The organism is Gammaproteobacteria bacterium (assembly GCA_015709695.1).
In the GTDB taxonomy this organism is placed as follows: Bacteria; Pseudomonadota; Gammaproteobacteria; order Steroidobacterales.
This window is the reverse complement of sequence record CP054183.1, coordinates 449929-564059: the sequence shown is the minus strand read 5'-3', so window position 1 is coordinate 564059 and position 114131 is coordinate 449929. Positions and strand designations below refer to the sequence as shown.

General features: G+C 69.7%; 101 protein-coding genes and 1 tRNA gene (1 of these 102 running past the window's edge). 43 read left to right on the top strand and 59 right to left on the bottom strand.

Going from position 1 to position 114131, the window contains the following annotated elements:
• Positions 1 to 52 precede the first annotated feature (52 nt).
• The 3 genes from HRU81_02650 to HRU81_02640 all read left to right on the top strand — a co-directional run bounded on the left by HRU81_02650 (position 53) and on the right by HRU81_02640 (position 2496).
• Complete coding sequence (locus HRU81_02650; GenBank protein QOJ31097.1) at positions 53 to 1144, top strand: cell division protein ZapE; 1092 nt, start codon at positions 53 to 55, stop codon at positions 1142 to 1144.
• 93 nt (positions 1145 to 1237) lie between these two features.
• On the top strand, positions 1238 to 1981 hold the full coding sequence (gene gpmA / locus HRU81_02645; protein ID QOJ31096.1) for a 2,3-diphosphoglycerate-dependent phosphoglycerate mutase: 744 nt from the start codon (positions 1238 to 1240) through the stop codon (positions 1979 to 1981).
• Complete coding sequence (locus HRU81_02640; protein QOJ31095.1) at positions 1978 to 2496, top strand: gamma carbonic anhydrase family protein; 519 nt, start codon at positions 1978 to 1980, stop codon at positions 2494 to 2496. The genes gpmA and HRU81_02640 overlap by 4 nt, the downstream gene beginning before the upstream one ends.
• Before the next feature lie 10 nt (positions 2497 to 2506).
• Here HRU81_02640 and HRU81_02635 read toward each other — a convergent pair whose 3' ends face one another.
• Entirely contained in the window at positions 2507 to 3373 is an 867-nt protein-coding gene (locus HRU81_02635) for an acyl-CoA thioesterase II (protein QOJ31094.1), read from the bottom strand.
• A 103-nt stretch (positions 3374 to 3476) separates the two neighbouring features.
• Here HRU81_02635 and HRU81_02630 point away from each other — a divergent pair, with 103 nt between their 5' ends.
• Positions 3477 to 4277, top strand: coding sequence for a hypothetical protein (locus HRU81_02630; GenBank protein ID QOJ31093.1), 801 nt, complete (start codon positions 3477 to 3479; stop codon positions 4275 to 4277).
• Between the two features lie 75 nt (positions 4278 to 4352).
• Here HRU81_02630 and HRU81_02625 read toward each other — a convergent pair whose 3' ends face one another.
• The 6 genes from HRU81_02625 to moaC form a co-directional block, all read right to left on the bottom strand.
• Entirely contained in the window at positions 4353 to 5021 is a 669-nt protein-coding gene (locus HRU81_02625; protein QOJ31092.1) for a hypothetical protein, read from the bottom strand.
• 133 nt (positions 5022 to 5154) lie between these two features.
• A complete protein-coding gene (locus tag HRU81_02620) occupies positions 5155 to 6609 on the bottom strand; it encodes an amidase (GenBank protein QOJ31091.1) in 1455 nt (484 codons plus the stop codon).
• A gap of 40 nt (positions 6610 to 6649) precedes the next feature.
• Positions 6650 to 7120 (bottom strand): MaoC family dehydratase, encoded by a 471-nt coding sequence (locus HRU81_02615; protein ID QOJ31090.1) that lies wholly within the window; start codon positions 7118 to 7120, stop codon positions 6650 to 6652.
• Positions 7121 to 7132: 12 nt separating this feature from the next.
• Positions 7133 to 7720 (bottom strand): GTP cyclohydrolase I FolE, encoded by a 588-nt coding sequence (folE, locus tag HRU81_02610; GenBank protein QOJ31089.1) that lies wholly within the window; start codon positions 7718 to 7720, stop codon positions 7133 to 7135.
• 22 nt (positions 7721 to 7742) lie between these two features.
• Entirely contained in the window at positions 7743 to 8351 is a 609-nt protein-coding gene (locus HRU81_02605; protein ID QOJ31088.1) for an NTP transferase domain-containing protein, read from the bottom strand.
• Positions 8344 to 8829: a cyclic pyranopterin monophosphate synthase MoaC gene (moaC, locus tag HRU81_02600; GenBank protein ID QOJ31087.1), complete on the bottom strand. Its 486-nt coding sequence runs from the start codon at positions 8827 to 8829 to the stop codon at positions 8344 to 8346. The genes HRU81_02605 and moaC overlap by 8 nt, the downstream gene beginning before the upstream one ends.
• 61 nt (positions 8830 to 8890) lie before the next feature.
• On the opposite strand from moaC, the gene leuC reads away from it, so the two are divergent.
• Positions 8891 to 10297, top strand: a complete 1407-nt coding sequence (gene leuC / locus HRU81_02595) for a 3-isopropylmalate dehydratase large subunit (protein ID QOJ31086.1) — start codon at positions 8891 to 8893, stop codon at positions 10295 to 10297.
• Positions 10298 to 10316: 19 nt separating this feature from the next.
• Positions 10317 to 10937, top strand: coding sequence for a 3-isopropylmalate dehydratase small subunit (gene leuD, locus HRU81_02590; protein QOJ31085.1), 621 nt, complete (start codon positions 10317 to 10319; stop codon positions 10935 to 10937).
• Between the two features lie 16 nt (positions 10938 to 10953).
• Here the strand turns inward: leuD and HRU81_02585 are convergent, their stop codons facing one another.
• Together HRU81_02585 and HRU81_02580 are read right to left on the bottom strand one after the other, a co-directional pair.
• Positions 10954 to 11550, bottom strand: a complete 597-nt coding sequence (locus HRU81_02585; protein ID QOJ31084.1) for a DUF4136 domain-containing protein — start codon at positions 11548 to 11550, stop codon at positions 10954 to 10956.
• Between the two features lie 80 nt (positions 11551 to 11630).
• The gene (locus HRU81_02580) at positions 11631 to 12833 is read right to left on the bottom strand and encodes a CoA transferase (protein ID QOJ31083.1); all 1203 of its coding nucleotides are present in this window, start codon (positions 12831 to 12833) and stop codon (positions 11631 to 11633) included.
• A gap of 143 nt (positions 12834 to 12976) precedes the next feature.
• Here HRU81_02580 and HRU81_02575 point away from each other — a divergent pair, with 143 nt between their 5' ends.
• A complete protein-coding gene (locus HRU81_02575) occupies positions 12977 to 13939 on the top strand; it encodes a hydroxymethylglutaryl-CoA lyase (GenBank protein ID QOJ31082.1) in 963 nt (320 codons plus the stop codon).
• 71 nt (positions 13940 to 14010) lie between these two features.
• Here the strand turns inward: HRU81_02575 and HRU81_02570 are convergent, their stop codons facing one another.
• The 8 genes from HRU81_02570 to phoB form a co-directional block, all read right to left on the bottom strand.
• A complete protein-coding gene (locus HRU81_02570) occupies positions 14011 to 15273 on the bottom strand; it encodes a putative porin (protein QOJ31081.1) in 1263 nt (420 codons plus the stop codon).
• A 175-nt stretch (positions 15274 to 15448) separates the two neighbouring features.
• Complete coding sequence (locus tag HRU81_02565) at positions 15449 to 16351, bottom strand: phosphate ABC transporter ATP-binding protein (protein QOJ31080.1); 903 nt, start codon at positions 16349 to 16351, stop codon at positions 15449 to 15451.
• Positions 16352 to 16394: 43 nt separating this feature from the next.
• Positions 16395 to 17708, bottom strand: a complete 1314-nt coding sequence (gene pstA / locus HRU81_02560; protein ID QOJ31079.1) for a phosphate ABC transporter permease PstA — start codon at positions 17706 to 17708, stop codon at positions 16395 to 16397.
• Complete coding sequence (gene pstC / locus HRU81_02555; protein QOJ31078.1) at positions 17705 to 19093, bottom strand: phosphate ABC transporter permease subunit PstC; 1389 nt, start codon at positions 19091 to 19093, stop codon at positions 17705 to 17707. Before pstC ends, pstA begins: the two co-directional genes overlap by 4 nt.
• A gap of 6 nt (positions 19094 to 19099) precedes the next feature.
• Entirely contained in the window at positions 19100 to 20137 is a 1038-nt protein-coding gene (locus HRU81_02550; protein ID QOJ33251.1) for a substrate-binding domain-containing protein, read from the bottom strand.
• 95 nt (positions 20138 to 20232) lie between these two features.
• A complete protein-coding gene (gene phoU / locus HRU81_02545) occupies positions 20233 to 20964 on the bottom strand; it encodes a phosphate signaling complex protein PhoU (GenBank protein ID QOJ31077.1) in 732 nt (243 codons plus the stop codon).
• 42 nt (positions 20965 to 21006) lie between these two features.
• Positions 21007 to 22296 (bottom strand): phosphate regulon sensor histidine kinase PhoR, encoded by a 1290-nt coding sequence (gene phoR / locus HRU81_02540; protein QOJ31076.1) that lies wholly within the window; start codon positions 22294 to 22296, stop codon positions 21007 to 21009.
• An 18-nt stretch (positions 22297 to 22314) separates the two neighbouring features.
• A complete protein-coding gene (gene phoB, locus HRU81_02535; protein QOJ31075.1) occupies positions 22315 to 23019 on the bottom strand; it encodes a phosphate regulon transcriptional regulator PhoB in 705 nt (234 codons plus the stop codon).
• Positions 23020 to 23202: 183 nt separating this feature from the next.
• On the opposite strand from phoB, the gene HRU81_02530 reads away from it, so the two are divergent.
• Positions 23203 to 23577, top strand: coding sequence for a diacylglycerol kinase (locus HRU81_02530; GenBank protein ID QOJ31074.1), 375 nt, complete (start codon positions 23203 to 23205; stop codon positions 23575 to 23577).
• Positions 23578 to 23619: 42 nt separating this feature from the next.
• Here HRU81_02530 and HRU81_02525 read toward each other — a convergent pair whose 3' ends face one another.
• Together HRU81_02525 and HRU81_02520 are read right to left on the bottom strand one after the other, a co-directional pair.
• Positions 23620 to 24144, bottom strand: coding sequence for a cytochrome c family protein (locus tag HRU81_02525; protein QOJ31073.1), 525 nt, complete (start codon positions 24142 to 24144; stop codon positions 23620 to 23622).
• Positions 24145 to 24161: 17 nt separating this feature from the next.
• Entirely contained in the window at positions 24162 to 24626 is a 465-nt protein-coding gene (locus HRU81_02520; protein QOJ31072.1) for a (2Fe-2S)-binding protein, read from the bottom strand.
• Positions 24627 to 24736: 110 nt separating this feature from the next.
• Here HRU81_02520 and HRU81_02515 point away from each other — a divergent pair, with 110 nt between their 5' ends.
• Complete coding sequence (locus tag HRU81_02515; protein QOJ31071.1) at positions 24737 to 26254, top strand: aldehyde dehydrogenase family protein; 1518 nt, start codon at positions 24737 to 24739, stop codon at positions 26252 to 26254.
• Positions 26255 to 26270: 16 nt separating this feature from the next.
• Here HRU81_02515 and HRU81_02510 read toward each other — a convergent pair whose 3' ends face one another.
• Positions 26271 to 27851, bottom strand: coding sequence for an FAD-binding oxidoreductase (locus HRU81_02510; GenBank protein QOJ31070.1), 1581 nt, complete (start codon positions 27849 to 27851; stop codon positions 26271 to 26273).
• Between the two features lie 244 nt (positions 27852 to 28095).
• Between HRU81_02510 and HRU81_02505 the strand changes: the two genes are divergently transcribed.
• Entirely contained in the window at positions 28096 to 29340 is a 1245-nt protein-coding gene (locus tag HRU81_02505) for a hypothetical protein (GenBank protein ID QOJ31069.1), read from the top strand.
• A 6-nt stretch (positions 29341 to 29346) separates the two neighbouring features.
• Here HRU81_02505 and HRU81_02500 read toward each other — a convergent pair whose 3' ends face one another.
• Together HRU81_02500 and moaA are read right to left on the bottom strand one after the other, a co-directional pair.
• Positions 29347 to 33660, bottom strand: coding sequence for a DEAD/DEAH box helicase (locus HRU81_02500; GenBank protein ID QOJ31068.1), 4314 nt, complete (start codon positions 33658 to 33660; stop codon positions 29347 to 29349).
• A gap of 11 nt (positions 33661 to 33671) precedes the next feature.
• Complete coding sequence (gene moaA / locus HRU81_02495) at positions 33672 to 34727, bottom strand: GTP 3',8-cyclase MoaA (protein QOJ31067.1); 1056 nt, start codon at positions 34725 to 34727, stop codon at positions 33672 to 33674.
• A gap of 181 nt (positions 34728 to 34908) precedes the next feature.
• Between moaA and HRU81_02490 the strand changes: the two genes are divergently transcribed.
• The 4 genes from HRU81_02490 to HRU81_02475 are packed head-to-tail and all read left to right on the top strand — an operon-like array spanning position 34909 to position 40090.
• A complete protein-coding gene (locus tag HRU81_02490) occupies positions 34909 to 35898 on the top strand; it encodes an NAD(P)H-quinone oxidoreductase (protein ID QOJ33250.1) in 990 nt (329 codons plus the stop codon).
• Positions 35895 to 36977, top strand: coding sequence for an XdhC family protein (locus HRU81_02485; GenBank protein QOJ31066.1), 1083 nt, complete (start codon positions 35895 to 35897; stop codon positions 36975 to 36977). Before HRU81_02490 ends, HRU81_02485 begins: the two co-directional genes overlap by 4 nt.
• On the top strand, positions 36978 to 38198 hold the full coding sequence (locus HRU81_02480) for a molybdopterin molybdotransferase MoeA (protein ID QOJ31065.1): 1221 nt from the start codon (positions 36978 to 36980) through the stop codon (positions 38196 to 38198). It begins immediately after the preceding gene.
• A 5-nt stretch (positions 38199 to 38203) separates the two neighbouring features.
• Positions 38204 to 40090 carry an ABC transporter ATP-binding protein gene (locus HRU81_02475; GenBank protein ID QOJ31064.1) on the top strand — a complete coding sequence of 629 codons (1887 nt, stop codon included), beginning with the start codon at positions 38204 to 38206 and terminating at the stop codon, positions 40088 to 40090.
• Between the two features lie 14 nt (positions 40091 to 40104).
• Here HRU81_02475 and ald read toward each other — a convergent pair whose 3' ends face one another.
• Positions 40105 to 41220, bottom strand: a complete 1116-nt coding sequence (ald, locus tag HRU81_02470) for an alanine dehydrogenase (protein QOJ31063.1) — start codon at positions 41218 to 41220, stop codon at positions 40105 to 40107.
• A gap of 118 nt (positions 41221 to 41338) precedes the next feature.
• On the opposite strand from ald, the gene moaB reads away from it, so the two are divergent.
• From moaB to HRU81_02450, 4 genes are all read left to right on the top strand, one after another.
• On the top strand, positions 41339 to 41914 hold the full coding sequence (moaB, locus tag HRU81_02465) for a molybdenum cofactor biosynthesis protein B (GenBank protein ID QOJ31062.1): 576 nt from the start codon (positions 41339 to 41341) through the stop codon (positions 41912 to 41914).
• 28 nt (positions 41915 to 41942) lie between these two features.
• Positions 41943 to 42713 carry a hydroxyacylglutathione hydrolase gene (gene gloB / locus HRU81_02460; protein QOJ33249.1) on the top strand — a complete coding sequence of 257 codons (771 nt, stop codon included), beginning with the start codon at positions 41943 to 41945 and terminating at the stop codon, positions 42711 to 42713.
• Positions 42714 to 42798: 85 nt separating this feature from the next.
• Positions 42799 to 42875, top strand: a tRNA-Arg gene (locus HRU81_02455).
• 187 nt (positions 42876 to 43062) lie between these two features.
• A complete protein-coding gene (locus HRU81_02450) occupies positions 43063 to 43203 on the top strand; it encodes a hypothetical protein (GenBank protein QOJ31061.1) in 141 nt (46 codons plus the stop codon).
• Positions 43204 to 43230: 27 nt separating this feature from the next.
• On the opposite strand, the gene HRU81_02445 is transcribed toward HRU81_02450, so the two are convergent.
• The 19 genes from HRU81_02445 to HRU81_02355 form a co-directional block, all read right to left on the bottom strand.
• Complete coding sequence (locus tag HRU81_02445) at positions 43231 to 49656, bottom strand: fibronectin type III domain-containing protein (GenBank protein QOJ31060.1); 6426 nt, start codon at positions 49654 to 49656, stop codon at positions 43231 to 43233.
• 217 nt (positions 49657 to 49873) lie between these two features.
• Positions 49874 to 51379 carry an oligosaccharide flippase family protein gene (locus tag HRU81_02440; GenBank protein ID QOJ31059.1) on the bottom strand — a complete coding sequence of 502 codons (1506 nt, stop codon included), beginning with the start codon at positions 51377 to 51379 and terminating at the stop codon, positions 49874 to 49876.
• The gene (locus HRU81_02435; protein QOJ31058.1) at positions 51376 to 52266 is read right to left on the bottom strand and encodes a hypothetical protein; all 891 of its coding nucleotides are present in this window, start codon (positions 52264 to 52266) and stop codon (positions 51376 to 51378) included. The genes HRU81_02440 and HRU81_02435 overlap by 4 nt, the downstream gene beginning before the upstream one ends.
• A complete protein-coding gene (locus tag HRU81_02430; GenBank protein ID QOJ31057.1) occupies positions 52263 to 53159 on the bottom strand; it encodes a glycosyltransferase family 2 protein in 897 nt (298 codons plus the stop codon). Before HRU81_02430 ends, HRU81_02435 begins: the two co-directional genes overlap by 4 nt.
• Positions 53146 to 54168: a hypothetical protein gene (locus HRU81_02425; GenBank protein ID QOJ31056.1), complete on the bottom strand. Its 1023-nt coding sequence runs from the start codon at positions 54166 to 54168 to the stop codon at positions 53146 to 53148. The genes HRU81_02430 and HRU81_02425 overlap by 14 nt, the downstream gene beginning before the upstream one ends.
• Positions 54165 to 55451: an NAD(P)-binding protein gene (locus tag HRU81_02420; protein ID QOJ33248.1), complete on the bottom strand. Its 1287-nt coding sequence runs from the start codon at positions 55449 to 55451 to the stop codon at positions 54165 to 54167. The genes HRU81_02425 and HRU81_02420 overlap by 4 nt, the downstream gene beginning before the upstream one ends.
• A gap of 26 nt (positions 55452 to 55477) precedes the next feature.
• Positions 55478 to 56398, bottom strand: a complete 921-nt coding sequence (locus HRU81_02415) for an NAD(P)-dependent oxidoreductase (GenBank protein ID QOJ31055.1) — start codon at positions 56396 to 56398, stop codon at positions 55478 to 55480.
• On the bottom strand, positions 56395 to 56925 hold the full coding sequence (locus HRU81_02410; protein ID QOJ31054.1) for a dTDP-4-dehydrorhamnose 3,5-epimerase family protein: 531 nt from the start codon (positions 56923 to 56925) through the stop codon (positions 56395 to 56397). The genes HRU81_02415 and HRU81_02410 overlap by 4 nt, the downstream gene beginning before the upstream one ends.
• Before the next feature lie 123 nt (positions 56926 to 57048).
• On the bottom strand, positions 57049 to 58353 hold the full coding sequence (locus tag HRU81_02405) for a hypothetical protein (GenBank protein QOJ31053.1): 1305 nt from the start codon (positions 58351 to 58353) through the stop codon (positions 57049 to 57051).
• A 33-nt stretch (positions 58354 to 58386) separates the two neighbouring features.
• Positions 58387 to 58773, bottom strand: coding sequence for a hypothetical protein (locus HRU81_02400; GenBank protein QOJ31052.1), 387 nt, complete (start codon positions 58771 to 58773; stop codon positions 58387 to 58389).
• A 13-nt stretch (positions 58774 to 58786) separates the two neighbouring features.
• Complete coding sequence (locus tag HRU81_02395) at positions 58787 to 59275, bottom strand: polymer-forming cytoskeletal protein (protein ID QOJ33247.1); 489 nt, start codon at positions 59273 to 59275, stop codon at positions 58787 to 58789.
• Between the two features lie 153 nt (positions 59276 to 59428).
• On the bottom strand, positions 59429 to 60238 hold the full coding sequence (tsaA, locus tag HRU81_02390; protein QOJ31051.1) for a tRNA (N6-threonylcarbamoyladenosine(37)-N6)-methyltransferase TrmO: 810 nt from the start codon (positions 60236 to 60238) through the stop codon (positions 59429 to 59431).
• Between the two features lie 22 nt (positions 60239 to 60260).
• Positions 60261 to 60989: a methyltransferase domain-containing protein gene (locus HRU81_02385; protein QOJ33246.1), complete on the bottom strand. Its 729-nt coding sequence runs from the start codon at positions 60987 to 60989 to the stop codon at positions 60261 to 60263.
• Entirely contained in the window at positions 60986 to 62842 is a 1857-nt protein-coding gene (locus HRU81_02380; GenBank protein ID QOJ31050.1) for a hypothetical protein, read from the bottom strand. Before HRU81_02380 ends, HRU81_02385 begins: the two co-directional genes overlap by 4 nt.
• 10 nt (positions 62843 to 62852) lie before the next feature.
• Positions 62853 to 65264, bottom strand: a complete 2412-nt coding sequence (locus HRU81_02375) for a mechanosensitive ion channel (protein QOJ31049.1) — start codon at positions 65262 to 65264, stop codon at positions 62853 to 62855.
• A 42-nt stretch (positions 65265 to 65306) separates the two neighbouring features.
• The gene (locus HRU81_02370; GenBank protein ID QOJ31048.1) at positions 65307 to 66509 is read right to left on the bottom strand and encodes a DUF1343 domain-containing protein; all 1203 of its coding nucleotides are present in this window, start codon (positions 66507 to 66509) and stop codon (positions 65307 to 65309) included.
• Positions 66510 to 66529: 20 nt separating this feature from the next.
• On the bottom strand, positions 66530 to 67069 hold the full coding sequence (locus tag HRU81_02365) for a DOMON-like domain-containing protein (GenBank protein ID QOJ31047.1): 540 nt from the start codon (positions 67067 to 67069) through the stop codon (positions 66530 to 66532).
• Between the two features lie 22 nt (positions 67070 to 67091).
• Positions 67092 to 67736, bottom strand: coding sequence for a hypothetical protein (locus HRU81_02360; GenBank protein ID QOJ31046.1), 645 nt, complete (start codon positions 67734 to 67736; stop codon positions 67092 to 67094).
• Between the two features lie 135 nt (positions 67737 to 67871).
• Complete coding sequence (locus tag HRU81_02355) at positions 67872 to 68456, bottom strand: glutathione S-transferase family protein (GenBank protein ID QOJ31045.1); 585 nt, start codon at positions 68454 to 68456, stop codon at positions 67872 to 67874.
• A 53-nt stretch (positions 68457 to 68509) separates the two neighbouring features.
• On the opposite strand from HRU81_02355, the gene greB reads away from it, so the two are divergent.
• Positions 68510 to 69001: a transcription elongation factor GreB gene (gene greB / locus HRU81_02350; GenBank protein QOJ31044.1), complete on the top strand. Its 492-nt coding sequence runs from the start codon at positions 68510 to 68512 to the stop codon at positions 68999 to 69001.
• Between the two features lie 37 nt (positions 69002 to 69038).
• Here the strand turns inward: greB and HRU81_02345 are convergent, their stop codons facing one another.
• Together HRU81_02345 and HRU81_02340 are read right to left on the bottom strand one after the other, a co-directional pair.
• Complete coding sequence (locus HRU81_02345) at positions 69039 to 69953, bottom strand: recombination-associated protein RdgC (GenBank protein QOJ31043.1); 915 nt, start codon at positions 69951 to 69953, stop codon at positions 69039 to 69041.
• Between the two features lie 59 nt (positions 69954 to 70012).
• Entirely contained in the window at positions 70013 to 70705 is a 693-nt protein-coding gene (locus HRU81_02340; GenBank protein QOJ31042.1) for a hypothetical protein, read from the bottom strand.
• A 73-nt stretch (positions 70706 to 70778) separates the two neighbouring features.
• On the opposite strand from HRU81_02340, the gene HRU81_02335 reads away from it, so the two are divergent.
• Both HRU81_02335 and HRU81_02330 read left to right on the top strand, forming a co-directional pair.
• A complete protein-coding gene (locus HRU81_02335) occupies positions 70779 to 71216 on the top strand; it encodes a DUF2141 domain-containing protein (GenBank protein ID QOJ31041.1) in 438 nt (145 codons plus the stop codon).
• A 26-nt stretch (positions 71217 to 71242) separates the two neighbouring features.
• A complete protein-coding gene (locus tag HRU81_02330) occupies positions 71243 to 72604 on the top strand; it encodes a DUF418 domain-containing protein (GenBank protein QOJ31040.1) in 1362 nt (453 codons plus the stop codon).
• A 264-nt stretch (positions 72605 to 72868) separates the two neighbouring features.
• On the opposite strand, the gene HRU81_02325 is transcribed toward HRU81_02330, so the two are convergent.
• Both HRU81_02325 and HRU81_02320 read right to left on the bottom strand, forming a co-directional pair.
• Positions 72869 to 74155, bottom strand: coding sequence for an exo-alpha-sialidase (locus HRU81_02325; GenBank protein QOJ31039.1), 1287 nt, complete (start codon positions 74153 to 74155; stop codon positions 72869 to 72871).
• Between the two features lie 48 nt (positions 74156 to 74203).
• A complete protein-coding gene (locus HRU81_02320) occupies positions 74204 to 74893 on the bottom strand; it encodes a TetR/AcrR family transcriptional regulator (protein ID QOJ31038.1) in 690 nt (229 codons plus the stop codon).
• A 125-nt stretch (positions 74894 to 75018) separates the two neighbouring features.
• On the opposite strand from HRU81_02320, the gene HRU81_02315 reads away from it, so the two are divergent.
• The 6 genes from HRU81_02315 (at position 75019) to HRU81_02290 (ending at position 81848) form a co-directional block, all read left to right on the top strand.
• Positions 75019 to 75720: an ABC transporter ATP-binding protein gene (locus tag HRU81_02315; GenBank protein QOJ31037.1), complete on the top strand. Its 702-nt coding sequence runs from the start codon at positions 75019 to 75021 to the stop codon at positions 75718 to 75720.
• 31 nt (positions 75721 to 75751) lie between these two features.
• Positions 75752 to 77194 carry an ABC transporter permease subunit gene (locus tag HRU81_02310; protein ID QOJ31036.1) on the top strand — a complete coding sequence of 481 codons (1443 nt, stop codon included), beginning with the start codon at positions 75752 to 75754 and terminating at the stop codon, positions 77192 to 77194.
• On the top strand, positions 77194 to 78672 hold the full coding sequence (locus tag HRU81_02305) for an ABC transporter permease subunit (protein ID QOJ31035.1): 1479 nt from the start codon (positions 77194 to 77196) through the stop codon (positions 78670 to 78672). The genes HRU81_02310 and HRU81_02305 overlap by 1 nt, the downstream gene beginning before the upstream one ends.
• A 116-nt stretch (positions 78673 to 78788) precedes the next feature.
• Positions 78789 to 79262 carry a MarR family transcriptional regulator gene (locus HRU81_02300; protein ID QOJ31034.1) on the top strand — a complete coding sequence of 158 codons (474 nt, stop codon included), beginning with the start codon at positions 78789 to 78791 and terminating at the stop codon, positions 79260 to 79262.
• Positions 79252 to 80343 carry an HlyD family secretion protein gene (locus HRU81_02295; protein QOJ31033.1) on the top strand — a complete coding sequence of 364 codons (1092 nt, stop codon included), beginning with the start codon at positions 79252 to 79254 and terminating at the stop codon, positions 80341 to 80343. Before HRU81_02300 ends, HRU81_02295 begins: the two co-directional genes overlap by 11 nt.
• A gap of 8 nt (positions 80344 to 80351) precedes the next feature.
• Positions 80352 to 81848 carry a DHA2 family efflux MFS transporter permease subunit gene (locus HRU81_02290; protein QOJ31032.1) on the top strand — a complete coding sequence of 499 codons (1497 nt, stop codon included), beginning with the start codon at positions 80352 to 80354 and terminating at the stop codon, positions 81846 to 81848.
• Positions 81849 to 81858: 10 nt separating this feature from the next.
• Here HRU81_02290 and HRU81_02285 read toward each other — a convergent pair whose 3' ends face one another.
• Entirely contained in the window at positions 81859 to 82416 is a 558-nt protein-coding gene (locus HRU81_02285; GenBank protein ID QOJ31031.1) for a DUF4136 domain-containing protein, read from the bottom strand.
• 83 nt (positions 82417 to 82499) lie between these two features.
• Here HRU81_02285 and HRU81_02280 point away from each other — a divergent pair, with 83 nt between their 5' ends.
• A complete protein-coding gene (locus HRU81_02280; protein QOJ31030.1) occupies positions 82500 to 83639 on the top strand; it encodes a DGQHR domain-containing protein in 1140 nt (379 codons plus the stop codon).
• 22 nt (positions 83640 to 83661) lie between these two features.
• Here HRU81_02280 and HRU81_02275 read toward each other — a convergent pair whose 3' ends face one another.
• From HRU81_02275 to HRU81_02260, 4 genes are all read right to left on the bottom strand, one after another.
• The gene (locus HRU81_02275; GenBank protein QOJ31029.1) at positions 83662 to 84696 is read right to left on the bottom strand and encodes a PAS domain-containing protein; all 1035 of its coding nucleotides are present in this window, start codon (positions 84694 to 84696) and stop codon (positions 83662 to 83664) included.
• A 350-nt stretch (positions 84697 to 85046) separates the two neighbouring features.
• Positions 85047 to 85652, bottom strand: a complete 606-nt coding sequence (locus tag HRU81_02270; protein QOJ31028.1) for a VPLPA-CTERM sorting domain-containing protein — start codon at positions 85650 to 85652, stop codon at positions 85047 to 85049.
• 179 nt (positions 85653 to 85831) lie between these two features.
• The gene (locus HRU81_02265) at positions 85832 to 87022 is read right to left on the bottom strand and encodes an MFS transporter (protein ID QOJ33245.1); all 1191 of its coding nucleotides are present in this window, start codon (positions 87020 to 87022) and stop codon (positions 85832 to 85834) included.
• Positions 87023 to 87195: 173 nt separating this feature from the next.
• Positions 87196 to 87849 carry a VPLPA-CTERM sorting domain-containing protein gene (locus HRU81_02260; GenBank protein ID QOJ31027.1) on the bottom strand — a complete coding sequence of 218 codons (654 nt, stop codon included), beginning with the start codon at positions 87847 to 87849 and terminating at the stop codon, positions 87196 to 87198.
• 254 nt (positions 87850 to 88103) lie between these two features.
• Here HRU81_02260 and HRU81_02255 point away from each other — a divergent pair, with 254 nt between their 5' ends.
• Positions 88104 to 88943, top strand: a complete 840-nt coding sequence (locus HRU81_02255) for a hypothetical protein (protein ID QOJ31026.1) — start codon at positions 88104 to 88106, stop codon at positions 88941 to 88943.
• Positions 88944 to 89277: 334 nt separating this feature from the next.
• Positions 89278 to 89649, top strand: coding sequence for an RNA-binding protein (locus tag HRU81_02250; GenBank protein QOJ31025.1), 372 nt, complete (start codon positions 89278 to 89280; stop codon positions 89647 to 89649).
• A gap of 111 nt (positions 89650 to 89760) precedes the next feature.
• On the opposite strand, the gene HRU81_02245 is transcribed toward HRU81_02250, so the two are convergent.
• Positions 89761 to 92709 carry a DUF748 domain-containing protein gene (locus HRU81_02245; GenBank protein ID QOJ31024.1) on the bottom strand — a complete coding sequence of 983 codons (2949 nt, stop codon included), beginning with the start codon at positions 92707 to 92709 and terminating at the stop codon, positions 89761 to 89763.
• A 9-nt stretch (positions 92710 to 92718) separates the two neighbouring features.
• The gene (locus HRU81_02240) at positions 92719 to 93081 is read right to left on the bottom strand and encodes an antibiotic biosynthesis monooxygenase (protein QOJ31023.1); all 363 of its coding nucleotides are present in this window, start codon (positions 93079 to 93081) and stop codon (positions 92719 to 92721) included.
• 159 nt (positions 93082 to 93240) lie between these two features.
• On the opposite strand from HRU81_02240, the gene glgP reads away from it, so the two are divergent.
• Together glgP and glgX are read left to right on the top strand one after the other, a co-directional pair.
• Entirely contained in the window at positions 93241 to 95865 is a 2625-nt protein-coding gene (gene glgP / locus HRU81_02235) for an alpha-glucan family phosphorylase (GenBank protein QOJ33244.1), read from the top strand.
• A gap of 15 nt (positions 95866 to 95880) precedes the next feature.
• Positions 95881 to 97965, top strand: a complete 2085-nt coding sequence (glgX, locus tag HRU81_02230) for a glycogen debranching protein GlgX (GenBank protein ID QOJ31022.1) — start codon at positions 95881 to 95883, stop codon at positions 97963 to 97965.
• Here the strand turns inward: glgX and glgB are convergent, their stop codons facing one another.
• A complete protein-coding gene (gene glgB, locus HRU81_02225) occupies positions 97966 to 100200 on the bottom strand; it encodes a 1,4-alpha-glucan branching protein GlgB (GenBank protein ID QOJ31021.1) in 2235 nt (744 codons plus the stop codon).
• A 107-nt stretch (positions 100201 to 100307) separates the two neighbouring features.
• Between glgB and glgC the strand changes: the two genes are divergently transcribed.
• The gene (gene glgC, locus HRU81_02220) at positions 100308 to 101618 is read left to right on the top strand and encodes a glucose-1-phosphate adenylyltransferase (protein QOJ31020.1); all 1311 of its coding nucleotides are present in this window, start codon (positions 100308 to 100310) and stop codon (positions 101616 to 101618) included.
• A 13-nt stretch (positions 101619 to 101631) separates the two neighbouring features.
• A complete protein-coding gene (malQ, locus tag HRU81_02215) occupies positions 101632 to 103083 on the top strand; it encodes a 4-alpha-glucanotransferase (GenBank protein ID QOJ33243.1) in 1452 nt (483 codons plus the stop codon).
• On the opposite strand, the gene HRU81_02210 is transcribed toward malQ, so the two are convergent.
• From HRU81_02210 to flgA, 5 genes are all read right to left on the bottom strand, one after another.
• Positions 103080 to 104555, bottom strand: a complete 1476-nt coding sequence (locus HRU81_02210) for a glycogen synthase (GenBank protein ID QOJ31019.1) — start codon at positions 104553 to 104555, stop codon at positions 103080 to 103082. The two genes, malQ and HRU81_02210, sit on opposite strands and share 4 nt — an antisense overlap.
• Positions 104556 to 104600: 45 nt before the next feature.
• Positions 104601 to 105038 carry a universal stress protein gene (locus tag HRU81_02205; protein ID QOJ31018.1) on the bottom strand — a complete coding sequence of 146 codons (438 nt, stop codon included), beginning with the start codon at positions 105036 to 105038 and terminating at the stop codon, positions 104601 to 104603.
• A 161-nt stretch (positions 105039 to 105199) separates the two neighbouring features.
• A complete protein-coding gene (locus HRU81_02200) occupies positions 105200 to 105676 on the bottom strand; it encodes a flagellar protein FlgN (protein ID QOJ31017.1) in 477 nt (158 codons plus the stop codon).
• 9 nt (positions 105677 to 105685) lie between these two features.
• On the bottom strand, positions 105686 to 105997 hold the full coding sequence (gene flgM, locus HRU81_02195; GenBank protein QOJ31016.1) for a flagellar biosynthesis anti-sigma factor FlgM: 312 nt from the start codon (positions 105995 to 105997) through the stop codon (positions 105686 to 105688).
• A 74-nt stretch (positions 105998 to 106071) separates the two neighbouring features.
• The gene (flgA, locus tag HRU81_02190; GenBank protein QOJ31015.1) at positions 106072 to 106806 is read right to left on the bottom strand and encodes a flagellar basal body P-ring formation protein FlgA; all 735 of its coding nucleotides are present in this window, start codon (positions 106804 to 106806) and stop codon (positions 106072 to 106074) included.
• A gap of 223 nt (positions 106807 to 107029) precedes the next feature.
• On the opposite strand from flgA, the gene flgB reads away from it, so the two are divergent.
• The 9 genes in view from flgB to flgJ are tightly spaced (at most 50 nt apart) and all read left to right on the top strand, a layout consistent with a single transcriptional unit that may run on beyond the window.
• A complete protein-coding gene (flgB, locus tag HRU81_02185) occupies positions 107030 to 107428 on the top strand; it encodes a flagellar basal body rod protein FlgB (GenBank protein QOJ31014.1) in 399 nt (132 codons plus the stop codon).
• Between the two features lie 2 nt (positions 107429 to 107430).
• Complete coding sequence (gene flgC, locus HRU81_02180) at positions 107431 to 107844, top strand: flagellar basal body rod protein FlgC (GenBank protein QOJ31013.1); 414 nt, start codon at positions 107431 to 107433, stop codon at positions 107842 to 107844.
• A gap of 19 nt (positions 107845 to 107863) precedes the next feature.
• Complete coding sequence (locus tag HRU81_02175; GenBank protein QOJ31012.1) at positions 107864 to 108556, top strand: flagellar hook assembly protein FlgD; 693 nt, start codon at positions 107864 to 107866, stop codon at positions 108554 to 108556.
• 50 nt (positions 108557 to 108606) lie between these two features.
• Complete coding sequence (gene flgE, locus HRU81_02170) at positions 108607 to 109803, top strand: flagellar hook protein FlgE (GenBank protein ID QOJ31011.1); 1197 nt, start codon at positions 108607 to 108609, stop codon at positions 109801 to 109803.
• 24 nt (positions 109804 to 109827) lie between these two features.
• The gene (locus tag HRU81_02165; protein ID QOJ31010.1) at positions 109828 to 110571 is read left to right on the top strand and encodes a flagellar basal body rod protein FlgF; all 744 of its coding nucleotides are present in this window, start codon (positions 109828 to 109830) and stop codon (positions 110569 to 110571) included.
• A gap of 39 nt (positions 110572 to 110610) precedes the next feature.
• The gene (gene flgG, locus HRU81_02160; GenBank protein ID QOJ31009.1) at positions 110611 to 111393 is read left to right on the top strand and encodes a flagellar basal-body rod protein FlgG; all 783 of its coding nucleotides are present in this window, start codon (positions 110611 to 110613) and stop codon (positions 111391 to 111393) included.
• A 12-nt stretch (positions 111394 to 111405) separates the two neighbouring features.
• Positions 111406 to 112083 carry a flagellar basal body L-ring protein FlgH gene (gene flgH / locus HRU81_02155; GenBank protein QOJ31008.1) on the top strand — a complete coding sequence of 226 codons (678 nt, stop codon included), beginning with the start codon at positions 111406 to 111408 and terminating at the stop codon, positions 112081 to 112083.
• Between the two features lie 38 nt (positions 112084 to 112121).
• Positions 112122 to 113261 (top strand): flagellar basal body P-ring protein FlgI, encoded by a 1140-nt coding sequence (locus tag HRU81_02150; protein ID QOJ31007.1) that lies wholly within the window; start codon positions 112122 to 112124, stop codon positions 113259 to 113261.
• Between the two features lie 12 nt (positions 113262 to 113273).
• Positions 113274 to 114131 carry the 5' portion of a flagellar assembly peptidoglycan hydrolase FlgJ gene (gene flgJ / locus HRU81_02145; GenBank protein ID QOJ31006.1) on the top strand. It continues 177 nt past the right edge of the window, so the window shows 858 of its 1035 coding nt (coding positions 1–858); it begins with the start codon at positions 113274 to 113276; its stop codon lies beyond the right edge, outside the window.

The window sequence follows — 114131 nt, the reverse complement described above, 5'->3', positions numbered from 1 at the left end:
CGGCCCCGCGCCTTGCCATTACCCTAGCCGGCCGATCCCCCGTGCGCAGGCCATGAAACCGTCCCAACGCTATGCAGCCGCCCTGGCCGGCAAGTCATTCACCGCGGACCCGGCCCAGCAACGGGCGGTCGCGGTGCTGGACCGCGTGGCAGGCGATCTCGCACGGCGGGCGCAGCGCTCGCTGCCGGACCGGCTGCTGCGCCGCCTGCGCGGCAAGGCGGATGCGCCGGTCCGTGGCGCCTACCTCTGGGGCGATGTCGGTCGCGGCAAGACTTTCATCATGGACCTCTTCTGCGACAGCCTGCCGCAGGACCAGCGCCTGCGCTACCACTTCCACCGGCTGATGTATCGCGTGCACGGGCGCCTGAAGGCGCTGCACGACCAGCCCGCGCCGCTGGAGACCGTCGCCGCCGAATTCGCCAGCCAGGCCCGCGTCATCTGCTTCGACGAGTTCTTCGTCACCGACATCGCCGATGCCATGATCCTCGGCAACCTGCTCGATGCGCTGTTCCGCCGCGGCGTCACCCTGGTGGCCACCTCCAACATCCCGCCTGATGACCTCTACCGCGAAGGCCTTCAACGCCAGCGGTTCCTGCCGGCCATCGCCCTCATCAAGCAGTTCACGGAAGTGGTGCAGGTGGATGGTGGTGTCGACTACCGGCTGCGGGTGCTGGAGCGCGCCGGCATCTACCACACGCCACTGGATGCCGCGGCCGAGGCCAGCCTCGGGCAGTGGTTCCAGGCGCTGGCCCCGGACACCGGCAGCAGCGACCAGGTCATGGAGATCAACGGCCGCGACCTCGCCCTGCGCCGGCGCGCGGCCGGCGTCGCCTGGTTCGACTTCGCCGTGCTGTGCGATGGCCCGCGCAGCCAGGATGACTACATCGAGATCGCGCGTGCCTTCCAGGCGGTGATCGTCTCAGGCGTGCCGGTGCTGGGCGTGGCCGGGGAGGACACGGCACGGCGCTTCATCGCGCTGGTGGATGAGTTCTACGACCGACGGGTCAAGCTGATCCTCTCGGCCGCCGCGGCCGTGGACGGCCTCTACCGGGGCACGCGGCTGGCCCGCGAGTTCCGCCGCACGCGCAGCCGGCTGCTGGAAATGCAGTCGAAGGCCTACCTGGCAGCACCCCATGTGCCCTGACCCGGACCCGGTACCGGCGGGACGCCCGGCCGCGATACACTAGCCCGCCATCCATCCCGTCGACCCACCCTTCCACCCACAAGGATCCCGCGCATGCCCGGCAAACTGGTCCTGTGCCGCCACGGCCAGAGCATCTGGAACCTCGAGAACCTGTTCACCGGCTGGGTGGATGTGGACCTCACCGCGCAAGGGCGCGCCGAGGCCACCGAGGCGGGCCGCCAGCTGAAGGCGCTCGGGCTGCAGTTCGACTTCGCCTATACCTCGGTGCTCAAGCGCGCCATCCGCACGCTGTGGATCGTCCTCGACGAAATGGACCTGATGTGGATCCCGGTGGAGCGCGACTGGCGGCTCAACGAGCGCCACTACGGCGCCCTGCAGGGCCTCAACAAGGCACAGACGGCGGCCGAGCACGGCGAGGACAAGGTCAAGGTCTGGCGGCGCAGCTACGACATCCCGCCGCCGCCGCTGGGTGCCGACGACCCGCGCCACCCGCGCTTCGACCGCCGCTACCGCGGCATCGACACCCTGCCCGCCACCGAGTCGCTGAAGGACACGCTGGCCCGGGTGCTGCCCTGCTGGCAGGCGAGCATCGCACCGCGGCTGCGCAGCGGGCAGACCGTGCTGGTGACGGCCCACGGCAACAGCCTGCGCGCGCTGGTGAAGATGCTCGACGACATCTCCGACCAGGACATCACCGGACTGAACATTCCCACCGGCGTGCCGCTGCTCTACGAGCTCGACGATGCCCTGCGCCCGCTGGATCGCCGCTACATCGGCGATCCCGAGGAGGTGGCAAGGGCCGCGGCCGCGGTGGCAGCCCAGGGCAAGGCCCAGTGATCTACGCACTCGACGGCCGGGCGCCGCAGGTTGCCGGCGATGTCTACATCGCGCCGGGCGCCAGCGTCATCGGCGACGTGCACATCGCCGCCGGGGCCAGCATCTGGTTCGGCGCCATCCTGCGCGGCGACGTCGACCGCCTCACCATCGGCCGGGGCACCAACATCCAGGACAACTCGGTGCTGCACGCCGATCCCGGCACGCCGCTGGTCGTCGGTGCCGGTGTCACGGTTGGCCACGCCGTGACGCTGCACGGCTGCCACGTGGGCGACGAGTCGCTGATCGGCATCGGCGCCATCGTCATGAATCGCGTGCGCATCGGCGCGCATTGCATCGTCGGCGCCGGCGCCCTGGTTACCGAAGGCAAGGAGTATCCCGACGGCGTGCTGATCGTCGGCTCGCCCGCCCGGGTGATCCGCGAGCTCACCGCCGCGGAGATCGCCGGCCTCGCCGAATCGGCCCGGCGCTACAGCGAGCGCGCGCAACTCTATCGTCGCGCCCTGCGCCCGGCCTGAGCCGCGCGGCTCAGGTGCGCGGCCGGCGCAGGCGGATCAGGCCCTCCTGCGCCAGGGATGCCACCAGCACGCCGTCCTCGCTGAAGACGCGCCCCAGCGCCATGCCGCGCCCGCCCGAGGCATTGGGGCTCTCCAGGTCGAACAGCAGCCACTGATCCATCCGCGCCGGCCGGTGGAACCACATCGCGTGGTCCAGACTCGCCATCTGCAGGCCGCTGAACGAGGCATGCAGGCCATGCGGCAGCGTCGCGGTGCTGATGAGGTCGTAGTCCGACACATAGGCGAGCAGCACGTCGTGGAGAAGCGGGGCATCGGGGAGGCTGTCGGTCGCCTTCATCCACACGCGCTTCACCGGCGGGAACGGCTGCGAGACCAGGAAATGCTCCGGGTAGACCGGCTTGACGCGGAATGCCCGCCGCGAGGCGAGCACGCGGCGGATGCGCGGCGTGGGCACGACACCGAGCCCCTCCGCCAGCTCGCGGATGTCGCTCAGCTGGTCCGGGTGCGGGACGTCGGGCATCTGCGCCTGGTGCTCCAGGCCCGCCTCCGCTGCCTGGAAGGACGCTGCCAGGTTGAAGATCTGCTCGCCGTGCTGGACGGCGACCACGCGCCGGCTGGTGAAGCTGCCGCCATCGCGCGCGCGGTCCACCTCGTAGTCGATCGGCGTGGCCGCATCCCCTGGCCTGAGGAAATAGGCGTGCAGCGAGTGGACGCGGCGCCCGCTGACGGTGCAGCTGGCCGCGGCGAGCGCCTGGGCCAGCACCTGGCCGCCGAACACCTGTGGCAGACCGGTGTCGCGGCTCTGGCCGCGGAACCGGTTCTCGCCGCGCTGTTCGAGCTCGAGCAGACTGATGAGGTCCTGGAGCGCCTGGTCCATGGGGCACGCGGGGTGGCGATGGTGACGGGCATTGTATACGCCGCACCGCGGTGGCTGTGCTAAGGTCGCTGCCGGCACCCGGGTTTGCGCGGAGCATGCAGCCATGGGCAGCACATCCCTCGATGACATGGTCGGCCACCTGCTCGGCCTGCTGGTCACCGCCGGCGACTACGCCCTGGCCATCCAGCCTGTGTCCGCCGGGCGCGCCGATGCCGGCGCCTCGGTGCAGAGCTTCATCGAGGTGGCGACCCTGGCGCGCTTCCCGCAGCTGCGCTTCTTCGGCGCGGAGCATGCGCGGTCGCTCAACCAGAAGTACTTCCCGGCCGATGCGGCGATCGCCGTCCATCTCGACCCGGTGAACGGCGCCTTCCTGTACCGCCAGCAGCGATCCGGCTGGGACATCCTCCTCGGCATCGCCGACCATGGCCGCCTCGTCGCCGCCATCAGCTACATGCCGGCACGGGGCCGCTTCTACCTGGCGCTGCGCGAGCGCGGCGCCCTCACTGGCGAGCGCCGCCATCCGCGGCTCGACGACATGGTGCCGCTGCACACCCGGCCCGGCGCGCGGCACTGCCTCACCTGCCAGACACCTGAGATCAATGAGCGCCTGCGCGGCGAGTTCGCCTGCTTCGACCTGCTGCGCGACGACGACCCGGCCCGCGGCCTGGACAATCTCAACGAGATCTACGGCGGCCGCCTGGCCGCCTTCGCCTGCCGGGACGGCGATTGCCTCGACTGGGGCGCTGCGGCCTTCATCGCCGTGCAGGCCGGCGGCCGCGCCACCCGCCTCGACGGCAGCCCGGTCAGCCTCTTCGATGATTTCGATCCCCAGGCACCCGCGGACCTGCTGGTCGCGGCCGATGCCATGACCCATGCCGCCATCATGGGGCGCCTGCAGGGTTGAGCAGGCCGGGAGCAGAATGATCCGGGCCCCGCATGGCGGGGCCCGTCTTCGTATCATCCGGGCAAGGTGTGCCGGTCAGTGGCTGCGACGGCGACCCAGGCCAATCAGCCCCACCAGGCCGCTGCCCAGCAGCCAGACCGCGGCAGGAACCGGAACGGCCGCCACCTCGAAGGCTGCCTCGGAAATTCCGGTAACGAACGTGCTGCCGTGATTGGACAGGATCGTCATCCGTACGTATGCCGCAGCCGTCGGTGTGAAGCCGAAGACCTGCGCATAGTTGGCATTTCCAAGACCCTCGACAGCGGTGAAATTGCCGAGCAGCGTCGGCGAGGAGAACGCCGAATTGTCATCCGCCCACAGGCTGAAGCTGTTTACGCCCTGGCCGGCGGACTGCGGATCGTTCCAGAGCGCAAGCGATTCGATGAGGGCCTGCCCGCCGAGGTCGAAATCGAAGTTACCCGTGAGCGTGCCTGTGGACGAGTACCAGATCTTGAAGCCGCTGCCACCCGACGACAGGGTCGTGTAGGCAGTCGGCACGTAGACGTCGAAGTCGGTGACGCCTGACACATAAGCCGACGGCAACAGGCCAGACTGGTCGATGGCGAACGAGGGCAGGTATTGGGAACTGTAGTTACCCATGCCCGACGTGGCGGCAACCGGCTGCAGGATCGTGCCTGCCTGGACAGCTGCCGCAGTCAGACTCATCGTCGCGAGCAAGGCAATACCGCAGAGATTCTTCTTCATGTTGTTGGCTCCGGTACGGTTATACCAATCGATACTGAACCGGATCATGCCGCGTTGCAATCGCCGTGAAGCCGGACCAGCCGCTTCGTGACGGCAACAGCAGCAACTTCACCCCCGACTCGGTACCTTATGTTCACTCCGGCGGCGGGCGAAAGCCGCCGCAGAGTTCCTCGACCAGGGCGGCACACTCCAGCGCCGTGTACTCGTGCAGGTGAGGCGCGATGAGTTGCACGCCCACCGGCAAGCCCTGCGGATCGAGACCGACTGGCACCACCACGGCGGGAAGCCCCGTGACGGTGGCGAGCGCGCACCAGAACACCTGCTGCATGTAGGCCACCTCGCGCCCGCCGAGGCTCAGGCTGCGCTGTTCGAAGGGCCGCGGGTCGTGGGGCAAGGCGGTGACGGGCGCGACCGGCGTCATGAGGATGTCGTGGTCGCAGAAGAAGTCTTCCCAGGCCGCGCGATACCGCTCGCGGTCCTCGCAGGCGCGCAGCCACTCGCGGTGCGACTGGGTGACGGCCGCCGGCATCGCCGCCAGCGGGCTCCAGGGCGCGGCGGGGTCGACGCGGCGCGCGGCAGCGGCGAAGGCACGGAACACCGGCTCCGGGAATCCGGCGCTCATCTCGCCGTACATCAGCTGGAAGAAGCAGCGGAAGTGCGCGGCCGGATCGAAATCCGGGCGCGCCGCTTCGTCCACCGCCACCCCCGCCTCGCGCAGCGCCGACACCGCGCGGCCCAGCACCGCGGCGACGCCCGGCGCCGGCGGGCACTGCGCATCGTCGAGCCAGGCCGCCACCCGCAGGCGGCGCGCCGTGTCGCGGGCGGGCGGCAGCGCCAGGCGCCAGCCGGCGGCGTCGCGCGCTTCGGGGCCGGCCAGCACGTCGAGCGCCAGGCGCAGGTCGGCAACCCGGCGCGCCATCGGACCGGCGACCATCAGGTCTGGACGACGGCGGTCACCGCGCACCGGCGAGAGCACGCCGGCGGTCGGCACGACGCCGAAGCCCGGCTTCAGCGAACAGAGGCCGGTGAAATGCGCCGGGATGCGCAGCGACCCGGCGAGATCGCTGCCGATCTCCAGCGGCACGACACCGGTGGCGAGCGCCACGGCGGCGCCGCCGCTCGAGCCGCCCGGCGTGCGCGCCGGGTCCCAGGGATTGCGCGTGGTGCCGAAGACTTCGTTGAAGGTCTGCAGGTCCAGCGCGTACAGCGGCACGTTGCTCTTGCCGATGACGATGGCACCCGCATCGACCAGCCGCTGCACCGCGGGCGCGGTACGCTCCGGGCGATGGTCGCGCCACTCCGGTGCGCCGTTGACCGCCGGAAACCCGGCCACCTCGAAGCAGTCCTTCACGGTGATGGGCAGACCGTGCAGTGGCCCGCGGGGCAGCCCCGCGCGGCGCACCTGGTCGGCGGCGCGGGCCCGGGCCAGGGCGCCCGGGGCATCGAGGGCGACGATGGCGTTGAACCGCGGGTTGATCTCCTCGATGCGCGCCAGCGCGCGCCGCAGCAGCTGCTCGCTGCTGACGCTGCCCGCCGCCAGCGCCGCCAGGAGATCCACAGCCGGGCTGTATGTGGCGTTGCCGGTCACGGGATCGCTGCCGCCGCTGCCGGGAAGCGGTTGGCCTGCCTCAGGACCCGTCGAGGAAGTAGAGCGCGATGACCTCGGCGACGCAGGCCGGCTTGGCCTGGCCCTCGATCTCGATGGTGTTCTCGAGGATCACCTGCAGGGCGCCGGCGCGCTTCTGCGCCTGAAGCAGCACGCTGCGCAGGCGCACGCGGCTGCCGGCGGGCACGGGGTTCTTGAAGCGCACCTTGTTGAGGCCATAGTTGATGGCCCGCTGCAGGGTCGGCATCGACACCAGTTTGTCCATCAGCGCCGGCAGCAGGGAGAGCACCAGGTAGCCATGCGCGATGGTCTGGCCCCCGGGCATCTCGGTGCGGGCGCGGGCGGTATCGACATGGATCCACTGGTGGTCGTCGGTGGCCTCGGCGAACCGGTCGATGCGCTGCTGGTCGACCAGTACCCAGTCGGATACGCCGATCTCCTGCCCGACCAGGGCCTTGGCATCCTCGATGGTCCTGACGATGCGCGGGTTCATGCGTGGAGCACCTCAGCGGCCCGCCGCGGCGAGGAATTCGCCACGGAACCGGTCGTCATCCTGGAACACGCCGAGCATTTCCGTCGTGACCATGCGCACATTGGCGCGATGCACGCCGCGCGTGGTCATGCACTGGTGCTGCGCCTCGACCATCACCGCCACGCCGCGCGGTTCCAGCACATCTTTGATGCAGCGGGCGATTTCGGCGGTGAGGCGCTCCTGGACCTGCAGGCGCCGCGTATAGGCCTCCACCACGCGTACCAGCTTGCTGATGCCGGCCAGGCGCCGGTCCGGCAGGTAGGCCAGGTGAATGCGGCCGATCATGGGCGCCATGTGGTGCTCGCAGTGCGACTCGAAATCGATGTCGCGCAGGGTCACCAGCCGGCGGTAATGGCCCACCTGCTGGAAGGAACCGCCGAGGATCTCGTAGGGGTCCACGCCGTAGCCGGAGAACCAGTCATCGAGCGAGCCGACCACCCGGGCCGGGGTCTTGCGCAGGCCGGGACGTGTGGCGTCATCGCCGATCCAGCGCAGCAGGACGCGGACCGCGTCCTCCGCCTGGGCCCGCGTGGGCCGTCGCGATCTGGTGCTGGTGGCCATCAGGAGGCGCCTTTGCTTCGATTCATGGTGTGCCAGCACCTGCCGCCCCGGTGAGACGCTGCAGGTCCTCGCGTGAGTTGATGCTGTCGAGCTGGTCCGCGGCCAGGGCATCGAGCAGGACAGGTCCGCAGGCCTCGAGCAGGGCACGCGGACTGGTGTTGCCGCCCCCGGCCACCTGGCGCTGGAACCGCGCAAGGGTAGCCGGTTCATAGATGGCGCACAACGGCTCGGGGCGGCCGTCATGGGCACCGCGGAATGCGGTCGCGCAGGCCGCGGGTTCGCGTGCCGCAACCAGCCGCGCGAGCTCGTCGGCACCCATCCGCGGCATGTCGCAGGCCATCACCAGCCAGGCTGTAGCGGGCATGGCCGCGTGTGCGGCGAGCATGCCGGCCGCGGGGCCGATGCCGGACGCCACGTCCACCAGCAGCGGGAAGCGCCCGCGCAGGGCGTCGCCGGACTGGTCGGCGCGCACCGCGACCCACACCTCCGGCACCAGCGTGGCCAGCAGCGCCACCGCGCGTTCCAGCATCGGGTGCCCGTCGAGCATGACGGCCGCCTTGTCCCTGCCCAGCCGCTCACTGCGGCCACCGGCCAGCACCAGGCCGAGCAGCGGCGGGACCGCGTCAGCCATGCGGCGGCGTGCTGGTGCCGTAGTCGCTCTTGCCGCCGGTCTTGCTGACCAGCCTGATATCGCTGATCACCATGTCGTGCGACAGCGCCTTGCACATGTCGTACACCGTCAGCGCGGCGACGCTGGCGCCGGTCAGCGCCTCCATCTCCACGCCGGTGCGGTGTTCCACCCGCACCAGGCAGTCGATGACGGCATGGCCGTCCTCCGCCACGCGGATGCTGATCTTCACCGCGTCCAGTGCCAGCGGATGGCAGAACGGGATCAGCTCGTGGGTGCGCTTGGCAGCCATGGTGCCGGCGATGATGGCGGTCTGGAACACCGGCCCCTTGGCCGTGCGCAGCTCGCCGGCCACCAGCGTGGCACGCACGGCATCGGGCAGCAGCACGCGCGCCTGCGCTGCGGCAGTGCGCTGCGTCACCGGCTTGCCGCTGACGTCCACCATCGTCGGCTGGTTGTCGGCATCGAGGTGGGAAAACATGGCGGCAATTATAGACCCGGCGTACGCGGGCGGCTCTTGACCGACCTGTTATCATTTTCGCATGGCACGCACGATCATCGACAAGATCTGGGACGAGCACCGGGTGGCGGAACTGGGCGAGGACAGCAGCCTGCTGTACATCGACCGGGTATTCCTCCACGAGCGCACCGGCAGTGTCGCCCTCAAGGAACTCGCTGCGGCAAATCGCCGCGTGCGCAATCCCGAGCAGGTGTTCTGCACGATGGACCACATCGTCGACACCCTGCCGGGGCGCGGTGATGCGACCCGCATGCCGGGCGGCACCAGCTTCATCACCCAGACGCGCGAGGCGGCACGCGCCGCGGGCATCACGCTGTTCGACATCGGCAGCAGCGACCAGGGCATCGTCCATGTCGTCTCGCCGGAACAGGGCATCGCCCTGCCGGGCGTGACCCTGGTCTGCCCGGACAGCCATACCTGCACACTGGGCGGCATCGGTGCGCTGGCCTGGGGCATCGGCTCCACCGAAGCCGAGCATGCGCTCGCCACCAAGACGCTGGCCGTGCGCAGGCCGCGCAGCATGCGCATCGATTTCCACGGGCGCCTGGCACCCGGCGTCACCGCCAAGGACATGATCCTCGCGCTGATCGGCGCCCACGGCGCCTCGGGGGGTGTCGGCTACGTCATCGAGTTCGCCGGCGAGGCGGTGCGCGCCCTGCCCGTCGAGGCGCGCCTCACCCTGTGCAACATGGGCGTGGAGTTCGGCGCCTGGACGGTGATCATCGCCCCGGACGACACCGTGTTCGACTACGTGCGCGGCCGGCCCTACGCCCCGAAGGACCAGGTGCTGGAGCAGGCGATCGCCCACTGGCGCACGCTGCAGACCGATGCCGGGGCGGTGTTCGACCGGGAGCTCAGCCTGGATTGCTCGACCCTGGCCCCGCAGGTCACCTGGGGCACCAGCCCGCAGCACGAGACCGGCATCGACGGCACGGTGCCGGATCCGGCCCGCGAGCCCGATGCCAACCGTCGCCAGGCCATGGAACGCGCCCTCGCCTACATGGCCCTGTCCCCCGGCATGCGCCTGGACGAACTGCCGATCCAGGCCGCCTTCATCGGCTCCTGCACCAACAGCCGGCTGTCGGACCTGCGTGCCGCGGCGGCGATCCTCGAGGGGCGCAAGGTGGCCAGCGGCGTGCGCGCCATCTGCGTGCCCGGTTCCACCCAGGTGAAGCAGGCCGCGGAGCGCGAGGGCCTGGACCGCGTGTTCCGCGAGGCCGGGTTCGAGTGGCGCGAGTCAGGCTGCTCGATGTGCTTCTACGCCGGCGGCGAGAGCTTCGGCTTCGAGGAGCGCGTGGTGTCGAGCACCAACCGCAATTTCGAGAACCGCCAGGGCCCGCGCACGCGTACCCACCTGGCGAGCCCGGTGACCGTGGCCGCCTCGGCCCTCACCGGGCGGCTGACCGACGCCCGCACCCTGGCACGCTGAACGCCGCAGGTCACCAGGCATGGAAAAGTTCACCCGCATCACCGCCATCGCCGCGCCGCTGTTGCGCATCAACATCGACACCGACGCCATCATCCCCAGCCGCGAGATGAAGACGGTCGGCAAGACCGGCCTGGCCGCCGGCCTGTTCGCCGGCTGGCGCTACCAGGCACCCGGCAGCCGCGAGGAAGACCCTGCCTTCGTGCTCAACCGCGAGCCCTACCGCAAGGCGCGCATCCTGCTGGCCGGCGCCAACTTCGGCTGCGGCTCCTCGCGTGAACACGCGGTGTGGGCGCTGCAGGAGTGGGGCATGCGCGCCATCATCGCCCCGAGCTACGGCGCCATCTTCGCCGGCAACTGCGTGCGCAATGGCATCCTGCCCGTGGTGCTGGACAACGCCGTGGTGGAAGACCTCGCCAGGCAGGTCGAGGCCGACCCCGCCAGCCGGCTGCTGACCGTGGACCTGGTGGCATGCACCGTTCTTGCACCGGATGGCCAGCGCCACGGCTTTGCCATCCCCGCGGCCGACCGTGAAATGCTGCTGGAAGGCCTCGACGGCATCGCCCTGACGATGAAGCGCGACGACGAGATCCTCGCCTTCCAGGGGCGCGACCGGCTGCGCAGGCCCTGGATCTACCTGTAGCGGCCGGCCTCCGGCGTCATTTCGTTGCGGGTGCCAGGGCGACGTCGCCGCGCGCCGGGAACCCGGCGAGGATCTGCGTGACGGCGGCATCCACCGCGCCGGCCGGATTTTCGCGGACCTTCTGGGTGATGCGCCCCTCGGCGACACCCTGCCAGACCAGCGCCTTGCGCGCCGCGTCCACCACGTCGATGGTGAGCGTGCCCTGCTTGTAGTTGGTAGTCTCGACGTCGTACGGGTAGCCGCCCCAGGCGCCGTACATGCCACCGCGGTAGCCGTAGTAGCCATAGCCGGCGCTGACGCTGGGGGAAGTGCGGACCTCGGTCTTGTCGACGAGGTTGACGTTGAAATTGAGGCGCAGCTGGGGATTCGCCTCGTCGTAGCTGTAGCCCTTGGCCTGCATCTCGCGACGGGCTGCATCCTTGAGGCGTGCGGTGAGCAGGGTGGAATAGCCGGCCTTGTCGGTGGCCAGAGGCTCGAAGAAGCCGAAGCTGCGATAGGCGCCGAAATCGACGCTGGGGTCGCCATCGACACGGATGCTGGGGCCGGACGCACAGCCGGCGAGGACCGACAGCACCAGGGCGCACAGCGCCAGCTTTCCCGACTGCAATCGCATTTGAAACTCCTGTCCGGTGACCGATGCGCCAGTCTGCGCCGCCGCCGGCATGCGCGGCAAGCGGTCCGCGCCAGCCGCCGTCATTCGGCGCCGACCACGCCCTGGCTGACCATGGCGTCGATCTCGGCCTTGCCGTAGCCCGCCTCCGCCAGCACCTCGCGGCTGTGCTGGCCACGCCGCGGCAGGTCGCGCAGCACGCCGAAGCGCTGGCCAGCCATTTCCAGCGGCAGGGCCGGCAGCCGCGTGGCCTCGCCCTTGCGTTCGCCATCGGTGACCGTCAGAGGCAGCAGGCCGCCGCTCGCCACCAGGTGCGGGTCATCGAACAGCTGCTCCGGCCGGGCGATGGGCGCGAACGGCAAGCCGGTCTTCTCGAGCTTGGCCATCAGATCCTGCTTGCTGTACTTCAGGAAAGTCGCCTTGATGACCGGCAGGAGGCGATCCTTGTGGGCCACGCGGTCGTTGTTGGTGTCGAGGCTGCGGTCGGCGGCCATGTCGCGCAGGTCGAAGGCATCGCACAGCAGCTTCCACTGCTTGTCGCTGACCACGCCGACAAACACCTGCTCGCCATCGGCGGTGTCGAACACCTGGTAGATGGCCCAGGCGGAGACACGCACCGGCATGGGCGCCGCGGCCTTGCCGGTGACGGCGAACTGCGCCATGTGCTGGCCCACCAGAAACACGGTGCTTTCGTAAAGCGAGGCGACGATGTACTGGCCGCGCCCGCTCGCCTGGCGCTGGTACAGCGCAGCGATGATGCCCAGCGCGCCGAACATGCCGCCCTGCACGTCGATCACCGAGGTGCCGGCGCGCAGCGGCTTGCCCGGCGGGCCGGTCATGTAGGCCAGGCCGCCCATCATCTGCGCCACCTCGTCGAGCGCGGTACGCTCCTCGTAGGGCCCGGGCAGGAATCCCTTCTCCGAGCAGTAGATCAGCCGCGGGTTGCGCCGGCTGAGCGCCTCGTAGCCCAGGCCCAGCCGGTCCATGGTGCCGGGGCGGAAGTTCTCGATCACCACGTCCGCCTTGTCGATCAGCCTCAGCACCGCCTCCTTGCCGGCGGGTGCCTTCAGGTCAACGCACAGGCTGCGCTTGTTGCGGTTGTACATGGGGAAGTAGCCGGCCCCCGATCCGGGAAGCGTCCGCGTGCTGTCGCCCTCGGCCGGCTCGATCTTGATGACGTCGGCGCCGAGGTCCGCCAGCATCAGCCCGGCGGCAGGCCCCATGACCATGTGGGTGAACTCGATGACGCGAACGCCGGCCAGGGGGAGTGACTGCTTGCCTGCCATGGATTTCCTCGGTCGCTGCATGATGTCGGTGGCGCCCGCGGCGGGCCGCGGGGGGCGTGGATTATCGCCCACGCCGACCCCATATAGAATAGAGCCGCGGCCGGACCCACCGGGTGCGGCGCGACACCCGAGGACCCGCCCACATGCAAGAACGCAACGATATCGACGTGCTGGTCAGCGAAGTCGGCCCGCGCGACGGCCTGCAGAGCATCAAGTCCATCATGCCTACGGCCGCGAAGAAGGCCTGGATCGCTGCGGAAGCCGCCGCCGGAGTGCGCGAGATCGAGGTCTGCTCGTTCGTGCCGGCGAAGCTGCTGCCGCAGATGGCCGATGCCGCCGAGGTGGTGCGCTATGCGCGAACCATCCCCGGCCTGACGGTGCTGGCGCTGGTGCCGAACTTCAAGGGTGCCGAGAATGCCATCCAGGCCGGCGCGCACAAGATCGCCCTGCCGCTGTCCGCCAGCGAGACCCACAGCAAGGCCAACCTGCGCAAGACCCACGATGAAGTGATCGACGAGGTGCGGCGCATCAGCGAGCTGCTGCGCAGCCTGCCGGCGGACCAGCGCCCCGGCTTCGAAGGCAACGTCGCCACGGCCTTCGGCTGCACGCTCGAGGGCCCGGTGCCGGAAGGCAAGGTGGTGGAACTCGCCAGGCGTCTCATGGAGGCCGGCGTGGACGAGGTCGGGCTCTCCGACACCACCGGCTATGCGAACCCCGCGCAGCTGCGCCGGCTGATCAAGCTGGTGCGCGCCGAGATCGGCAGCGAGCGGCTGTCGGGCGTGCACCTGCACAACACCCGCGGTCTCGGCCTGGCCAATGCGCTGGCCGCGCTCGAGGAAGGCATCACCACGCTCGACAGCTCGCTCGGCGGGCTCGGCGGCTGCCCCTACGCGCCCGGCGCCAGCGGCAACATCGTCACCGAGGACCTGGTGTTCATGCTCGATGCCATGGGCCTGCGCACCGGCATCGACCCCGGCAAGCTGCTCGAGGTGCGCCGCATCCTCATCGACGCGCTGCCCGGCGAGGCCATGTACGGCTTCACGCCCGAGGCGGGGCTGCCGAAGGGCTATGCTGCCGGCGGCTGGGGAGTGCGCGCCGCGGCTTGACGCCTGCCAACGCGTATATTCCGCGCGGGTCCCGTCGGGGACCCGCGGCAGTTGCATCTGGTACCGGTGTTTCAGTACTTGAAATTCACGTCGAGCTGGAAGCGGTCGTAGTCCACCTCATTGCCCCGGCTTTTGCCCACCTGGTTGATGTAGTACGAGAAAGCCATGTTGGCCGAGTTGGTCAGGGCATAGGCACCGCGAATGACGTGCCCCCTTGTGTCCGTGCCGCCGCCGCCAAAGTCCGAGTCTGTCCACAGGCCAAAGACCGCGTCACTCTCCAGATCCTGGTAGGTGTAGGAAACCTCCCAGCTCCCCTTCGCCCTGGCCGTGCCGAGCTGAGCACCAGCAGCCCAGCCCGAATCCAAGTCATCAGCGTCAAGGTTGTTCACGTAATCGAAGAACACGCTGACCGGCAGGCCAAGCACCTTGAAGCCGACATCGGCAAAAGCCTGCAGCTCCTGATAGTCGTACAAGTATCGGCCATTGGTATCCACGCTGTTGCCGTAGTACTTGGGAGCCTTGCCCGGGACCACGTAGAACGCGCCCTTCCCGGCGGTGTTGAGGTCGAAGTAGCCCGCACCTAGCGTCAGCTTTGCACTGTCGTTGACCGGCCACACCACGCCCAGCTGGCCACCGGCGCCGAAGGCCTGGGAATTGTCACTGTCGCTCTCGATCCATGTCCCAAGCAGATTCGCAAAAACGGGCCCCCTGCGGTAGCTGAGACCCAGGCCCTCCGGGTTCAGGTCGGCGTCCCAGATGAGGCCGTTCTTGCCCGGACGATACTGGTTGTTGCGAACCTTGCCGCCGAAGAGGTTCAGGTCCGGCTGCACCGTCCAGTTGAAGTAGGCCAGATCGAGGTAGATGCCCTTGCCGGAACCGCCGCCACCCAGCGTCTGGTTAGAGGATGCCGGATCGGCATCCTGCCGCGTTGACAGGCCGAAGCCCACCTCAAGGTTGTCCTGTGGCTTGGCGATAACGGCGGCACGGGCACGCAAGCGCTCGCGATTGCGCTCGTCCTTGTCTTCCTGGTCGATGTTCTCGTAGCGGACCCGGAAGTCTCCCTGCAAGGACACCTTTTCCGTCCAGGAGGACCCTGCGGGCATGGCGGGCGTGACAGTGGCAACGGGCACCGCTGCCGCAGCAGCGGGCGCCGTCGCGGCCTGAGCGTTCACGGCCTTCTCTTCGGCCAGTTGCCGCTCGACATCGGCAAGTTTCTGGTTCAGGGCCGCCACGCTGTCTCTGAGGGCCTGGAACTCTGCGTCCGATACGGCCGCCGTGCCAAGCGGACTGGCAAGCGACAGGCCGATTGCCAGGGCAAGTTGCTTACGATTCATCATCGATTCACCTCGTCTGCGATGGTTGGAATCCGGCGCAGCGCGGCCCGTGACCGGCTGCGGTGTCACCGCGGCTCGCGCGGTACTGCCGGCATTCTGCGTGCCGGATATGACGGCCTCATGACAGCAGTATCAGCAGCCCGCAAGCAGCCCTGCACCGCCTCCGATGAGGCGGTCAGCCGAAGCGGCCTGTGACGTAGTCTTCGGTGAGCTTGTGGGACGGGTTGGTGAAGATCTTGTCGGTGGGGCCGACCTCGACCAGCGTGCCCAGGTGGAAATAGGCCACCCGCTGTGACACCCGCGCCGCCTGCTGCATGGAATGCGTGACGATGGCGATCGCGTAGTTGCGGGACATCTCGTCGATGAGGTCCTCGATGCGTGCCGTGGCGATGGGATCCAGTGCCGAGCAGGGCTCATCCATGAGGATTACCTCTGGATTCACGGCGATGGCGCGAGCTATGCACAGGCGCTGCTGCTGCCCCCCGGAAAGGCCAGTGCCGGGCGCGTCCAGCCGCTGCCGGACCTCATCGAGCAAGCCAGCACGATCGAGGCTGCCGTAGACGATGTCATCGAGCTCGCGCCGGCTGCCTGCGAGCCCATGGATCCGCGGACCGTAGGCCACATTCTCGTAAATCGACTTCGGGAACGGATTGGGCTTCTGGAATACCATGCCGACACGGGCACGGAGCATGACCACGTCCATGCCGCGCGCGTAAATATCCTCGCCATCGAGGCGGAACTCCCCGGTGACGCGCGCACCCTCGATGGTGTCGTTCATCCGGTTGAGGCAGCGGATGAAGGTGGACTTGCCACATCCAGAAGGACCGATCAGGGCGACGACCTCGCCACGACCGATCTCCAGGCTTACATCCCTCACCGCCTGGGTCTCGCCGTAGTGGACGTTGCAGCCACGCACGGTGATGACGGGATCCCGCGCGCGGATGTCGCCCACCGTCCGGCCCTCGCCGTGGGCGCCGGCCGACGCCTCAAGACCGGCCTCTGCCGTCGCCGATCTCGTCTCTGCCGCCAAGGCGAACCCATCCCGCACAATAGCGATGTCGCGATCCATTGTTACCATATGCGGACACCCCGGGCCAGCCTGGGCCCACCGGCCTGCGGCGCTACCATCGCCGCTCAAAGCGGCTGCGCAACCATACCGCCGCCAGGTTCATCACCAACAGGAAGCCCAGCAGCACCATGATGGCTGCCGAGGTGCGTTCCACGAATGCGCGCTCCGGGCTGTCTGCCCACAGGTAGATCTGCACCGGCAGGGCGGTGGCCGGATCCATCGGCGTGGACGGTATGTCGACGATGAAAGCCACCATGCCGATCATGAGCAGCGGCGCGGATTCGCCCAGCGCCCGGGCCATGCCAATGACCGCTCCGGTCAGCATTCCCGGCAGGGCCAGCGGCATCACATGATCAAACACCATTTGCATGGGCGAGGCGCCGATGCCAAGCGCGGCCTCGCGCACCGAAGGCGGCACGGCCTTGATGGCAGCGCGCGAGGCGATAATCACCACCGGCAGCGTCATCAGCGTCAAGACCAGCCCGCCCACCAGCGGCGAGGAGCGCGGTAACCCGAAGAAGTTGATGAACACCGCCAGCCCCAACAGGCCAAAGACGATGGAAGGCACTGCCGCCAGGTTATTGATGTTGACCTCCAGGAAATCGACCCAGCGGCTGCGCGGAGCAAACTCCTCGAGGTAGATGGCAGCTGCCACCCCCAGAGGGAAGGAAAGCACCAGGGTGACCAGCAACATGAAGAACGAACCCATCGTCGCACCCCGGATGCCTGCCAACTCCGGTTCCCGGGAATCGCCGTTGGTGAAGAATGCCTTGTTGAACCGCAGGGCAACCCTGCCGTCAGCCTCGAGCCGGTCCAGCCAGGCGAGTTGCGCCGCATCCAGCTTCCCGCCGCTTCGGCGATCCCGGCCGATATGCCCCTTGAGCAGCTGATCGACGGCATCATCCGCCGGCAGCCAGAGGCTCGCCCCGTGCCCCAGCAAGCGCGGTTCGGCGAGGAGCCTGTCACGCACGAGGAAGGCTGCACTGGAGCTGACCAGTGCATCGAGGTCACGCCGATCGCCTCGCGTCGTGACCTCAGGGAACAGGCGCCCCATCGCAGCCCTGACCACAGCCTGATAGTCCGCGCTGGCCAGTGCCCCGCTGTCAGGGCCTCCGCCGAGACCGAGTGTCACGGGGTCGAACTGCAGCTCCAGCCGCAGCTCGGCCTGGCGCAACGCGCTGAAACCGTTGCCGACGATCGTAAAGACCAGGAAACCTAGAAACGACACGCCAAAACCCACGGACAGCAGTCCACACGCGCGGAAGCGGCGTTCCCGGCGATAACGCCGCGCGAGACCCGCCTCCATGCGCTGGCGCGCCTGCGGCAAGCTGCGAGGTGCGGTCACCGGCAGGGTGGGCCCGCTCATTCGTACTGCTCCCTGTAACGGCGGACCACCCGCAGGGCGACGATATTGAGCGACAGCGTCACGATGAACAGCACCAGCCCAAGCGCGAAGGCGGCAAGGGTCTTCGGGCTGTCGAACTCCTGATCACCGACCAGGAGCGTGACGATCTGCACTGTCACGGTGGTTACCGCCTCCAGCGGATTGGCCGTGAGCTTGGCCGACAGGCCTGCAGCCATCACCACGATCATCGTCTCGCCGATGGCGCGCGAGACGCCGAGAAGGACTCCACCGACGATGCCGGGCAGAGCAGCGGGCACGACGACGCGCCTGATCGTTTCCGAGACGGTGGCCCCCAGGGCAAGTGAGCCGTCCCGCAGGGACTGTGGCACCGCATTTATGACGTCATCCGAGAGCGAGGAAACGAACGGGATGATCATGACGCCCATCACCAGCCCGGCGCCCAGGGCGCTCTCCGACTCCACGTCCATGCCCATGGCCTGGCCCGCCTCGCGCAGCAACGGCGCGACCGTGATGGCAGCAAAATAGCCGTACACCACGGTGGGAATGCCAGCGAGGATCTCCAGCACCGGCTTGACCACGGATCGCACGCGGGGAGCTGCATACTCGGACAGGTAGATCGCGCTCATCAGCCCTGCAGGCACCGCCACCAGCATGGCAATCGCCGTGATGAGCAACGTTCCCGCAAACAGCGGCACGGCGCCAAACGCCCCGGAGGCCCCCACCTGGTCCGGCCGGATGGCCGTCTGCGGACTCCACTCCAGTCCGAACAGGAACTCGTGGACCGGCACTCTGGCAAAGAATCGCGCCGCCTCGAAGACCACCGACAGCAGGATGCCGACCGTGGTGACGATGGCGACCATGGATGCCGCCATCAGGAGCATGCGGGCCAGCGCCTCGACGTGATTGCGCGCGCGGAACCGGGGGCTGATGCGCAAGCCGGCCAGCAAGCCGCCAGCCATGGCCACGGAGATGACCAGCAACGCCAGCAACCAGCGGGCGCGTGTCTGCAGGGAGAGGTACAGGTCTGCCGATGGTTGCAACGCCAGCTGCCGCACGGTGCCCATGCCGCGCCCTGCTGCCAGGGTTCGCACGTCGTTCATCACCAGCCCCAGCTCGGGCCCATCGGCGGAGCGGTAAGGTTCCGGCAGTGCTTCGACCACCCGCGCCATGATGAACGAGTCGCTGCCTGCCACCCACAGCAGGAGCAGCAGAAGCGCCGGTCCGGCGGCCCAGACGGCGGCGAAGCAGCCGTAGTGGACGGGCAACGAGTGCAGGTTGCGGATGCCGCGATGCCCGCCCACCAGCGTGATCGCCCGGCGCCGGGCGAGCACGAACGTAGCGAACAACAGTGCGCTCAGCAGCAATAGCAGCGTGGGCAGCCGCATGATCCCCTACTTCACCGGCGCCATCGCCACCAGGCCACGCGCGGCCTTCTGCGTGGCTGCGAGTTCGACGGCGGGCAGCGGAATCAGCCCCTTGCCGGCCAGGTAGCCCTCGACTCCCATGGCCTTGTTGCTGGTGAACTCGGTCAGGAACTCGGGGATCCCGGGGATGGCCGCCGCGTGAGCCTTCTTCACGTAGAAGAATAGCGGCCGCGCTACCGGGTAGGCGCCCGACGATATGGTCTCGAAGGTCGGCAGCTGTTTGTCTACCGATGAGGCCTGCACCGAATCCTCGTTCTCCTCCAGGAAACTGTAGCCGAAGATGCCGACGGCCACGGGGTTGGCCCTGAGCTTCTGCACGATCAGGTTGTCGTTCTCGCCGGCCTCGATGAAGCGACCGTCCTCACGGATAGTCTGGCACACGGCCTTGAACCGAGCCTCGTCCTTGTCCTTGAGCGCCGCGATCGCCGGGAATGCCCTGCAGCCTGCGTCCATGACCATTTCCACGAAGGCATCCCGGGTGCCGGAGGTGGGTGGCGGGCCCAGCACCTCGATGGGCTCGCCCGGCAGCACCGGGTCGACTTCCTTCCATGTCCTGTACGGGTTGGCGATGAGGTCTGCGCCGCCCACGGGATCCGGTACCTGCTTTGCCAGCGCGAGGAAGACCGCCTTGCGGGTCAGCGCCAGCCTCGGGCCCTTGACGGAATTGGCCAGCACGATGCCGTCGAACCCGATCCGGACCTCGACGATCCCGTTCACCCCATTCCTGGCGCACTCCGCGAACTCGCTGGCCTTGATGGCGCGCGAGGCATTGGCGATGTCAGGATACTGCACACCGACACCGGCGCAGAACAGCTTGAACCCGCCGCCGGTGCCGGTGGACTCGATCTTCGGCGTCTTGAACCTGCTGCCTCGGCCAAATTGCTCGGCAACGACCGTGGCAAACGGGTACACCGTGGAGGATCCCACGATGCTGATGTAATCACGGGCAGCCTGGCCGAAGGCCAGAGACGCCGCCACGGTGGCGGCCGAGATGCCGGTGCCCAAGGCCAGCGCGTTACGCCGGAATGCTGCCTTCACGATAACCTCCGCCAGGTGTGTTGCCTTCAATGACGGCAGTCTAGGCAGGCCTTGTTAAGGAATTATTTCAGCGGGCTCGCGCCGAGGCCGATCTCCTGCCTGGCCGTATCGACTCCGACGTGCCGGATGTCCTTGCCGTGCACGAGGTAGACGACGTGCTCCGAGATGTTCGTCGCATGGTCGCCGATGCGCTCCAGCGCCCTCGCCACCCAGGTAATATCCAGGAAACGGCGGATCGTGCGCGGATCCTCCATCATCACCGTGATGCACTGGCGTGCGATCGAGTCGTACTGCTCGTCCACCAACTGGTCCTGCTCCACCACGGCCAGGGCGTCCGCGGCATCCATCCGCGAGAATGCATCCAGCGCGTCGCGAAGCATCTCCTGCACATGGCCAGCCAGCAACTCCAGTTCGTGGTACTCGCCGTGTTCCTCCGCATCCGCGGCCAGGCGGGCTGCCAGGGTGGCAATCTTGCGTGCTTCGTCGCCGACCCGCTCCAGATCCGTGATCGTCTTGACCACGGCCATCACCAGCCGCAGATCGGCAGCGGTGGGCCCGCGGATCGCCAGGATCTTCGTGCACTCCTCATCGATGGCCATTTCCAGACGGTTGATCTTGTAGTCTTCCGCAGCCACCCGCAGGCCCATCGCACTGTCCCCGGTGATGATGGCCCGGATGGCCACATCGAGATGCTGCTCGACCAGGCCGCCCATGCGCAGCACCTCGCTGCGCACGTGTTCGAGTTCCTCATTGAAGCGGCGGGAGATGTGGTGGCTGAATCGTTCGGTCTCCATGGTTTCCTCATCCGGGTACGCAGACCCGTGCGTCAGGAAGAATCAGGACGGGGCAAGCCGGTGCGGGGGAAAGTGACAGGTGAACGTGCTGCCTTCCCCTGGACGGCTGCGGATTTCGAGCTCCGCCTCGTGGCGGCGAAGGCAGTGCTTCACGATGGCGAGACCGAGACCGGTACCGCCCTGCTGGCGCGCCCTGCCATGGTCCGTTCGATAGAAGCGCTCGGTGATCCGCGGGATGTCCTCTTCCGCGATACCTATGCCGGTATCCGCGACGGCCAGGTGGCCGCCTGCCCGGTCGACCTGCCAGCTGATGCGGACCGCGCCCTCCGGAGGCGTATAGCGGATGGCGTTGGACACCAGATTGGAAACGACGGAGTGCAGCTCGCGGGAATCGCCGAGAACGCCGGTGGCAGAGGCGCTTTCGACCTCCACCCGCCGGGGGCGCTCCGGCATAGCCAGAGCCTCTCGCCTGGCGGCCTGCAGCAGCGCAGCCATGTCGACCTCCCGCTCCAGTCCACAGGGGGCAGCGGACTCAAGCCGCGACAGCTCCAGCAGGTCGTCGAGCAGCTGCGCCATCCGGGTCGACTGGCTGCGCATCTCCGCCAGGGGTGCGTGCCAATCGGCTGGCGCCCGCTCGTCCCCTGCCAGCGCGTCGAGATACCCGGAGATGACCGTGAGCGGTGTGCGCAGCTCGTGGGATGAATTGGCGACAAAGTCGCGGCGCATGCGCTCCACCCGCAACGTGGCAGTGATGTCACGCACCAGCAGCAGGCGCTGCTCGGGCCCGTAAGGGATCATCAGGCAGGATATCCAGGTATCGCCGCCGGCTGGCGCCGGCACTTCGATGGTGCGGCTGAAGTCACCCTCTGCGACGTACGCGACAAAGTCTGGATGGCGCAGGAGGCTGTCGATGCGCTGGCCGCGGTCCCGCCCCTTCTTCAGTGAAAGCAGGCGCGCTGCCGCAGCGTTGAAGGTGACGATACCGTGCTTCCCGTCCAGCAGCACGCCGCCGTCGGGAAAGGCACCCGCCGAGGCCCGCAGCTCGCGCAGCACGTCACGCCAGCGCCGCCGACGGCGCCTGGACTTCTCCCGGATGTACTCGATACGTGCGAACACCGGCGGCCAGACCCCGGAGCCATCGGTCACCCCACGAAGACGCCCTGTGCGCAGCCACTCATCCAGGCGGTAGAGGTGGTAGAGATGCCAGCCAAGGCTGCCGATCGCCACCAGCAATGCCCCGAGCAACATGTGATCGTAGAACCAACCAACGATCGCGCCTGCGATGATGAGCCCCGCGAGCCGTAGCAGCGCGGAAGTCCAGACGGGTGGCATGCCGGAGCAACGCCGCGGCTAGCCCGCCGAGAGGCGATAGCCCGCGCCCCTGACGGTCTGCACGTAGCGATCCGCGCCGTGCGGCTCCAGCGCCTGGCGCAAGCGCCGTACATGGACGTCCACCGTGCGTTCCTCCACGTCGGTGTTGCGACCCCAGACATTGTCGAGCAATTGCCCGCGGCTGTAGACCCGCTCCTGGTTCTCCATCAGGAACTTGAGCAAGCGGTACTCGGTTGGCCCGACGGCCAGTTCCACGGAGCCCGCCCGGATGCGGTGTCCCACAGGGTCCAGGCGCAAGTCACCGAGTTCGAGCACTTCCGTGCCGGTACCGCCAGTGCGCCGCAGGACCGCGTTGATTCGGGCCACCAGCTCGCGGCCCGAGAACGGCTTCGTGATGTAGTCATCTGCACCACTCTCCAGGCCGGTGACCTTGTCGCGCTCCGCGACGCGGGCGGTCAACAGGATGATGGGGAGTTCCCGGCTGGCCTCATCCCGGCGCAGGGACCGTGTCAGCTCGATGCCACTGGCATCGGGAAGCATCCAGTCCACGAGGACAAGGTCGGGGCGACTGTCAGCGATGCGGCTGCGCGCAGTGGAGCTGTCTGCCGCCTCGTCCACGACAAATCCGGCGCGGGTGAGGTTGAAGGCAATCATGCGCCGGACGGGCGCCTCATCCTCGACGATCAGGACCTTCCGTGGAGCGATGTTGCGTGCGCTTGACATCATCCTGGCTGATTTGAGCAGGCTTCCATTACAAACCAGTTACAGCCCCCACCTCAAGCATCGGGCAGCACGCAGCTTTGCCGAGCCGGTACGCCAACTTTGCACCTCGGGCCGCCGGGGGATTGCTAAGATGCGCCGTCGCGGGGACCAATCAATCCGGCAGCCCCGGCGAGGTGGCTAGAGATGGCCGATGGCAAGCGCAGCGGCTGGCGGCACCTCCTGGCCGCCAGCGGATACTCATTGGCCGGGCTGCGTGCAGCCTGGGCTCATGAAACCGCTTTCCGCCAGGAGGTGGGGCTGGCACTGATCCTTGCACCCCTGGCATTCTGGCTGGGCGAAACGGCAATGCAGCGCCTGATGCTGCTCGGGTCCTGCCTGCTGGTGCTGATCGTGGAGCTGCTCAATTCTGCCATCGAGGCAGTCGTCGACCGGATCGGACCCGAGGCCCACGAGTTGTCTGGACGTGCCAAGGACCTGGCATCGGCGGCGGTCTTCCTCGCCCTGCTGCTCGCTGCCGCGGCATGGGCCGCGGTCGCCATGCAGCGCTTCCTGTCCTGATGAGGCCCGGCCCTCGCCCACCGGGCCACCCCCTCGCCCGGCCTATTTCGCCGCCACCTTCGCCGTCTCCTGCTGGATGTAGGCGATGATGTTGGCGCGGTCCTGCGCATCCTGGATGCCGACGAAGACCATCTTGTTGCCCGGGAGGAAATCGCTCGGTCGCTCCAGCCACTTGTCGATCTGCTCCGCGGTCCAGGTGATGCCGGACTTGGCCACAGCGCCGGAGTAGGCGTAGCCCGTCACGCTGCCGGCATGCCGGCCGATGACGCCGTAGAGCGTCGGGCCGATCTTGCCGGGCTCGGTCTCGGGCGCCAGGCTGTGGCAGGCACGGCACTGGAAGAACTGGATCTTGCCGCGATTGAGGTCCGCCCTGGCGATCATCGCCTCCAGCTCCGGGTTGGGCGGCGGCGAAGGCACCGCGGCCGGTGCCGTGGCCGCGCTCGGCGTCGCCGGAGCCGCGGCCGGTGTCGCCGCCCCGGGCGCGGGCTTGCTGCCGCAGCCGGCCAGCGCCACCAGCGCCACGGCCAGAAAAACCCTTGCGAACCGCGACAGGCAGCGCTCGTACATCGGACTCTCTCTTTCGGTCAGGTGGACTGGCGCCGCAGCTCGGCGGCGCGATGGATGGCACGGCGGATCCGCGGATAGGTTCCGCAGCGGCAGATATTGGTGATGGAGCGGTTGATCGCCTCGTCGTCGGGCTGCGGGTTCTGCTCCAGGAAGGCCGCCACCGCCATGATCATGCCCGGCTGGCAGTAGCCGCACTGGGGCACCTGCTCGTCGATCCAGGCCTGCTGCACCGGATGCAGCTGCTCGGACTTGCCGATGCCCTCGATGCTGGTGATCGAGCGCCCCGCCACGGCGGACACCGGCACGACGCAGGAGCGGATCGACTGGCCATCGAGATGCACGGTGCAGGCACCGCACAGCGCCATGCCGCAACCGTACTTGGTGCCGGTGTAGCCCAGCGTGTCGCGCAGCACCCAGAGCAGCGGCATCTCGTCGGGTACCTCGACGCTGACATCCTGGCCATTGAGGCGGAACTTCACCATGGCGCCAGTTTAACCGCTGCGGTCCCTGAATTGGAGGCCGCCGGGCGCGAGGCTCATGACCGAGCCCCCCGCGCCTCGCGCCGCCGCGCGCCCGCTGGCAGAATGCAGCGATGCGCAAGGTCTTCGAGGAACTGCGCCTGAAGCCGCGACAGCCGGGCGTCTGCTCCGCCGGCCGCTGGCACCGCCACGCGGCGGCACCCGCCTTCACTTCGGCCAATCCGGCCACCGGCAGGCCGCTGGCCACGGTCACGGGCGCGGGCCCGCGCGACCTCGACGCGATCCTGGATGCATCGCGCCAGGCGTTCCTCCGCTGGCGCGAGATCCCCGCCCCGCAGCGTGGCGAAGCCATCCGCCGCATCGCCGATGGCCTGCGGGCCCACCGGGATGCGCTCGGCACCCTGGTGAGCCTGGAGTCCGGCAAGATCCGCGCCGAGGGCATCGGCGAAGTGCAGGAGATGATCGACATCGCCGATTTCGCCGTCGGGCTGTCGCGCATGCTCTACGGCCGCACCATGCCTTCCGAGCGGCCTGGCCATCGCCTCTACGAACAATGGCAGCCGCTCGGCGTGGTCGGCATCGTCACCGCCTTCAATTTCCCGATGGCGGTCTGGTCCTGGAACGCATTCATCGCCGCCGTCTGCGGCAACGCCTGCGTGTGGAAGCCGTCACCGAAGACCCCGCTGTGCAGCATTGCCGTCCAGCACATCTGCAACCGCGCACTGGCCGACGGCGGCTTTCCGCCGGTCTTCTCGCTGCTCAACACCGCTGACGCGGACCTCGCCGGGCAGCTGGTGGCCGACCGGCGCGTGGACCTGCTGTCCTTCACCGGCTCCACCGCGGTGGGACGCCAGGTGGCCAGCGTCGTCGCCGGCCGCCTCGGAAAGTGCCTGCTCGAGCTCGGCGGCAACAACGCCATCATCGTCGACCGGGAGGCGAACCTGGACCTCGCGGTGCCGGCGATACTCTTCGGTGCGATCGGCACCGCCGGACAGCGCTGCACCACCACCCGGCGGCTGATCGTCCATCACAGCCGCACGCGGGAATTGAGCCGCCGCCTGGTTGCCGCCTACCGCCAGCTGCGCATCGGCGATCCGCTGCGGAAAGGGATCCTCATGGGCCCGCTGATCGATGCCGCTGCGGTGGAGCACTACCTCGCCACGCTGGCGGAACTGCGACGGCTGGGCGCGACCATCCTCCACGGCGGCAGGCGGCTGAAACGCCCCGGCCATTTCGTCGAGCCGGCGCTGGTTCTGGCGCAGCACGACTGGCCGCCGGTACAGCGCGAGACCTTCGCGCCGATCCTCTACCTGATGTCCTGCCGCAGCCTCGACCAGGCGATCGCATGGCAGAACGAGGTGCCGCAGGGCCTCTCCTCCGCCCTCTTCACCGACCGCCTGCAGCATGCCGAGCGCTTCCTCGCGGCGACCGGCAGCGACTGCGGCATCGCCAACGTCAACATCGGCACCTCGGGGGCGGAGATCGGTGGCGCCTTCGGCGGCGAGAAGGACAGCGGCGGCGGCCGCGAGGCCGGCTCGGATGCCTGGAAGGCCTACATGCGCCGGCAGACCGTGACCATCAACTGGGGCACCGGCCTGCCGCTCGCGCAGGGCATCGATTTCTCCGTCTGAGCCGCTGCCGCCAGTCTCAGAGCTGCAGCGCGCCCGGGTTCATGATGCCGGCCGGGTCGAGTTCCTTCTTGATCTCGCGGATGGCGCGCGCGGCCTCGGCCTGGCGGCCTTCCATGTAGGGATAGGTCTTGCCTACCTGCATGTGGACCGCGCCCACCGAGGCGAACACCTTCCTGATCTCGCCGCGCAGCTCGCGCACCAGCGCCCGGCCGTCCGGGTTGGCCGGGTACTTCGGCAGCAGGTTCAGGTACTCCTGCGGCAGGAAGCGGTTGTGGAACACGGTGCGATCGTCTTCCCAGTAGAACACCGGCTCGTAGAGGAAGGCGTTGGTGTTGATGGCGAGGAACATGCCGCCCTTGTCCACCTTCAGCTTCTGCATGCGCGCGGCGTTGTCCGCGTAGAGCCGCGACAGCTTCGCGTGGAACTCGTTCATCTTCGAGAACGGCATGATGCCGTGCATCGGCACCCAGCGCTCGCCTTTGGGCCCGAGCACGGCATACAGCGGCATGAAGGGCATGGCGCGGATCACCGTCGGGATGGTATTGGCGGTCTCCTGGCCATGCGGCTCCATGGCCGCGCGCAGCACCGCGAGCTTGCCCTTGATCTCGCCCCGCGATACTCCCTCGACCGTGTAGTGCGCCGAGTAATTGTGCCCCGCCAGGAAGCGCTTGCCGGCTGCCGCCATCTTCACCAGCTTGCCGGCGGCTTCCAGCGGATTGCGCGCCGTCTTCGCCACCGCCAGGGCCGCGGCCACGGCGTCCTTGGCGTTCGCCTTGCCGAGCTGGCCCTGCTGCAGCCGGGGATCGAGGCCGAAGTTGTCCGCGGAGACGTTCTCGCGGGCGACCGCCGCCATGCCGGCGGCCATCTGCTCGAAGGTCTCGAAGCCGAACGAGGCCGCGCCGAAGTATGGCGGCGACTTGATCAGCCGCAGGCTGATGCTGGCCTTGATGCCGAGCGCACCCGCATCGCCGCAGAACAGGCCGGTGAGGTCCGGGCCGTACCAGCGGAAGAAGGGCTTGCCGTTGGCCGCGGCGAACGAGCCGGTACGCAGGATCTCGCCGTTCGCCAGCACGATCTCGAAGCCGAGGATGGCATCGGCCGAGATGCCGTAGTTGCCGGAACCGAGGCTGGCGCTGTTCTGCGACGCCGAGCCGCCGAGCGTGGCCTTGATGCCGGAGAACGGCCCCCAGAAGCTGGCGCGTACGCCCTTCTCCTTCAGCGCCTGCCACAGGTCGTGCCAGGTCACGCCCGGCTCGGCGGTGACGTACATGTCCTCGGTGTTGATCTCGATGATGCGGTTGAGCCGCGAGGTATCCACCAGCAGCGAGTTCGGTGTAGCCGGCAGGTAGCCGTCGGTGTAGGAGGCGCCGCCGCCGCGGGGGACCAGCGCCACGCCGGCCGCGGCGGCCAGGCGCACCACCGCCTGCAGTTCCGCGATCGAGCCGGGGCGTACCACGGCGAGCGGCAGCTCGCGGGCGTTGTAGACATCCATGGCGTGGAACTCGCGTTCCGCGGGTTCGGTGAGCACGTGCTCGCGGCCGATGGCCCGGCCCAGCGACTCGACGATATCGGCTGAATGCATGGGATTGGCAGACATGAGCGATCACCCACCCTGTTCTGGTACGCGTTGCGGTTCGGGGCAATGGCCCGCCATGGTAGAGGGCCGGAGCGGGAAATTGAAGCTGCGTCACGGACATGGCCGAGGCCGCGACCTGCCGCCCGGCGGCGGAGGCCGGCCGCAGTGTGACCGCCATCAACGCCCGGACGCACCGACATAATCCAGAATCCGCCCCAGCACCCCGCGACCGCGCGGCCCGACGCAACCGCACCGAGGCTCCACCGTGTACCGCGAGCACTTCAAGCTGCAGGACAGGCCGTTCACCCACGCACCGGGCGAACGCACCTTCCAGGCGAATGCGACCATGAGCGATGCGCTCGGGCGGCTGCAACACCTGCTCACCGCGCGCGATGCGGTGGCCGTCGTCACCGGCGGCCCGGGCGTGGGCAAGAGCGCGCTGGTGGAGTACGCGCTGGCGGCGCTGGGCAGCCGCGTCCTCGCGGCACGCGTGGACCTGCGCTACGGCGACCCCGCGGAGCTCTACGCGGCCACCCTGCTGGCACTCGGCACCACGCCCGGCAGCATGGCCCCGGCCCAGGCCTTCCACGAACTGCGCCTGGCCATGGGCCGGCTCGCCGCGGAAGACAAGCACCTGGTGCTCTGCCTCGACATCAGCGGCATCAGCACCGACATCGCCAGGCACCTGCTGCGCGTCGCCAACCTCGCCGGCGAGCGCGGCTGCCAGCTCAACATCGTGCTGATGGGTCCGCACCCGCTGCACCAGCAGGTCGACGTGCCGGCGCTCATCCAGCTGCGCCAGCGCATCGCCTTCCGCTACCGCGTGCGGCCGCTGACCCTCGCGGAGACCGAGCGCTACATCCGCCACCAGGTCGAGGCCGTGGGCGCGGATGCCACCGCGCTGCTGTCGAGCAACGTCGGCGCGGCAGTCTATTGCTACGTCGCCGGCGTGCCGCGTCTCATCAACACGCTGCTGGATGCCGCCCTGAGCGATGCCTGCCTGCAGGGCGTGCAGCGCCCGGATGGCAATTTCGTCAAGCGCACCGCCGAGGGGCTGGGCTGGAAGCCCATGACGCCGCCGCAGTCCGCGTCCGATGCCGCGGCCCGGCCCGCTTCACCGCCGGCACGGCCGGCCGCCGTGCGCAGCAGTCCGCCGAAGATCGCCGCCGTCGGCAGCAGCGTCGGCACCGAACGCGCACAGCCTGCCGCGGCCGCCGACAGCGGGCGCAAGCCCGAGCTGCCGGAACCGAGCGAGCTGACGCTGGCCCTGCGCGCCAGTGCCGCCACCGAGGCGGCCAGCGTGAGCCTGGCGGCGGAGAACCGCTCGCCGACCGCCGCCATCTTCGGCGGCAGTGACGGCGGGAGGCGTGCCGATGCGCCACCGCCCGTGGCCATGGACGAGGTGGACACCAGCGCCACCGGCATGCTGCGCCTGCAGGACCTCGACGAGCGCTTCGCCGAGACCATCTTCGGCCGCGAGGCCGAGGCGGCCGCCCGCCGCCGCGACTGAGCCGCTTCAGTTCGGCCGGGTGCCGCCGGCCATCCACACCCGTCCACCGTCGGCGCGGATCAGCCGCTGACGCGCGGCCCATTCCTGGCGCGGGTCCTGCGCCACCAGCCACTGGATCTCGCCGGCCACGCAGGTCGCCACCGGCACGCCGCCGCGGTAGAGCACGCGGTTGCGCGGCCCGGGCGGCAGCCGCGGCCCGGGCGTGACGATGCCGCAGAGATTGAGGGGATCGGCCGCGGCAATGGCGAGTTCCTCGTCATCGCCGTCGCGTCGCCGTATCGCCCGCAGCCCCGCCACCGCCTCCGGCAGCGCGAACTGCTCGCCGCTGAACCCCGTGACGAAGCGCCCGCCCCTGACCTCGCCACGTGCCTCCAGCCGGCGATAGGCTCGCGCGAGTTCGCGCCAGGGCGGCAGGAAGCCGGCCTCCCGGCGCAACAGGGCGCGGAACACCACGCCATAGCGTTCCAGCAGGGCCCAGGCCACTTCGGGCGCGACCTCGGCGCCGGTGGCCGGCGGCGACCCGTGCCCGACCAGCGACCAGCGGCCCGCGGCGTCGACACCCGCGGCACCGGCGCGCAGCGGCCGCGAGAAACTGGCGCGCCGGCTGGCGGGGGTGATCAGGGCGCGCAGCCCCGTGAAGCTGTCCGAGGTCACCAGGCCCCAGGCCACCAGCTCACCGAGCGCCTGCTCCGCCTGGGTCCGCAGCAGCCCGGTGATGCGCACCAGGTCGACGAAGAACACCGCACCGCGGGATGCCAGGGCGGCGCGGATCGCCCGTGCCGCCGAGGACAGCGGCAGGCTGTCGTCCGGCACCGTGGCCAGCAGCGGCAGCCACGCCGCCGTCGCCGCGCGGTCCACCAGCACGATCGGCGTGGATTTCACCGGCCCGGCCTTGAGCTGGCCCGGTCCCGGAACCTCCGCCCCGGCGCGCAGCCAGGCGTACTCGCCGGTGCCGAGCACGGCGTCGAGGTCGGCCGGCGCGTAGCGCGTCACGCGGGCCGGCAACAGCGCTGCCTCCCAGGCTGCCGCCGGCGCCGCGAAGCCCTGCAGGCGGCCGAGTGCGCGCCGCACGGCCGCGGCGCCCTCGCCGCGTTCCCCGCCAAGCCCGTGCCAGTCGAACAGGAAGCGCATCAGCACCGCGGGGCTGACCGGCTCCACCTGTTCGCGCAGCCGCTGCAGGGTCTGGCGGTGGATGCGCGCCAGCAGCCGACGGTCGCACCACTCCTCGGCAGCACGCGGCGGCGTGCGGTACTGGCCGCGCATGACCGCCCCCTCGGCCTCCAGCGCCAGCAGCGCCATCTGCACCTCGCTGCTGGCCAGGCCCAGCGGCGCGGCGAGTTCCTCGCTGCTCACCGGGCCCAGGGTCTCCAGCCGGCCACGCAGCAGCTCGCGCAAGGCGTCGGCACGCGAGCCGGCGAGGCTGCGAGTGCCCGCCGCCACGGGCGCGATCACCGGCAGCAGGGCCAGTTCGCCGAGCACGGCCTGCAACTGCGCAAGCCGCTCGGCCGCCACCCACAGGCGGTGCCCGCCCGGGGCGACCGCCACCGTGGCCCGGCGCTCCCGCACCAGGCTCTCCAGCAGCGGCAACCAGCCCGGCCCTTCGCCCGGTTCCAGACCGGCCTCCTCCTCGGTGATGAAGCCGGCCAGCGCCAGCGCATCGTGCAGCTCGTCGGCATTGCGCGGGTCGGGCCAGGCTTCCCTGCAGACACGGGCGATGGCCGCCGGATCCAGCTGCGCCAGGCTGCCGGCATCGGCCGGATCGAGCAGGTGGCGGCTGCGCACCGCCTGGGTGCGGCGCTCCTCGGCCGGCGCATCGTCGAGGAAGGCATGGGGACGCGCCGCGAGGATCTCCTGCGCCAGCGGCGAGGGCGTGGTGAGGTCGCGCGCCTCGACGCGCACCTCGCCGGCGGCAATGCGCGCGAGCAGCGCCTCGAGGCCGTCGATGTCCATCAGCTCGTGCAGGCAGTCATGCACAACCTGGTTGACCAGCGGGTGATCGGGAACCTCGCGGTCGCCGACGATGTTCTCGGCGCAGGCAATCTGCTCGGGAAACACCACGGCGAGCAGGTCCTCGGCATCGCCGCGCTGGAACTGCGGCGGCACCTTGCGCCCGTTGCGGAAGCGGCGCAACGCCAGCGCCGTGGTGGCCACCCAGCGCCAGCGCGTCGGGAACATCGGCGCGGCGAGCAGCGCCTGCACCAGCACCTGGCGCACCGTCCCCGGCTTCAGGTAGTCGATGACCTCGGCCAGCGGGAAACTGTGCACCGGGCCGAGGGAGATGACGATGCTGTCCTCGAGTGCAGCGGCCTGCAGCTCGTAGTTGAACTTGCGGCAGAAGCGCTTGCGCAGCGCCAGGCCCCAGGCGCGGTTGATCCGCGAGCCCCAGGGCGAGTGGATCACCAGGTGGCTGTCTCCCAGCTCGTCGAAGAAGCGCTCGAGGACGATGGTTTCCTGCGTCGGCAGCTCGCCGAGCGCGATGCGCGATGCCGCCAGGTAGCCGACCAGCTGGGCCGCGGCCGCCGGCGCCAGGCCCAGCTCCTGCTCCAGCCAGCCGCGCGCCCGCTCCTCGCCCAGGTCCAGGGCATCGGCCACCTGGTCGCGCAGGCGGGACACCGCGCGCGACATCTCGTCGCTGCGCCCCGGGGCCTCGCCGAACCAGAACGGGATGTTGGGCGGCTGGCCGCGGGCATCCGCCACCAGCACGCGGCCGGTCTCCACCTTCATGATGCGATAGGACGTGTTGCCGAGCTGGAAGATGTCGCCGGTCATGCTCTCGAAGGCGAAGTCCTCGTTGAGCGTGCCGATGGGGATCTCCTCGGGCAGCAGCACCACGTCGTAGTCGAACTGGTCGGGAATGGCGCCGCCGTTGGTGATGGCCGTGAGGCGCGTGCCGGCCCGGGCGCGCAGCCGGCCGTTCACCGCATCGTGGTGGATGTGCAGGGACTGCCGGCCGCGCCGGGTGGTGAAGCCGTCGGCCAGCATCTGCACCACCTGGTCGAAGGTCTCGCGCGCCAGCTGCCGATAGGGCCAGGCGCGGCGCATCAGCTCGAACAGCCCGGTCACCGTCCACTCGCGGCAGGCCACCTCGGCGACGACCTGCTGCGCCAGTACGTCGAGCGCCGGACCCTGCAGGTGGATGAGGTCGAGTTCCTCGCGCCGCACGGCATCGAGCAGCGCCGCGCACTCCACCAGGTCATCGCGCGACAACGGGAACAGCCGACCCTTGGGCAGGGCGTCGACGCCATGTCCCGAGCGGCCCACCCTCTGCAGGAAGGTGGCAATGGCGCGGGGACTGCCGAGCTGGCAGCACAGGTCGACATCGCCGATGTCGATGCCGAGCTCGAGCGATGCGGTGGCCACCAGCGCGCGGAGCCGGCCGGCCTTCAGGCGTTGCTCGGCGTCCAGGCGGTGTTCGCGGGCGAGGCTGCCGTGGTGTGCGGTGACCGTGTCCGCGTCGAGCCGCTCGGCGAGGTGGCGCGCCACACGCTCGGCAAGCCGTCGCGTGTTGACGAAAATCAGCGTCGAGCGGTGTCCGCGCACCAGCTCGGCCAGCCGGTCGTAGATCTCCGTCCAGGTCTCGGCCGCCATCACCGGCGCCAGCGCCGAACCCGGCAGCTCCAGGCCGAGGTCGCGCTGCCGCACGAAGCCCGTGTCGACCACCTCGCAGTGCCCGGTGGCGGAGCCGAGCAGGAACTGCGCCATGTGCGCGATGGGCTTCTGCGTCGCGGAAATGCCGATGCGCTGCAGTGGCGCCGCGGCCAGCGCCTGCAGGCGCTCCAGCGACAGCATCAGGTGGGCACCGCGCTTGTTGTCGGCCAGCGCATGCAGCTCGTCGACGATCACCGTGCGCACGCTGCCGAGCATCTGCCGCCCGGATTCCGCGGTGAGCAGGATGTAGAGCGACTCCGGCGTGGTCACCAGGATGTGCGGCGGCTGGCGGCGCATGCGGGCGCGGTCCGCGGCCGGCGTGTCGCCGGTGCGCACGGCGGCGCGGATGCCGAGCGGCCGCAGCACCCTGGCCTGGATGCCGGCCAGCGGCTCTTCGAGGTTGCTGCGGATGTCATTGGACAGCGCCTTGAGCGGCGAGACGTAGAGCACGCGCACCTGGTCGTCGAGCATGCCGGCCTCGGCATCGCGTACCAGCGCATCGATGGCGGCGAGGAATGCCGCCAGGGTCTTGCCCGAGCCGGTGGGCGCAGCGAGCAGCGCGTGGTGGCCGGCGCGGATCGCCGGCCAGGCGCCTGCCTGCACGGGGGTCGCCTGCCCGAAGCGGGTGTCGAACCAGTCGCGGACTGCCGGGTGGAATTCCTCGATCGCCATGGACACCACCCTCACCCGCCGATGTAGTACATCTCCACCTTGTCGGCGTCGGGGCGCCTGGCGGCGCGCAGCTCGCTGTAGCGGTCTTCGCGCCGCTGCCAGGTGCCGCGCACCAGTTCGGCGAGCTCCGCATCGCTGGCGCCGGCGCGCAGCGGCCCCTTGAGGTCGAGGCCATGGGCGGCGAACAGGCAGGTGAACAGCTGGCCATCGGAGGACAGCCGCGCCCGCGTGCAGGAGCCGCAGAAGGGCTCGGTCACCGAGGAAATGAAGCCGATCTCGCCCTGGCCATCGGCGAAGGCGTAGCGGCTGGCCACCTCGCCGCGGTAGTTGCTGCCCACCGGCGCCAGCGGCCAGCGTGCGGCGATCCGCTGCAGCAGTTCGCGCGAGGGCACGGTATCGGCCAGGCGCCAGTGGTTGATGGTGCCGACATCCATGTACTCGATGAAGCGGACGATCACCCCGGTGCCGCGGAAGTGCTCCACCAGGTCGGGCACCGTGTGGTCGTTGACGCCGCGGATGACCACTGTGTTGATCTTCAGCGGCGTGAGCCCGGCGCTGATGGCCTCGCGGATGCCCTCCAGCACCCGCTCGCGGTTGCCGCGCCCGCCGCTCATGGCGACGAACACCGCGTCGTCCAGCGAATCGAGGCTGACCGTCACCCGCGCGAGGCCGGCGGCCTTCAGCGCCGCCGCATGCTGCGCCAGCAGGATGCCGTTGGTGGTGAGCGCGATGTCCTCGATGCCCGCGACGCGCGAGAGGTCGCCGATCAGGTCGGGCAGGTTCGGCCGCAGCAGCGGCTCGCCGCCGGTGATGCGCAGCTTGCGCACCCCGAGCCCGGCAAACACCTGCACCAGGCGCTGGATTTCCTCGAACGACAGCCGTTCGCTGCTCTTCAGGAACTGGAAGTCCTTGTGGTACTTGTCTTCCGGCATGCAGTAGGGGCAGCGGAAGTTGCAGCGGTCCATCACCGAGATGCGCAGGTCCTGCAACGGCCGGTGCAACCGGTCCTGGACGGCGGGCGCGTGTGCGCCGCGCCAGGCCAGTATCTTCTCGCCGCTGTCCGCCATGCCTGCAACCTGCCCGGGAATGCCGTTTCGCCAGACGCTAGCACAGGCCACCGGGTCGCTCCAGCGCGCAGCGCAGCGGTCTGACAATTGTCAGCGGGCGGAACCGGCAGCGGGCCGTTACTTATATACTGCGGCCGTCATTCCCGCCCTCCGAGTCGAGCCGTTGGCACTGCCAGATCGCATGCGCGTGGTCGAGATCCGGGAGCCCGGTCCGACAGCCGTGCTCGTCGCCGGCGAGCGCCCGCGCCCGGAGCCAGGCCCGGGCGAAGTGCTGATCCGTGTCGCCGCGGCGGGCGTCAACCGCCCCGATTGCCTGCAGCGCCGCGGCCTCTACCCGCCACCGCCCGGCGCTTCCGACATCCCGGGCCTCGAGGTGGCCGGCATCGTCGTCGCGCTCGGCGCAGGCACTCGCCGCTACCGGCCTGGCGATCGCGTCTGCGCGCTGGTCACCGGCGGCGGCTACGCCGGATTCTGCGTGGCCCCCGAACCGCAGTGCCTGCCGGTGCCCCCTGCCCTGTCGCTGGTCGAGGCCGCGGTCGTGCCCGAGACCTTCTTCACCGTCTGGACCAACGTCTTCGAGCGGGGGCGGCTGGCTCCGGGCGAGACGCTGCTGGTCCATGGCGGCGCCAGCGGCATCGGCACCACCGCCATCCAGCTTGCGCATGCGCGGGGCTCGCGCGTCCTCGCCACGGCGGGCAGCGCGGAGAAGGTCGCGCTGTGCCGGCGGCTCGGCGCGCAGCGCGCCATCGACTATCACGAGGAGCCCTTCGCCGCGGTGGTCCGCGAGGAAACCGCTGGCCGCGGGGTCGACGTGATCCTCGATATCGTCGGTGGCAGCTACCTCGACGCCAATCTCGATGCGCTGGCGACCGACGGTCGCCTGGTGGTGATCGGCGTGCTGGGTGGCAGCCGCGGCACGCTGCAGCTCGGCAAGCTGCTCGGCCGGCGCCTGACGATCACCGGCTCGACGCTGCGCGCGCGCGAGGTGGCCGAGAAGGGCCGTATCGCCGCGGCGCTGGAGCAGCAGGTGTGGCCGCTGCTGGAACGGCGGACGGTGGTGCCGGTGCTCCAGGAGAGCATGCCGCTGGCCGACGCCGCACGCGCCCACGACATCCTCGAGGCCAATGCCGTCATGGGCAAGCTCGCCCTGGTCGTGGACGCGGGCCTGTGAGCGTGCACAGCGTCCTGGATGCCTTCGCGCGCTGGCGCAGCGCCACGCTGCCGCTGGTGCTGGTCACCGTGGTGGAGACCGAGGGCTCGACCTATACCAAGGCCGGCCATCGCATCCTGCTCACCGGCACCGGCGAATACCAGGGCCTGGTGAGCGGCGGCTGCCTGGAAGGCGACCTCGCCGAACACGCCCGCGAGGTGCTGGCATGCGACACGGCGCAGCTGCTCACCTACGACCTGCGTGACGACGGCGACGGGATCTTCGGCCTCGGCCTCGGTTGCAATGGCCTGTTCCGCGTGCTCCTGCAGCCGCTGCTGCCCTCGGCGGGCTACGCGCCCTTCGCGGCCATCGCCGCGCAGCTGCTCGGCGAGTACCCGGCGACCAGCGCTGTCGTCGTGGCCAGCAACGATGCCGCCCTGCCCCTGGGCGCCACGCTGGTCAGCGCTGCCGATGGCGAGGCCGCCTGGCAGCTGCCACGACCCTGGCAGGAGTGCCTGGCGCGCGGCTGCGCGCAGCGGCGCGGTGCCCGGCAGGGCGAGCTGGCCAGCGAGAGCGTCGATGGCCGCGAGGCCCGCGTGCTGTATGCGCCGCTGCGTCCGCTGCCGCGGCTGCTGGTGATCGGTGCCGGGCTGGACGCCGTGCCACTGGTCGACCTGGCGAGCCGCCTCGGCTGGCGCGTCACCGTCACCGACCATCGGCCCGCAGCGCTCGCACGCGGTGACCTCGGCGCGGCCGAACAGGTGCTGCTCGTGACCCCGCAGGAACTGGCGCGCAGCCTCGATCCCGGGCGCTACACGGCGGCGGTGGTCATGAGCCACCACCTCGACACCGACCGCGCCTGCCTGCGCGCGCTGGCACGCACGACGATGCCCTACATCGGCCTGCTCGGCCCCGGCGCACGCCGCGAACGCCTGCTCGGAGATCTCGGCGCGGCCGCGCCCGATCTCGCCGGGCGCCTGAGGGGTCCGGCGGGTCTCGGCATCGGCGCGGACTCGCCGGAGACCATCGCGCTGGCGATCCTTGCCGAGATCCACGCGATGCTGGCCGGCCGACTGGACCTCCTGGCCGGGGGCCGCTGAATGGCTGCCGCTCCGCGCCAGCGCATCAGTGTCGAGGAAGCCACGGCGCTGATCGCCGCGGCGATGCCGCGCTGGCCGGCGCGGCGCGTGACGCTGGAGCAGGCGCTGGGCGCGGTGCTGCGCGAGGACCTGCTGGCCGAGCGTGACCAGCCGCCCTTCGACCGCGTCACCATGGACGGCATCGCCGTCGCTTCCGGCGCGCTGGCCGGCGGCCGGCGCGACTTCGAGCTGGCGGGGACGCAGGCGGCCGGCGCGGCCGCGCTGGCCATCGCCGATGCGGGACAGTGCCTGGAAGTCATGACGGGCAGCGTGCTGCCGGCCGGCACCGACACCGTGATCCCGGTGGAGCGCATCACCCGCAGCGGCCGGCGCGCCGTCATCGCCGCGGACTACAGTCCCCGCGCCGGCCAGTTCGTGCACCGGCGCGGTTCGGATCACCGCCAGGGCGAACGCCTGCTCGCCGCCGGCAGCGTCATCGGGCCGCCGGAGATGGCCATCCTCGCCCTCGGTGGTCGCGCCGAGGTGTCGGTCGGCGCCTGGCCGCGCATCGCCGTCATCTCCACCGGCGACGAGCTGGTGTCACCGGGCGCACCCATCGGCGCCGCGCAGATCCGCTCCTCCAACGACCTGGCCATTGCGGCCGCATTGCGCCGGCGCGGCTTCCCCGAGGTATCGCGCAGCCTGCTGCGCGACGACCCGGAGCAACTGGTCCGCGAGATCGGCCACCTGCACGAAACCAACGAGGTGCTGGTCCTCTCCGGTGGCGTGTCCATGGGGCAGTTCGACCATGTGCCGGCGACGCTGGCCGCGCTCGGCGTCGAAGCGATCTTCCACAAGGTACTGCAGCGTCCCGGCCTGCCGCTGTGGTTCGGCCGCAGCAGCGATGGCAGGCTGGTGTTCGCCCTGCCGGGCAACCCGGTCTCAAGCCTGGTGTGCCTGGTGCGCTACGTGCTGCCCGGCCTCGCCCTCGCCATGGGTGCCGGGGAACGCCCGGCACGGTACTGCCGCCTTTCCGCGCCGGTGGACTTCACCGCGGACCTGACCTGCTTCCTGCCGGTCATGCTCGCCTGCGACGATGATGGCGAGGTGACGGCCGTGCCGCGGCCGACCAACACCTCCGGGGATTTCGTCGCACTCGGCGGCACCGACGGCTTCGTCGAGCTGCCGCGCGGACGGGACCACTTTCCCGCCGGCTACGCGGCACGCTTCCACGCCTGGTGATGCCGATGGCCCAGGCCTTCCCGCAGCTGCCGACCCACGCCCAGGGCGCCGCGCAACCACCGCCGCCGGCCGGCAACTGGCTGCAGCAGCTGCTGCGCAATGCCGCCGTGCTGCGCTACACGCGCCGCGCGGTCGAGCTGGTGTGGTCCACCAACCGACAGCTCACCCTGACACTGGCAGCGGTGACGCTGCTCGCCGGCGTGCTGCCGGCGGTCGCCGCCTGGATCGGCAAGCTGCTCGTGGACGCGGTGGTCGGTCAGGTCAACGCCGTGCATGCCGGCGCCGCGCCGGTCTTCGCCCCGGTGCTGGAGCTGGTGCTGCTGGAGGGGCTGGCCATGGCCGGCCTCGGCGCCGCGCAGCGCGGCATCAATGCCTGCCAGTCGCTGCTGCGCGCCCAGCTCGGCCAGCGCGTCAACGAGATGATCCTCGCCAAGGCGCTGACCCTCGACCTCACGCAGTTCGAGGACGCGGAGTTCTACGACAAGCTGCAGCGGGCGCGCCGCGAGGCCTCGACCCGGCCGCTGTCGCTGGTGATGCGCAGCTTCGCGCTGTTCCAGCAGCTGGTGTCGCTGGCGAGCTTCGGCGTGCTGATCGCGCAGTTCTCGCTGTGGGCGCTGGCGTTGCTGGCGCTGGCCGGCCTGCCGGCCTTCGTCGCCGAGACCAAGTTCTCCGGCGACAACTTCCGGCTGTTCCGCATGCGCGCCCCGGAGGCGCGGCTGCAGAACTACCTGGAGATCGTCATGGCGCGCGAGGACCACGCCAAGGAGGTGCAGCTGTTCCAGCTGGGGCCGATGCTGCTCGATCGCTACCGCGCCATCTTCCGCAAGATCTACGCCGAGGATCGCGCCCTGACGCTGCGTCGGGAGAGCTGGGGCATGGCGCTGGCACTGCTCGGCACCGCGGCGCTCTACGGCGCCTACGCCTGGGTGGCGACCGCGGCGGTGCGCACCGCCATCACGCTCGGCGAGATGACCATGTACCTGGTGCTGTTCCGCCAGGGCCAGGGCGCCATCTCCGCCAGCCTCGGCTCCATCGGCGGCATGTACGAGGACAACCTTTATCTCACCAACCTCTACGAGTACCTGGAGCAGGCGCCGGCCTATCGCTGGGGCACCGGCGCGCGCGGCCCGCAGCCGGAGGATGGCGTGCGCTTCGAGGACGTCTCCTTCACCTATCCGGGCGCGGCGGAGCCGGCGCTCGCAGGCGTGACGCTGCAGATCCGGCCCGGGGAGAGCCTGGCGCTGGTGGGCGAGAACGGCGCGGGCAAGTCCACGCTCATCAAGCTGCTCTGCGGGCTCTACCAGCCGACACGCGGCCGGGTGCTGGTGCACGGGCTCGACGTGCGCGAGTGGGACCCGCAGGCGCTGCGCCGGCAGATCGGTGTCATCTTCCAGGACTTCAACCGCTACCAGTTCACCGTCGGCGAGAACATCGGCGCCGGTGACGTGCAGGCCTTCGCCGACGAGCGGCGCTGGGAGGAATCCGCGCGCAAGGGCATGGCCATGCCGTTCATCGAGCGGCTCGAGAGGCGCTTCGCCACCCAGCTCGGCAGCTGGTTCAGGGGCGGCAAGGAGCTCTCCACCGGGCAATGGCAGAAGATGGCGCTGTCACGCGCCTTCATGCGCATGACGGCAGACATCCTCGTGCTCGACGAGCCCACCGCCTCGATGGACGCCGGCGCCGAGGCGGAGCTGTTCGCCTACTTCCGCCAGCACACCCGCGGGCGCATCTCCATCCTCATCTCGCATCGCTTCTCCACCGTGCGCCAGGCCGACCGCATCGCCGTCATCGAGCACGGCCGGATCAGCGAGTACGGCACGCACGACGAGCTGCTGGTGAAAGACGGCCTGTACGCGAAGCTGTTCCGCCTGCAGGCCGAGGGCTATCGCTAGGCCGGACGCCGGCCTCAGGCCAGCGCCTGTTCCGGCGGCACGGCGCTCAGCCGCTGGGCACGGGCCACCGCCTCGCAGGTGAGCGCACCGCGGTGCACGTTGAGGCCGGCCCGCAGTCCGGCATCCTCGAGCAGCGCGCGGCGGTAGCCCTTCTGCGCCAGCGCCAGCACATAGGGCAGCGTCGCGTTGTTCAGCGCGAAGGTCGAGGTGCGCGGCACCGCGCCGGGCATGTTGGCGACGCAGTAGTGCACCACGCGCTCCTCGACGAAGGTCGGATCGGAGTGCGTGGTGGGACGGCTGGTCTCGAAGCAGCCGCCCTGGTCGATGGCCACGTCCACCAGCACCGAGCCGGGGCGCATGCCGCGGACCATGGCGCGGCTGACCAGCTTCGGCGCCGCGGCGCCCGGCAGCAGCACTGCGCCGATCACCAGGTCGGCATCCGCGACGTAGTGCTCGATGGCATGCACCGTCGAGAAAATGGTGTTGAGGCGGCCGCCGAACTGGAAGTCCAGTTCCTTGAGCCGCGGCAGCGAGCGATCGATGACCGTGACCTGCGCCTCCATGCCCATGGCCACCCGCACCGCGTTGGCGCCCACCACGCCGCCACCGACCACCAGCACGTTGGCCGAACGCACGCCCGGCACGCCGCCGAGCAGGATGCCGGCGCCGCCCGCCTCGCGCTCCAGACAGTGCGCGCCGACCGGCACGGCCATGCGGCCAGCCACTTCGCTCATGGGCGAGAGCAGCGGCAGCGTCCCGCCGGGACCGGTGACAGTCTCGTAGGCAATGGCCACCACGTCGGCGGCCAGCAGCCGCTGCGTCTGCGCGGGGTCGGGCGCGAGGTGCAGATAGGTGAACAGCACCTGCCCCGGCCTTACCAGCGGGAATTCCGGCGCCTGCAGCTCCTTCACCTTGACGATCATCTCCGCCGCCGCATAGACCTCCGCCGCCCCGCTGCCGATGGTTGCGCCGCAGCGGCGGTAATCGGCATCGTCGACGCCGATGCCGGCACCGGCGCCGCTCTCGACCATCACCTCGTGGCCGCAGGCCGTGAGCTCGCGCACGCTGGCGGGCGTCAGCCCGACCCGGTACTCGTGGTCCTTGATCTCCCGGGGCACACCGATGTGCATGGGCTCGCTCTCCTCTCGAAGCCTGGGACAGGCCTGCGGACCCGGGCGATGCCGGGATCCAGGGCCAAGCTAGCCGTTTCGGCCAGGCCGGACAAGAATGGTTCGCGCCGGGGGTAGAATGCAGTCCCCCACAGCACCACATCGAGCGAGGAAGCCGGCCTTGGCCCACGAGGAGAAGAAAGCGCGCGAGTTCGTGCCGTTGTCCATCGCCGTGCTGACGGTATCCGACACGCGCACCCGTGCCGACGACCGCTCCGGCGACCTGCTCGCCTCGCGCATCGAAGCCGCCGGCCACCGCCTGGCCGCCCGCGGCATCGAGAAGGACGACATCTATCGCATCCGCGCCGTGGTCTCCGCCTGGATCGCCGACCCCGAGGTCAATGCCATCATCACCACCGGCGGCACCGGCCTCACCGGCCGCGACGGCACGCCCGAGGCCGTGGCTCCGCTGCTCGACAAGGAGATCGGCGGCTTCGGCGAGCTGTTCCGCAGCCTCTCCTTCGGCGAGATCGGCGCCTCGACGCTGCAGTCCCGCTGCCTGGGCGGCGTCGCCAACGGTACCTTCCTCTTCTGCCTGCCCGGCTCCACCGGCGCCTGCGCCACCGGCTGGGACCGCATCCTCGCCCCGCAGCTCGACTACCGCACGCGGCCGTGCAATTTCGTCGAACTCATCCCGCGGCTGCTGGAGAAGTGACATGACCCAGGCTTCCGCCCCGCATCACCTGCCTGCCCTGGAAGTCCACCAGTTCGCCTGCCTGGACGACAACTACGGCTACCTCATCCGTGACCGCGAGGCCGGCATCTGCGCCAGCGTCGACACGCCCTCCGCCGCTGCCATCGAGGCGGCGCTCGCCGAGACGGGCTGGAAGCTCGACTTCATCTTCAATACCCACCACCACGACGACCACACCGGCGGCAACCTCGAGCTCAAGGCGAGGACCGGCTGCCGCATCATCGGCCCGCGCGCCGACGCCGCGCGCATCCCCGGCATCGACGTGCAGGTCGGCGAGGGCGATGTCGTCATGCTCGGCCGGCACCGCGCGCGCGTGCTGGATACGCCCGGCCATACCCGTGGCCACATCGTCTACGTTTTCGACGAGGACCATGCCGCCTTCGTCGGCGACACGCTGTTCTCCATGGGCTGCGGCCGCCTGTTCGAGGGCACGCCGGCACAGATGTGGACCTCGCTGCAGAAGCTGCGGGCGCTGCCGGCGCCGACCCGCGTGTTCTGCGCCCACGAATACACGCAGAAGAACGCGCACTTCGCCATCGGCCTCGAGCCGGACAACGCCGGGCTGCGTGAACGCGTCGCCGAGGTGGACCAGCTGCGCGACCTCGACCTGCCTACGGTGCCCTCCACCATCGGCCGCGAGCGGCTGACCAACCCCTTCCTGCGGCCCGACAGCGCGGAGCTGCAGGCCACCCTCGGGCTCGGCGGCGCGCCGCTGGTCGAGGTCTTCGCCGAGACCCGGCGGCGGCGCAACGAGTTCTAGGCAGCCACGCCCGGAACGGTTACACTGCCGCGCCCTGCGGCAGCGGCCCGGTTCCCGCACCGCTGTCCCGCAGGCCAGTCCCAGTGCGCCCGTAGCTCAGCTGGATAGAGCACCAGGCTACGAACTTGGGGGTCGGGAGTTCGAATCTCTCCGGGCGCGCCACTCTCGCCGCAGCCAGCCGGCCTCCGGGCCGGCTGCGACCCGTCCGGCATCCATCTGGCAGCCCGCCGTTGCATCCTGCATTACGGTAAAAACAGGATGTAACCCGTTTATTTATCGAGCTATAGTTCCTGACAACAAGGCAAGAAGAGCGCCCCGGCCCAGAAGCCGCAAGGCAGCCCGCCACCGCATGCAGCCAGCCCGATCCCGGAAGCTCCACGGCAGCCAGCCACGACGCGCGCTGGCGCTGCGCATCGCCCTGGCGCGCAGCGAGACCCGTCGCATCCTCGCGGCACTGGCGGCGCCTCCCGCAGTACCCGGGCGCCGCTGACCTCCCCTTCCTCCGCCTGCCCGTCCGCTACTGCGAGATGATCTCGATGGCGTTGACCTCGGGGTCCTCGACCTGGTGGAGGAAGACGATGTTCAGCGTGCCGTCGCTCACCGTCACCGTGGCAGTCTTGACCAGCGCCGTGCGGGCGCCGGCCTCGGCGAAGATGTCGAGCGACGGGATGACGGTCGCGCCCTCGATCTGTACGCCGAAGATGCGCTGGCCCACCGCGAACAGCGGCGAGTAGTTCTCGGCGAAGTGCAGCCGCACCTGGTAGCTGCCGTTGGGCACCGTGAAGCTGTATTGCATTTCCGGGCTGCCGCTGTCGTCCCAGCGCTCCGTGCGGTACAGCGTCGGGTCGCTGGTACCGGCGATGCTGGTACTGCCCGGCCAGGCCAGTGCGTGGCCGGTGTTGTAGCCGGAGTCCGCCGCCCAGACGTTGCCGGAGGAATCGGTGTAGGCCGGCCCGCCGACATTGCGGCGGATGACCGTCACCGGTGCCGAGGAGGTCGTGGCGCTGACGACGTTGGAGTAGCCGCCGAGGTTGCCGGCGGCATCCGTGGCGCGGATGCGGTAGCTGTATGCCGTGCCCGCCGCCAGGCCCGTGTTGCTGAAGGCCGTGGTGCTGCCGCCGACCGTGGTCACCAGCGCGAAGGCCGAGCAGCCCGCGCCCTGGCAGCGCTCGACCTGGTAACCGCTCACGCCCACGTTGTCGGTGGTGGCCGTCCACGACAGGTCGATGCGGCTGGCGCCGACGACCACCGGTGCCGCCAGCACCGGCGTGCCCGGCGGCGTGGTGTCCGCCGCGGTGGTGGCGCTGGCCACGTTGGAGTACGGGCCTAGGTTGCCCGCGGCGTCCGTGGCGCGCACCCGGTAGCTGTAGGAGGTGGACGGCGCGAGACCGGTATCGATCGCCGACAGCGTCGTGCCGCCGACCGACTGCACCTGCACGAAGGCCGAGCAGCCCGCGCCCTGGCAGCGCTCGATCCGGTAGCCCGTGACCGCGACGTTGTCGCTCGCGGCCACCCAGCCGAGGTTCAGCTGGTTGTAGCCCGCCACCACCGGGGCCGCCAGCACCGGCGCCGTCGGCGGCGTGGTGTCCGGCGCCGCCAGCGTGGTCGCGCTCACCACGTTGGAGTACGGGCCGAGGTTGCCCGCGGCATCGGTGGCCTGTACGCGGTAGCTGTAGGAGGTGGACGGCGCGAGGCCGGTGTTGTTGAAGGTCGTGCCGGCCGTGCTGCCGACCACGGCGAAGCTGGTGCAGCCTGCTCCCTGGCAGCGTTCCACCTGGTAGCCGGTGACGCCGATGTCATCGCCGGCCGCGGACCAGGCGAGGTTCACCTGCGTCGCGCTCACCACCGTCGGTGCCGCCAGCGTCGAAGCGCCCGGCGGCGTGGTATCCGCCGCCGTGGTGGCCGTGGCGATGTTGGAGTACGCGCTGAAGTTGCCCGCGGCATCGCTGGCGCGCACCCGGTAGCTGTAGGAGGTGGACGGGGTGAGCCCGGTGTTGCTGAACGCCGTCGTGGCCGAGGTGCCGACCTGCACGAAGTTCGAGCAGCCCGCCCCCTGGCAGCGTTCCACCTGGTAGCCGGTGACGCCGGTGTCATCGGTCGATGCCGACCAGGCCAGGTCGAGCCGCGCCGGCCCGGCGACCAGCGGCGCCGCCAGCACCGGTGCCGTCGGCGGCGTGGTGTCGGTGGAGCCCTGCGAGATCACCTCGATGGCGTTGACCAGCGGATCCTCCACGTTGTGCAGGAAGGTGATGGTCACCGCGCTGTCGTTCACGGTCGCCGTGTAGCTCTTCACCAGCGCCGTATGGGCACCCACCAGGGAGAACACGTCGAGCGCCGGCTCGACCGTCACGCCTTCGATCTGGATGCCGAAGATGCGCTGGCCCACCGCGAACAGCGGCGGGTAGTTCTCGGCGAAGTGCAGGCGCACGGTGTACGTGCCCCTGGGCACGGTGATGCTGTACTGCATCTCCGGGCTGCCACCATCGTCCCAGCGCTCGGTCCGGTAGAGGGTCGGATCGCTGGTGCCGGCGATGCTGGTGCTGCCCGGCCAGCCGAGCGCATGGCCGGTGTTGAAGCCGGTGTCCGCCAGCCAGCTGTTGCCGGTCGAATCCGTATACGACGGCCCGCCGACGTTGATGCGGATGGCGACCGCGGGCGGTGCCGGGGTGCTGGCGCTGGCGATATTCGACCAGGCGCTGAAGTTGCCGGCCGCATCGGTGGCGCGCACGCGGAAGCTGTAGGCGGTGGACGGCGTCAGCGGCGTGCTGCTGAAGCTGGTCGTCGCCGAGCTGCCGATCTGCGCGAAGCTGCTGCAGCCGACGCCGGCGCAGCGCTCGATCACGTAGCCCGTGACGCCCAGGTTGTCGGTGGAGGCGCTCCAGGACAGGTTGATCTGCGTGGAGCTGACCACCGTGGGCGCCGCCAGCACCGGCGCCGTGGGCGGCGTGGTGTCGGGCGGCGTCTGCGTCACCGCGGTGCCGGTGTTGGACCAGGGCCCGAAGTTGCCGGCCGCATCGGTGGCACGCACGCGATAACTGTAGCTGGTGGCCGGCGTCAGGCCGGGGTCGGCATAGGTCAGCACGTTGCCGGCGACGGTGGTCACCAGGGTGAAGGCCGAGCAGCCCGCGCCCTGGCAACGTTCCACCTGGTAGCCGGTGACGCCGACCGCATCGCTGGCGGCACTCCAGGACAGGCTGATCTGTGTCGAACTCGCCGGCAGCGGCGCCGCGAGCACCGGCGCGGTGGGCGGCGTGGTGTCCGGGGCCGTCGGCGTGACGCCCGTGCCGGTGTTGGACCAGCCGCTGAGGTTGCCGGCCGCATCGGTGGCGCGCACGCGGTAACTGTAGCTGGTGTTGCCGGCCAGCCCGGTGTTGCTGAAGGCGGTGACTCCGCCGCCGACGCTGGCGACCTGGGCGAAGCTGGAGCAGCCCGCGCCCTGGCAGCGCTCGATCAGGTAGCCGGTGACACCCACCGCATCCGTGGATGCGCTCCAGGCGAGGTCGATCTGCGTGGCACTCACCACCACCGGCGCTGCCAGCACCGGCACGGTCGGCGGCGTGGTGTCGGCCGAAGCCTGGGTGGTCGCCGTCGCCACGTTGGACCAGGCGCCGAGGTTGCCGGCCGCATCCGTGGCGCGCACCCGGTAGCTGTAGCTGGTGGCAGCAGTCAGGCCGATGTCGTTGAAGGCGGTGCCTGTGGGCGTCGCCACCTGCAGGAAGTTCGAGCAGCCGGCACCCTGGCAGCGCTCGAGCTGGTAGCCGGTGACGCCGATGTTGTCGGTGGCTGCGCTCCACGACAGGTTGAGCTGGGTAGCCCCGGCGACCACCGGGGTCGCCAGTACCGGCGTCGAGGGCGGCGTGGTATCCGGCGTGGCTGCCGCCGAGACGATCTCGATGGCATTGATCTCGGGATCCTCGATGTTGTGCACGAGGACGATGTCGAGCGTGCTGTCGGTGACCGTGGTGTCGATGGTCTTCACCAGGGCGGCGTTCGCACCGGCCTCGGCAAAGACGTCGAGCGCCGGGATCACGGTGACGCCCTCCACCTGCACGCCGAAGACGCGCTTGCCGACCGCGAACAGCGGCGCGTAGTTCTCCGCGAAGTGCAGCTTCACCTGGTAGCTGCCATTCGGCACATTGAAGCTGTACTGCAGTTCCGGCGCCGAGCCGTCATCCCAGCGCTCGGTGCGGAACAGCGCCGGATCGCTGGTGCCGCTGATGATGGTGGCGTCCGGCCAGGCAAGCGGGTGGCCGGTATTGAAGGCGGTATCCGCGCTCCACAGGTTGCCCACCGTGTCCATGTAGGCCGGGCCACCGGCATTGACGCGGATCTGCACCGGCGGCGGCGCCGCCGTCACGGCGCTGACCACGTTGGAGTAGTTGCTGAAGTTGCCGGCGGCATCGCTGGCGCGGACGCGGAAGCTGTAGCTGGTGGAGCCGAGCAGGCCGGTGGCGGCAAAGGCCGTGGTGCCCGACACGCCCACCAGCGAGAAGTTGCTGCAACCCGCGCCCTGGCAGCGCTCGACCTGGTAGCCGGTGACACCGACGTTGTCGTCGGAAGCCACCCAGGAGAGGTTGACCTGGTTGTAGCCGGCCACCGTCGCCAGCAGGCTGTTGGGCGCCGTGGGCGGGCTGGTGTCCTGCGACGGGCAGTCCGGATAGATCTTCGACGACTTGCGCACCGTCAGCCCCTGCGGATCGGAGACGGTGAGCTGCAGCTCGTAGTAGTAGGTCTCGCTGTCGCAGCCCAGCGGGGAGATCTGCGTGGTGGTACTGCAACTGGGTACCGGCGGATCCTGATGGGTGTGGCTGTTGTGGTGCAGGATGGTGATCCAGCTGCAGCTCACGCTGCCCGGACCGGTCTCGGCATCGATGATGTCCGCCTGCAGCGGCAGCTGGGTCGGCGCGAGGATGCTGTACTTGTCGCCGTCCAGCGGGCTGGTGATGGTGACGTCAGGCGGCGTGTTGTTCGGCGAGATCAGCACCGTGGCCGTGGACGTCAGCCCGCCTGAATCGCGGGCCGTGAGCGTCGCCGTGAAGGTGGCGAGGCCCGTGGCGGTGTAGGTGTGGCTGGCGGTGACGCCGCTTGCCGTCGGGCTGCCATCGCCGAAGTTCCAGGTGTAGGTGATGGTGCCGCCGTTGGCGTCGGTGGTCAGGCTGGCATCGAAGTTCACGGTCAGCGGACTCGGCCCGTACTGCCGGTCCACGGTGGCCACCGCATTGGGCGGCACGTTGGTATTGGGCGTGTAGCTGATCTTCTTGACGTACGCGGTCCAGGCGATGTAGTACAGCCCGCCGCTCACCGGGTTGCTGGCAATGGAGACGATGCCGCCGAGGTTGTCGCCGAAGTTGCGGACTTCCTTGAGCGTGTTGTTGCTGTCGAAGACGAAGTTCTTGATCCACTGGCCGCCGTACTCGCCGTGGAAATAGGTGTCGTGGTACTGCGCCGGGAAGTCGCTGCCCTCGTACCAGATGCCGCCGGTGGAAGAATTGCCCGGGAAGGGCGAGCCCAGCACGATGCTCGAGTCCGGTGCCGTGCTGCCGATGGGCCAGGCTACCGCCGTATTGCCCTGGAACGCGGCGAAACGCGAGGTACTGGTGTTGTGGTGCCAGTCCAGCGCCGGGCGCTGGTGCAGGAAGACGTCCGCACTGGTGATCTGCTGGCCCGCGTTGCAGGGATTCGGCCAGCTTGGCGTGCCTCTGGTGTCCTGCTTGAGCAGCTCGCGGAACTGGAAGTACTGGCGGGTGCAGGTGGTGCCGTTGTAGAGGGGATTGGGCGCGTCCTCGTTCTCGGCCACGCCGTTGCTGTAGTAGTCGTTCTGCTGCTCCTGGCCCTCGAACAGCGGCCAGCCGAAATTCTCGCCGCCGAAGCGCACCACGTTGAGGTCTTCCCAGGTGCTCCAGCCGACGTCGCCCACGTACAGCACGCCGGGATTGCCGTCACCCGGGTTGTGGCTGCCGGTCCCCGGGCGCAGCGTGAAGCGGAAGGGATTGCGCAGGCCCAGCGCCCAGACGCGTGACTTCGCCGCGCGCGGCGCCAGCGGATCATAGAAGGGATTGCTCGCCAGGCCATCGCCCGTGTCCGGGTTCAGCCGCAGGATCTTGCCGTTGAGCGAGTTCACCATCTGCACGCGGTAGGAGCCGACGTCCTCCGCCGGGCGGATGATGCCCTCGGCGATCGCCTGGCTGTGATAGGAATCCGAGCCCGGGCCCCAGTCCACGCCGTTGTAGCTGGCGCCGTCGCCGCAGGTGACCAGCAAGCTGCCATCCTGGCCGAACACCAGCGAGCCGACGCCGTGGGACTCGTGCAGGATCGGGCAGCCGGTGTTGCGCGGCTTGGCCGGATTCAGCTGGTTCGGGTCGCTGAACCACCAGGATTCACCCAGCAGCACGGTGCGCGTGCTGGTGTCGATGCCGTTGGCGCGGCTGTAGTCGCTGTCGCCGAGCGGGCGCGTGGCCTGGTAGCGCACGACGCGGCCGATGGTGGGCTGGAACGGCGTATGGGTGCCGGGCGTGTAGCCGGGCCCGCACACCGGCGGCCCCAGCGGCGGCGAGTCGCAGTTCACCAGGTGATGGCGTTCCACGGTGAACAGCACGTAGACGTAGCCGTTGTTGACGAAGTTCGGGTGCAGGGCGAAGCCCAGCATGCCGTGGTCGCGGTAGGCCGCGACCTCGTTGCGCATGTCGAGGAAGCGGCTGCCGAGCGGGCTGGCGGCATCGATGACCCAGACGCTGCCGTTGCGTTCCCAGACGAACAACCGGCCGTTGGGCGCGAATGCGAGGCCGACTGCTTCCTGCCAGGGCTGGCCGTCCGGGCGGTTGATGGTGGTCTCGGTGAAGCCCGCCGGCAGCGCCGCCAGCGACATCTGCGGCAGGAACAGCGCGGCGGCGGCAGCACAGGCCGCGAGCCACGCGGAACGGGATCGGCGCAGGAAGGTCTTCATCCGTGATTCTCCCCGATGGGCGCCGTCCGGATGACGGGCCCTCGTTCTTCTTGTTGTTCCCGGTGCGCAGGCTGGCACCAACGCCGGGATGTCCCTGCCGGCCACGCAACCGCTCTCTAGCCGGTGCGCACGGCCATTACATACTGCCACGTATCCGGCAAGCCGTAGTAGCCGTATTGTCAAAATTCGGAAATGGCTCTCAGCCCTTCATGTCAATTTATCCGACGGCTCCCGCCTTGCGGCGCTGTAGCAGGCGACGCAGCAGATCCAGGGTCGTGCGCTCGGCGTCATCGGGGAAACCGCACAGCGCCCACAGACCCAGCAGCAACAGCGGGTAGCTCACCGCGCCGACGGCCACCATGGTTACCAGACGCAGCGCGTCCGGGGTGTCCGCCGCCCATCCCGCCGAGGGCCCGCCTGCCGCGACGACCAGGCCATGCATGGCGATCGCCGCCAGCACCGGCCGCCAGATACGGCCGAGGAAGCGCAACGGGCCATACTCGAAAGCCGTGACCGAGTACAGCAGCGCCACGGCCACCGTCACCAGGTTGCCGACAAGTACCGCAGCGGCAGCGCCCACCGCTCCCATCATGACGGCGCCGGCAATGAGCAGCGGCACCAGCGTCAGCGCGCCGACCGCGTGGATCGCCGCATTGGCCCGGTAGTGGCCGAGGCTGAGGAATACCACGCCGATGTTGGAACCCAGCGCCGCCACCAGCGCCGCCCAGGCCAGCCATTGCAGCACGCCCACCGCCGCCAGCCACTGTGGGCCGAAGAGCACGGGCACCAGCACGCCGGCGCAGGCGGCCATGCCGGCGCCGAGCGGCGCGATGAACACCGCCACCTGCCCGGTCAGCAGGTCGAAGCGCCGGCCGACTTCAGCCTTCGTGCCCTGCTGGCTGAAGTCCGGCAGGGCGACGCGGTTGATGGGCGCGATCAGCTCCTGGCCCACCATGTTGGCGAGATCGCCGGCGAGGTTGTAGGCACCGACCGTGGCCGGCCCGGAGATGCGTCCCAGCACCACGTCGGAGCTGCGGTTGCGCGCGAACATCACCAGGTTGCCGAGCAGCAGCCATGTGGACTTGCCGACGAATTCCCCGCGATGCGCCAGCGAGAATCGCGGCCGGTATGGGCGCAGTGCATAGCTCAGCAACACGCCGAACAGGCGCGAGCTGACGATGCCGATGGCCAGCGCCCACTGGTTGCGCAGGGTGAATGCCGCGGCCACCGTGACCACCACGGCCACCGTGCGCTTGCCGGCCATGAAGATGAATTCGCGGTCGAAGCGCATCTCGCGGCGGAAATCGACGACGCGGACGTTCTGCCAGCCCTCGCAGAACATGCTGACAGCCAGCAGGTAGACGATGCCCTCCAGGCGCGGTTCATGGAAGAAGCCTGCCGCAGGGATGGCCGCCAGCGCCAGCAGCGTGGCACACAGCGTCGCCACCGCGAGCTGGATGGTCCAGGCCGTGTCGTAGTGGCCACGCTCCAGCTCGCGCTTCTGGATCAGCACCGTGTCCAGCCCGAGGGCCGCGAGCAGTTCCACGAAGGCGACCACGCTGGATGCCAGCGCGACGATGCCGAAGTGCTCGGGCCTGAGCAGCCGCGCCAGCACCAGGATGCTGATGGTGCCGGCGATGCGATCGAACACGCGGAAGCCCAGCATCCACGCGACCCCGCCGAGCAGCGCGCTGCCGGATCCCGCTTTGGCCGGCCCGCTCACGCGCGTGGTGCCGGCGCCAGCAGGCGGCGGGTGTAGCTGAGGTACTTCAGCCCCCCGGGCTGCGCCAGGCTCGCCAGGTGCTGGCGCCAGGCCTCGCCACGGGCGCCCTCCCCGAGCGCCGCCACCGACAGCGAATGCCGGGCGGCACCGAGCTTGCGCCGCAGGCCGCGGCGGACCGGAGCCGGCAGGGGCAGGCGCAGGATGGCATCCAGCGCGGGGACCATGCCGGCATGGTAGGCACGCGACTTCGACACCGTGCCAGGCAGGTCGTGACGGCGGTACGTGGCGGCATCGAGGAAGCGGAACGGCAGGCGCGAAGCCAGCCGGAAGCCGAGGTAGGTCCACTCCAGGTACGAGGGCATCTCCGCGAAATCCTCCTCGGTCACCGCGCTGCTGCGGTACAGGCCCGACGCCGAGGTGGCCACCCAGTTCTCCTGCAGCAGGCTGCCGAGCGGATCGGCCTCGATGGCGGCGGCCTGCAGGCTGCCCTGGGGCAGCTGCCCTTCCGGGGTCTGCAGCCAGCCGGCGGTGACGACGAAGGCGGCGCGCCGATCGGCGCGCAGCAGGTCGCGCCGGGTGGCCAGGCCGCCTTCGAGGTACTCATCGTCGTCGTCGAGGAAGGCGAAGAACTCGCTGCGCACCCGGCGCCGGCCCTCCAGCAGGGCCAGCGGCATGCTGCCGCGCTCGACGTAGATGCAATCGATGCCGGCGGCAGCGCGCAGCTGCTCCAGCAGCGCCGGCGAGAAACGCCGGCCGTTGACCACGACGATGATGCGGCTGGCCACCCCGCTGCGCGGTCCCGCGCTGTCGATGGCGCGCCAGATGGTCTGCCCGCGACGCTCGTCGGCGAGGGTGGGGATGATGACCGTGACCTCCGCGTCGCTCACGCCGGATCCACTCCCCTCAGGTCCGCCCACAGCTCCCGGTGGTGCCAGCGGCACCAGCGCAGCATGTGCCAGAGGCAACCCAGCCGCGCACGGGGACCCGGCGCCGAGCGCAACGCCGCCGCGGTGAACTGCCGGGCGTACTCGAGATGGGGCCAGAGGAAGCGCTGGCTGCGCCCGGGGTTGATCCAGCCATAGCGTGAACGCAGGCTCGGGAAGGCATGGATCGACTGCTGCCCGTGGATGCGCCGGCAGTACAGCGGCTCGGGGATCTGCCGCAGCTTGCCATGCAGGCCGATCTCCGCCAGCAGGATGCGGTCGAAGCCCGGATGGCGCTTCATGCGGGCCGAGCGCAGCAGCACCGCGCGCCGTGCCAGCCCGTAGAACGGCTCGATGGCACGGTAGATATCGGTGAGCCGGGCAAAGCGTTCCCGCACGTCATCACCGTCCAGCGGCGGCCCGGGCGCGATCGGCTCGCACGGCCGGCCCTCGTCGTCGATGCGGCCGTTGATGGCATAGACCAGCACCACGTCGGCGTGGCGGCGCAGCTCCGCCACGCAGCGCTCCACGTAGCCCGGCTGCCAGAGATCGTCGGCAGAGGCCCACATGAAGAACTCGCCGGTCGCCAGCTCGAATACCCGGTTGTGGTTGGCGACCCCGCCGATGTTCTCCGGCAGCCGCGAGTAACGCACCCGCAGATCGCGGGCGGCAAAGTCGCGACACAGCTCCGCGGAGCCATCCGTGGAGGCATTGTCGGAGATGATGATCTCGATGTCGCGGAAGCTCTGCGCGCACAGCGAGGACAGCGAGGCGGCAAGATACCGGCCGCCGTTGTAGACCGGCAGCCCGATGCTGACCAGGGGCGGCGCGCCGCCACCCTGGCTAGTCGCGGACATCCATCCGCTCGAGCCAGGCCTCCCGGAAGTACTGCGGGATGCGCTTCGGGCACAGCAGCGTTTCCGGGTGGTAACACGCCATGCAGTAGACGCCCTCCAGCATGATGCAGGGGTTCTTCAGATCCAGCATGCGCCCGGTCTTCTCGTCGATGATGCGCGTCACCCGCCGCTGCACGCGGTAGGTGCCGCCGCAGTAGGGCGCCATCTCCGGATTGAACGACAGACCGCGGTTGCGGTTGGCGACATTGAGCGTCGGCTGGATCTCGGCCAGCGGCCGCACCCGGGCGTACTCGCCTTCCCGGAGGTCGATGCGCACGTCGGGGGTGGCTGCCCCCTTGGGTATGGTGCCGTAGATATGCGGGCTCTCGCGCTGGTAGAAGTAATGGTGCAGCTTCGCGTAGAGCCCGTTCCAGAATCGCCAGCCAACCGGCATGTTGCGCGAGACATGCCAGGTCACCAGCAGCAACAGGCCGCGGCAGAGCTGGCCGAGCGTGACGTTGCGCGAGCGCAGGTCGGCGAGGAACACCCCGGGGTTGAAGGGCCGGAAGGTGCGCGTCGCCCGCAGGTGCTCGGTGGTCTGGCAGCGGTAGACGGTCTCCCCCGCCGCGTCCTTCGTGCCCACCGTCGCCTGCAGCCAGGCGGCATCGCGGCCTGTCGGCGGCCGCGGCAGCGGCCTGAGCTGCCAGTCGCGCGCGGGCGCCACGGGCTTCAGCCAGTGCAGCTTGAAGAAGATGAGGCAGTTGGCCTGGCAGCCGCCATGGGCGGCGCCGTCGCAGCGCAGGTCCTCGAGGAACACCGCGTCGTCCATGATGCGGCCCAGCTTGTAGTAGATGCTGTCGCAGCTCTTGTGGGCGCTGGCGAACACATGGTAACGACGGCCGCAGCAGGCCAGCATCTCAGGCATGAACGGCATGCCGTCCAGGCAGCCGTTCTCGTCCAGGGTGGCGAGGATTTCCTCGGCCGGGCGCACCTCCACCAGGTCACCGGCCTTGCAGCGCACGGGAATCATGGGCGGTTCGCTCCATCGAGTGCCTTCTGCGCGGCGTTCTCGCCGCTGACGAAGGACTGGTCGGTCCAGATATAGGCCCAGTCGCCGTAGCGACCGCAATAGGCCACGCCGATGTCATCCAGGTAGCCATGCACGGTACGCACGGCCTGTGCGCACTCCAGGTCGAAGATGACGTTGGCGTAGGGGATGTGCATGGCGTGGCGGAACAGGATGCGGTCGCTCTCGCGCAGCACGCCGCAGCGGATCAGGTCGCGGATCACCGGCTCGATGCAGTCCTCGGGACTGCGGTCCAGCGGCCGGTACTTGCGCGAGTAGTAGCACTCGGCCTGCAGGCTGCCGCAGCCCGGCGGCACGTTGTGCGGCGACTGCAGGTGCGGCGTGGACAGGCGCGTGAAGAAGATGTCGCGGTCGTAGAAGTAGGTCCAGTGGGCGTCGATCAGCTCCGGGCGGTCCACCCCGAGGCAGACGATGACGACCTCGCTGCAGGCGAGCCGCTCCGCCGCCGCCAGCACGTCCGGCGGCGCGCCGTCGATCATCGGCAGCAGTTCCGGCAGCGGGATCGACGAGACCAGAGCATCGTAGCCGGCGCTCGCGCCATTGGCGAAGCGCAGCTGCCGCCGCTGCGGATCCAGGCCGGTCACCCGGTGGCCGAGCTTCAGCTCGGCCATGTCCACGAAGGGGCCGAGGTACGCCTTGAAGCCGCCGTGACTCGGGTAGCGGAAGTGGCTGATGTAGTGCACGTCCGCGGTGGCCGGTTCGAGCGCGCCGCGCAGCACCTCGTCGAGCGAGGCACGGTACAGGCGCGGCCCGATCCAGTCGGTATTCATGTTGGCCGCCGTGGTGGTGTGGTACTTGACCGTGTACTCCATCGGGAAGGTCTCGGCGAAGGTGTCGCCGTAACTGCGCCGCAGCCAGTCCTCGTAGTTCGCCACCGGCGCATCGGTCTGCGACTGCTGGGCCTTGATGAAATCGACCAGCACCCGCGTGACGAGCTCGGCCGGCAGGCCGTGGAGGTTGCACTGCGCCGGATGCTTGATCCAGTGGCCGCGCCAGTAGTTGTTGACGTAGGTGGACAGCGTCTCGAAGTGTCCGCCGACGTTCGCCGCGAACAGGTCCTGCAGGCGCTTCTCCTGGGTGAAGGAGACATGCGGCCCCTCGTCGAAGACCCAGCCGCCCGGGAACTCGAAGGACGCCGTGTGGCCGCCGTAGTGGTCGTGCATGTCGTACATGACGGGCCGCAGGCCGAGCTGGTTCAGCCGGTAGGCGGCGCCGCAACCGGCCATGCCGGAGCCCAGGATGACGATGTTCTTCACTTCAGCTCCCCGGCGGCGAGCCTGGCCCGCCACCATTCCACCGTCGTGCGCAGGCCCTCGTCCAGGCCGATGGCGGACTGCCAGCCGAACGCCTGCAGGGCCATTGCCGGATCACCGACCACCAGCGGCGCATCGTTGGCGCGGGCCGGGTAGGCGCCGATGCGCAGCAGGTCCGCACGCCCGGTGATCTCGCCGAGGCGCTCGACGATGTGGCGGATGGTGACGGCGCGGCCGCTGGCGATGTTGAACGCGCCCTGCGCCGCGCTGTCGAGCAGTGCCACCGTGCCGTCGGCCACGTCCTGCACGTGCATGTAGTCGCGGACCTGCATGCCGTGCGAGGACTTCGCCTCCTCGCCCCGCAGCAGCGAGAGGATCACCGAGGGCACCAGCCGCTTCGGGTTCTCGTTGGGGCCGTAGAGGAAGAACATCCGTGCCCAGGCGCCAGACAGCCCGGCCGTCGTGCAGTAGCCGAGCAGGGTCTGCGCCAGTCCGTGCTTGGCCGCACCGTAAAGCGTATCCGGCCGGCAGGGGGTCAGCTCCTCGCTGCAATAACCGTAGCGCCAGTCGTACTCGTAGCAGGAACCGCCCATGACGACGCGCTCGCCTCCCAGCTCGTGGAACTGCGCCAGCAGGTCGATGCTGGCCGCCGTCCAGGCGAGGTTGTCCTTGTGGCTGATCATCGCGCCCGGCTCCACGTACCAGGCGAGATGCAGCAGGTGGCTGGGCCGCTCGCTGTCGAGCAGGCGGCGGCGTGCGTCGCGGTCGAGCAGATCGGCGCGCACCCAGCGCAGGCCCTCCACCGCGGCCGGCGGCGGCCGCCGGCAGATGGCCACCACCTCGTAGCCGCGCCGACGCAAGGGTGCGATGCAATGGCTGCCGATGAAGCCGCTGGCGCCTGTCAGCAGTACGCGCTTCATGGCGTGAACAGCGGCCAGGAGCGGTCCGCGGCGGAGATGACGGCCGGCGGCGCCGGCCAGGCGATGCCGAAGGCCGGGTCGTCATAGCGCACGCCGCGCGCGGCCTGGGGCGCATACGGCCGCGAGGCCATGTAGATGAGTTCGGTGTCGTCGGCGAGCGTCAGGTAGCCGTGGGCGCAGCCCTCCGGGGCATAGAGGATGCGGCCGTTTCCGGCGTCGAGTTCCACCGCGGCCCAGCGACGGAAGGTCGGCGATTCCGGGCGCAGGTCCACGACCACGTCCCAGGCGGCACCGCGCACGCAGCGGGCGATCTTCACCTCGGCATGGGGTGCCTCCTGGTAGTGCAGGCCCCGCAAGGTGCCCCGGCGCGGGCTGACACCGGTGTTGATCTGTGCCACGCGCGGCTCCAGGCCGCGCCCGCCGAGTTCCTCGGCGCACCACAGGCGCGCGAAATAACCGCGCTCGTCGCTGCGCCGCTCGGGTTCGATGATGAACGCCCCGTCGACCTCTGTTTCCAGAAACTTCAAGCCCCGTCCTTCCTGGCAGGCCGGCCGGCGGCCGGCGATGGGCATCCGCAAAGCCGTGAAGTGTAGGAAAAATCCGCTGCCAAGTCCGGACCTGGTTCCATTTTTGTCACGGCTGCCCCGCCCCTACAGGCGGATGAACAGCCGCCGGCGCGCCAGCAGCCAGGCCAGCAGCCAGAGCGTGGCGAGCACCAGCAGCGCCTCGGCGAGCGGCCACCAGTCCGCCGGCACCACGCCTGCCAGCAGCCGGCGCCAGGGTCCGGCCAGACGCCAGCGGTCATGCACCGCCATCATGTAGAGCAGCACCGCGTTGCTGCCGAGGATGGTGAACGGCAGGGCCCAGCGGACGTGGCCGGCGACATCGCAGGCCCGGTACAGCACCGCCAGCACCAGCAGCAACAGCCCGGTGCTGAGCAGCGCCCAGGATGGCGTCCACAGGCTCTTGATGACCGGGATGCCGAGCGCCCCCAGCACCAGGCCGCCCGCCACCAGTCCTGCCGCCACGACGGCCATGCGCCAGGCGAGTGCAGCACGATCGGTGCTGAGCGCCATCGCCCGGCCGGCAATCATGCCGGCCAGCATGGTGGCGATCAGCGGCACGAACTGCAGGGTGTGGTAGCCGTGCGGCTCGTCCTGATACGGCAGCGCGCGCGGCAGTTCGTTGAGGAAGGCGCGGTCCACGGCGGCGGCGAAATTGGCGCCGTTGATCCAGGGGCTGGCCGGCGGCGGGACCACCGTCGCCGCGTAGATGAAGAACGCGCCGCCGTAGGCCGCGAGAATGCCGACTGCCACGGCTGCCTGCGCCAGGCTGCCGCGCTCCACCATGAGGAATGCGGGCAAGTAGGCCAGGCCCAGCAGGATCAGGATCTGCCCCAGGTCGTATGCCCCGGAACCCTCCAGGTTGGTGAGCATCCAGCCGAGCGCGACGCCGAGCACCAGTGCCGCCCAGGCGGCGTCGAGCGCCAGTCGCGCAGCGACCGTGCGCAGCCCGAGCCGGCGGCCCAGCCATGCCGAACACGGCAGACCGATGCCGAGGATGACCAGGTAGGGCATGGCATTCTCGAAGTAATCCGGCACGCTGCGCGTCGCCAGCAGGCCGAGGACCACCAGCGCCAGGCTGCGGATCGCGGCATGCAGCCGCAGCTGCGCAGTGGTGTCCCCGCGCGCGCGCCGCGCCATCACCGACAGCGGCATCGATGCGCCCACCAGCAGCACGAAGCCGGGCATGACGAAATCCCAGACGTGCGCACCGGCCCAGGCGGCATGGGTGAACTGCCGGCCCAGCGCCTGCCAGACCGCGCCCTGCGGATGCAGCTCCGCCATGCGATACAACGAGAAGCCGCCGGAAAGGTCGGGAAGCAGCAGCATCATCACCAGCCCGCGCAGGGCGTCGATCGCGACGATGCGCGAACCTGCGGAGCGGGACGACACGACGCGGGCCTGGTGCAGGGGCGCCCCGGGTGTCTAGCGTCGCCCGGTGCCCGGCCGGAAAATGTCCACGGTCAACGTGAAGCTGCGCTCCTCCAGGGGGTGCAGGGCACCGACACCGACTACCTGCCGCGCGAGTTCCTCGCCGCGCTCGTTGCGGATGGTCAGCACCATGGAATATTCCCAGGACTCGCCCTCCGCCGGATGGCGGATGGTGCCCGAGACGCGCAGCGGTGACAGCTCGGCCACCGCCGCGGGCTGCTCGGCGGCACGCTCGAAGCGCAGGTAGCCCTGGCAGGCGGGGCAGATGCTCGCACTCTCGAGGATCGTGGTCTTGCAATGCGGGCACACGCGCGTGCGCCCGGTGCTGCTGCGGGCAGCCGTGGTCCGCCCGAGGAACAGTGGCCGCGGAGGGTTCGCCATGGCCGCGGGCCGCTCAGCCGCCGGCCGCCACCGATTTCATGCCCTTCTCGTCCCAGCCGAACTCGGCGTTGCCGCGCATCTTCGAACCGGCGGCCACGGTGAGCGTGCCCGCCTTGACATCGCCGGCCAGCACGCCGGACTCCAGCAGCTCGACGCGGGCGGCGCCGTTGATGTTGCCGTGCAGTTCGCCGGCGATCACCACGGTCCTGGCATAGACCTGGCCGGTGAGGTGCGCACCGGGCTCGATGGTGAGGTTGCCGTCGACGTGCACGTCGCCCTTGAAGCGACCGGCGAGACGCACGTGGCCGGCGCCCTCGATCTTGCCCTCGATGGCGAGATCGGCGGCGATGACGGTTTCCTTGGCGGCGGCGCGCTCGGGTCGGCGTGCGGCCTCGGCCGGCATCGGCAGCGGGGCCACCTTTTCCGGCTCCCGGGCCGTGGCTGCGCTCGCGGGCGGGACCGGATTCCCGGCGGGGGGCGTTTGTTCTTTCCACAGGGCCATGTTCATGTCCTCAATCTTGTTTTGGCCAGAAGCGCCTAATTACACGCAAGTTGTGGCCCAGGTCAAACCGGATCCATTCAGCTCGGGAAAAGCCCAGCCGGGCCAAGGCGAAGCGCCCGCCCGGCATGGCGGCGGGGAACGCGATCGCGCAGTTCAGGGGCTCTCCGCAGGCCAGGTCGCCTGGAATGCCCGATGCACCCCGAGGGTTTCGTCACCGCCCTCGCCCGCCAGCTGCGCCGGCCGGAACCCGGAGGCAATGGAGCTGACGCTGACGCAGCGCCCGTCCACCGTGAAGCGCACCCGCCATTCCCTGACCGCGAGCAGCAGGCCGGTGTCGAGGCGGCGGATGCGCCGGTAGGGATGCGGCTGGGGCCCGAGCGCGAGGGTCGCCGCCACGCGCTCGCGCAGCGCCAGCCCGGTGCGGGCCTCGATCCAGGCCGCCTGCTCGGCGGCGACGGGCGTGAACGTCACGTCCCAGGCGGGCAGCGGGTCGGCGACGGCATCGAGCCAGCCGCTGCGCGCCGCGGGATGGGCATCCGTGTAGGGCACGTAAGGCTTCAGGTCGAGGACGGGCGTGCCATCGAGCATGTCCGTGCCGCGGATGAACAGCGTCAGTCCCTCGATGCGCTCCAGCCGCACGGCGGAGAGGCCGATGGGATTCGGCCGGTGCGGCGCCCGGGTGGCGAACACGCCCTTGCGGCCAGTCGTGCTTCGCGGGGGCAGCACCTTCGGTCGCCAGCCGCGATTGAGGTGAAACCAGAACAGCACCCAGATGTACTCCCAGCCGGCGAGGTCCTCCAGCGCATGCTGGAAATCACGCCCGGGATACAGGTGGATCTCGGCAGTGCGATCCGCAGCCACGCCCGGCTGCCGGGCGGCCTCGTCACGGCTCGACGCCGCGGTCCGCACGATGCCGATGGGATCGACGAGCAGCTGTGCGGGTGTCGACGGGCCAGTGGCCATGGGTGGATCGTGGCAGCGGCGCTCAGCTGCGACAGCTGGCCACCCACAGCTGCCACTTCACGCCCAGCCGCGAGCCCTGCTGCTCGAATCCCAGATGCTCCTCGATGCCGTCGGCGACGGCGTCAGCGTCCAGGCCACGCACGTCGAACAGCAGGCGGCAGAAATCCCCTGCCTGCCGGCGGTCATCGAACCACCAGCAGTAGCGCTCGGTGGCACTGTGCGTCACCTCGAAGCCCGCTGCCGCCAGCACTTCCAGGGTGGCTGCGCCGAGGTAGTCCCCCGCATGGCCGGTGCTGTTGTGGCGACCGACGAAGCCGTCGAGGAAAAGCGCCACCGGCGAGCCTACCGCGACATCGGCCAGCACGAAGCGCCCCCCGGGCCTCAGCACACGCCGGACCTCGCGAAACAGCGGCAGCTTGTCGGCCAGGTGGTGAACACCGGCGATGCTGATGGCAGCATCGACCGACGCATTGCGCCAGGGCAGCGGCAACAGCGCGCTGTCGGCCGCGCCTTCCCCGAGAAAACTCGCACAGGGCTCGTGGCCCAGCCACGTGCAACAGTCCGGCAGGTAGCGACGCAGATAGCCGCCACCAGCCGGGACATCCGCCACGCATTCGCCGGGTCCCGGCGCGAGCAGGGCCAGCGGTCGCAGGAACTCCTCGCGCCGGGCCTCCGGCCAATTGCGCATGGCCTGCTCGTAGCGCGCACCGCGGGTGCGGAAGATGCCTTCGTAGTTCATCGGAGCCTTCATGTCATCGACGGTGTGGCGTGCGGGGCGCGTGGGCACATGATCTCATCGAGCAAGGCATCGGCTTCCGGACCGGACCAGTCGACGGCTTCGGCAGCAGGCAGGACGTGGCTGGCACAGGCCGCCAGCAGCCTGGACATCGGTCCGGACAGCGCGACGCCGGCGGCAGTCAGCGCCAGGTCACAGCGGTCGAGCGGGAACCCGTGCCGGTCGATCTCCTCGGCACTGGTGCCGATCACCAGCGCCTCGCAGCCCGGGTCGAGCAACAGGGCGCGAACCCTTGCGGGCAATGCGGCCTCGCCACGGTGACGGATCGCCGTGCCGAGGAAGCCCTGGGTGCCGTCCACCCGGCCGACCCGCAGGCCGCGCCGGCCCAGCGCCGCTGCCACGGATTCGAGCGCCGCGGCATCGGCACCAATCAGTACCACCGCCGGAATGCGTCCCGCGCAGCCACCGGGTGGAAAGCGCATGTCGAGGATGGTATCGGCGCGCGTGTCGGAGGAGAACCCGGGCGTGGAGTTCACTTCCAGCACCGCGCACTCGACCTCGCGCCAGGAGCGGCCGATGTCGGGCGTCATGAAGTCGATGCCGATGGCGTCCAGGTGAAAAGCGCGGGCGATGGCCTCCGCCATGTCGCGGATGTCCGGGTGCACGGCCGCCGTGCAGTCGGCGAGCGTGCCGCCGCGTGAAATGCTGGCAATGCGCCGCAGCCTGATGCTGGCCCCGGCCGGGGGCCTGGATTCCGCTGTCCACCCCTGCGCCGACAACATGGCGTGCATTTCCGCATCCGGCACCAGCGGCACCGAGGCGATATCGGCCGCGGGCAGCGTCGCGCGACGCTGGTTCTCCATCGCCAGCAATTCGGCCACGGTGTGCTGGCCATCACCCGCCAGCTGCGGCGGAGACCGGCGCACGGCCCAGGCCAGGCGACCGCCGATGACCACCAGCCGATGGTCCTCGCCGGGAACATGACGTTCCACCAGCACCTCGCCACGACCGGCCTGCAGGGCTGCGGCATATGCCGTGTCCAGCGCGGCCTCGTCGCTCACGCCCGCCGTCACGCCCCGCCCCTGGCCACCCGCCACCGGCTTCAGCACCACGGGAAAGCCCATCTCGCGCGCGAGGCGGCGGGCCGCACCGAGGCTGTCGGCGATGCGATGTTGCACGCCGGGGAAGCCGAGCGCCTGGACCAGCTGGTTGCTGTGCACCTTGTTCCGGCCGAGCCCGGATCCCGTCAGGCTGTCGAGATGGCTCGCCGCCTCGAAAAACTGCACCCCGGCGCTGCCCTGCCCAAACAGCCAGACACGCGAACCCGGTGCCACCACCGTCACCGGGATACCGCGCCGGCGTGCGGCGCGGTGCAGCGCGCGGGCCAGCGGGTCCGGCTGGCGCAAGGCCATCTGCGCGGCCGTCCGCTGCAGCTGCGCGGTGAGCCCCGCGGCATCCACCTGCCGGCCGGCCAGCTGGCCGAAGAGACCGGAAGCGACATCGAGCGCTGTCTGCAGTGCCAGCGAGGCGGCCGCCGGATCGGCATAGCCGATCAGCACGCGCGTCATGCCGTCGGAACCGCGTTGCACCAGTGCCTCGAAGCCATTGGCACCGAAGCAATCCTGCAGCGCGTTGGCGACGGCCGCGACGACGGCCGCGAAGGATCCGTCCTGCAATGGCAAGGTCATCCTCGCCATCAACGCGGGCGTCAGGTACCTGGTGAGTGCCGTGGCCAGCTGCCCGGCGGAGAGTCCCGGATCCGCGGGCGGCCGGAACTGCGCCATCACCGCCGGGAACGGCGCGTGCACGCTCGGTCCGGCGAAGACCTGGATGAGCGCGGGCTCCCTCGCCGGCATGACCGCGTCCACCTGGCGCTGCTCAGGCCTTGCTGCCGGACGACGCTGGATCCGGCGGCAGGATGCGGATCTCCCGCTGCGGGAAGGGAATGGAGATGCCGGCGGCATTCAGCGCGTCGTAGATGCCCATGGCCAGCGCGCTGGTCGTCACCAGCAGCCGGTCGGCGTCCGGGGTCCAGGCCAGCACCTGGAAATTGAGTGCGCTGTCGCCGAAACCCGTGAGTGCCACCACCGGTGCCGGCTCCGTGGCGACATCGGGCGTGCGGGCGCAGACCTCGAGCAGCAGGGCCTGCACCTGGCGCGGCTCGCTGCCGTAAGCGACGCCGATGGCGATCTGGATGCGGCGCATGCGGTCCGACAGCGTCCAGTTGGTCACCTCGCCGGAGATGAAGGTGCTGTTCGGCACGATCACGTCCGCGCCATCCGCGGTGCGCACCGTGGTGGCGCGCAGGCCGATGTCGCTGACGCGCCCGGTGCTCTGCCCCACGGCGATCAGGTCCCCGGCCTGGAACGGCCGCTCGAAGGCCAGCACGATGCCGGAGACGAAGTTGTTGACGATGTTCTGCAGGCCGAAGCCGATGCCGACGCCGAGCGCGCTGACCACCAGCGTCAGCTGGCTGAGCTGGAAGCCGGCGGCCGCCAGCGCCATCAGCATGCCGAGCGTCAGCAGCAGGTAATAGATGAGGCGCGAGGCGGCGGCGCGCGCGCCGCTGGCGAGCGGCAGCCGCGTGAGCACATCCTCGTCGAGGACGAAACGGGTGAAGCGCGCGACGAGCACCGCGAGCGTGATGCCGATGACGAAGGCCAGCAGGTCCAGCACCGAGAGGCTGATGCCGCCCACCTCCAGCTTCGTGCCGGCGAATTCCCGCAGCGCCTCCCACAGCGGCGCCGAAAACGGGAACACGCGCAGCACCACCGGCAGCGCCAGGAACAGCAGCACCAGGTTCACGAGCTGATGGCCGCGGCGGCTGACCTCCTCGGGGTAATCGCGCACGGCGCGCAGCCGGCGCGCGGCCGGGCGCTCCAGCAACTGGTCCCAGATCTCGGCGAGCACCTGCGAGAGCACCGCCAGCACCACCGGCAGCAGCGCGAACAGCAGCACGCCTTCCAGCAGCTGCCGCCCCAGGCGGACATGGCCGATGAGGATGGCCACCAGCCCGGCCGCCACCAGCAGCTGGCCGGCGGCCAGCGCCAGGCGCGAGACGCCCAGCAGCCGCGGCGGCCTGGCCGTGGCCGCCAGCGCCGCGTACGCCGTGGCGAGACGCCGGAGCAGCAGCCAGCTGAGGATGCCGATCAGCAGGAAGCCGATCGAGCCGGCAGCGTGACCTCCCAGCAGCAGCGTCAGCCAGGTACCCGCCACGCTCAGCAGCAGCAGGCCGCGCAAGGGCAGCCGCACGCCGGGCGGCACCATCAGCGGCAGCAGCGGCCAGGCGGCACCGACCACCAGCACGATGCGCAGCATGCCCACGCCCGCCGGCAGGCGCAGGCTCACCAGGTCCGCGGCGATCACCGCCCAGACCAGCACGGCAGCGGCCAGCGGGTGGCGCACGAACAGCTGGTCCGCGGGCAGGGCACCGGCATGCAGGGCCACCCTGCGCAGGGCCAGGATGCCCGCGATCACCAGCCCGAGCAGCAGCAGCATCAGGAGGCTGCGTTCCGGGTAGGTCCACAGCATGTCGGCTGCGCTGCCCCAGGTCTCGATCAGGCTCTGCCGGAGGTCGATCCTCGCCAGGCTCCGGGCCGACAGCGACTTCCACAGTGGCGGCTGGTCGGGGGCCAGCGTCGCCGCGGCGTCGGCGCGGTAGGCCGCCTCGATGTCGGCGCGGGCCGCGGCGATGCGCTGCTGCATGCCGCTGGCGCGGTCGGCCTGGATCACCACGGCATCGAGCGCGCGCAGCGTTTCCACCCGCAGCTGCTCGAGCTGGCGGTCCAGTGCCAGCATCCTTGCACGCAGCGCCTCGGGCACGTCACCGGCCTGCGACCCGCTGCGCACCTGCTGGATGAACTCGCTGCCGCTGCGGATGCTCTCGCGTCCGCGCTCGAGCGCAGCGGCACGCGCATCGAGCGGCGCCCGCGCTGCCACCACACCGGCAGACAGGCGTGCCAGCGCCTCGGCCAGGCTGTCCTGGCCGATGGGCGACAGCAGGGCCAGCTCGGCCGGCGATGTCTCCGCCAGCCGGCTGGCGAGCTGCAGATCCATGCCATCCAGCGTGCGTTGCACGCCGGCCAGGTCCCAGGGGGCCGCGAGCGCGGCGTCGGCCGCGGCGGCACTGGCGGCGATGCGGTCGAGTTCCCGCGCCAGGTCGACCATCGACAGCGGGGCTGCTGCTGCCGGGGCGGGCGCCGGCGAAGCCGGGGCCGGCGTGGCGGACAAAGCAGGTAGGGCCGCCACCGCCATCCAGAGCAGCAGCAGGCCGGTTGCCATGGGTCGCATGGCGGCGATTGTAGCGGAGAGGCGGCCGCGACAGGCCGCGCTTCAGTAGAGCAGGAACTCGCGGCGTTCTTCGGCCCAGGCGGCTTCATCGCGTCCGGCCAGGGCATCGAGGTCGTCGGGTGTCGCCGCGGGGTCATCGACCCACTGGCGCAGCAGCTCGCTGCCATTGATGACGTCGATGGCGAGCCTGCCCTGCTCGTACTCGTAGGCAAAATCGCGCCACAGCGGATAGTCCGGCCGCAGGCCGCGCAGCGCCTTGAAAGCCAGCGCCTGCAGGCGCCACGGGCGGAAGGCGCCGTGGTCATAGGCGCGGCCGTCGACATGGATCTGCACGCCGGCGCAGAGCTGGCCGCTGTGCTTGTGGAAGGTTGGCTCGAACCAGCAGGCGCGAAGCCGGCATCCCGCCAGCCAGCCGGGCGCCAGCTGCTGCATCCGGCGCAGCAGCGCGGGCGCATCGAGGTCGGGCGCGCCGAACAGCTCCAGCGGATGGGTGGTGCCGCGCCCCTCCGACAGCGTCGTGCCCTCCACCATCACGGTGCCGGCGTAGCAGCGCGCCATGGCGAGGCCCGCTGCGTTCGGGCTCGGGTTCACCCAGCTGCGCTGGCCGACGGGCCAGCCATGGCCCGGCGCCGCATCCGGCCGCCAGCCGGCGAGCGGCACCACGCGGTAGTCGACATCGAGGCGCAGGTGGCGGATGAACCAGTGGCCGAGTTCGCCGAGCGTGAGGCCATGGCGCATCGGCAGCGGGCCCGCGCCGACGAAGCTCTCCCAGCCCGGGCGCAACGCCAGGCCTTCGACCGGCCGGCCCACCGGGTTGGGCCGGTCCAGCACCCACACCGACTTGCCGCAGCGCGCGGCCTCCTCGAGCACGTAGCGCAGCGTGGTGATGTAGGTGTAGATGCGGCAGCCGAGGTCCTGCAGGTCCACCAGCATGACGTCGAAGGTATCGAGCATCGCCGCCGTCGGCCGGCGCACCTCGCCGTAGAGGCTGAATACCGGGATACCATGCACCGGATCGACATGGTCCGGCGACTCGATCATGTTGTCCTGCTTGTCTCCACGCAGCCCGTGCTGCGGCCCGAAGGCGCTGGCGAGCCGCAGGCCGCGCATCCGCGCCAGCAGGTCGAGGCTGTGGCCGAGGTCGGGCAGCACCGAGGCCGGGTGGGCGAGCAACGCCACCCTCCTGCCCGCGAGGTCCCGGCGCAACGCCTTGTCGCTGCGCAGGCGGTCGATGCCGAATTTCATGGAAGCGCTCGTCCTGCCCGTCAATCCGCCGGCCGTGCCGGACCCAGCTCCAGCACCCGTGCCGCCGCATGGTGGAAATCGGGCGCGCCCGGCGGATGCCGGAGCGCCCAGTGGCTCATTGTGCCTGATCGCGTTTCGATGACCGCGCACAGCGCGATGCACAGCCTGCCGTCGGTCTCTGCCAGCGGCGGCAGCGATGCCGCGAGCCCCAGCCCCTGCGGCCGGCGCGTGCAGCGCACGTCAGGCGGCGGCGCCAGCGGCTGTGGCGCCATGCCGATCCGGCAGGCCGCGAAACGGTACAGCGCCCACTCGCCCGAGGGTGCGATATTCAGTTCGAGGTAGGCCTCCTCGTCCGGCCTGCCGATGAAGGCCTCGAAGCAGCTGTGCTTCCACAGCCCGTCGACCCGCCGGCTGCTCGCAGGTGCCGGCAACCGCAGCGCATCGAGGTCGGCTGCCAGCTCCCAGTGGAAGACCAGGCCACCATCGCTGCCGCGGCTGGCGCTGGCATCGAGCCGCGTGACGGGCCCGGCGTCGGCATCGGGATGCGGCAGCAACTGCATGCCGCCGTGCCGCGGCGGCGCGCTAGCAGCCGGCAGGCCTGCGCCGACGCCAGTAGCCGGTGGCACCCAGCGCCAGGCCGAACAACCAGGCGACGCCCGGGAGGGGTACCGCCGCCAGGTTCAGCACGCCGGAGTAGCTGCCGCCGCTGGCACCGGTGGCGTCACCGCGCACTTCCAGCACGTAGGTGCCGGCAGCCAGCAGCAGCGGATCCATGACCGAGTAGGTGACGTTGGCGGAGGTCAGCGTGGGGCTCCAGTCGGCCAGGCAACCGCCGGGACAGTCGCCGCCCGGATTCTTGTTGCCGCCGAAATCCATCGGCAGGGCATACAGGCGCAGCTGCAGGTTGGCGACCGCGAGCGAACCGAGGCTGACGCTGGAAGAGACCGCGTTGGCGATGGCATCCATGCCGATGGTGAAGACGTAGTCGTCATAGAAGCCGTATGACGCTGCCGCGGGGAAATCCGGATTGGTCGGGGCGAGGAAGGCATTGCCGAAGAAATCCGAGCCGGGGACCGCTTCGCTGGTGTACGCACCGCCGCCGGTGATGACGTTGCTGCTGCCGTTGAAGGTCGTGGAATAGCTGAGCGGCAGCGCCTGGGCGGCCATCGGCATGAAGACAACCGCGCTGGCGACCCGTACCGCTAAGCTCGCGCGCGTTCTTTTCATGGCTGTCCTGCCTGGATCGGGTTTGTTGTTGTCACGCGGCGACAGTACTGCCGCCAGAACGCAGTCTAGCGCAACGGCCGGAAATGCCAAGCGAGGCTGAAATCCGGCAGGTGATGACGCCTGCCTGCGCCGTCCTCAATGGCCGCCCGGCGGCCCCTTCACCTGGGTCTCGACGAATCCCTTGAGCGCCGCCATCCGCGCCAGCCAGGCCTGCAGCGCAGGCGTGCTGGAGTAATCCAGCTTGCGGCCCATCTTGGTCATGAGATAGGCGGCGATGGCGAAATCCGCGACACCCAGGCTGCCGAGCAGGTACTCGCGCCCGCGGAGCTGGTCATCGAGGATTTTCAGCAGCGGTTCCAGCTTGCTGGTGTCCTTCTCCTCGGCGGCCTTCAGCGCGCCCATGGCGGGCATCAGGTGGCAGCTCTGCCAGTGCAGCCAGCGGTCGACATCGGCGCGGCCGCGCGCATCGGCGGGCAGTGCATGGGTCTGCGGGAACAGCGTGGCGAGGTAGGTGAGGATGGCGTTGGACTCCCAGAGCCTGAAATCGCCGTCGACCAGCGCCGGCACCTTGCCCATGGGATTGATCGCCAGGTACGCGGGCTGGTGCGTCTCCTCGTCCTTGAAGCTGACGTGGTGGACCTCCACCGGCAGGTCGAAGTGACGCACGAAGGCCTCGACCTTGCGGTTGTTGGGCGTGACGGTGAAGGTGTACAGGCGCATGGCGTGCTCCGGTTGGCCGGGCCGGCGGCGCGGCTTTTTCCTATTATTGCCAGATGGGTCGCTGGAAACCACCGCAGCCGAGGTCCTCGCCGCACATTACCCCTGCAGGCTACGCGGCGCTGGAGGCCGAGCTCGCGGCGCTGTGGCAGCGGCGCGCCGGGGTCGTGACGGCGCTGGCCGCAGCGGCCGCCGAAGGCGACCGCTCGGAGAACGCCGAGTACCTCTACCGCAAGCGCGAGCTGGCGGGCATCGACCGGCGCATCCGCTACCTGCAGAAGCGCCTGCCCGAACTGCAGGTGGTGCGCCAGGCCCCGCCCGGGGGCCGCGTGTTCTTCGGAGCCCGCGTGCGCCTGTGGCGCGGCGATGACACCGAGGTCGAGTACCGGATCGTCGGCGCCGACGAGACCGACGCCGCCACCGGCGGCATCAGCATCGACTCGCCGCTGGCGCGGGCGCTGCTGAAGAAGGCCGTCGACGACGAGGTCGAGGTGCACGTTCCGGGGGGCATCGAGCGCTACGTGGTGCTGGCGGTACGCTACGACTGAAGCCGCGGTGGCGCCGCACACTGCCGCAAGGGCGCGACTAGGCGGCCTGGCGCACCGCCAGCTCGACGCCGCCCAGGGCCGCGAGCAGTTCCTCGAGCAGCTGCGTCAGCTCGCCGCTCATCAGCGCGAAGTCGATGTCGAACTGCTCGCGCGGATCTTCGCCCTGCGCGTGATCGTCCTTGTAGACATCGAGGAAGCGCAGCCGGCACAGCTGCAGGTTCTGGTTGAGGACGAAGGCGATGCGCTCCTGCCAGACCAGGCCGAGGCGGACCGGCTGCTTGCCGGCGGCGAGGTGCTGGCGGATCTCCGGCGCATCCAGCGCATGGCGCGCATAGCGGATGCTGGCGCCACCGGCCTCGACGGCACGCAGCTCGAGGTCCTGGTCGAGGGCGAAGCGCCCGGGCGGTCCGCCCTGGCCGAGCCAGGCCGCCATGGCGGCCCGCGGCGCCTGCCGCGATTCCAGCGGCTGCACCGGCAGGCCGCCGAGGCTGTCGCGCAGCACCTCCACCAGCTCGTCGGCGCGGCCCGGTGCCGCGGCATTCACCACGAGCCAGCCCTGGCGCGGCGCCAGCCAGGCGTGGGTGACGCGCCGTCGCGTCAGCGCCCTCGCCCGCAACTCGTCGGCCACGCGCGCCTTGAGTTCGCGCATCTGCCGCCGGCCGACCGGATGCCCCTGGGTCGCGGCGAGCTGCGCGGCGCGGCTGCGCGCCTCCTGGTTGATCACCGCCGCGGGCAGCAGCTTCTGCTCCTGGCCGAGCGCCAGCAGGCAGTGCCCGCCGAGGGCGTGGACCAGCGCGCCATCGGCCTCGTCACAGGGCACCCAGCCGCGGGTCTGCATGTCGAAGCTGCCGCAGGGCCGCAGCGGCCGGCCGCAGAGCGCCTGCTCGAGATCGGCGGCGCTGCCGGACCAGGGCTGCTGGAGGCGATAGAGGGTGAGGTTGCGGAACAGCACGGCGATACCTGCGCGAAAAGCGCGCGAGTATACCGGAGCGCGTTGCCGCACTGGCCGGGCTAGCGCTGGCCGTGCAGCACGCCGGCGCGCTGCAGCTGGCCGGCGATGCCGGCGGTGATGGCATCGATGACCTCGCCCTGCGAACCCTTGTCGTAGGCGGTGGCATCGACCACGTAGACCAGCGAAGCGTCCCGCACGGCGTAGAGGTTGCTCGACACCACGGCAGTGCGCTGCACGGTGAACGCCGCCTGCTCGTTGGTGAAACTGACGTAGGTCACGGGCAGGCCGAAGGCACCGTAGTAGGGGTCGTAGCCGTAGCCGATGGGCTTGTAGTACGCCTCGCTGCGCGTCTCGCTGCTGCCGCCCTCCTTGACGCCCACCTTGCCGTCCACCAGCCGGGTGGAGAGCACGGCATCCGCGCCCAGCGCCTGCACCGCGCGCACCACGGCCTCGCGGGTCAGCGGCTCGTCGGAGCGCATCTGCGAGCAGCTGGTCATGGCCCGGGTGCCGGCGCTGACCAGCGAGTCCATCATCATCCGCTCGAAGCGGCAGCGCGTGGTGTAGGCGGGCGAGACGCCGACGACCAGCACCGCGCCAAAGGACTGGTCGCGGGCCGCGTCCCCCGCCCAGGCGCCCTCCACCCGCGTGGGCCGGCTGCATCCCGCCAGTACGCCGGCGGCGAACAGCAGCCAGGCAAGCTGGCGCAGGCTGACGGGGGTCGGGGCACGGCGGGCGGTTGCGGTATTCATCATGCGGGTGGACCGTGGCGCAGGAGCGGGCATGATACGTCCTTGCCCCCGTCCCGGACCACGAGGATCACCCCGCATGCGAGTTCCGTTCATCCCCTCCTGCCTGCTGCTGCTGGGCGCGGTGGCGCCGCTGGCGCCCGCCACCGCGACGGCCCTGCGCATCACCGCGACCAACGTCCAGGACGATGCGGGCTCCATCGTCGTCCTGGTCTACGACAGCGCCGACCACTGGCTCAGCGAGCGCTGGCGCACCCGCAAGCGGGTCCCTGTCGCCGGCCAGCGTGTCGATGACACGGTGACGCTGGAACTCGACCTGCCGCCCGGCCAGTATGCGTTCAGCGTCTTCCAGGACCGCGACGACGACGGCCGGCTGGCGCGCAACTTCCTCGGCATGCCGAAGGAGCCCGCGGGCCTGTCGAACAACCTGCGCCCGCGCCTCGGCCCGCCCCGCTTCAGGGATGCGCTGTTCACCCTGGGCGAGCAGCCACTGGAACAGCGCATCCGCCTCGAGTGAGCGGCGCCCGCTGCTATCATCCCCGCATGGCTGAACCCATTACCGCGCTGGGACCGATCGGCGGCAGCGAACGCATCCAGGCACTGGACGTGGCGCGCGGCGTTGCCGTGCTCGGCATCCTGATCCTGAACATCTGGGCCTTCGCCGGGCCACAGGCCTTCTTCGACTACCCGCTGGCCATTGCCGATCGTGCCGGCGCGCCGGTGCAGACCTGGGCCGTGGTCCACACGCTGTTCGAGGGCAGCCAGCGCACCCTGCTGTCGCTGCTGTTCGGCGCCGGCGCCCTGCTGGCCCTGCAGCGCTTCGAGCGCAACGCGCCGCCGGCCGTGGCGCGGCGCACCTACTACCGGCGCAGCTTCCTGCTCATCGCCTTCGGCCTGGTCAACGCCTACGTGCTGCTCTGGCCAGCCGACATCCTGTTCGCCTACGGCCTGGCCAGCCTCTGCCTGTATCCGCTGCGCCGCCTGCCGACGCGCTGGCTGGCGGCGGTGGCGCTGCTGGCGCTGGCGATCCCGGCGGGCAGGCACCTGGCCGAGGCAGGCGAGCTGCGGCGGCTGGAGGCGGCCTCGGTGGCGGCGGTGGCCGCGCGCGACCGCGGCGAGGTGCTGGACGAGGCCGCGCAGCGCGATCTGTCCAGCTGGGAAAAGAAGCTCGCCAAGGCCCGCCCGGATGCCGGCAACCCACGCCTCGCCGGCGAAATCCACGACATGCAGTCGGGCAGCCTGGCGCAGGTGGCGGTCCGCCAGGCGCGGGTGAGCTTCGTGCTCCAGGCCTTCGTCACCACCAACTGGTGGTTCCTCGACGCGCTGGCGATGATGATCGTCGGCATGGCGCTGTGCCGCGAAGGCCTGTTCACCCGCCCGGGCAAGGCTGCGCGGCATGCCTGGATGGCCGCCGGCGGCTTCGCCATCGGCCTGCCGCTGGCGCTCTGGCAAACCCAGGTCCTGCTCGCCAGCGACTTCCACCCGGTGCAGGCCGAGATCGCCAAGGTGAGCTACGACCTGCGCCGCTTCGCCATGGCGATCGGCTGGCTCGGCCTGGTCTTCACCTTCTGCAGCATGGCCGGCGGCCAGGCGATCAAGCGGGGGCTGGCGGCCACGGGGCGGATGGCGCTGACCAACTACCTCGCGCAGTCGATCCTCTGCGCGCTGGTGTTCTACGGCTTCGGCCTCGGCCTGTACGGCAAGCTCACCGGCCTGCAGCTCTACGGGGTGGTCGTGCCGATCTGGGCGCTGGAGATCGCCTGGAGCTGCTGGTGGCTGGCGCGGTTCCGCATCGGTCCCTGCGAATGGATCTGGCGCTCGCTCACCTACCGCCACCGTCTGGCCTGGAGCGAAGGCCCCGACGCCCTGCTGGCGGCCGCCTCCGGCACGGGACAGCGCCGCTAGGCCGCGGGTGACGGCGTCACGCGCCATCGCTTTCGCCTCGGTGCTGGGCCTGGCCTGGCCCATCGCCGGATCGCTGTGGCAGCAGCCGCAGGAAGGGTAGCACCGGCTCGCCACCGGCCTGGCCGGCCAGGTGCCGGCGCAGGGCCGCGGTGCTCGCCGGCTTCTACCTGCGCTCGCGCAACCTGCCGGTCGCGGCCCTCCTCGATGCGCTGGTGACCGGCTGGCTGTTCGCGCTCTACCTGCCGGTCACCGGCTGACCGGCCCTCAGCGCAGCAGCGGATCGCTGCCGGCGATGAAGCGGGTGACGATGCTGTCGCCCTGCTGCCAGGCGAGCTGCAGGCCGCCGGCGCGGTTGGCAACCACCGGGTACATGCCGGCGCCGAGCTCGACGGGCGCGGTGAAGCTCTTGCCGTGGTCGCGCGACACCCCGAGGAACACGCGCCGCTCACCGGCGAGCTTGGTGTGCCATACCGCCACCAGCCTGCCCTCCTGCAGGGCGAGGACCGGCGCATCCGAGACCGCGGGGCCTGGCTGCAGCGGCACGGCCGCCTCGAAGGTCTTGCCGCCGTCCACCGAGCGCGACAGCGCGGCGCCCTGCGGGTTGGCGCCGCCATCGTAGGCGGCCGCATAGACGTAGTTGCCGTCCACGACGATGGCGGTGGGCTTGAGCGGGCAGGCTTCAATCTTCCAGTGGGCGCCGCCCCAGCGCGCACGCGGCTGGAAGGACTTGCCACGGTCGGTGGAGATGGCCACGGTGCTGTCGCGGTTGCCCTCCGCGCTCACCTGGCGGGAACCGAGGTAGATGCGGCCGTCGTACACGGCCGCCGTGGCCTGGCAACAGGGGCAGACATCGGCCGGGAACACCTCGAAGTCGCCGCCGAAGCTCTTGCCGTTGTCGTAGGACACCGCCGAGAAGATCTTGCCGTTGGGGCTGTCCTTGCCCATGTCGCGGGTGTCGACCCAGTAGGTGTACACGCCGCCCTGGCCGTCGGTGGTCATGGTGCCGAAGCACTCGGCATTCGCCAGCCCGCCATGGACGATGTCGCTGTTGTCGGATGCGGCCACCGCACCCAGCACCACCGGCGCGGAGAAGCTGCGGCCGCCGTCGGTGGAGCGCGTGTACATCGGCAGCACGATGGGCTTGCCATTTTTCTTGTCGATGCTGTTGCCCGGGAAGAACACGTGCAGCGTGCCACCCGGGGTGGCATTCAGCCGCGGCTTGCTCACCGGGAATCCCCAGACGGCGCCGGGCGTGCCGTTGACGCGCACCGGAGCGCCGAAGCTCTTGCCACCGTCGGTCGAGCGCACGAACCAGAGGTCGGTCTCGGCGAGATGGGTGTGGCCTTCCTGGCTGGCGGCGCCGGCAGCGGCGATCTTCTCGCCTTCCGGCGTGCGCTCCATCCAGATGACGTTGAGGCTGCCATCGCTGCCGATGGCGATCTCCGGCGCCATGGCCTTGCGGCCCGCCGGGCTGATGACCGTGGAATCCGCCGCCAGGGCCGCGCCGGCCATGACGATGGAACAGATGACGAAGCGGATCAGCAGTTTCATCGCGAGCTCCTCCCGTTGTCCAGGGCCGATTGTATGCCGGAAAGCGCCTCAGCCCGCCACCCGCTCGATGACCGCCTCGATCTCCGCCATCAGCCGGGCCCAGGTGGCCTCGTCGGCCAGGTCCTCGCCCATGAACCGCGGGGACTTCACGGCGCGCATGGCCAGGTAGCTCGCCGCGGCCATCATCACCACCATGAACAGGTGATGGTTGCGGAAATCGCGGTTGCGCGCGAACAGCGCCGCGTGGTCGCGACCCACCTGCTTGCGGATCTCGCCCAGGGCACCGGATATGGCGGTGGGGGTCATGAGCTCGTCGGCGAGCATTTCCACGCGCACCGGATCGTCGCGATGCACCTGGGCATTGCGCACCACGATCTTCTTCAGCACCTCGGCCGCGGTGGCGTCCGGTGCGGCCGACAGCGGCACCATGTCGACGAGCCTGGGCCAGACGCGGTTCTGCCGGCCCCAGGCCTCGACCAGGCCGGGCAGTCCGCCGAAATAGCGGTACAGCAGGGCCTTGCCGACGCCGGCCTCCTTCACCACCTCGTTGACACCGACATTGCGCAGGCCGTGGCGCTCGACGATGCGGCCGAAGGCCTCCACCAGCAGGCTCTCGGTCGCCTCGCGCTTGAGCTGGCCCTTGCCCTTTTCCTTTTCCTTGCCCTCGCCCCGGCCACGGGCCGCCGGGCCGGCCCTTGCCGTGCTGCTTCGCGCCGGTTTCCGCTTCGTGGTTGACATGGCCCGAGCCGAAGACTAAGAATTTGTGACCGACTGGTCAATTTTCCTGACCGGGATGGTCCGACAGCGGCTGCCGCGGGGGCATGCTGCGTCTTCTGTTCAGCCATTGAGGGAGCGGCATCATCGTGCTGGAAGCCATCGACCTGAAGAAAACCTACGGCGATTATCAGGCCCTCAAGGGGTTGAACCTGCGCGTCAACGGCGGCGACATCTATTGCCTGCTCGGCGCCAACGGCGCCGGCAAGACCACCACCATCAACCTGTTCCTCAATTTCGTCACCCCGACCTCCGGCGTGGCCCGGGTGAACGGCATCGACGTCAATGCCGACCCGCTGCAGACCAAGCGCTACCTCGCCTACATCCCCGAGCAGGTGATGCTGTACGGCAACCTGACGGGCATGGAGAACCTGGAGTATTTCGCGCGGCTCGGCGGCCACGACGAGTACTCGGCCGACGACTACCGCGGCTTCCTCCGCCGCGTGGGCCTGCAGGAGGACGCCGCCGGCCGGCGCGTGAAGACCTACTCCAAGGGCATGCGCCAGAAGGTCGGCGTCGCCATCGCGCTCGCCAAGCAGGCGCGCGCGCTGCTGCTCGACGAGCCCACCTCCGGGCTCGACCCCAAGGCCAGCAACGAGTTCTCCGAACTGCTGGTGCAGCTGAAGTCCGAGGGCGCCGCCATCCTCATGGCGACCCATGACCTGTTCCGCGCCAAGGAGACCGGCACCCGCATCGGCATCATGCGCGGCGGCCAGCTGGTGCAGGAGCTGTCCACCGACGAGGTCTCCCACGCCGACCTCGAGCGCATCTACCTCGAGCACATGCACTGAGCCGGACAGCGGCACAGGGGGAGCCAACGCCATGATCGCCACCATCGCCCGCAAGGAATTCCTCGAGATCGTCCGCGACGGCCGCTTCAAGTGGACCGCCGCGCTGATGGTCCTGCTGCTGGTCACCTCGATGCTGGCCGGCTGGCAGCGCTTCGAAACCTATTCGCGCATCCAGGCCGCCGCCCAGGGATCCACCAACAACCAATGGCTGAAGCAGGGCGACAAGAATCCCCACACCGCCGCCCACTACGGCAACTACGCGTTCAAGCCGCTGGGGCCGCTGGCGTTCTTCGACGGCGGCATCGTCAACTACGCGGGCACGGCCGTCTTCATGGAGGCCCACAAGCAGAATTTCGCCATCGCACGCCCGGCCACGGACACCAGCGCGGTGGCGCGCTTCGGTGAACTCAACGGTGCGATGATCCTGCAGGTGCTGCTGCCGCTGCTGATCATCTTCCTGGGTTTCACGGCCTTCTCCGGGGAGCGCGAGACCGGCACCCTGCGCCAGCTCATGAGCATGGGCGTCAGCCGCGGCAACCTGCTCTGGGGCAAGGCCGCCGGCATCGCCGCCGCCGTGCTGCTGGTGGTGCTGCCCTGCCTGGCAGTGGGCACGCTGGCGCTGGCAGCCACCGGCCTGGAGACCGCGGGTGGCGGCATCTGGACGCGCGTGGCGCTGATCGGCGGTGCGTACCTCGGCTATGCCGCCGTGTTCCTGTTCCTCACCCTGGCCGTCTCCGCCTGGGCGAAGACGGCGCGCGCGGCACTGATGGTGCTGGTCGGCTTCTGGGCCTTCACCGCCTTCATCATGCCGAAGACTGCGGCGGAGATATCCAGGCTCGCCACGCCCTCCCCGGCCTTCGGCACCTTCATGGCCGAGATGAAGGAGCACCAGAAGCGCGGCATAGACGGCGTGTCGCCACGCATCAAGCTCGCCCAGTACCGGGGCGAACTGTTCCAGAAGTACGGCGTCTCCCGCGTCCAGGACCTGCCGCTGTACTGGACGGCGCTCAGCATGCAGAAGCTGGAGGAGCTCGACCACCCGGTGTTCGAGCAGCACTACAACGCGGTGCGCGACGAGTACGCGCGGCAGCTGCGGCTGCAGGACCGCCTGGGCGTGCTGGCGCCGCTGCTGCCGCTGCGTTCGATTTCCATGACGATGGCCGGCACCGACCTGATCCAGCACAACAAGTTCATGGCGGAAACCGAGGTGTTCCGCCGCAACATGGTGCAGAAGATGAACTCCTACCTGTCGCAGGCCGCGGCGAACCTCAATGGCGTCAACAGCGCCACCAACTACATGGTCGCCAACGAGGATGTCTTCGCCATCGTGCCGCCGTTCCGCTACGAGCCTCCGGCGCTGCGCGACATCGTCGCCTCGCAGGCCGGCAACTTCACCCTGCTGGCCGGCTGGCTGCTGGCCGCCGTCGTGCTGGCCCTGGTCGCGGTCAGGCACATGAGCCTGGAGAAAAACTGATGTACCGCCTCATCATCTCCCACGAAACCCGCTCGCTCGCCCGCACCGGCGCGCTGTGGGCGATCCTAGCGCTGCTGGTCTTCGCCATCGGCTTCGCCGCCTTCGCCGGCAGCCGCACCATCGCGCGCCAGGCCAAGGGCGCTGCCGATGCCGCCGCCTACGAGAACGGCGAGCGCGCGAAGATGCGCCAGGACACCGAGGCCTACGCCGCCGAGGTCGCCGCCAGCGGCGGTGCCTACGAGTTCGCCACCGTCAACCACGTCCCCGGCCGCGGACCGCCGCAGGGCACCAACGCCGGGGTCGTTGGCGCCGAGACCGCGGCCTACGTGGCACTGCCGCCCACGGGACTCGCCGCCCTGTCCATCGGCCAGAGCGACGTGCAGCTGAACTACCTGCCGGCCTCCATGGGCACCACGCTCGACATGATCAAGAACCTGGAGACCGAGAACCCGGTGAACCTGCAGACCGGGCCGTTCGACATCGCCTTCGTGGTCATCTTCCTGCTGCCGATCTTCATCCTCGCCATGACCTACGACCTGCTGTCCAGCGAGAAGGAACGCGGCACGCTGGCGATGATCCTCGCCCACCCGGTATCGCTGCGCGAACTGATGGCCTCGAAGATCGTCGCCCGGGCCGCGGTGATCCTCGCGGTGGTGGTGGGCTTCGGCCTCCTGGCGCTGCTCGGCGTGGGCACGCAGCTCGACCAGGCGGAGACCTGGCTGCGCTTCGCGCTGTGGATCCTCGCCACCCTGCTCTACAGCCTGTTCTGGTTTTCGCTGGCGGTGCTGGTCAACGTCTACGGCCGCAGCTCGGCCACCAACGGCACGATCCTCGCCGGCATCTGGCTGATCCTCGTGGTGGTGGTGCCGACGCTGGTCAGCCTGCTGGCGACCACGCTGTACCCGGCACCGTCGCGCATGGACCTGATCGTCGCCGCGCGCGAGGCGCAGACCGCGGGCGAGAAGAACATGGGCAGCGCGCTCGACCGCTTCTATTCCGAGCACATGGACCAGGTGCCCACCGGTGACCAGCGGGCGATGGACTTCCTGACGCTCGCCCAGGCCAATGCCGCGAACATCGAGCAGGCGCTGCTGCCCCTCTACCAGCAGTTCCGCGAGCAGTCCCTGCACCAGGAAGGCCTGGTGCAGCGCTTCCAGTACCTGTCCCCGGCGATCATGATGCAGCTGGCGCTGAACGAGATCTCCGGCACCAGCACCGCCCGCTACCAGGACTTCCTCGACCAGGCCTTCCGCTTCCGCGGCCAGTGGAACGACTTCTTCGCCAGCCGCTTCCTCAGGCGCGAGCCGCTGCGGCCGGCCGACTACGACCAGTTCCCCGCCTTCAGCTACGTGCCGGAGCCGCTGAGCGTGGTGCTCGGCCGGCTGTCGAGCTCGCTGGCCGGCCTGCTGCTGGTGTGCATCGGCGTGACGGCGCTGCCCTTCGTCGGCCTGCGGCGCTACCAGGTCGCTGCGCGCTAGCCACACCACCGCGGATACGCCCCACGCATCGCCGACCAGGTGATGCCACCACCTGCAGCCGGCATTGTGCAATTAGTTAGCCTTGCTTATTATTGCCATGGCTTATGGCCAACCGGATGGCATTCGACGGCGCCCGCGAGCGCTCCCTCGGCTTCGCGCTGAGCGACCTGCTGCGCCTCATCCGTCGCGATTTCCTGCGCGGTGCGCAGGCGCACCGGCTGACGCCGGAGCTCTGGCGCCTGCTCTATTGCCTCGACCGCGACCAGGGCTGCAGCCAGCGCCAGCTGGCCAGCATGCTCGACGTCACGCCAGTGACCCTCGGACGGATGATCGACCGGCTGGAGCAGCGGGGCCTGGTACGCCGCGCCCCGGATCCCGCCGACCGGCGTGCCATGCGCCTGTTCCTCACGCCCGCCGCCAGCGCGCCCATCGCCCGCATGCACGCCCTGGTGGATGCCAGCCGGCGCCGCGCCATGAGCGGGTTGAGCCGAGCCGAGCAGGAGACGTTCTGGCGACTGCTGGGCCGGGTGCGCGACAACCTCAGCTCCGGCAAGGCCACCGCACCCGGGAAGCGTTCCCATGGTCGATGAATTGCCCTTGCCGCTGGACGAGGACGCCGGGGCGCCGCCGGCCCTGCGGCGCAGGCCATGGCTGCGAACCCTGCTGCTCTGGGTCGTGCCGGCGCTGGTCCTGGCGCTGGCGTTCGCCTGGTTCGCCAGCGGCGGCCGCTACGTCTCCACCGACAACGCCTATGTGCAGCAGGATCGGGTCGACGTCGCGCCCCAGCTGACGGCCAACGTGCGCGCCGTGCTGGCGGGCGAGAACCAGCCGGTCACCGCCGGGATGCGCATCCTGGTGCTCGACGACGCCGAGCAGCGCGTCGCCCTGCGCCATGCGCAGGCGGCACTCGCCAGCGCGCATGCCGAGGTCGAGGGCCTCAGGGCGTCCTGGCGCGAGAAACTCGCCGAGCTGCAGGTTGCCCGGCGCACCGCGGCCTACCTGGTGCGCGATTACCGGCGCCAGCAGGAACTGGCGGGCCGTCATCTGGTGGCCGAGATCACCGTGGACAATGCCCATCGCGATGCCGACAGCGCCCGGGGCAACGCCGAGGTGCTGGAACTCCAGCTGGCCGAGGCACGCGCCAGGCTGGCGGGCGATCCCGACATGCCCGCCGACCAGCACCCCGCCGTGCTCGCGGCGGCCGCCGTGGTCGAGCGCGCCCGGCTGGACCTCGCCCATACGGTCATCGTGGCGCCGCAGGCCGGCGTGATCAGCCACCTGCCCAAGGTCGGCGACCGCCTCATCGCCGGCGAGGCCTGCTTCGCCATCGTCGTCGACCAGCAACCCTGGGTCGAGGCGAACTTCAAGGAAACCGACCTCGCGCACGTGCGGGCAGGCCAGAGCGTCAGCGTGCGGATCGACACCTATGGCGGCCGCCGCTGGCAGGGCCGGGTCGAGAGCATCGCGCAGGCCACCGGGGCGGAGTTCGCCCTGCTGCCGCCACAGAACGCCTCGGGCAACTGGGTCAAGGTGGTGCAGCGCATCCCGGTGCGCATCCTGCTCGACACCCACCCGGGCGATCCGCCGCTGCGTGCCGGCATGAGCGCCGACGTCGAGATCGATACCGGGGCGCACACCCGGCTCGCCGCCTGGCTGGGCCGCAGCGGCTGAGCGGACCGATGCCACCCGCCGCCGCGGCAGCCACGGGAAGCGGGCGCATCGTCCTCAGCGCGGCGGCCGTGCTGGCCACGCTCCTCTACACGATCGATTCCACCATCGCCAATGTCGCCCTGCCCCACATGCAGGGCAGCCTGCAGGCGACCCAGGACCAGATCGCCTGGGTGCTGACTTCCTACATCGTGGTGAGCGCCGTCGCCACGCCGCTGGCCGGCTGGCTCGGCATGCGACTCGGCCTGCGCCGGGTGCTGGCGACCAGCGTCGCCGGCTTCACCGGCGCCTCCATGCTCTGCGGGCTGGCGGGCAGCCTGGGGCAGATCGTCGTCTTCCGCGGCCTGCAGGGCGCATTCGGCGCGGCGCTGGTGCCGCTGTCGCAGGTGGCGCTGCTCGAGGCCTTCCCCCGCGAAGCCCACGGCAGGGCCACGGCGATCTGGGGCATGGGCGTGATGGTGGGACCGATCATCGGTCCGACGCTGGGCGGCTGGCTCACCGACAACCTCGGCTGGCGCTGGGCCTTCTACGTCAACCTCCCGGTCGGCATCCTCGCCTACCTCGGCATCCTCGCGGCCATGGAGGAGCGGCCGGCGGCGCGGCCGCGGCCGTTCGACCTGCAGGGCTTCGTGCTGCTGTCGCTGGCCATCGGCCTGTTCCAGCTCGGGCTGGACCGCGGCGAAACGCTCGACTGGTTCGAATCCCCGGAAATCATGGCCGAGGCGCTGCTCGCGGCGACGGCGCTCTACATGTTCATCGTCCACAGCCTGACGCGGGACCATGGCTTCGTCGACCCGGCGCTGTTCCTCGACCGCAACTTCAGCGCTTCCGTGGTGATCATGTTCGCCGTGGGCGTGGCGGTCATCAGCCCCGCGGTGCTGCTGCCGACCTTCCTGCAGACGCTGCAGGGCTATTCGCCGACGCAGGCCGGCGGGCTGATGGCCGCGCGCGGGCTGGCGGCGATCGGCGGCATGCTGGCCGCCGGGCGGCTGACCGGCCGGATTCCCGCGCGCGGGCTGATGACCACCGGCATCCTGCTGACGGCCACCGCGCTGTGGCTGATGGCGCACTTCAGCCTCGACACACCCTGGCAGCGCGTGGTCGGCGCCAACATGGTGCTGGGCTTCGGCGTGCCGCTGGCGTTCGTGCCGCTGACGGTCGCCGCCTTCGCCACCCTGCCGGATGCGCAGCGCGCCGAGGCGGGTGCCCTGCTGACGCTGGCGAGGAACATCGGCTCGTCGATGGGCATATCGCTGAGCGTGGCGCTGCTGGCGCATTCCACCCGCGCCAACCAGAGCCAGCTGGTCGAGCATTTCACCGCCTACTCGCATGATCGCTGGCAGCTGCTCGGCCGTCATCCGGGCGCGGATGCGGGTACCGCGGCTTTTGTCGCGGAGATCACCCGGCAGGCGGGTGCCATTGCCTACGACAATGCCTTCTATCTGCTGGCGCTGGTGGCCGCGGCGATGCTGCCCTTCCTGTGGCTGCTGCGGGCGCCGCGCCGCTGACCCGAAGCGCTCACGGCGCCCGCTTCGGGAAGCCCTCCATGGCAATGCCCACGGCACGTGCCACGGCCGCCGCATCCAGCGAGCTGCGGTCCACCTCGCCGGAAACCGTGCCGTACCAGACCTCCCGGCGGCTCGCCGCATCGATGACGTGGATCACCAGCGTGCCCTCCTGGTAGTTCTTCACGCTCGGGGTGCCGACGTTGACCGAGCCGCCGACATTGCCGCTGAAACCGCCCATGCCGATGCCGATGCGAAACGGGCTGGATTTCACCTTGTCCTTCAGCGTCGTCTCGTAGGTCACCCGGAACCCCGGGCTGGCCTCGTCCTCGACATAGCCGCGCGCGACGAGTTCGGCGCGGACGGCATCGCGGATCCTGGCGTCGAGCAGGCGCGTGGGCTGGTCCCCCGCGCCCTCGCCGAGCGACGGCTGCCAGGCGAAGCTGCGGTAGGCAGCGAAGTCGGTCCCTGCATCCCTCTGCGACTCGTGCCGCGGCGATGAGCCCGTGGCACAGGCGGCCAGCGTGCACAGCACCACCAGCGATCCGACGGCGTACCGGGTCAGGCGCATGACAGGCCTCCTCGGGCAGGGATGACCTGCATCGTAGCGCGCCCCGGGCGGCCAGTCCCGGCAAACTGCGCTATGATCCGCCCATGCTGGCCACCCGCGTCAGGCAAAAAGACAGCGTCTTCTACTTCGTGGCCTACCCGGCCGAGGACCTGCTGGCGAAGGTACGTTTCATCAGCCGCTTCTACGCGGAGGGGGACCGCATCGCCGCCGAGGAAGTCGCCGCCGGCGACGAGGTCGGCCAGTTCATCGCCCGCGTCGAGTCCACCGACAAGGCATTCCAGCGCCAGCTCTCCAGGAGCAAGGTCGCGGCGATCCGCAATTTCTACGACACCGCGGTGAGCCAGCCGCCCATCCCGGGCACCGTGCTGCTGTTCACCGGCGAGACCCTGCGCTTCGATCCGCTCGACCGCTACGAGAGCGTCGGCAACCTCGAGGAGCCGCGCGGCCGCTACCTGATCATCGACGGGCAGCACCGGCTCGCGGCCCTGCACTTCTACGCGAAGCAGCACCCGCAGGACGCGAAGACCATGCACGTGCCCTGCGTCATCTTCGATGGCAAGAGCGAGGACTTCGCCACCGAGATGTTCGTCATCATCAATTCCACGCCGACACGCATCAACAAGAGCCACCTCGTCGATCTCTACGAGCGCGTCTCCTGGGCGGCTGCCGACAAGAAGTTTGCCGCGCGGATCGTCGAGCGTCTCTACAACGGCGGCGACAGCCCGTTGCGCTACAAGATCAACCGCCTCGGCAACCGCAGCCGGCAGGAGAAGTGGATCCTGCAGGCGGAGCTCTTCAGCGAACTGCACAAATGGGCGCTTGCCGACTGGCGCAGCCTCTCCCGCCGCGGCAACCTGGCCCGCGACGCCGAGCGCTACTACGAGCGCGTGCGTGACTTCCTCAAGGCCGCCGAGAAGGTCTGGGGCGAAGCCTGGGGGCACGCCGGCTACATGGTGACGCGACCGGTCACCATCAAGGCCATGCTGCGCGTGTGCTTCGACCTCTGCCGCGAGGATGCCGAGCCTGTCGAAGGCCGCCAGCAACGCTGGCAGCGGCGCCTGGCTCCGTGGGCCGGCAAGCTGCGCGAGTTCCGCAGCGAGGGTTTCTACGAACGCTTCCCCGCCAAGGGGCAGATCGAGCGCGTCGGGCGCATCCACCGCGAGCTGGCACGCGCCGCGGGGATCGAGGTGAAGCCGCGGACGGAGCGTAACCCGGAGTCCTGATCGGTCGCCGGCAACGCGATCCTCAGCCGCGCACGAGGCCCTGTGACCTGCTGGCCTTGGCTCCCAGGTCCACGATGATCGGCTTGGAGGTCCAGACGTGGCCCTGCAGGACCTGTGCCAGCTGGACCCGTGAGTCGACATCGAGCTTCCGATAGATGCGCAGGAGGTGGGATTTCACGGTCGCCACCGAGACATTGAGCTCGGCCGCCATGTCCTCCAAGCTGTCACCGTCCCCCACTTTCAGGCAGACGCGCGCCTCCGCCTGGCTGAGGCCGTAGACCTGCTGCAGATAAGCCCCGCCCGGGATTCGCCGGGTACTCAGGTCGGTCACGATCGCCAGCAACCACCGGCGCGGAAGCAGCAAGGCTTCACCGCCCGTGACGATGACGGGCAACAGGCTGACCACATAGGGTCGCGCGCCCGAGGGCCGGGTTGCCAGCAGGTCGTGGCCCACGGGTAACCGGCCCTCCTTCCCATGCCGCAGGCCTTCAAGCACGTCCTGGATGGCTTCATCGACCATGACATCGTGAACCACGACCCGGGACCCGGCCAGCCTCATGCCATCCGCAGCGGCCAGGAGCCGGCGGGCGGCATCGTTGAGATAGGCGACAGTGCCGTCCGGCATCAGCATCATGAGCGCATTGGGCGCCCGGTTGAAAATCGCGGCATCCGCCCGCGCCATGATCCGATACTGCTCCGCGACTTCGCGGAGGGCAGCAGCCTGGCGCAGGTACGGCAGCAACCGGACGATATCCTGCTCGAGTTGTGTCCAGCTGGTGGTATCCATGCTGCCACCGAGGCACAGCATGTACTGGCAATCCACCTTGCGATGGAGCGCCACCACCGCTCGCAGGCAATCGTCATGGCGGTTGCCCGTGGTGACATCCACCGGGAGCACAATCGACACGCAATCAGGTGATCCCTGCAAGAAGCCATCGACCACCGAACTGGACCGCAAGGCAGTGACGATGCCACTCGCATCAGGCAACTCGGTGGCCTGCGTCGCACCCAGGCCCAGGATCTCACTGACACCGTCGATATCGGCGGAAATCCGCACCAGCCCAACCCAGCCGCACTCGAGTGCCACCGCCAGCCGGACGCAGAGTTCGCGGAGATCCCCTTCCCCGGTAGCGAACCCGTACAGCCACAGGAGCAGCTCGGAAAAGTGCGGTGCCAGGCCTGCATCAGGCTGCCCGCCAGGGCCCACCCCCCCGGCCGATGCGGTCCGGCTCCGGCCAGTATCGTCACATTCCTGCAAGACCTGCCTCCCGGCTTCGGAAGAAGTCATTGCGTGGTGATGCAGCTTTGCGCCGGGCACGCATCATGCGCATCCCCCAATTGGGTGAATCCCCCAAAAAAAGAAAGCCACGCAAGCGTGGCTTTCTCCTTCCTGGCCCGTGGGCAGGTTCAGGACTTCAGACGACGTCGTGCGCCGGCCAGGGCAGCGCAGGCCGAGGCCAGCAGCCATCCTGCAGCCGGAACCGGCACAACCGTGCTCTGGAAGGTCCAATGGCCAGAATTGCCTTCAGGGCCATACATGACTGAATTCGTGGCGTTGTAGCCGGGGCCCGGCAAAGCGACAGGCCCGGCAAGGCAACTACCGGCCGAGTTCATCAGGCTGAAGGTGCCACTGGTCGGCGGCACGGATTTGGCCGTGATCTGGAAACCGGTGATCAGGTAGCCGTTGCACGCCGTCCAGCTCGGTGCGTTGTTCGTCAAGATGGAACCGAGGTTGATGAGCGCACCGTTGTTCCACTGGTAGGTCATTCCAGTCAGTGAACTTGCCGCGATGGCAGAAAAATTCGCCGGGTCAGAAATACCCGGGCTGCTGAGGGTCAGCGTGCCCGTGCCGCCCTGCCCGGTATCAGGTGTCCAGGCATAGATGACTGTCATGGCGACGGCCGGGGAAGACAGCAGGCTCGCCAGTGCTGCGGGCAGCAGCAACCGTGCGAGACCCCATCTCCTGATCCAGTTGCTTGCCAGCGTGACCTGAGGCCCGATTTCGCTCTTCATCTGGTTTCCCCCTCTGGAATTTCGTGCACGAGGTGCCGGCGTAACCCGCCCTCGATTCGTTTGTCTTGGGGGATCTTGTAGCAACGCCTGACGGTGCCCGTCGTCAACCGAAAGGCTGAATTTCTCGAAAGTACCTGCCTCAGCCCGCTCGAGTGAACTTAATGTCGGAAACTTCGTGATCAGCTGGCTGGTATTCGATGCGGCGGATACCGCCCCAGCCCCAGCAACAGCAGCGCCCCGCCGACGAACAGCACCGCCGCGGTGGCCAGCATCCTGTCGTAGCTGCCGGTGGCATCGCGCACCCAGCCGTAGGCAGCGGGCGATGCCGCCGTGGCCAGGGCGAAGCCCATGTACAGGAAGCCGTAGATCTTCCCGTAGTGGGCCATGCCGAAGTAGCGGCCGGCAAGATAGGCGATGAGGTCGGTCTCGGCACCGGAGGACAGGCCGAGCAGCACCACGGCCAGCGCGGCCGTGGCGGGGGCGGGTGGCTGTCCCATCAGCAGGACACAGGCCACCGCCGGCAGCGCCAGCAGCGGCAGCATGACCAGCGGCGCCCAGAAGCGATCGAGCAGCAGCCCGCTGCCGATGCGCCCCAGCAGCACCGAGAGGCCGAGCAGGCTCATGAGCGGCGCCGCCCGCGCCGGCGTGTAGCCGCCCGCCTCGAGCATCCGCGGCAGGTGGATCACGGCGCCACCGTAGGCGAAGGCGATCATCAGGATGGATGCGAGCAGGATCCACAGCTGTCGCCCCGCCCTCGCCTCGGCCAGCGTCAGGCCGGCGAGCAGCGGACTGCCTTCGCGGGCGACCGCCGAGAGTTCCTGCGGACGCTCGTCCGGCCGCGGCTCGCGGAACAGCGCAAAGCCTACCGGCAGGGCCAGGCCCAAGGGCAACAGGGCCAGCAGTGGAAAGGCGGGGCGCCAGCCGAAGCGCCCGATGAGCCAGACGGTCAGCGGCGGCAGCAGCATCGCCGCGATGCTGGTGCCGACCAGGGTGCTGCCGAGCGCCAGCCCGCGGCGTCGGAAGAACCAGAGGTTCACCGCACGCGACCAGGTCACCGGCGTCGAACCGATGCCCACCAGCCCCACCAGCACCCACAGGCCGTAGAACGCCGCCAGCGAGGGGGGCACCAGCGCGAAGCCGGCGAACACCAGGCCGAAGGCCGCGAGAGAACCCAGCGCCACCGGTCGCACGCCATGGCGGTCCGCGAGGCTGCCGAACAGCGGCGCGAGCAGCGCCCCGAGCACGCCATAGATGGTGAGCCCCAGGCTGATGTCGCGCAGCGACCAGCCGAATTCCTGCTGCAGCGGGCCGATGAAGAAGCCGAGCGTGTTGAAGGGCAGCGGCGAGGCCCCGCAGGCGATGCCGAGCAGCGAGGCCAGCAGCACGGGCCAGCCGCGACGGAATTCACCAGGGGACGACGGCACGCTCACCGCTGCAGTATTGCATGGCCCGGAAAAGGAAAAGGCCCTGCGGGGCAGGGCCTTTTCGTGGTCGGTCGCTGCCGGCTATCCGCTTGCGGAAGCCGGGGCACCCACCGCCGGTATCAGCTGTTGCGCTGGCGACGGCGTGCGACACCGAGCGCGCCGAGTGCGCCGCCCATCAGCCACACCGCGGCCGGAACCGGCACCGCCTGGTAGTTGTAGGTGATCTCCAGCCAGGCCAGGCTTTCCGGGTTGTCGCGCGACTTGCGGACCCTCAGGGCCAGGTTGGAACCGGTGACGACGGCCGAGAACTGGGCCGTTGCCGACGGGGTGACACCGTCCGCCATGAAGCCGTTGTACCAGTCACCCGTCCAGGCGCGAATGTCGGTCGAGGTGCACAGGTGCGGCGAGCTCGGCGGGCCGGCGGTGCCTTCCACGCAGGTTTCACCCGCGTTCTTGATCAGCGTCGTCGAGGCGCCCAGGGTCGTCGTGCCGGAGAAGGTGTGGATGATGTCCGCACCGAAGTTCGCGAGCTTGTAGGAGACCGTATTCACCGTCAGGTTGCCCATGCCGTCATCGATCGCGGTAGAGCTTCCGCAGGTGAGGCAGGCCGATGCGGCGAGCGGGCCACTGCCGAAGGTATAGGTGCCCGGTGCGCTCGAAGTCTTGAAGGTCATGGACGTCAGCTGGTAGGTGGTGGCGGCCTGGGCCGTACCGCCAAGCAATGCGAGAGCAGCCACGGCAAACAGGTGCCGGCGTGCGGATTTGAACGACATCGTTGTCCCCCTCGGATTGAGTGTTGTTGATTTGCGAGTCTTTGGCTTCTACGCGTCCGCCTGCAGCCACCAATGTTGGCCCTGATGCTGCGTGTGATGCGCACGCGTACAGCTGGACAGGTACCATGACTGTCGCGCACCAGCAAGACATCCTTTACATAAAGGCCTGCCGAATGAAAATTTTCTCCGCAAATCGGTCACTGCCTGCTGAACCTGTCCGATATCTGCGTGCTGTCACTCTGCTCGCCGGCATCTTGCTTGCCTGCACATCGCAGGCCGCAACACCCGGCGACGACCTCGAGCGGCTCACCGCCGCGCAACAGGTCGCGGCGCGGAAGATGCAGCAGTTCATGATCGACGTCGAGAAGGAGTTCTTCGGGGAAGTCGCGGCGCTCAACGGCAGCGCCACTCTCGTGGAGACGGTGGTCGACCCCGGCAACGCGCGCTACGAGATCCGGGTGGCACGCGGGCCGGTGCTGGAAAAGGCCGCGGTGATGACCGCCATCACCCGGGTGGAGGAGCCACCCTTCGTCAGGGGCCTGCGCTGGAACCGCTTCTTCGAGATCGCGCTGCACCCGAAGACACCCAGGGCCGGCATGCTGCATGCCACCTTCGTGGTGCAGGTGGCCGAGGACGGCACCGGCACCCTCGGCGGCACCCTGGACATGATGCAGGCAGCCCAGGACCCGGCCGACCTCGCCTGGTTCCGGGGCGAGCGCGACGCCGTGTTCCGGCGCCACGGCATCGACCCCGCAAAGTACGTCGTGGGCGGCTGCGGCAAGCCGAACGAGGGTGCCTGGAAGTGGCACCGTCCCTCGACCTGTACCGGGGCCAGCATCTTCGGCACCAATGTCGAGGTCGACGAGAAGAACTTCGACTTTGTCGCCGATGTATTCCGGACCGGCATGGAACGGTACTTCGACCTGGTCCGCAAGCGCCGCCTGGAGCCCTGGGGACCGGCCGAGCTGCAGGCCCAGGCCCACATGCGCCGGCGCTGGCTCGAGGACCAGCTGTTCTGGGATCTTCTGTCCCGGAAGTTCGTCCCCTACGAGGCCTGGTCGGCAGCGAACGCACCGCCGGTGGTCATGTACTAGGCGCCACCCCCGGCACCCCCGGCCTGCTGCGGCCGGGGCGGCATTCCTGCCCCGGCCCGGCGCCCCTGTCCGAGGGATGGTGCATTGACCCGGCCGCATGTAGACTGCCTCATGGGGGGATGTAAATCCGCCTGTGGGGATACGGACCGCGCAATGCAAAGGCCAGCCGCCAACGAGGCCAGAGAACATCAGGGCACGGGTACGGCATCCCTGACAGACCGGCCAATAGACAGAGCGACACAGCGCCAATCGGCTCCTAACAGAACTGATCGAAGCCTGCGGCAACTCCGTCGTATACGAGCCATTTGTTAGATCTGAGTGACCAGGAGCAGAGATGGAATCCAAGTTGTATGTTGGGAATCTGTCGTATTCGACGACGGAGGACGACCTGCGCCAGCTGTTTTCGCAGGCTGGCAACGTGAAGTCGGTGTCGGTCATCAAGGACCGCGACACGGGCCGCTCCAAGGGCTTTGCCTTTGTCGAGATGGCCAGCGATGACGATGCGCAGAAGGCCATCAGCCAGTTCAACGGCCAGTCCTTCCAGGACCGTTCGCTGAAGGTGAATGTCGCCCGCCCGCGTGAGGACCGTCCCCGTGGCGGTGGTGGCGGCGGCTTCGGCGGACCGCGCGGCGGCGGTGGCGGCGGCTTCGGCGGCCCGCGTGGCGGCGGCGGTGGTGACCGCGGCGGCCGCGGACGCTCCTGGTAAGTTCAGGTTCCCGGCACAGCCGGGAACGGCCGGACAGCCATCGGCCAGGCAGCCCGTGATCGCGGGCTGCCTGGCCGATTTTTCATTCCCGTCCGCCGGGCTGCCCCGGCATCAGTTGCCAGCCCCGGAGACCGCCATCTCGGCCGGTACCCACTGGCCATCCCGCAGCGCCACGTCCTTGCGCCCCGACAGCCGCACGCGCGCCGCGGGGACCTGCAGCACAGCGGTCAGCTCGGTGCTGACCGCGGCTGCCCGAGCATCACCGAGCGCCGCCAGGTCCGCGTCAGCGACACTTTCCACCGCGGCCAGCTCCGCGCGCAGCGCGTCGACGTAGGCGAGTTCGTCCAGGCGCGGTCTGCCCTGTGGATCACCCGGCGGCGGTGCCGTGTACCGGGCCTGCTCGTCGGCCAGTCGCCGGTCGGGAAAGCGCCCGGTGTAGAGCGCCTCCACCACCTGCCGCCTGCGCTGTTCGAGCTTGCGCCCGGAGGCCGGCGCACCGGCCTCCGCCAGCGCCTGCGCGATCCGCTGGTCGAGCAGCGCCGTACGCAGTGCCGTGCTGTCGGCATCGGTGGCCACCACGGCGGGCACCTCCACTTCCAGTTGCGGGCGCTTCGCCAGCGCCTCGGCGATATGCGCCAGCTTCTCCTTCTCCGGTGGCAGGAGATCGGCGCGTCCCGGCGTGAAATCGATGCGGCCGAGGTCTTCGGAGTCGATGCCCAGCAGGTTGCCGAGCAGGCGGAAGGGTGCACTGACCACCCGGGTAACCAGGTTGACGAAGGCCTTCCACAGCACGCCGCCGATGCGGAATTGCGGGTCGTCGAGGCTGCCCTCCACCGGCATGTCGAGGTCGATGCGGCCGTTGGCATCCTTGAGCAGCGCCACCGCCAGGCCGAGCGGCAGGTCCATCGCATCGGGGTTGGGCACCTTTTCGCCCAGTTCCAGTTCGTCGATGACGATGCGGTTGCTGCCGACCATGCGCCGCTGGTCGAGCCGGTAGCGCAGGTCGAGGTCGATCTTGCCGCCGGCGATCTTGCGGCCGGCGAACTTCACCGTGTACGGCGACAGCGGTGCCATCTCGATGTTGCGGAAGAGCACGCCGACATCCGCCATTTCCGTCGGCGCGCTCACCCGCAGCTGGCCGTTGACCCGGGCCAGCCCGTAGGGATCCACCCGGCCCTCCAGCGCGATCCTAGATGGCGCGCTGCTCACCGTGTCGATGGTGGTGAACTCGCCCTGCAGGTCCTGCACCCGCGCCGCGAATGGCAGCGGCAGGCTGAGGTCGGTGAAATCCACCTCGCCCCTGTCGATGGTGATCCGTCCAACGTGCGCACGGAAAGGCCGCGGCTTCGTCCCTGCTGCAGCCGGCGCTGATGCACCTGGGGAAACGGCCGCGGGCGCCGTGACCGGCAGGTCACCGATGTTGGTGGTCTGGTCCCGGTTGATGAAGACGCGCGCGAAGGGTCGCAGCAGGCGCACGCGTGCGATGCGCGCGCTGTTGCCGCCGAGGCGCCACTCGAGGTCGTCGAGACGCAGGTCCTGCCAGGCCAGCAGCCGCTGGTTCTCCAGCGTGTCGCGGGTGTCGAGATCCGAGATGCGCAGGTCGCCGTCGAACGCCAGTACCTCCTCCGTGCCCGAGGCAATGTGGCCGTCGATGGCGAGCGCACCGCCCCGTACCTGCACGTGGGCAATGTCCGACAGGTAGGGCTGTGCCTGCGCGAGCCGGATGCCATCGGCCTTCAGGTCGGCGTCGAGGATCAGCGAGGGCAGCAGGCCCACGCTGCCCTTCAGGCCCAGACTGCCGCCGCCACCGAGCACCAGCGAGGCCTCCAGCGGAAAACGCGCACCCGCCGCATTGCTGACATCGCGCAGGGTCAGGTCCAGGTCCGTCACCGACAGGGCGGCGGGCGTGGATGGCATGGCATCGACCAGGTCCAGCGTCAGGTCGTGGATGGCCAGTTCGCCAACCTGCAGCTTCGGCGCTGGCGTGGCCGGCGCTGATGCCGGCGCCGTATCGGGCTCCATCTCTGCCGCACCGCTGTCAGCGCGCGGCGCCAGCAACTGCAGCAGGTCGAGGTCACCGCTCTTGTCCCGGCGTACCCGCAAACGCAGGCCCTCGACAGCCACCGATTGCGCACTGGCCTCGTTGGCGGGCCAGCGCAGGCTGCCGCCGGTCACCTGCAGGCGCGACCAGCCGAGGAAGTCGGGCGCGCCGGGCGCCGTCAGCCGCACGCCGCTGACCGACAGCGCCAGCTCGTCGAGCGCCGCCTCGATCCCGCCCTGCGGCCGGGCCGTGAGCAGGAAGCGGGAGGACAAGTCGGTGACGCCGGCAACCACGGAGAAATGCAGCCGGTCCCTGAGATAGCGCGATGCCGATCCCAGCATCGGCCCATGCAGGGTGAGGCGCCCGGCGGCACGCAGCGGATTGACGCTGAAGTCACCGGCCAGCCCCAGGCGGGTGCCGGACTCCAGCAGCACCTCGATGTCTTCGCGGCCGCTCGCCTCGGGCAGCGTGCTCAGCGCCTCGATCGCCACGCTGAAAGGCCCGACGCGGGTGTGGAATGCGGTGGTCGGCACCTGGTCGGTGACATCGATGACACCATCGGCCACGCGCAGCTGGCGCACAATGAGCCGCGGCAGCCCGGCTGGCTCGGTGGCAGGCGCCGCTGGCGATGCCGGCGGCAGCAGCCGCTGCAGGTTCAGCCCGCCCGCACGGTCGCGTACCAGGTTCAGGTACGGCGCCACCAGGGAAAACTCGCTGAATGTCCAGGCGCGCCGGAACAGGCTCTCCGCCTCGAGATTCAGGCGCAGCTCGCCGAGGCTGGCAAGCAGGCTGCCGTCACGGTCCTCGAGGCGGAAGTCCCGCACCTGCAGCGACAGCGCGAACGGATTGACGCGGATCTCGCCGACCTGCGCCTCACGCCCGAGCTGCACGCGGGCCTGCTCGACGACCTGCCGGCCGAGCAGCCAGGGCGCCAGGAAGAAGCCCGCCAGCGCGTAGAGCGCCAGCACCACGGCCGCGGCCAGCGGCCAGCGGTAGCGTCGCAGCAGGCCTCGCAGCATGGATGCCGCTCAGGCCGGCGTGACGTCTTCGTAGAACTCGTGGCTGTGCTCGGGAAGGATGTGCGGGAAGAGTTCCTTGCTGCGGCTCGCGGCCACGCCACGCGAGAAATCCATGCGGGCGTCGACGCTGTCCCACTTCTCGATGAGGATGAACTGCGTGCCCGGCGGCGGACGCTCCGGCATGCGCGCGGCCTCCTCGGGCGTGATCCGCTTGCGCACAGCAGCGGCCATGGTGCCGGTGCGTGCCCGCAGGATCTGGCGGCCGTGATAGCCGGCGGCGGCGCGCATCGACGGCTCGAGCTCCTGGTAGAAGCGGGTGACTTCCTGCTCATGCCCGGGCTTGGCCCAGACCGTGACGATGTAGGTGACCATGCGTGCCTCCGCTCGCCTGCTTTCAGTGGGTTGCGAACCGCGAGTATAAACGATGCCCCGGCGGCGGCCGCCGGCGCGCATTGCCGGCGACGGGCGATCCGTAAGACAATTCGCCCTGTCCCGCGTTGTCGCCAACCCTCACGCCTGATCCTCCAGAGCATCATGACCGCAACAAATTTCCCCCTGCAGGTCAGCGCACGGCTGCCCGCAAAGCTCGGGCGCCTCACCGACCTTGCAGCCAACTTCTGGTTCAGCTGGCATCGCCCGACCCGCCAGCTGTTCTCGATGCTGGACCGCGACCTGTGGTGGCTCGTCGGCCGCAATCCCAAGGTATTCCTGCGCTGCGTCGACCATGCCGTGCTGGCCATGGCCGCCGACAACGAGACCTTCCTCGCTTCCTACCGGCGCGTGCTGGCCGAGTTCGACGCCTACCGTGAGCAGGGCCTGGCCAGCTACACGCCGGCAGGACTGCGCGAGGATGACCTCGTCGCCTACTTCTGCGCGGAGTTCGGCTTCCACGACAGCGTGCCGCTGTACTCCGGCGGCCTCGGCATCCTCGCCGGCGACTACTGCAAGACGGCAAGCGACATGCGCCTGCACTTCGTCGCCGTCGGCCTGCTCTACCGCCAGGGCTACTTCACCCAGCGCATCGACGAGTCCGGCCGCCAGCTGGCCGAGTACCGCCACACGCCGGCCGAGGACATGCCGGTGGTGCCGGCGCGCGGCGCCGATGGCCAGGAGATCGTCGTCCAGGTGCAGTTCCCCGGCCGCATGGTTGCCATCAAGGTATGGCGTGCGGAGGTCGGACGCGTGCCGGTGCTGCTGCTCGACACCGACGTCCCCGGCAACTCGGCCGAGGACCAGCGGATCACCCAGGTGCTCTACGGTGGCGGCCAGGCCATGCGCATCCAGCAGGAACTGGTGCTGGGCGTGGGCGGGGTGCGTGCGCTGCGCGCGGCCGGCCTCGCCCCCACGGTCTGGCACCTCAACGAGGGCCACCCGGCATTCCTGGTGGTGGAGCGCGCCTGCGAGCTGACCCGGCGCGGGCTGCCCTTCGCCGCCGCCATGGAGACGGTGGCTGCCTGTACCGTGTTCACCACCCATACGCCCGTGGCCGCCGGCCACGACGTCTTCCCGCAGGACATGGTGCTGGCGCATTTCCGCGATCACATCCGCGAGCTCGGCATCGGCGACGAGGATTTCCTGCGCCTCGGCCGGCACGGCAACGGCGAGCAGCCGCTGTTCAACATGACGCGGCTCGCGGTCAACGGCGCCCGCTCGATCAATGGCGTCAGCAAGATCCACGGCGGTGTGTCATCGGAGATCCTCGCCAGTGCCTGGCCCGACATCCCGCCACGCGAGAATCCGGTGGGCTACGTCACCAATGGCGTGCACGTCTCCACCTTCATGCGCGAGGAATGGGCCGAGCTCCTCGACCAGCATGTGGGCGCCTCCTGGCGCTTCGAGCTGATGGACAACCGGCTCATGGAGCGCATCCTGGAGATACCGGACGGACGCTTCTGGTACGTCAAGCAGCAGGTGAAGAGCGAAATGCTCAATGCGCTGCGCCGGCGCATCGAACGCCAGCATGCCCGCAACCACTGCAGCAGCGCGCATATCCACCGGCTGATGAAGTACATCGATCCCGATGACGCCAACGTGCTGACCATCGGCTTCGGCCGCCGCTTCGCCACCTACAAGCGCGCCACCCTGCTGTTCAACGACCTCGGCTGGCTGCGGCAGATCGTCGACAACGACGTGCGCCCGGTGGTGTTCATCTTCGCCGGCAAGGCGCACCCGGCCGACGAACCGGGCCAGCACCTGATGCAGGAAGTGCATCGCGTGGCCAACATGCCGGAGTTCTTCGGCAAGGTACTGCTGGTGGAGGGTTACGACATCGACCTCGCGGGCGTGCTGACCGCGGGCGTGGACATCTGGCTCAACAATCCCATCTACCCGATGGAGGCGAGCGGTACTTCCGGCATGAAGGCCGCCATCAACGGCACCGTCAACCTGAGCGTGCTCGACGGCTGGTGGGCCGAGGGCTACGACGGCAGGAACGGCTGGGCCATCCCGCCGGCGCACAACAGCGGCAACGATGGCGAGCGCGACCGGCAGGATGCGCGCACGCTCTACGAGATCCTGCAGGACGATGTCATACCGCTGTACTACCAGCGTGACGAACGCCTCGGCTACGCGCCGGGATGGGTGCAGGTCTGCAAGCGCTCCATGGCCTCGATCCTGCCGCGCTTCAACAGCAGCAGGCTGCTCCACGACTACGCCTGCACTTTCTATGCCCCGGCTGCCGCACATGGCCGCGCCATCGCCGCCAACGACTCGGCTGCGGCGCGCGAGCTGGCGCAATGGAAGACGCGCGTGGCCGCCGCCTGGAATGGCGTATCCCTGCGGCTCGCCAGACCCCTGCCCGAGCGCGTCTCCTTCGAGGACAGCACGATGCTGGAGGTCGCCGTGCAGCTCAACGGCCTGTCACCCGGCGACGTGCGCGTGGAATGCGTCCTGCACCGCGAGCTGTGCTCGGACCTGACGGTGCCGGAGAAGCGCTATTCGGCCCACGGGCGCGCCACCGACGGCGTACGCCACATCGGCGAGGAGACGGTGTTCGTCGCGCCCTTCACCGCCACCGCGGAAGGCAACGGCGAGGTCGTCTACCGGCTGGAACTGAAGCCGCCCTGGTGTGGCGCCCAGCGCCTGGAGATCCGCGCCATGCCACGTCACGACAGCCTGCTGAACCCCTGCGAAACCGGCCTGATGCGCTGGCTGTGAGCCGGGCCAGCTGACATGTCGGCGGGACCCTACCGGCTGTTGCAGGGAGAACCCTTCCCCTCCGGCGCCAGGGTCGTACCTGCCGGCGTCAACTTTGCCATCTTCAGCCGCCATGCCACTGCCGTGACGCTGGTGCTCTACGAGGGCGCCGCGGATCGCAACCCGCTGCAGGTCATCGACCTCGACCCCGTCAACAACCGCACCTTCTTCTTCTGGCACGTGCTGGTGGAAGGCGCCCGCGAGGGGCTCTGGTACAGCTGGCGCGCGGATGGCCCGGGCGACACCGCGCGCACCGGCCTGCGCTTCGACCCGCGCCGCGACCTGCTCGATCCCTGGGCGCGCGCCGTCGGCACCGGGCTCTGGAACCGCGAGCTGGCGGCGACGCTGCCCGAGCCCGGCACCGGGCTGCGCGCCTGCGTGGTCGACGACGAGGCCTACGACTGGGAGGGCGACCAGCCGCTGAACCACCGGCCCGAGGACAGCATCATCTACGAGCTGCACGTCGGCGGCTTCACGCGCCATGGCTCCTCGCGCGTGGCGGCGCCGGGCAGCTTCGCGGGCCTCATCGAGAAGATCCCCTACCTGCAGAGCCTCGGCATCACCGACGTGGAGCTCATGCCGGTCATGGCCTTCGACGTCCAGGACGTGCCGGAGCGAACCGCGGCACTGGGACTCGGCAACTACTGGGGATACAGCCCCTACGGCTACTTCGCGCCCCACCCGCCCTATTGCGCCGGACCGGACGGCAGGCGCGAATTCCGCGACATGGTCAAGGCGCTGCATCGCGCCGGCATCGGCGTGATCCTCGACGTGGTTTTCAACCACACCGCCGAAGGCGGCGCCGACGGACCGGTGATCAGCTTCAAGGGCATCGCCAACGAGAGCTTCTACCACCTCGACCCGGCCGACCGGCGGCGCTACCTGGACTACACCGGCACCGGCAACACCCTCAACTGCAACCATCCGCTGGTGGCCAACTACATCGTGCAGTGCCTGGAATACTGGGTGCGGGAGATGCACGTGGATGGCTTCCGCTTCGACCTTGCGAGCGTCATGGCCCGCGGCGAGGACGGCAAGCCGATGTACCACGCGCCCGTGCTCTGGAACATCGAGTTCTCCGAGGCCCTGGTCCACACCCGGCTGATCGCCGAGGCCTGGGACGCCGCCGGCCTCTACCAGGTGGGCGCCTTCCCCGGCTATCGCTGGGCGGAATGGAATGGCCGCTACCGCGACTCGGTGCGCCGCTTCGTGCGCGGCGACCCCGGCCTGGTCGGCGAGGTCGCCTCGCGCATCGCCGGCAGCAGCGACCTCTACGCCCCCAGCGGCCGGCTGCCCATCAACAGCATCAATTTCATCACCTGCCACGACGGCTTCACCCTCAACGACCTGGTGAGCTACGGGCAGCGCCACAACCAGGCAAATGGCGAGGACAACCGCGACGGCATGGCGGAGAACGCCAGCTGGAACTGCGGCGTGGAAGGTCCGACCGACGACCCGGTCGTGCGCGAGCTGCGCCAGCGCCTGGCGCGCAACCACCTGGCGATCCTCATGCTCTCGCAGGGTCCGCCGATGCTGCTGGCCGGCGACGAGGTGCTGCGCACGCAGCGTGGCAACAACAATGCCTACTGCCAGGACAACGACATTTCCTGGCTCGACTGGTCGCTGGTGGAGCGCAACGCCGGCTTCCTGCGCTTCGCGCGCGAGCTCATCCGCCTGCGCCGCCGCCACCGCTCGCTGCGCCGGCCCCGGTTCCTGACCGGACAGCCCGGCAGCGGGCGTGACGGCCTGCCCGATATACGCTGGCAGGATTTTTCCGGGGGGCCAGCCGACTGGTCGGACCCGCAGGCCCGCCGGCTGTCCTTCACGCTCTCCGGCCAGGAAGCAGGCGAACCCGTGCTGCACGCGCTCCTCAACATGGGACCCGAGCCGCGCTCGGCGCTGCTGCCGGTCATTGCCGGCCGTGGCTGGCGCCTGGCGCTGGATACCTCGCTGCCGCCACCCCGTGACATCGCCCCGCCCGAGCAGCAGCAACCGCTGCCCGGGCCAGGCTACACGGTACCGGCTCGTACGGTGGTGGTGCTGGAGGCCTGGCCGGACTGATCAGCCCGGCCCATGCAGCAGGATGATTCCTGCCAGCGGGGGCAGCGTCACCCGCAGCGACTGGAACTGGTCCATCCAGGGCACCGGCTCGGTGTGCAGCGGTCCGGGGTTGCCGAGGTCGCTGCCGCCGTAGAAGCGGGAATCCGAATTGAACACCTCGCGATACTCGCCGGGCCGGGGCACGCCGATGCGGTAACCAGGGCGCGGCACCGGGGTGAAGTTCAGCAGCACGATGGCCTCGCCGGACTCATCGCGCCGCATGAAGGCCAGCACCGAGTTGTCGGCATCGTCCCAGCGCAGCCACTGGAAGCCACGCCCCTCGAAATCGAAGCGGTGCAGCGGACGCTGACCGCGGTAGAGCCGGTTGAGATCGGCGACCAGGCGGCGCACGCCACCATGGGCCGGTTCCTGCAGCAGATGCCAGGGCAGTTCGCCGCGATGGTCCCATTCCCCGGGCTGGGCCAGCTCGCCACCCATGAACAGCAGCTTCTTCCCCGGATAGGTCCACTGGAACGTGTACAGCAGGCGCAGGTTGGCGAAGCGCTGCCAGTCATCGCCCGGCATGCGCCCGAGCAGCGAGCGCTTGCCGTGCACGACCTCGTCATGCGAGAGGGGCAGCACGAAGTTCTCGGTGAAGGCGTAGATCGGTCCGAAGCTCAGCAGGTCATGGTGGAAGCGCCGGTGCACCGGATCGTGGGCCAGGTACTCGAGCGTGTCGTGCATCCAGCCCATGTTCCACTTCATCGAGAAGCCGAGGCCACCGTGGTCGGTGGGGCGCGAGACCCCGGGCCAGGCCGTGGACTCCTCGGCGATGACGATGCTGCCGGGCACCTCGGCATGGGTCAGCTGGTTCAGGCGCCGGATGAAGGCCGCCGCCTCCAGGTTGCCGTTGCCTCCCGCCGCGTTGGGCACCCACTCGCCGGGGCCGCGCGAGTAATCCAGGTAGAGCATCGAGGCCACGGCGTCCACGCGCAGGCCGTCGCAGTGGAATTCCTTCAGCCAGTAGATGGCGCTCGACAGCAGGAAACTGCGCACCTCGTTGCGGTCGTAGTTGAACACCAGCGTGCCCCACTCCGCGTGCTCGCCCTTGCGCGGGTCCGGGTACTCGTAGAGCGCGCTGCCGTCGAAGCGGGCCAGGCCGTGGGCATCCCTGGGGAAATGCCCCGGCACCCAGTCGAGGATCACGCCGATGCCGGCCTGGTGCAGCTGGTCCACCAGATAGCGGAAGTCATCCGGATCGCCGAAACGCCGGGTGGGCGCGAAGTAGCCGGAGGGCTGGTAGCCCCAGGAATCATCCAGCGGGTGCTCGGTGACCGGCAGGAACTCCACATGGGTGAAGCCCAGCTCCACCACCTGCGGCACCAGCTGCGCGGCGATGTCCCGATAGTTGAGGAAGCCGCCATCCGCGCGCCGGCGCCAGGAGCCGAGATGCACCTCGTACACCGACAGCGGCGCGTGCAGCCAGTCGCCGGCCTCGCGACCGGCGATCCACGCGGCATCGCCCCACTGGTAGCCCGAGGCCGCGGCGGTCACCGAGGCGGTCGCCGGCCGCAGCTCGGTCAGCCTCGCGTAGGGATCGCCCTTCAGCAGCAGCTCCCCGCTCCAGCGGTTGCGCAACTCGAACTTGTAGTTGGCGCCGGCGCCCAGCCCGGGGATGAACAGTTCCCAGACGCCCGAACTGCCGCGGCAGCGCATCGGGTGACAGCGGCCGTCCCAGCCGTTGAAGTCGCCGACCACGCTGACCCGCTCCGCATCGGGCGCCCAGACAGCAAAGCGCACGCCGTCGATGCCATCGGCGACGACCAGGTGGGCGCCGAGCAGCCACCAGGCGTGCCAGTGGCTGCCGTCGCCGAAGGCGGCGATATCGGCCTCCGCCAGCAGCGGCGGGAAGCAGTAGGGATCCACGGCCTCGAGCACCTGCCCCTGCGCGTTGCGGCGCCGTACCCGGTAGCGCTGCGGCAGCGCCCCCGCGGGGCCGCGGAACTCGAACAGGTCGCTGTCGCCCACGCGCTCCAGGACCACGCCGGTCTCCGGCAGGCTGACCTCGACCGTCGCCGGGGACAGCACGCGCACCACGATCCGCCCGTCCGCCAGCGGGTGGCGCCCCAGCATGGCAAACGGGTCATGATGGCGCGCAGCAACCAGGCGGCCGAGCTCATGCTCTCCGGCAATGCCATGCCCCGTCACCGCATCCTCCCCTCGTGATGCCTCCGCCACGCGCCCATGGTGCCCCATTTGCCGGAAAAGGTGCCTGACATATTTCAGTCGAGGTGGCCGGCCACAGGTGACGCGGTATACTGCCAGCAGCACGGCTGGGTACGAAGAAGCCCGGAGGCCAGCGCTTGAAGCCCAGGAAGTCCGGACGCTTCGTCAGCCAGCTGACCAAGAGCACCATGGCGATCGTCATGGCCGGTGGCCGCGGCGAGCGCCTGCGCCACCTGACCCGCAATCGCGCCAAGCCGGCACTGCCGTTCGCGGGCAAGTACCGGATCATCGATTTCACCCTGTCGAATTGCGTGAACTCCGGCATCCGGCAGATCCTGGTGCTGACGCAATACAAGGCCCACGCGCTGATCCAGCACATCCAGCGCGGCTGGGGCTACCTGCGCGGCGAGCTCGGCGAGTTCGTGCAGCTGGTGCCGGCCCAGCAGCAGATCGGCGAGAGCTGGTACCGCGGCACCGCGGATTCGCTCTACCAGAACCTCGACATCATCGAGGCCTACCACCCCGATCAGGTGCTGGTGCTGGCCGGCGACCACGTCTACAAGATGGACTACGGGCCGATGATCGCCTTCCACGTCGAGAAGGGCGCCGACATCACCGTGGGCGTGGTGCAGGTGCCGCTGGACCAGGCCACGCAGTTCGGCGTGATGACCGTCAACGAGGTGCAGCGGATCATCCGCTTCAGCGAGAAACCGGCCCGGCCCGAGCCCATGCCCGGCCGCCAGGACGTGGCGCTGGCCTCCATGGGCATCTACGTCTTCAGCCGCGAGTTCCTGCAGAAGTGCCTGCGCGCCGATGCCGCGGACGCCACCTCCGCCCACGATTTCGGCAAGAACATCATCCCGGGCAGCATCGGCAAGGCGCGTGTCTATGCCTATCCGTTCGAGGACGTGAAGACCGCCGCCCAGGCCTACTGGCGCGACGTCGGCACCGTGGATGCCTTCTACGAGGCCAACATGGAGCTGGTGTACGTCACCCCGGAGCTCAACCTCTACGACGAGGACTGGCCCATCTGGACCTACCAGGAACATGTGCCGGGCGCGAAGTTCGTGCTCGACGACGACGGCCGGCGCGGCGAGGCCATCAACTCCATGGTGTCCGGCGGCTGCATCATCTCCGGGGCGACCGTGCGCGAGTCGATGCTGTTCGTCAACACGCATGTCCACGAGCGCTCCGTGGTCTTCCGCTCGGTGCTGCTGCCCAACGTGCGCATCGGCCGCGGCTGCCACATCAGCCGGGCGATCCTCGACGAGGGCTGCGTGGTGCCCGACGGCATGCACATCGGCGAGGACCCGGCGGCCGACGCGGCCCGGTTCCATGTCACCGAGGGCGGCGTGGTGCTGGTGACGCCGGAAATGCTGGCGGCCGCCGACGCGAGCCGTCGCAGCGCCGAGGCGCCAGCGGCCGCCGATGCCGCGGGCAGCGGCTGATCCCGACCACGGCATGAGCCTGCTGCTCGACCGGCGCCGCGCCGGTATCCTGCTCCATCCGACCTCGTTGCCGGGCCCGGGACCGCGGGGCGTCATCGGTGCCGATGCTCAGCGCTTCGTCGACCTGCTGGCCGAATGCGGGTTCAGCGTCTGGCAGACCCTGCCGCTCGGTCCGGTGGACCAGAGCCTGTCGCCCTACCAGATGAAGTCGGCGCACGCGGGCAGCACCGATCTCATCGACCCCGTCGATCTGGTCAGCCGCGGCTGGCTGCCGGAATCGCTGGTGGACGCCGATGCGCAGACCCGGCTGCGCGCCTGCTACGAGGGATTCCGCGGCCACGCCAGCTCCGCGGAACGGGCTGCCTTCGACCGGTTCGTCCAGCAGCAGCGCGGCTGGCTGCTGCCCTACTCGCTGTTCGAACACCACCGCCGCAATGCCGGCGGGCGGCCCTGGTGGGAGTGGCCGGAGGCGGTGCGCGAGCGCGACCCGTCGACGATGACCACGACCCTGGCCCAGGGCCGCGACAGCCTGCGCGGCATCGCCTTCGAGCAGTACCTGTTCGAGCTGCAGTGGCAGGCGCTGCGCGAATACGCCCGATCGCGGGGTGTCCTGCTGTTCGGCGACCTGCCGTTCTACCTCGATCTCGACAGCGTCGAGCTGTGGTGGCATCGCAAGCTGTTCCGCGTGGATGCCGCCGGCCGGCCCGAGGCGGTGGCCGGCGTGCCGCCGGACTACTTCAACGCCGACGGCCAGCTCTGGGGCAATCCGCTCTACGACTGGGATGCCATGCGCGCCGAGGGCTTCCGCTGGTGGGTGGACCGCATCCGCGGCCAGCTGCACCGCTTCGACCTGCTGCGCATCGACCACTTCCGCGCGCTGGAGTCGTACTGGGAGGTGCCCGCCGGCGCGGCCACCGCACGCGACGGGCGCTGGCATCCCGCCCCCGGCGGCGAACTGCTGGAGACGCTCGCGGCACAGACCGGCATCGGCGCACTGGTGGCGGAGGACCTCGGCAGCATCACGCCGGCGGTGCGCGCGCTGCGCGACCGGTTCGAGCTGCCGCGCATGCTGGTGCTGCAGTTCGCCTTCGACGGCTCGCCACAGAATCCCTACCTGCCGGCCAACCACGTCGCCAATGCGGTCGCCTACACCGGCACGCACGACAACGACACCACCATGGGCTGGTATGCCAGCCTCGATGCGGGCACGCGGGCGCGCGTCGACGCCTGCCTGGCGAGCACACCGGGTGACATGCCGGGCGCGCTGATCCGCGCCGCCTATGCCTCGGCCGCCAGCCTGGCCGTACTGCCGATGCAGGATCTCCTCGCCCTCGGCAGCGAGGCGCGCATGAACCGCCCCGGCACGCCCAGCGGCAACTGGGGCTGGCGCTTCGACTGGGGCCAGCTCGACGCCGGCCTGGCGGATCGCTGCCGGCGTCTCGCGGTACTCTCCGGCCGGGCCTAGGAGCGCGGCGCCGTCGCGCCGCCATTCACCAGCCGCGTGAACAGCGCTTCATAGTGCGGGCCCTGGTGCTCCCAGGACCAGTCGCCGGCCATGCCATTGGCGACGACGCGGGCCCAATGGGCCGGCACCGCATGCCAGTCCAGTGCGGCACGCAGGCCCCAGCCGAGGCCACCGACATCGGCATCGAGGAACACGCTGCCGGTGCCCTGGCCGGTGGCTGGATCGAAGTGGCTCACCGTGTCGGCCAGACCGCCGGTGCGGCGCACCACCGGCACGGCGCCATAGCGCATGGCATACATCTGCGTGAGGCCGCAGGGCTCGTAGAGCGAGGGCACGAGGAACAGATCACTGCCGGCGTAGACGCGGTGCGCGAGACCTTCGTCCTGCGCCTCGACGAACGCCACGCGACCCGGATACCGTGCGGCGAGCTCACGCAGCGCGGTGACGTAACCGGGCTCGCCGCTGCCGAGGATCGCGCAGCAGAAGCGCCGCTCGGCGAGCAGTGCCGGCAGCGCATGGATGAGGATGTCGATGCCCTTCTGTTGCGCGAGGCGCGACACCATGCCGACGATCGGCACGCCCTGCCCCGCCTGCAGGCCCAGCTCCGCCGCCAGCGCGGCGCGGCAGCGGTCCTTCCCCGCGAGCGCCGTGGCGGAGTAATGCGCCGGCAGCAGCGGATCGCTGGCCGGGTCCCAGTGCGCGTAGTCCACGCCGTTGAGGATGCCCGCCAGCCGGTGTCGCCGCTGGCGCAGCAGCGTGTCGAGGCCCTTGCCGTACTCCTCGGTCTGGATCTCGCGGGCATGGGTCGGGCTGACGGTGGTGAGAACATCCGCGTGGGCGATGCCGGCCCTGAGGAAGTTGATGTCGTCCTGTACCGGATCTTCCGCCATGAGCATCGGCCGCAGCGAGGCCTCGCCGGCGCGATCGAGCACGCCGGCGGGATACACGCCCTGGTAACCGATGTTGTGGATGGTCAGCGCCGCGTAGGCCTGGCGGAAGGCGCGCTCGGCCCGGAACGGCCCCTTGAGCATCACCACCGCCGGCGCCGCGTGCCAGTCGTGGCAGTGGACGATGTCCGGCCGGAAGCCGGCGATGCCGGCGAATTCCAGCGCCGCGCGCGACAGCAGCATGAAGCGCAGGGCTTCGGCCGCGCCGCTGGCATAGACGCCGCCACCGAACAGCGCGGGTGCGTCCACCACGAAGATCTCCGGCACCGGGCCGCCACCGGATTGCCCTGCCAGCCGGTGCACCGCATAGGTCGCGGCCGCATTGCCGGGCACCGGTCGCGGGCCGAGCGCGGCATGTGCCTCGATGCCGAGGCCACGCGCCCGCATGTCGCCGTAACAGGGCATCACCACCAGCACCTCGTGCCCGCGGCGAGCGAGCCAGGTGCAGAGACCGGCGGTGACGTCGCCGAGGCCGCCGACCTTGGCCAGCGGGGCATATTCGGCGCAGACGGTCAGGATGCGCATGACAGCGCGACGCCGGGAACGGCAGCCATCACGCGGGGCGCGGGCTCAGGCGTTGCGGATCGACAGTACCGGGCAGGTGGCGTGGCGCAGGACCGCCTCGGTCGTGCTGCCGAGAAGCACGTGCTTGACACCGCTGTAGCCATGCGTCGTCATGATGATGAGGCCCGCGTTCTTCTCCCTGGCGTAGCGCACCACTTCCTCCGCCGGCCGGCCCACCAGCACCCGGGTGACGATGCCGGCTTCCTTGAGGTGGGCGCTGGCAAAGGCGGCCATGCGCTTCTCGGCGCTGCGCGACAGTTCCTCGACCGAGGGAATCGGCACCGGGCCCATGTCCAGGGTGGCGTAGATGTGCGGCTCCTCGACCACGTAGACGCAGTGGATCTCCGCCTGCATCTGTCCGGCCATGCGCCGCGCCCAGGGCAGCGCCGCGAGCGACGCCTCCGAAAAATCGGTCGGGAAGACGATCACGTTCTTGCCAGCCATGCTCCTGCTCCTCATGCGTACCGGGAAAGGCGCGTGCCAGAGCGCCGCGCCAGGGCGATGCCTGGCCCGATGGGCAGTATAGTGACTCGGCAGCAGCGCATGGAAGGCTTTGCGGCGCCGGCCGGCGCCAGCAGGCCGCGTCGTCCCGCGAACGATGGCTGTCAGTAGCTGGCGAGCGCGCGCCGTGAGGTGGTGGCGCGGGCTTCGCCACCCGGGCCGTACTCGGGGGTGGCGGAAGGCTCGCCGCGCAGCAGGCGCAGCGTGCCATCGATGCGCCGGTGCTGGCCGCGGATGAGCTGGCCATTGGCATCGTTGAGGGCGCGGCACTGCCGCGTCAGCGCCAGCACCTGCTGCCAGCGCTGGCCGATGCCCGCGTCGGCGCCGAAGCCGCGGCTGGCACGACCCGGGCGGTCGCCGATGCCGAGGCGCTCGAGCAGTGCCTGCCGGCGCTGGTCGATCTCGCCGGCGGCAGCGATGGATTCGGCCTTGCTGCCGACCGCTTTCAGCAAGGCGTCCCCGTCACGGGCCGCAAGGGCACGCCGCTCCTCTTCCAGCGAGCTGAGCACGGCCTGCATGGCGTCGATCTGCTGGTCCAGCAGTCGCGCGAGATCGCGGTCAGGCAAGGGTTCCCTGGGCATGCCGGTGTCTCAGCCGAAATCCCGGTCCATGCGCAGCAGCTTCGCGGCGATACGGGCAGGATCGGGCTTGTAATCGCCGGACTCCAGGCGTTCGCGGGCGGCCTTCACGCGCGCCGCATCGACCTCGGGAACCCCGGCGAGCCGTGCCTCGATGGCCTTGAGGCGCGCGGCGGTGCCGGTGATTTCCACGGCATCGGTGGCAGTGCTGTCACGCCGGGCCGCCGTGGCGCCGGATTCACCATCCGTTCGATGGACGGCACGGGGCCGTGTGGGGGCCACATCGAGGCCCACCCTCCCGTAGCCGTTGATCTTGTCAGCCATGTCTCGCTCCTCGACCCGGTCCCAGCTTCCAACAGGCTTATCGGCAGCCAGGGCCCATTCCTTTAGCGGTTCGTTCAGGGCAACTGAATTTCTACAATTTTTTCATTCTGTACAATAGCTTGTACAAGCTTTTTCGATGAAAGGTTCTGCACTTCGATCAGCTGGCCCAGGGCACCGTCACCCCGTGCCACCGCGGGCGCCTGGACGGTCAGCGCCCCGGCCCGGGCCTGCAGCGTCACCGCCTGCCCCCTGCGGATCAGCACGGGTGCCTCCAGGAGCGAGGGCGACAAGGCTGCGCCGGCGGGTACCGCACGACGCAGGACCTGCCCTGTCACGGCTTCCACGCTGGTGAGGTAACCGCCGCCGATCAGCCCCAGCTCGCGGTCCGCCAGGATTACGTCGCCAGGCGCCAATATCTTGCCGCGCTCGAGCGGCATGGCCGTCACCACCACGGCCTGGCGCACGCTGACCCTGACCGGCACGAACAGCCGCCACGGGCGAACGCCACTGCAGCGGACTTCGGCGGTCAGGCGTGAACTGAGCTGTGGGCGCGGCGGCACCGTGGCGGCCAGCGGCACCTCACAGGCCGGCATCTGCAGCCGCGGATCCAGTTCTTCGGCCTGCGCCGTGACCTGGCCCGGCACATCGGCAAGGCGATCGCGCGCCGCGGCCTCGGCCGCGGTCCTGATGTCGGCCGCGGCCTCGAAGCGTGCCTCCGCGGCCACCGCCAGCACACCGTCCGTGGCCAGCAGGGCCAGCAGCAGGACGACGGCCCGGCTCTTGCTTGCACGATGTCGTGTTCCTTCCATGCGCAGGTGTTTTGCAAGAAGCGTGCCCGGTAGACCCGGAATGGCTGAAACCCTGCAGTCGGAACCGGAGCGGCAAGTCCCTGCCGTTGCTGCAGGCGGCTGCCGCAGGACCGGAAGCGATCTGCCGCTGCAGGCCGCCAGCCGTGATCGCCGCCCTCTCCGCCATCTCTGGCACGGCTCTTGCAACAACCCGGGCAGGACAGCGACGCATCGGGAGCATCCCATGCCCATCGACATCAACCAGGTCTTCGCACCCCACGAGCGGGTGCTGACGCTCGCCAGCCGGCGCATCGAGCTGCTGGCCGCCAACATGGCCAACGCCGATACGCCGAACTACAAGGCGCGCGACATCGATTTCAAGGCCGCCCTGGCTGCTGCCGACGCCGGCGGGACCGTGGCTCTGGAGGCCACGCGACCCGGCCATATACAAGGAGCGGCTGCCGGGGGCCAGCCGGCCGCGCTGTACCGCGTGCCCGAGCAGCCCAGCCTCGACGGCAACACCGTCGATGCGCAGAAGGAAAGCGCGGCCATCGCCGAGACCGGCACGCGCTACCAGGCCTCGCTCGCCTTCCTCGACATGCGCATCCGCGGCCTGCGCATGGCCATCACCGGAGGTCGCTGATCATGGGACTGCTCAACATCTTCGACATCGCCGGCGCCGCCATGAGCGCGCAGTCGGTGCGTCTCAATGCCACTGCCAGCAACCTGGCCAACGCCAACAGCGCCGCCGGCAAGGCCGAGGACGCCTACCGCGCCCGCCAGCCGGTTTTCCAGACCGTGCTGCAGGATCAGGGCGGCGATCCCGCCGCAGCCTCGGTACGGGTGGCCGGCGTCATGGAAAGCCAGGCCCCGCCACCGCGGGTCTACCAGCCGGGCCATCCGCAGGCGGATGCCGACGGCTACGTCTACATGTCGAACGTCAACGTCGTCGACGAGATGGTCAACATGATCTCCGCCTCGCGCTCGTACCAGAACAGCATCGAGGTGCTCAACACCTCGAAGGAACTCTTCCTCCGCACCCTCTCGCTGGGCTCCTAGCCCACTGGAGCACTGAGCCATGACCACGATCACGGGCAACAACCCCACGAACCCGCTGCCGGGCGGCCTCGACCCGTCGTACCAGCTGCCGACGAAAACCACCAAGGGCAGCAGCGAACTCGGCCAGGAACAGTTCCTGAAGCTGATGATCCAGCAGTTCAGGAACCAGGACCCGCTGAAGCCGCAGGACCCGTCCGAGTTCCTGACGCAGCTCGCGCAGGTCTCGAGCGTCGCCGGCATCTCCGAGCTCAACAGCTCGATGAAGACCCTGGCGGACGCAACCTATGCGGCGCAGGCACTACAGGCCTCGGCCGTCGTCGGCCACGAGGTGCTGGTCCCCTCCGGCAGCGCCAGCTGGTCGGCCGGGCACCCGGTCCGCGGCGAGGTCACGCTGCCGGCCGCCACCGCCACCGGCGTGGTCAGCGTCCTCGATGCCCGCGGCGTACTGGTGCGGCAGATCCCGCTCGGCAGCCGCGCCGCCGGCCAGGCAGCCTTCGAATGGGACGGCATGAATTCCGCCGGCGCGGCGGCGCCCGCCGGCACCTACACCATCAAGGCCGGCTACCACGACGGCGACCGGCAGCTGGCGCTCGACACCAGCCTGGCGAAGCGCGTCACCAGCGTCTCCCTGGGCGGCGACGGCCAGCGCGCGACGCTGGCCACGGAGGATGGCCAGAAGATCGGCCTCGCCGACGTCAAGGCCATCTACTGACCGCAACCCCCAGGCGAAATCACGGACACCCTCTCCACAGGAGCCAAGACATGTCATTCCAGATTGCACTGAGCGGACTCAACGCCGCCTCCACCGACCTGCAGGTCACCTCCAACAACATCGCCAACGCCAATACCGCCGGCTTCAAGTCCTCGCGCGCGGAATTCGCCGACGTGTTCTCCGGCGAGGCCATCGGCATCGGCAACGGCGTGCGCCTCGCCGAGGTGCGCCAGGAATTCACCCAGGGCAACGTCGACATCACCGAGCGGCAGCTCGACCTCGCCATCAGCGGCAAGGGTTTCTTCGTGGTGAGCGACAACGGCAGCCTGGTGTACTCGCGAGTCGGCGCATTCGGCCTCGACTCCAGCGGCTACGTCGAGAACTCGGAGCGCGAGCGGCTGCAGGTGTACCCGCCGCGTGGCGACGGCACCTTCAACACCGGCGCACTCACCGACCTGCGCTTCACCACCGATACCTCGCCGCCGCAGCCGACCAATGCCGTGGACATGAACATCAACCTGCCGGCCGGGGCCGCGGTGCCCAGCGTTTCGCCCTTCGACCTGACGGACCCGCAGTCGTACAACCACAGCACCTCCAGCGTCACCTACGACTCCCTGGGCGTGGCCCACGACACCACGTTCTACTTCATCGCCACGGCCGGCGGCTGGAACGCCGCCATGAGCATCGATGGCACCCAGGTCGGGACCCCGCAGCCGTTCGCCTTCAATTCCTCCGGTGCCATGACCACGCCGGCCAACGGCCAGCTGGCCTTCACCGGCTTCAACCCGGGCAATGGCGCCGCGGCGATGAACATCACGCTGAACATGAGCCGCTCCACGCAGTACGGCTCGACCTTCGTCGTCAACCAGATCGCCCCCGACGGCCAGGCCGCCGGGCGGCTGCGCAGCTTCGAGGTGGATCCCTCGGGCGTGGTCTTTGCCCGCTTCTCCAACGGCGAGTCCACGGCCCTCGGGCAGATCGCCCTCGCCAATTTCTCCAACCCGGAAGGACTGCTCAAGGTGAGTGACACATCGTTCCAGGAAACTTTCCGCTCGGGCGTCCCGCAGCGCGGCCAGGCCACGCAGTCCGACTTCGGCGTGATCCAGTCCGGCGCGCTGGAGTCCTCCAACGTGGACCTGACCGAGCAGCTGGTACGCATGATCACCAGCCAGCGCCTGTTCCAGGCCAACGCCCAGGTGATCTCGACGCTCGACACGGTCACCCAGACCATCATCAACATCCGCTGAGCCGCCTAGCGGGACGAGGTTGCCATGGACCGCATGATCTACGTCGCCATGACCGGCGCCCGCGAGGCCATGCGGGCCCAGTCGGTGGTCGCCCACAACATCGCCAACGCCAGCACCACCGGCTTCCGCGAGGTGCGCCGGGCGGTGGACAGCGCCGCGGTCGGCGGCCCCGGGCTGGCCACGCGCGTCAACCCCGTCTCGCTGCCGGATGCCTGGAACCCCGACGTCGGCACCATGATGCACACCGGGCGGGAGCTGGATATCGCCATCCAGGGCCAGGGCTGGATCGCCGTGCAGGATGCGGCAGGCAACGAGGCCTATACCCGGGCGGGCAACCTGCGCATCAATGCCGCCGGCCTGCTGGAAACCGCTTCCGGCGAACTGGTGAAGGGCAGCGGCGGGCCGATCTCCATTCCCGCCTTCCAGCAGCTCTACATCGGCAACGACGGGCAGATCTCCATCGTGCCGCAGGGCCAGACTCCCAATGCCATCGCGGTGGTGGACCGCATCCGGCTGGTCAATCCGCCGCCGGAGGAGATGCTGCGGTCCGACAACGGGCTGTTCCGCATGGCCGATGGCAGCGAGGCGCCGGCGGATGCCACGGTGACCATCGCCAGCGGCGAGCTGGAAGCGTCCAACGTCAATGCCACGGCAGCCCTGGTCGAGATGATCGAGCTGTCACGCGCCTACGAGATGCAGGTCCGCGCCATGCACGCGGCGGACGAGAACGAGGCTGCCACTGCCCGCCTGATGCGGGCCGGCGGCTGAGGCCAGCCGCACGAGGCGGCGTGATCAGGAGCAAGCAACATGGAATCACTGTGGGTCGCAAAAACCGGTCTCGATGCGCAACAGACGCGCATGACCGTGGTCTCGAACAACCTGGCCAACGTCAACACCAACGGCTTCAAGAAGGGCCGGGCCATCTTCGAGGACCTGCTCTACCAGAACGTCTCCCAGGCGGGCGGCGCCACCTCGCAGAACACCGAGAAGCCCACCGGGCTGACGCTCGGCACCGGCGTGCGCGTCGTGGCCACCGAGAAGACCTTCAACCAGGGCTCGACGGTCAACACCGGCAACCCCTTCGACGTCATGATCAGCGGCCGCGGCTTCTTCCAGGTGCTGCTGCCCGATGGCACGCAGGCCTACACCCGCGACGGTTCCTTCAAGATCGATTCCGAGGGCCGGCTGGTGACTGCCTCGGGCTACGAGATCCAGCCGTCCATCACGGTGCCGAACGGCGTGACTGCCGTCACCATCTCGCCCGACGGCCTGATCCAGGCGAAGGTCACGGGCCAGGTGGATCCGGTGACCCTGGGCACGCTGCAGATCGCCGACTTCATCAACCCCGCCGGCCTGCAGCCGCGGGGCCAGAACATGCTGGTCGAGACCGCCGCCAGCGGCACGCCGCAGATCGGCAACCCCAACCTCGAGGGCCGTGGCGACCTAGTGCAGGGCGCGCTGGAGGGCTCCAACGTCAACGTGGTCGAGGAGCTGGTGGGCATGATCGAGACGCAGCGCGCCTACGAGATGAACTCCAAGGCCATCGCGGTCAGCGACCAGATGCTGCAGTACCTGAACAACAACCTGTAGGCAGGCATCCCCATGAGCAGCCCCATCGTCCGCTCCGCCATCGTCGCCGCCCTGCTGGTGCTGGCCGCCTGCAGCAGCGTCGTCGGCCAGCAGCCGGGCGCCTACCCGGCCGCCATCCCGCAGGAGGCGGCCCTGCCGCCGCCGGAGAGCGGCGCCGTGTACCGGCCCACCACGTCCATCGCCCTGTTCGAGGACAACAAGGCGCGGCGCGTCGGCGACACCATCACGGTGCGGCTGGCCGAGCGCACCCAGGCCTCGAAGAGCGCGAGCACCGACGCCAGCAAGGAGAGCAAGACCGACACCGGCTCGCCGACGCTGCTGGGCGGCCCGGTCACCTCCAACGGCAAGGAGATCCTCAGCAACAGCTGGGAAACCGACCAGGAATTCAACGGCAAGGGCTCCAGCAGCCAGAGCAACCGCCTCGACGGCAACATCACCGTGACCGTGGCCGAGGTGCTGCCCAACGGCAACCTGCGGGTGCGTGGCGAGAAGTGGCTGACGCTCAACCAGGGCGAGGAATACGTGCAGATCTCCGGCATCGTGCGCCCGGCGGACGTGGCCGTGGACAACTCCATACCCTCCTACAAGGTGGCCGATGCCCGCATCACCTACAGCGGCAACGGCCTGGTCCCCGACGCCAACCGCCCGGGGCTGATCACGCGATTCTTCATGAAGTTCTGGCCGCTGTGAGGCGTGCCGCGCCGACCGGACACAGGAGTCCCCGCCCCATGAATCCCCGCCACAATGCCCGCCTCGTGCAGACCACCTGGCTGCTCGCCGGCATGATGCTGCTGCTCATGCAGCTTGGCGCCGAAGCACGCGCCGAGCGCATCAAGGACGTGGCCACCGTGGCCGGCGTGCGCAACAACCAGCTGATCGGCTACGGCCTGGTGGTGGGCCTCGATGGCACCGGCGACCAGACCACCCAGGCGCCCTTCACCACCCAGAGCCTGATCAGCATGCTGGAACGCCTCGGCGTCACCCTGCCGCCGGGCTCCAACCTGCAGCTGAAGAACATTGCCGCGGTCGCCGTGAGCGCCGAGCTGCCGCCGTTCGCCAAGCCCGGCCAGACGATCGACGTCACGGTGTCCTCCATCGCCAACGCCAAGAGCCTGCGGGGCGGCACGCTGCTGGTGACGCCGCTCAAGGGCATGGACGGGCAGATCTATGCCATTTCCCAGGGCAACCTCGCGGTGAGCGGCCTGGGCATATCCGGGCAGGATGGCTCGAAGATCTCCATCAACGTGCCCAGCGTGGGCACCATTCCCAATGGCGCCACGGTGGAACGCGCCGTGCCGACGCAGTTCGCCGGCACCGACCACCTGATGCTCAACCTCAACCAGCCCGACTTCACCACCGCGACGCGCCTCGCCGACAGCATCAACAGGCTGCTCGGCGCCGGCACGGCGCTGCCGCTGGACCCGACCTCGATCCGCGTCGCGGCGCCACAGGACGCGGCGGCACGCATCTCCTTCCTGTCCGCCATCGAGAACCTGGACGTGACCCCGGGGGATGCGCCCGCCAGGGTCATCGTCAACTCGCGCACCGGCACCGTGGTGATCAATTCCCAGGTGCGGGTGACGCCGGCCGCCGTCTCGCACGGCTCGCTGGTGGTGAGCATCACCGAGGACTTCAATGTCAGCCAGCCGCAGCCCTTCGCCGAGCAGGGTCAGACGGTGGTGACACCGCAGTCGAACATCGACGTCAGCCAGGGCAACAACCACATGTTCCTGTTCAAGGCCGGCGTGGACCTCAACGACATCGTCAGGGCCGTCAACGAGGTCGGTGCCGCACCGGGCGACCTGGTGGCGATCCTGCAGGCGCTGCGCGCCGCCGGCGCCCTGCGCGCCGAACTGCTGGTGATCTGACGGGCACCGGCCATGGCAGGCATCACCGGCAATCTCGACGCCAGCGCGACCCAGGCGCCACGCACCGCCACCGACTTCGCCGGCCTGGCGCAGATGCGTGCGACGGCCGCCCGCGACGCCGGCACGGTGACGCCGGAAGCCGCACGCCAGTTCGAGGCGCTGTTCGTGCAGATGATGCTGCAGAGCATGCGCCAGGCCAGTGACGTCTTCGGCGATGGCAGCGACACCACCTACCGCGACATGTTCGACCAGCAGATCGCCATGGAAATGACCCGTGGCGAAGGCCTGGGCCTGGCCACGGTCCTCACCCGCCAGCTCGCGCCCGCCGCCGCGCAGGCGGCATCGCTGCGCGCCCCGGATGCCGGTGACCAGGTCATGGTGCCGGGCAAGGCCGATCCCTCGGCGCCCCTGGCGCAGTTCCGGGTTACCCGGCCGGGGCACGAGGAACTGGCCGCGGCGGCGATGCTGCCGTCGCTGGCCTTGCCCGAGACAGCCGCCGCGGGCAGCGAGCGGACCGGGCCGTCCTGGCAGGACTGGCACCCGGCCTCGCCGGAGGAATTCGTCCGCGATGTCCTGCCCCATGCGCAGGCCGCGGGCCGCGAACTGGGCGTGGACCCGAAGGCCATCATCGCCCAGGCCGCGCTGGAAACCGGCTGGGGCCGCAAGCTGGCCCGCGACGGCCAGGGCATGAGCGGCAACAACCCCTTCAACATCAAGGCCGACCGCGGCTGGGACGGCGCGCGTGTGACGGTGCGCACACTGGAATTCGAGGATGGCCTGCCCAGGCCGAGGCTGGCCGCCTTTCGCGCCTATCCGGACCTCGGTGCCGCGTTCGCGGATTATGTGCAGTTCCTGAAGACCAACCCGCGC

Excerpts from the sequence above, each read along its gene's own strand:
- HRU81_02205 (QOJ31018.1), bottom strand. The coding sequence starts at position 105,038 with ATGGCTGGCAAGAACGTGATCGTCTTCCCGACCGATTTTTCGGAGGCG.
- HRU81_02490 (QOJ33250.1), top strand. The coding sequence starts at position 34,909 with ATGCGCGTGGTCGAGATCCGGGAGCCCGGTCCGACAGCCGTGCTCGTC.
- HRU81_02500 (QOJ31068.1), bottom strand. The coding sequence starts at position 33,660 with ATGGCGATCGAGGAATTCCACCCGGCAGTCCGCGACTGGTTCGACACC.
- HRU81_02450 (QOJ31061.1), top strand. The coding sequence starts at position 43,063 with ATGCAGCCAGCCCGATCCCGGAAGCTCCACGGCAGCCAGCCACGACGC.
- HRU81_02605 (QOJ31088.1), bottom strand. The coding sequence starts at position 8,351 with ATGGCTGACGCGGTCCCGCCGCTGCTCGGCCTGGTGCTGGCCGGTGGC.
- leuD (QOJ31085.1), top strand. The coding sequence starts at position 10,317 with ATGGAAAAGTTCACCCGCATCACCGCCATCGCCGCGCCGCTGTTGCGC.
- HRU81_02525 (QOJ31073.1), bottom strand. The coding sequence starts at position 24,144 with ATGTACGAGCGCTGCCTGTCGCGGTTCGCAAGGGTTTTTCTGGCCGTG.
- HRU81_02335 (QOJ31041.1), top strand. The coding sequence starts at position 70,779 with ATGCGAGTTCCGTTCATCCCCTCCTGCCTGCTGCTGCTGGGCGCGGTG.
- HRU81_02415 (QOJ31055.1), bottom strand. The coding sequence starts at position 56,398 with ATGAAGCGCGTACTGCTGACAGGCGCCAGCGGCTTCATCGGCAGCCAT.
- HRU81_02400 (QOJ31052.1), bottom strand. The coding sequence starts at position 58,773 with ATGGCGAACCCTCCGCGGCCACTGTTCCTCGGGCGGACCACGGCTGCC.
- moaA (QOJ31067.1), bottom strand. The coding sequence starts at position 34,727 with ATGGCGGACAGCGGCGAGAAGATACTGGCCTGGCGCGGCGCACACGCG.
- moaC (QOJ31087.1), bottom strand. The coding sequence starts at position 8,829 with ATGTTTTCCCACCTCGATGCCGACAACCAGCCGACGATGGTGGACGTC.
- HRU81_02565 (QOJ31080.1), bottom strand. The coding sequence starts at position 16,351 with ATGGTAACAATGGATCGCGACATCGCTATTGTGCGGGATGGGTTCGCC.
- phoU (QOJ31077.1), bottom strand. The coding sequence starts at position 20,964 with ATGGAGACCGAACGATTCAGCCACCACATCTCCCGCCGCTTCAATGAG.
- HRU81_02615 (QOJ31090.1), bottom strand. The coding sequence starts at position 7,120 with ATGAACCCGCGCATCGTCAGGACCATCGAGGATGCCAAGGCCCTGGTC.
- flgB (QOJ31014.1), top strand. The coding sequence starts at position 107,030 with ATGCCCATCGACATCAACCAGGTCTTCGCACCCCACGAGCGGGTGCTG.
- HRU81_02360 (QOJ31046.1), bottom strand. The coding sequence starts at position 67,736 with ATGAAAAGAACGCGCGCGAGCTTAGCGGTACGGGTCGCCAGCGCGGTT.
- HRU81_02580 (QOJ31083.1), bottom strand. The coding sequence starts at position 12,833 with ATGGCAGGCAAGCAGTCACTCCCCCTGGCCGGCGTTCGCGTCATCGAG.
- HRU81_02250 (QOJ31025.1), top strand. The coding sequence starts at position 89,278 with ATGGAATCCAAGTTGTATGTTGGGAATCTGTCGTATTCGACGACGGAG.
- HRU81_02480 (QOJ31065.1), top strand. The coding sequence starts at position 36,978 with ATGGCTGCCGCTCCGCGCCAGCGCATCAGTGTCGAGGAAGCCACGGCG.
- HRU81_02300 (QOJ31034.1), top strand. The coding sequence starts at position 78,789 with ATGGCATTCGACGGCGCCCGCGAGCGCTCCCTCGGCTTCGCGCTGAGC.
- tsaA (QOJ31051.1), bottom strand. The coding sequence starts at position 60,238 with ATGGCCACTGGCCCGTCGACACCCGCACAGCTGCTCGTCGATCCCATC.
- HRU81_02385 (QOJ33246.1), bottom strand. The coding sequence starts at position 60,989 with ATGAAGGCTCCGATGAACTACGAAGGCATCTTCCGCACCCGCGGTGCG.
- phoR (QOJ31076.1), bottom strand. The coding sequence starts at position 22,296 with ATGCCACCCGTCTGGACTTCCGCGCTGCTACGGCTCGCGGGGCTCATC.
- flgC (QOJ31013.1), top strand. The coding sequence starts at position 107,431 with ATGGGACTGCTCAACATCTTCGACATCGCCGGCGCCGCCATGAGCGCG.
- flgE (QOJ31011.1), top strand. The coding sequence starts at position 108,607 with ATGTCATTCCAGATTGCACTGAGCGGACTCAACGCCGCCTCCACCGAC.
- glgB (QOJ31021.1), bottom strand. The coding sequence starts at position 100,200 with ATGGGGCACCATGGGCGCGTGGCGGAGGCATCACGAGGGGAGGATGCG.
- HRU81_02270 (QOJ31028.1), bottom strand. The coding sequence starts at position 85,652 with ATGAAGAGCGAAATCGGGCCTCAGGTCACGCTGGCAAGCAACTGGATC.
- greB (QOJ31044.1), top strand. The coding sequence starts at position 68,510 with ATGGGTCGCTGGAAACCACCGCAGCCGAGGTCCTCGCCGCACATTACC.
- HRU81_02240 (QOJ31023.1), bottom strand. The coding sequence starts at position 93,081 with ATGGTCACCTACATCGTCACGGTCTGGGCCAAGCCCGGGCATGAGCAG.
- HRU81_02150 (QOJ31007.1), top strand. The coding sequence starts at position 112,122 with ATGAATCCCCGCCACAATGCCCGCCTCGTGCAGACCACCTGGCTGCTC.
- HRU81_02630 (QOJ31093.1), top strand. The coding sequence starts at position 3,477 with ATGGGCAGCACATCCCTCGATGACATGGTCGGCCACCTGCTCGGCCTG.
- HRU81_02355 (QOJ31045.1), bottom strand. The coding sequence starts at position 68,456 with ATGCGCCTGTACACCTTCACCGTCACGCCCAACAACCGCAAGGTCGAG.
- HRU81_02165 (QOJ31010.1), top strand. The coding sequence starts at position 109,828 with ATGGACCGCATGATCTACGTCGCCATGACCGGCGCCCGCGAGGCCATG.
- HRU81_02290 (QOJ31032.1), top strand. The coding sequence starts at position 80,352 with ATGCCACCCGCCGCCGCGGCAGCCACGGGAAGCGGGCGCATCGTCCTC.
- HRU81_02395 (QOJ33247.1), bottom strand. The coding sequence starts at position 59,275 with ATGGCCCTGTGGAAAGAACAAACGCCCCCCGCCGGGAATCCGGTCCCG.
- flgM (QOJ31016.1), bottom strand. The coding sequence starts at position 105,997 with ATGGCTGACAAGATCAACGGCTACGGGAGGGTGGGCCTCGATGTGGCC.
- HRU81_02650 (QOJ31097.1), top strand. The coding sequence starts at position 53 with ATGAAACCGTCCCAACGCTATGCAGCCGCCCTGGCCGGCAAGTCATTC.
- HRU81_02320 (QOJ31038.1), bottom strand. The coding sequence starts at position 74,893 with ATGTCAACCACGAAGCGGAAACCGGCGCGAAGCAGCACGGCAAGGGCC.
- HRU81_02575 (QOJ31082.1), top strand. The coding sequence starts at position 12,977 with ATGCAAGAACGCAACGATATCGACGTGCTGGTCAGCGAAGTCGGCCCG.
- flgG (QOJ31009.1), top strand. The coding sequence starts at position 110,611 with ATGGAATCACTGTGGGTCGCAAAAACCGGTCTCGATGCGCAACAGACG.
- HRU81_02510 (QOJ31070.1), bottom strand. The coding sequence starts at position 27,851 with ATGTCTGCCAATCCCATGCATTCAGCCGATATCGTCGAGTCGCTGGGC.
- HRU81_02520 (QOJ31072.1), bottom strand. The coding sequence starts at position 24,626 with ATGGTGAAGTTCCGCCTCAATGGCCAGGATGTCAGCGTCGAGGTACCC.
- HRU81_02425 (QOJ31056.1), bottom strand. The coding sequence starts at position 54,168 with ATGATTCCCGTGCGCTGCAAGGCCGGTGACCTGGTGGAGGTGCGCCCG.
- leuC (QOJ31086.1), top strand. The coding sequence starts at position 8,891 with ATGGCACGCACGATCATCGACAAGATCTGGGACGAGCACCGGGTGGCG.
- HRU81_02445 (QOJ31060.1), bottom strand. The coding sequence starts at position 49,656 with ATGAAGACCTTCCTGCGCCGATCCCGTTCCGCGTGGCTCGCGGCCTGT.
- HRU81_02585 (QOJ31084.1), bottom strand. The coding sequence starts at position 11,550 with ATGCGATTGCAGTCGGGAAAGCTGGCGCTGTGCGCCCTGGTGCTGTCG.
- HRU81_02430 (QOJ31057.1), bottom strand. The coding sequence starts at position 53,159 with ATGTCCGCGACTAGCCAGGGTGGCGGCGCGCCGCCCCTGGTCAGCATC.
- HRU81_02570 (QOJ31081.1), bottom strand. The coding sequence starts at position 15,273 with ATGAATCGTAAGCAACTTGCCCTGGCAATCGGCCTGTCGCTTGCCAGT.
- pstA (QOJ31079.1), bottom strand. The coding sequence starts at position 17,708 with ATGAGCGGGCCCACCCTGCCGGTGACCGCACCTCGCAGCTTGCCGCAG.
- phoB (QOJ31075.1), bottom strand. The coding sequence starts at position 23,019 with ATGTCAAGCGCACGCAACATCGCTCCACGGAAGGTCCTGATCGTCGAG.
- HRU81_02365 (QOJ31047.1), bottom strand. The coding sequence starts at position 67,069 with ATGCAGTTGCTGCCGCATCCCGATGCCGACGCCGGGCCCGTCACGCGG.
- HRU81_02310 (QOJ31036.1), top strand. The coding sequence starts at position 75,752 with ATGATCGCCACCATCGCCCGCAAGGAATTCCTCGAGATCGTCCGCGAC.
- flgA (QOJ31015.1), bottom strand. The coding sequence starts at position 106,806 with ATGGAAGGAACACGACATCGTGCAAGCAAGAGCCGGGCCGTCGTCCTG.
- ald (QOJ31063.1), bottom strand. The coding sequence starts at position 41,220 with ATGCACATCGGTGTGCCCCGGGAGATCAAGGACCACGAGTACCGGGTC.
- HRU81_02200 (QOJ31017.1), bottom strand. The coding sequence starts at position 105,676 with ATGCCCAGGGAACCCTTGCCTGACCGCGATCTCGCGCGACTGCTGGAC.
- HRU81_02280 (QOJ31030.1), top strand. The coding sequence starts at position 82,500 with ATGCTGGCCACCCGCGTCAGGCAAAAAGACAGCGTCTTCTACTTCGTG.
- HRU81_02330 (QOJ31040.1), top strand. The coding sequence starts at position 71,243 with ATGGCTGAACCCATTACCGCGCTGGGACCGATCGGCGGCAGCGAACGC.
- pstC (QOJ31078.1), bottom strand. The coding sequence starts at position 19,093 with ATGCGGCTGCCCACGCTGCTATTGCTGCTGAGCGCACTGTTGTTCGCT.
- HRU81_02475 (QOJ31064.1), top strand. The coding sequence starts at position 38,204 with ATGGCCCAGGCCTTCCCGCAGCTGCCGACCCACGCCCAGGGCGCCGCG.
- HRU81_02305 (QOJ31035.1), top strand. The coding sequence starts at position 77,194 with ATGTACCGCCTCATCATCTCCCACGAAACCCGCTCGCTCGCCCGCACC.
- HRU81_02375 (QOJ31049.1), bottom strand. The coding sequence starts at position 65,264 with ATGCGACCCATGGCAACCGGCCTGCTGCTGCTCTGGATGGCGGTGGCG.
- moaB (QOJ31062.1), top strand. The coding sequence starts at position 41,339 with ATGCAGTCCCCCACAGCACCACATCGAGCGAGGAAGCCGGCCTTGGCC.
- flgH (QOJ31008.1), top strand. The coding sequence starts at position 111,406 with ATGAGCAGCCCCATCGTCCGCTCCGCCATCGTCGCCGCCCTGCTGGTG.
- HRU81_02325 (QOJ31039.1), bottom strand. The coding sequence starts at position 74,155 with ATGAAACTGCTGATCCGCTTCGTCATCTGTTCCATCGTCATGGCCGGC.
- HRU81_02340 (QOJ31042.1), bottom strand. The coding sequence starts at position 70,705 with ATGATGAATACCGCAACCGCCCGCCGTGCCCCGACCCCCGTCAGCCTG.
- HRU81_02515 (QOJ31071.1), top strand. The coding sequence starts at position 24,737 with ATGCGCAAGGTCTTCGAGGAACTGCGCCTGAAGCCGCGACAGCCGGGC.
- gpmA (QOJ31096.1), top strand. The coding sequence starts at position 1,238 with ATGCCCGGCAAACTGGTCCTGTGCCGCCACGGCCAGAGCATCTGGAAC.
- glgX (QOJ31022.1), top strand. The coding sequence starts at position 95,881 with ATGTCGGCGGGACCCTACCGGCTGTTGCAGGGAGAACCCTTCCCCTCC.
- HRU81_02245 (QOJ31024.1), bottom strand. The coding sequence starts at position 92,709 with ATGCTGCGAGGCCTGCTGCGACGCTACCGCTGGCCGCTGGCCGCGGCC.
- HRU81_02635 (QOJ31094.1), bottom strand. The coding sequence starts at position 3,373 with ATGGACCAGGCGCTCCAGGACCTCATCAGTCTGCTCGAGCTCGAACAG.
- HRU81_02420 (QOJ33248.1), bottom strand. The coding sequence starts at position 55,451 with ATGGCCGGTTGCGGCGCCGCCTACCGGCTGAACCAGCTCGGCCTGCGG.
- HRU81_02295 (QOJ31033.1), top strand. The coding sequence starts at position 79,252 with ATGGTCGATGAATTGCCCTTGCCGCTGGACGAGGACGCCGGGGCGCCG.
- HRU81_02210 (QOJ31019.1), bottom strand. The coding sequence starts at position 104,555 with ATGCGCATCCTGACCGTCTGCGCCGAATATGCCCCGCTGGCCAAGGTC.
- HRU81_02260 (QOJ31027.1), bottom strand. The coding sequence starts at position 87,849 with ATGTCGTTCAAATCCGCACGCCGGCACCTGTTTGCCGTGGCTGCTCTC.
- HRU81_02625 (QOJ31092.1), bottom strand. The coding sequence starts at position 5,021 with ATGAAGAAGAATCTCTGCGGTATTGCCTTGCTCGCGACGATGAGTCTG.
- malQ (QOJ33243.1), top strand. The coding sequence starts at position 101,632 with ATGAGCCTGCTGCTCGACCGGCGCCGCGCCGGTATCCTGCTCCATCCG.
- HRU81_02530 (QOJ31074.1), top strand. The coding sequence starts at position 23,203 with ATGGCCGATGGCAAGCGCAGCGGCTGGCGGCACCTCCTGGCCGCCAGC.
- HRU81_02285 (QOJ31031.1), bottom strand. The coding sequence starts at position 82,416 with ATGCGCCTGACCCGGTACGCCGTCGGATCGCTGGTGGTGCTGTGCACG.
- folE (QOJ31089.1), bottom strand. The coding sequence starts at position 7,720 with ATGGCCACCAGCACCAGATCGCGACGGCCCACGCGGGCCCAGGCGGAG.
- HRU81_02370 (QOJ31048.1), bottom strand. The coding sequence starts at position 66,509 with ATGAAATTCGGCATCGACCGCCTGCGCAGCGACAAGGCGTTGCGCCGG.
- HRU81_02175 (QOJ31012.1), top strand. The coding sequence starts at position 107,864 with ATGACCACGATCACGGGCAACAACCCCACGAACCCGCTGCCGGGCGGC.